The organism is Saccharothrix obliqua (genome assembly GCF_019375475.1).
Taxonomy (GTDB): Bacteria; Actinomycetota; Actinomycetes; order Mycobacteriales; family Pseudonocardiaceae; genus Actinosynnema; species Actinosynnema obliqua.
In genome coordinates this window covers 56,682-167,271 of the sequence record NZ_JAHXGQ010000001.1, presented here as the reverse complement: position 1 = coordinate 167,271, position 110,590 = coordinate 56,682, and the positions used below count along the sequence as shown (strand labels likewise).

120 protein-coding genes, 1 tRNA gene and 1 pseudogene (2 of these 122 only partly in view) are annotated in these 110,590 nt (G+C 71.9%); 48 read left to right on the top strand and 74 right to left on the bottom strand.

Annotation, left to right across the window (positions count from 1 at the left end; translation table 11 throughout):
- Both KZQ38_RS00875 and KZQ38_RS36850 read left to right on the top strand, forming a co-directional pair.
- On the top strand, nt 1-1,839 hold the 3' portion of the coding sequence (locus tag KZQ38_RS00875; RefSeq protein WP_219437396.1) for a glycosyl hydrolase 2 galactose-binding domain-containing protein. It extends 762 nt beyond the left edge of the window; the window shows 1,839 of its 2,601 coding nt (coding positions 763-2,601); its start codon lies off the left edge, out of view; the stop codon is at nt 1,837-1,839.
- A gap of 24 nt (nt 1,840-1,863) precedes the next feature.
- On the top strand, nt 1,864-2,901 hold the full coding sequence (locus KZQ38_RS36850; protein WP_219437394.1) for an alcohol dehydrogenase catalytic domain-containing protein: 1,038 nt from the start codon (nt 1,864-1,866) through the stop codon (nt 2,899-2,901).
- A gap of 35 nt (nt 2,902-2,936) precedes the next feature.
- On the opposite strand, the gene KZQ38_RS00865 is transcribed toward KZQ38_RS36850, so the two are convergent.
- Together KZQ38_RS00865 and KZQ38_RS00860 are read right to left on the bottom strand one after the other, a co-directional pair.
- Nucleotides 2,937-5,075 (bottom strand): putative bifunctional diguanylate cyclase/phosphodiesterase, encoded by a 2,139-nt coding sequence (locus KZQ38_RS00865; RefSeq protein WP_219437392.1) that lies wholly within the window; start codon nt 5,073-5,075, stop codon nt 2,937-2,939.
- Nucleotides 5,076-5,195: 120 nt separating this feature from the next.
- Nucleotides 5,196-6,008: an SAM-dependent methyltransferase gene (locus tag KZQ38_RS00860; protein ID WP_308258184.1), complete on the bottom strand. Its 813-nt coding sequence runs from the start codon at nt 6,006-6,008 to the stop codon at nt 5,196-5,198.
- 137 nt (nt 6,009-6,145) lie between these two features.
- Here KZQ38_RS00860 and KZQ38_RS00855 point away from each other — a divergent pair, with 137 nt between their 5' ends.
- From KZQ38_RS00855 to KZQ38_RS00835, 5 genes are all read left to right on the top strand, one after another.
- Nucleotides 6,146-7,240 carry a pentapeptide repeat-containing protein gene (locus tag KZQ38_RS00855; RefSeq protein WP_219437390.1) on the top strand — a complete coding sequence of 365 codons (1,095 nt, stop codon included), beginning with the start codon at nt 6,146-6,148 and terminating at the stop codon, nt 7,238-7,240.
- 3 nt (nt 7,241-7,243) lie between these two features.
- Complete coding sequence (locus KZQ38_RS00850; RefSeq protein WP_219437388.1) at nt 7,244-8,215, top strand: pentapeptide repeat-containing protein; 972 nt, start codon at nt 7,244-7,246, stop codon at nt 8,213-8,215.
- A gap of 69 nt (nt 8,216-8,284) precedes the next feature.
- The gene (locus KZQ38_RS00845) at nt 8,285-9,130 is read left to right on the top strand and encodes an aldo/keto reductase (protein ID WP_219437386.1); all 846 of its coding nucleotides are present in this window, start codon (nt 8,285-8,287) and stop codon (nt 9,128-9,130) included.
- Nucleotides 9,131-9,209: 79 nt separating this feature from the next.
- The gene (locus tag KZQ38_RS00840) at nt 9,210-10,007 is read left to right on the top strand and encodes a lysozyme (RefSeq protein WP_219437384.1); all 798 of its coding nucleotides are present in this window, start codon (nt 9,210-9,212) and stop codon (nt 10,005-10,007) included.
- A 116-nt stretch (nt 10,008-10,123) separates the two neighbouring features.
- Nucleotides 10,124-10,906: a lysozyme gene (locus KZQ38_RS00835; RefSeq protein WP_219437382.1), complete on the top strand. Its 783-nt coding sequence runs from the start codon at nt 10,124-10,126 to the stop codon at nt 10,904-10,906.
- A 46-nt stretch (nt 10,907-10,952) separates the two neighbouring features.
- Here KZQ38_RS00835 and purL read toward each other — a convergent pair whose 3' ends face one another.
- Genes purL through purS form a run of 3 tightly spaced genes read right to left on the bottom strand, consistent with a single transcriptional unit; the run spans nt 10,953 to nt 14,118 of the window.
- On the bottom strand, nt 10,953-13,214 hold the full coding sequence (gene purL, locus KZQ38_RS00830) for a phosphoribosylformylglycinamidine synthase subunit PurL (RefSeq protein ID WP_219437380.1): 2,262 nt from the start codon (nt 13,212-13,214) through the stop codon (nt 10,953-10,955).
- A complete protein-coding gene (gene purQ, locus KZQ38_RS00825; RefSeq protein WP_219437378.1) occupies nt 13,211-13,882 on the bottom strand; it encodes a phosphoribosylformylglycinamidine synthase subunit PurQ in 672 nt (223 codons plus the stop codon). The genes purL and purQ overlap by 4 nt, the downstream gene beginning before the upstream one ends.
- Nucleotides 13,879-14,118, bottom strand: coding sequence for a phosphoribosylformylglycinamidine synthase subunit PurS (gene purS / locus KZQ38_RS00820; RefSeq protein WP_219437376.1), 240 nt, complete (start codon nt 14,116-14,118; stop codon nt 13,879-13,881). The genes purQ and purS overlap by 4 nt, the downstream gene beginning before the upstream one ends.
- Nucleotides 14,119-14,309: 191 nt before the next feature.
- Between purS and KZQ38_RS00815 the strand changes: the two genes are divergently transcribed.
- Together KZQ38_RS00815 and KZQ38_RS00810 are read left to right on the top strand one after the other, a co-directional pair.
- Nucleotides 14,310-15,281 carry an NAD-dependent epimerase/dehydratase family protein gene (locus tag KZQ38_RS00815; RefSeq protein WP_219437373.1) on the top strand — a complete coding sequence of 324 codons (972 nt, stop codon included), beginning with the start codon at nt 14,310-14,312 and terminating at the stop codon, nt 15,279-15,281.
- Nucleotides 15,282-15,611: 330 nt separating this feature from the next.
- Nucleotides 15,612-16,223, top strand: coding sequence for an MBL fold metallo-hydrolase (locus tag KZQ38_RS00810; RefSeq protein ID WP_219437371.1), 612 nt, complete (start codon nt 15,612-15,614; stop codon nt 16,221-16,223).
- Here the strand turns inward: KZQ38_RS00810 and KZQ38_RS00805 are convergent.
- Nucleotides 16,145-16,861, bottom strand: coding sequence for a DUF2334 domain-containing protein (locus tag KZQ38_RS00805; protein ID WP_219437369.1), 717 nt, complete (start codon nt 16,859-16,861; stop codon nt 16,145-16,147). The genes KZQ38_RS00810 and KZQ38_RS00805 overlap by 79 nt on opposite strands.
- 51 nt (nt 16,862-16,912) lie before the next feature.
- Nucleotides 16,913-17,797, bottom strand: a complete 885-nt coding sequence (locus KZQ38_RS00800) for a phosphoribosylaminoimidazolesuccinocarboxamide synthase (RefSeq protein WP_219437367.1) — start codon at nt 17,795-17,797, stop codon at nt 16,913-16,915.
- 62 nt (nt 17,798-17,859) lie between these two features.
- Between KZQ38_RS00800 and KZQ38_RS00795 the strand changes: the two genes are divergently transcribed.
- Genes KZQ38_RS00795 through KZQ38_RS00780 form a run of 4 tightly spaced genes read left to right on the top strand, consistent with a single transcriptional unit; the run spans nt 17,860 to nt 20,782 of the window.
- Complete coding sequence (locus KZQ38_RS00795; protein WP_219437365.1) at nt 17,860-18,714, top strand: ABC transporter substrate-binding protein; 855 nt, start codon at nt 17,860-17,862, stop codon at nt 18,712-18,714.
- Nucleotides 18,711-19,544 (top strand): amino acid ABC transporter permease, encoded by an 834-nt coding sequence (locus tag KZQ38_RS00790; RefSeq protein WP_219437363.1) that lies wholly within the window; start codon nt 18,711-18,713, stop codon nt 19,542-19,544. Before KZQ38_RS00795 ends, KZQ38_RS00790 begins: the two co-directional genes overlap by 4 nt.
- Nucleotides 19,541-20,290 (top strand): amino acid ABC transporter ATP-binding protein, encoded by a 750-nt coding sequence (locus tag KZQ38_RS00785; RefSeq protein ID WP_219437361.1) that lies wholly within the window; start codon nt 19,541-19,543, stop codon nt 20,288-20,290. The genes KZQ38_RS00790 and KZQ38_RS00785 overlap by 4 nt, the downstream gene beginning before the upstream one ends.
- Nucleotides 20,291-20,338: 48 nt before the next feature.
- Nucleotides 20,339-20,782 (top strand): hypothetical protein, encoded by a 444-nt coding sequence (locus KZQ38_RS00780; RefSeq protein WP_219437359.1) that lies wholly within the window; start codon nt 20,339-20,341, stop codon nt 20,780-20,782.
- A 262-nt stretch (nt 20,783-21,044) separates the two neighbouring features.
- Here KZQ38_RS00780 and KZQ38_RS00775 read toward each other — a convergent pair whose 3' ends face one another.
- Nucleotides 21,045-22,130, bottom strand: coding sequence for an erythromycin esterase family protein (locus KZQ38_RS00775; RefSeq protein ID WP_219437357.1), 1,086 nt, complete (start codon nt 22,128-22,130; stop codon nt 21,045-21,047).
- A gap of 107 nt (nt 22,131-22,237) precedes the next feature.
- Between KZQ38_RS00775 and KZQ38_RS00770 the strand changes: the two genes are divergently transcribed.
- Nucleotides 22,238-22,936 (top strand): MerR family transcriptional regulator, encoded by a 699-nt coding sequence (locus tag KZQ38_RS00770; RefSeq protein ID WP_219437355.1) that lies wholly within the window; start codon nt 22,238-22,240, stop codon nt 22,934-22,936.
- On the opposite strand, the gene purB is transcribed toward KZQ38_RS00770, so the two are convergent.
- The gene (gene purB, locus KZQ38_RS00765) at nt 22,912-24,339 is read right to left on the bottom strand and encodes an adenylosuccinate lyase (RefSeq protein WP_219437353.1); all 1,428 of its coding nucleotides are present in this window, start codon (nt 24,337-24,339) and stop codon (nt 22,912-22,914) included. The genes KZQ38_RS00770 and purB overlap by 25 nt on opposite strands.
- A gap of 192 nt (nt 24,340-24,531) precedes the next feature.
- Here purB and KZQ38_RS37580 point away from each other — a divergent pair.
- Nucleotides 24,532-25,193: pseudogene (locus tag KZQ38_RS37580) on the top strand (NucA/NucB deoxyribonuclease domain-containing protein).
- Entirely contained in the window at nt 25,193-25,714 is a 522-nt protein-coding gene (locus KZQ38_RS00755; RefSeq protein WP_219437349.1) for a hypothetical protein, read from the top strand. Before KZQ38_RS37580 ends, KZQ38_RS00755 begins: the two are co-directional and overlap by 1 nt.
- 306 nt (nt 25,715-26,020) lie before the next feature.
- On the opposite strand, the gene KZQ38_RS00750 is transcribed toward KZQ38_RS00755, so the two are convergent.
- From KZQ38_RS00750 to KZQ38_RS00725, 6 genes are all read right to left on the bottom strand, one after another.
- Nucleotides 26,021-26,800 carry a hypothetical protein gene (locus KZQ38_RS00750; RefSeq protein WP_219437347.1) on the bottom strand — a complete coding sequence of 260 codons (780 nt, stop codon included), beginning with the start codon at nt 26,798-26,800 and terminating at the stop codon, nt 26,021-26,023.
- Nucleotides 26,797-27,327: an RNA polymerase sigma factor gene (locus KZQ38_RS00745; RefSeq protein ID WP_219437346.1), complete on the bottom strand. Its 531-nt coding sequence runs from the start codon at nt 27,325-27,327 to the stop codon at nt 26,797-26,799. Before KZQ38_RS00745 ends, KZQ38_RS00750 begins: the two co-directional genes overlap by 4 nt.
- A 64-nt stretch (nt 27,328-27,391) precedes the next feature.
- On the bottom strand, nt 27,392-27,973 hold the full coding sequence (locus KZQ38_RS00740; protein WP_219437344.1) for a TetR/AcrR family transcriptional regulator: 582 nt from the start codon (nt 27,971-27,973) through the stop codon (nt 27,392-27,394).
- Nucleotides 27,974-27,986: 13 nt separating this feature from the next.
- Nucleotides 27,987-28,310 (bottom strand): DMT family transporter, encoded by a 324-nt coding sequence (locus tag KZQ38_RS00735; RefSeq protein ID WP_219437342.1) that lies wholly within the window; start codon nt 28,308-28,310, stop codon nt 27,987-27,989.
- Between the two features lie 526 nt (nt 28,311-28,836).
- On the bottom strand, nt 28,837-29,592 hold the full coding sequence (locus tag KZQ38_RS00730) for a hypothetical protein (RefSeq protein ID WP_219437340.1): 756 nt from the start codon (nt 29,590-29,592) through the stop codon (nt 28,837-28,839).
- Nucleotides 29,593-29,609: 17 nt separating this feature from the next.
- Nucleotides 29,610-30,128: a SigE family RNA polymerase sigma factor gene (locus KZQ38_RS00725; protein ID WP_219437338.1), complete on the bottom strand. Its 519-nt coding sequence runs from the start codon at nt 30,126-30,128 to the stop codon at nt 29,610-29,612.
- 152 nt (nt 30,129-30,280) lie between these two features.
- On the opposite strand from KZQ38_RS00725, the gene KZQ38_RS00720 reads away from it, so the two are divergent.
- Together KZQ38_RS00720 and KZQ38_RS00715 are read left to right on the top strand one after the other, a co-directional pair.
- Complete coding sequence (locus KZQ38_RS00720; RefSeq protein WP_219437335.1) at nt 30,281-31,300, top strand: threonine aldolase family protein; 1,020 nt, start codon at nt 30,281-30,283, stop codon at nt 31,298-31,300.
- Complete coding sequence (locus KZQ38_RS00715; RefSeq protein ID WP_219437333.1) at nt 31,297-31,890, top strand: HAD-IA family hydrolase; 594 nt, start codon at nt 31,297-31,299, stop codon at nt 31,888-31,890. Before KZQ38_RS00720 ends, KZQ38_RS00715 begins: the two co-directional genes overlap by 4 nt.
- Before the next feature lie 4 nt (nt 31,891-31,894).
- Here KZQ38_RS00715 and KZQ38_RS00710 read toward each other — a convergent pair whose 3' ends face one another.
- The 13 genes from KZQ38_RS00710 to KZQ38_RS00650 all read right to left on the bottom strand — a co-directional run bounded on the left by KZQ38_RS00710 (nt 31,895) and on the right by KZQ38_RS00650 (nt 44,159).
- Nucleotides 31,895-32,059, bottom strand: coding sequence for a hypothetical protein (locus tag KZQ38_RS00710; RefSeq protein ID WP_219437331.1), 165 nt, complete (start codon nt 32,057-32,059; stop codon nt 31,895-31,897).
- Between the two features lie 17 nt (nt 32,060-32,076).
- Nucleotides 32,077-33,252: an aminotransferase class I/II-fold pyridoxal phosphate-dependent enzyme gene (locus KZQ38_RS00705; protein ID WP_219437329.1), complete on the bottom strand. Its 1,176-nt coding sequence runs from the start codon at nt 33,250-33,252 to the stop codon at nt 32,077-32,079.
- Between the two features lie 178 nt (nt 33,253-33,430).
- Nucleotides 33,431-34,582 carry a transglycosylase SLT domain-containing protein gene (locus KZQ38_RS00700; protein ID WP_219437327.1) on the bottom strand — a complete coding sequence of 384 codons (1,152 nt, stop codon included), beginning with the start codon at nt 34,580-34,582 and terminating at the stop codon, nt 33,431-33,433.
- A 3-nt stretch (nt 34,583-34,585) separates the two neighbouring features.
- Entirely contained in the window at nt 34,586-34,891 is a 306-nt protein-coding gene (locus tag KZQ38_RS00695; RefSeq protein WP_219437326.1) for a hypothetical protein, read from the bottom strand.
- A gap of 137 nt (nt 34,892-35,028) precedes the next feature.
- Nucleotides 35,029-35,802: an ESX secretion-associated protein EspG gene (locus KZQ38_RS00690; RefSeq protein ID WP_219437324.1), complete on the bottom strand. Its 774-nt coding sequence runs from the start codon at nt 35,800-35,802 to the stop codon at nt 35,029-35,031.
- A complete protein-coding gene (locus KZQ38_RS00685; RefSeq protein WP_219437322.1) occupies nt 35,799-37,064 on the bottom strand; it encodes a hypothetical protein in 1,266 nt (421 codons plus the stop codon). The genes KZQ38_RS00690 and KZQ38_RS00685 overlap by 4 nt, the downstream gene beginning before the upstream one ends.
- Before the next feature lie 10 nt (nt 37,065-37,074).
- Nucleotides 37,075-37,680: a DUF3558 domain-containing protein gene (locus tag KZQ38_RS00680; protein WP_219437320.1), complete on the bottom strand. Its 606-nt coding sequence runs from the start codon at nt 37,678-37,680 to the stop codon at nt 37,075-37,077.
- On the bottom strand, nt 37,667-38,128 hold the full coding sequence (locus KZQ38_RS00675; RefSeq protein WP_219437318.1) for a hypothetical protein: 462 nt from the start codon (nt 38,126-38,128) through the stop codon (nt 37,667-37,669). Before KZQ38_RS00675 ends, KZQ38_RS00680 begins: the two co-directional genes overlap by 14 nt.
- Nucleotides 38,129-38,261: 133 nt before the next feature.
- Entirely contained in the window at nt 38,262-38,786 is a 525-nt protein-coding gene (locus KZQ38_RS00670; RefSeq protein WP_308258259.1) for a DUF3558 domain-containing protein, read from the bottom strand.
- 98 nt (nt 38,787-38,884) lie between these two features.
- Entirely contained in the window at nt 38,885-40,150 is a 1,266-nt protein-coding gene (gene purD / locus KZQ38_RS00665; protein WP_219437314.1) for a phosphoribosylamine--glycine ligase, read from the bottom strand.
- A gap of 28 nt (nt 40,151-40,178) precedes the next feature.
- Nucleotides 40,179-41,159: a TAXI family TRAP transporter solute-binding subunit gene (locus KZQ38_RS00660; RefSeq protein WP_219437312.1), complete on the bottom strand. Its 981-nt coding sequence runs from the start codon at nt 41,157-41,159 to the stop codon at nt 40,179-40,181.
- On the bottom strand, nt 41,152-43,128 hold the full coding sequence (locus KZQ38_RS00655; protein ID WP_219437310.1) for a TRAP transporter permease: 1,977 nt from the start codon (nt 43,126-43,128) through the stop codon (nt 41,152-41,154). Before KZQ38_RS00655 ends, KZQ38_RS00660 begins: the two co-directional genes overlap by 8 nt.
- A gap of 770 nt (nt 43,129-43,898) precedes the next feature.
- Entirely contained in the window at nt 43,899-44,159 is a 261-nt protein-coding gene (locus KZQ38_RS00650) for a UBP-type zinc finger domain-containing protein (protein ID WP_219437308.1), read from the bottom strand.
- 28 nt (nt 44,160-44,187) lie between these two features.
- On the opposite strand from KZQ38_RS00650, the gene KZQ38_RS00645 reads away from it, so the two are divergent.
- A complete protein-coding gene (locus KZQ38_RS00645) occupies nt 44,188-45,741 on the top strand; it encodes a Na+/H+ antiporter (RefSeq protein ID WP_219437306.1) in 1,554 nt (517 codons plus the stop codon).
- A 112-nt stretch (nt 45,742-45,853) separates the two neighbouring features.
- Nucleotides 45,854-46,957, top strand: coding sequence for a glycerophosphodiester phosphodiesterase (locus KZQ38_RS00640; RefSeq protein ID WP_219437304.1), 1,104 nt, complete (start codon nt 45,854-45,856; stop codon nt 46,955-46,957).
- Between the two features lie 7 nt (nt 46,958-46,964).
- Here KZQ38_RS00640 and KZQ38_RS00635 read toward each other — a convergent pair whose 3' ends face one another.
- The 6 genes from KZQ38_RS00635 to KZQ38_RS00615 form a co-directional block, all read right to left on the bottom strand.
- Nucleotides 46,965-48,104, bottom strand: coding sequence for an LLM class flavin-dependent oxidoreductase (locus KZQ38_RS00635; RefSeq protein WP_219437302.1), 1,140 nt, complete (start codon nt 48,102-48,104; stop codon nt 46,965-46,967).
- Nucleotides 48,104-49,078 carry an aliphatic sulfonate ABC transporter substrate-binding protein gene (locus KZQ38_RS00630; protein WP_219437300.1) on the bottom strand — a complete coding sequence of 325 codons (975 nt, stop codon included), beginning with the start codon at nt 49,076-49,078 and terminating at the stop codon, nt 48,104-48,106. The genes KZQ38_RS00635 and KZQ38_RS00630 overlap by 1 nt, the downstream gene beginning before the upstream one ends.
- Nucleotides 49,062-49,796 carry an ABC transporter ATP-binding protein gene (locus tag KZQ38_RS00625; protein ID WP_219437298.1) on the bottom strand — a complete coding sequence of 245 codons (735 nt, stop codon included), beginning with the start codon at nt 49,794-49,796 and terminating at the stop codon, nt 49,062-49,064. The genes KZQ38_RS00630 and KZQ38_RS00625 overlap by 17 nt, the downstream gene beginning before the upstream one ends.
- Nucleotides 49,781-50,605 carry an ABC transporter permease gene (locus KZQ38_RS00620; protein WP_219437296.1) on the bottom strand — a complete coding sequence of 275 codons (825 nt, stop codon included), beginning with the start codon at nt 50,603-50,605 and terminating at the stop codon, nt 49,781-49,783. Before KZQ38_RS00620 ends, KZQ38_RS00625 begins: the two co-directional genes overlap by 16 nt.
- A 46-nt stretch (nt 50,606-50,651) precedes the next feature.
- Nucleotides 50,652-50,768: a putative leader peptide gene (locus tag KZQ38_RS37425; protein WP_372452194.1), complete on the bottom strand. Its 117-nt coding sequence runs from the start codon at nt 50,766-50,768 to the stop codon at nt 50,652-50,654.
- Nucleotides 50,769-50,850: 82 nt separating this feature from the next.
- Nucleotides 50,851-52,140, bottom strand: coding sequence for an adenylosuccinate synthase (locus tag KZQ38_RS00615; RefSeq protein ID WP_219437294.1), 1,290 nt, complete (start codon nt 52,138-52,140; stop codon nt 50,851-50,853).
- A gap of 85 nt (nt 52,141-52,225) precedes the next feature.
- Here KZQ38_RS00615 and KZQ38_RS00610 point away from each other — a divergent pair, with 85 nt between their 5' ends.
- The 3 genes from KZQ38_RS00610 (at nt 52,226) to KZQ38_RS00600 (ending at nt 53,888) form a co-directional block, all read left to right on the top strand.
- Nucleotides 52,226-52,903: a hypothetical protein gene (locus KZQ38_RS00610; RefSeq protein ID WP_219437292.1), complete on the top strand. Its 678-nt coding sequence runs from the start codon at nt 52,226-52,228 to the stop codon at nt 52,901-52,903.
- A gap of 107 nt (nt 52,904-53,010) precedes the next feature.
- A complete protein-coding gene (locus KZQ38_RS00605) occupies nt 53,011-53,640 on the top strand; it encodes an HNH endonuclease family protein (protein WP_219437290.1) in 630 nt (209 codons plus the stop codon).
- A complete protein-coding gene (locus tag KZQ38_RS00600; RefSeq protein WP_219437287.1) occupies nt 53,640-53,888 on the top strand; it encodes a hypothetical protein in 249 nt (82 codons plus the stop codon). Before KZQ38_RS00605 ends, KZQ38_RS00600 begins: the two co-directional genes overlap by 1 nt.
- Nucleotides 53,889-53,895: 7 nt before the next feature.
- Here the strand turns inward: KZQ38_RS00600 and KZQ38_RS00595 are convergent, their stop codons facing one another.
- The 3 genes from KZQ38_RS00595 to fbaA form a co-directional block, all read right to left on the bottom strand.
- Complete coding sequence (locus tag KZQ38_RS00595) at nt 53,896-55,107, bottom strand: FUSC family protein (protein ID WP_308258182.1); 1,212 nt, start codon at nt 55,105-55,107, stop codon at nt 53,896-53,898.
- A gap of 12 nt (nt 55,108-55,119) precedes the next feature.
- Nucleotides 55,120-55,527, bottom strand: coding sequence for a DUF3151 domain-containing protein (locus tag KZQ38_RS00590; RefSeq protein ID WP_219437283.1), 408 nt, complete (start codon nt 55,525-55,527; stop codon nt 55,120-55,122).
- Between the two features lie 428 nt (nt 55,528-55,955).
- A complete protein-coding gene (gene fbaA / locus KZQ38_RS00585; protein ID WP_219437281.1) occupies nt 55,956-56,990 on the bottom strand; it encodes a class II fructose-bisphosphate aldolase in 1,035 nt (344 codons plus the stop codon).
- A gap of 94 nt (nt 56,991-57,084) precedes the next feature.
- Between fbaA and KZQ38_RS00580 the strand changes: the two genes are divergently transcribed.
- Nucleotides 57,085-57,369 carry a DUF427 domain-containing protein gene (locus tag KZQ38_RS00580; protein WP_219437279.1) on the top strand — a complete coding sequence of 95 codons (285 nt, stop codon included), beginning with the start codon at nt 57,085-57,087 and terminating at the stop codon, nt 57,367-57,369.
- Nucleotides 57,370-57,468: 99 nt separating this feature from the next.
- Here the strand turns inward: KZQ38_RS00580 and KZQ38_RS00575 are convergent, their stop codons facing one another.
- Nucleotides 57,469-58,296: an LLM class F420-dependent oxidoreductase gene (locus tag KZQ38_RS00575; protein WP_219437277.1), complete on the bottom strand. Its 828-nt coding sequence runs from the start codon at nt 58,294-58,296 to the stop codon at nt 57,469-57,471.
- Between the two features lie 111 nt (nt 58,297-58,407).
- Between KZQ38_RS00575 and KZQ38_RS00570 the strand changes: the two genes are divergently transcribed.
- Nucleotides 58,408-59,352 (top strand): aldo/keto reductase, encoded by a 945-nt coding sequence (locus KZQ38_RS00570; protein WP_219437275.1) that lies wholly within the window; start codon nt 58,408-58,410, stop codon nt 59,350-59,352.
- Between the two features lie 68 nt (nt 59,353-59,420).
- The gene (locus KZQ38_RS00565; protein ID WP_308258181.1) at nt 59,421-60,275 is read left to right on the top strand and encodes a short-chain dehydrogenase/reductase; all 855 of its coding nucleotides are present in this window, start codon (nt 59,421-59,423) and stop codon (nt 60,273-60,275) included.
- Here KZQ38_RS00565 and KZQ38_RS00560 read toward each other — a convergent pair.
- Nucleotides 60,262-60,549, bottom strand: coding sequence for a YciI family protein (locus KZQ38_RS00560; protein ID WP_219437273.1), 288 nt, complete (start codon nt 60,547-60,549; stop codon nt 60,262-60,264). The two genes, KZQ38_RS00565 and KZQ38_RS00560, sit on opposite strands and share 14 nt — an antisense overlap.
- A 66-nt stretch (nt 60,550-60,615) precedes the next feature.
- Between KZQ38_RS00560 and KZQ38_RS00555 the strand changes: the two genes are divergently transcribed.
- The 6 genes from KZQ38_RS00555 (at nt 60,616) to KZQ38_RS00530 (ending at nt 65,980) form a co-directional block, all read left to right on the top strand.
- The gene (locus KZQ38_RS00555) at nt 60,616-61,194 is read left to right on the top strand and encodes a SigE family RNA polymerase sigma factor (protein ID WP_219437271.1); all 579 of its coding nucleotides are present in this window, start codon (nt 60,616-60,618) and stop codon (nt 61,192-61,194) included.
- A gap of 611 nt (nt 61,195-61,805) precedes the next feature.
- Complete coding sequence (locus KZQ38_RS00550) at nt 61,806-62,702, top strand: ROK family protein (RefSeq protein ID WP_219437269.1); 897 nt, start codon at nt 61,806-61,808, stop codon at nt 62,700-62,702.
- Complete coding sequence (gene nagA / locus KZQ38_RS00545; RefSeq protein WP_219437267.1) at nt 62,699-63,856, top strand: N-acetylglucosamine-6-phosphate deacetylase; 1,158 nt, start codon at nt 62,699-62,701, stop codon at nt 63,854-63,856. The genes KZQ38_RS00550 and nagA overlap by 4 nt, the downstream gene beginning before the upstream one ends.
- Nucleotides 63,857-63,860: 4 nt before the next feature.
- On the top strand, nt 63,861-64,046 hold the full coding sequence (locus KZQ38_RS00540) for a hypothetical protein (RefSeq protein ID WP_219437265.1): 186 nt from the start codon (nt 63,861-63,863) through the stop codon (nt 64,044-64,046).
- Between the two features lie 9 nt (nt 64,047-64,055).
- Complete coding sequence (locus tag KZQ38_RS00535; protein ID WP_219437263.1) at nt 64,056-64,769, top strand: DedA family protein; 714 nt, start codon at nt 64,056-64,058, stop codon at nt 64,767-64,769.
- Nucleotides 64,770-64,822: 53 nt separating this feature from the next.
- Nucleotides 64,823-65,980 (top strand): glycoside hydrolase family 18 protein, encoded by a 1,158-nt coding sequence (locus KZQ38_RS00530; RefSeq protein WP_308258180.1) that lies wholly within the window; start codon nt 64,823-64,825, stop codon nt 65,978-65,980.
- Nucleotides 65,981-66,302: 322 nt separating this feature from the next.
- Here KZQ38_RS00530 and KZQ38_RS00525 read toward each other — a convergent pair whose 3' ends face one another.
- Nucleotides 66,303-67,670 (bottom strand): FAD-binding oxidoreductase, encoded by a 1,368-nt coding sequence (locus tag KZQ38_RS00525; protein WP_219437261.1) that lies wholly within the window; start codon nt 67,668-67,670, stop codon nt 66,303-66,305.
- Between the two features lie 128 nt (nt 67,671-67,798).
- On the opposite strand from KZQ38_RS00525, the gene KZQ38_RS00520 reads away from it, so the two are divergent.
- On the top strand, nt 67,799-68,467 hold the full coding sequence (locus KZQ38_RS00520) for a DedA family protein (protein ID WP_219437259.1): 669 nt from the start codon (nt 67,799-67,801) through the stop codon (nt 68,465-68,467).
- Here the strand turns inward: KZQ38_RS00520 and KZQ38_RS00515 are convergent.
- Both KZQ38_RS00515 and KZQ38_RS00510 read right to left on the bottom strand, forming a co-directional pair.
- On the bottom strand, nt 68,464-69,084 hold the full coding sequence (locus tag KZQ38_RS00515) for a nucleoside/nucleotide kinase family protein (RefSeq protein ID WP_219437257.1): 621 nt from the start codon (nt 69,082-69,084) through the stop codon (nt 68,464-68,466). The genes KZQ38_RS00520 and KZQ38_RS00515 overlap by 4 nt on opposite strands.
- Nucleotides 69,081-69,905, bottom strand: a complete 825-nt coding sequence (locus tag KZQ38_RS00510; protein WP_219439218.1) for a PfkB family carbohydrate kinase — start codon at nt 69,903-69,905, stop codon at nt 69,081-69,083. The genes KZQ38_RS00515 and KZQ38_RS00510 overlap by 4 nt, the downstream gene beginning before the upstream one ends.
- Nucleotides 69,906-69,983: 78 nt before the next feature.
- On the opposite strand from KZQ38_RS00510, the gene KZQ38_RS00505 reads away from it, so the two are divergent.
- On the top strand, nt 69,984-70,940 hold the full coding sequence (locus KZQ38_RS00505) for a LacI family DNA-binding transcriptional regulator (RefSeq protein ID WP_219437255.1): 957 nt from the start codon (nt 69,984-69,986) through the stop codon (nt 70,938-70,940).
- A 4-nt stretch (nt 70,941-70,944) separates the two neighbouring features.
- Here KZQ38_RS00505 and KZQ38_RS00500 read toward each other — a convergent pair whose 3' ends face one another.
- The 5 genes from KZQ38_RS00500 to pyrE form a co-directional block, all read right to left on the bottom strand.
- Nucleotides 70,945-72,009, bottom strand: a complete 1,065-nt coding sequence (locus tag KZQ38_RS00500) for a glycoside hydrolase family 76 protein (protein WP_219437253.1) — start codon at nt 72,007-72,009, stop codon at nt 70,945-70,947.
- Nucleotides 72,010-72,034: 25 nt separating this feature from the next.
- Nucleotides 72,035-72,730, bottom strand: a complete 696-nt coding sequence (locus tag KZQ38_RS00495) for a TrmH family RNA methyltransferase (protein WP_308258179.1) — start codon at nt 72,728-72,730, stop codon at nt 72,035-72,037.
- A 14-nt stretch (nt 72,731-72,744) separates the two neighbouring features.
- Nucleotides 72,745-73,122: a DUF2784 domain-containing protein gene (locus KZQ38_RS00490; protein WP_219437251.1), complete on the bottom strand. Its 378-nt coding sequence runs from the start codon at nt 73,120-73,122 to the stop codon at nt 72,745-72,747.
- A 76-nt stretch (nt 73,123-73,198) separates the two neighbouring features.
- Nucleotides 73,199-73,885 (bottom strand): hypothetical protein, encoded by a 687-nt coding sequence (locus KZQ38_RS00485; RefSeq protein WP_219437249.1) that lies wholly within the window; start codon nt 73,883-73,885, stop codon nt 73,199-73,201.
- Nucleotides 73,886-73,888: 3 nt separating this feature from the next.
- Entirely contained in the window at nt 73,889-74,443 is a 555-nt protein-coding gene (gene pyrE, locus KZQ38_RS00480) for an orotate phosphoribosyltransferase (protein ID WP_308258258.1), read from the bottom strand.
- A gap of 53 nt (nt 74,444-74,496) precedes the next feature.
- Here pyrE and KZQ38_RS00475 point away from each other — a divergent pair, with 53 nt between their 5' ends.
- Complete coding sequence (locus KZQ38_RS00475) at nt 74,497-75,063, top strand: hypothetical protein (protein WP_219437245.1); 567 nt, start codon at nt 74,497-74,499, stop codon at nt 75,061-75,063.
- A gap of 1 nt (nt 75,064) precedes the next feature.
- Here the strand turns inward: KZQ38_RS00475 and KZQ38_RS00470 are convergent, their stop codons facing one another.
- From KZQ38_RS00470 to clpB, 6 genes are all read right to left on the bottom strand, one after another.
- A complete protein-coding gene (locus KZQ38_RS00470) occupies nt 75,065-75,496 on the bottom strand; it encodes a hypothetical protein (RefSeq protein WP_219437243.1) in 432 nt (143 codons plus the stop codon).
- Nucleotides 75,493-76,425: a WXG100 family type VII secretion target gene (locus KZQ38_RS00465; RefSeq protein WP_219437241.1), complete on the bottom strand. Its 933-nt coding sequence runs from the start codon at nt 76,423-76,425 to the stop codon at nt 75,493-75,495. Before KZQ38_RS00465 ends, KZQ38_RS00470 begins: the two co-directional genes overlap by 4 nt.
- Complete coding sequence (locus KZQ38_RS00460) at nt 76,422-76,775, bottom strand: hypothetical protein (protein WP_219437239.1); 354 nt, start codon at nt 76,773-76,775, stop codon at nt 76,422-76,424. Before KZQ38_RS00460 ends, KZQ38_RS00465 begins: the two co-directional genes overlap by 4 nt.
- A gap of 87 nt (nt 76,776-76,862) precedes the next feature.
- On the bottom strand, nt 76,863-77,642 hold the full coding sequence (locus KZQ38_RS00455; RefSeq protein ID WP_219437237.1) for an SDR family NAD(P)-dependent oxidoreductase: 780 nt from the start codon (nt 77,640-77,642) through the stop codon (nt 76,863-76,865).
- Entirely contained in the window at nt 77,639-78,334 is a 696-nt protein-coding gene (locus KZQ38_RS00450; RefSeq protein WP_308258178.1) for a TtfA family protein, read from the bottom strand. The genes KZQ38_RS00455 and KZQ38_RS00450 overlap by 4 nt, the downstream gene beginning before the upstream one ends.
- A gap of 118 nt (nt 78,335-78,452) precedes the next feature.
- Nucleotides 78,453-81,035, bottom strand: a complete 2,583-nt coding sequence (gene clpB / locus KZQ38_RS00445) for an ATP-dependent chaperone ClpB (RefSeq protein ID WP_219437235.1) — start codon at nt 81,033-81,035, stop codon at nt 78,453-78,455.
- 168 nt (nt 81,036-81,203) lie between these two features.
- On the opposite strand from clpB, the gene KZQ38_RS00440 reads away from it, so the two are divergent.
- The 3 genes from KZQ38_RS00440 to KZQ38_RS00430 all read left to right on the top strand — a co-directional run bounded on the left by KZQ38_RS00440 (nt 81,204) and on the right by KZQ38_RS00430 (nt 83,579).
- Complete coding sequence (locus KZQ38_RS00440) at nt 81,204-81,581, top strand: VOC family protein (protein WP_219437233.1); 378 nt, start codon at nt 81,204-81,206, stop codon at nt 81,579-81,581.
- Between the two features lie 53 nt (nt 81,582-81,634).
- A complete protein-coding gene (locus tag KZQ38_RS00435; protein WP_219437231.1) occupies nt 81,635-82,015 on the top strand; it encodes a VOC family protein in 381 nt (126 codons plus the stop codon).
- Nucleotides 82,016-82,475: 460 nt separating this feature from the next.
- Nucleotides 82,476-83,579 carry an FAD-binding oxidoreductase gene (locus KZQ38_RS00430; protein WP_257900632.1) on the top strand — a complete coding sequence of 368 codons (1,104 nt, stop codon included), beginning with the start codon at nt 82,476-82,478 and terminating at the stop codon, nt 83,577-83,579.
- A 115-nt stretch (nt 83,580-83,694) separates the two neighbouring features.
- On the opposite strand, the gene KZQ38_RS00425 is transcribed toward KZQ38_RS00430, so the two are convergent.
- The 8 genes from KZQ38_RS00425 to KZQ38_RS00390 all read right to left on the bottom strand — a co-directional run bounded on the left by KZQ38_RS00425 (nt 83,695) and on the right by KZQ38_RS00390 (nt 90,424).
- Complete coding sequence (locus KZQ38_RS00425; protein ID WP_219437227.1) at nt 83,695-84,123, bottom strand: heat shock protein transcriptional repressor HspR; 429 nt, start codon at nt 84,121-84,123, stop codon at nt 83,695-83,697.
- The gene (gene dnaJ, locus KZQ38_RS00420) at nt 84,120-85,292 is read right to left on the bottom strand and encodes a molecular chaperone DnaJ (protein ID WP_219437225.1); all 1,173 of its coding nucleotides are present in this window, start codon (nt 85,290-85,292) and stop codon (nt 84,120-84,122) included. Before dnaJ ends, KZQ38_RS00425 begins: the two co-directional genes overlap by 4 nt.
- Nucleotides 85,293-85,311: 19 nt before the next feature.
- Nucleotides 85,312-85,959 carry a nucleotide exchange factor GrpE gene (gene grpE, locus KZQ38_RS00415; protein WP_219437223.1) on the bottom strand — a complete coding sequence of 216 codons (648 nt, stop codon included), beginning with the start codon at nt 85,957-85,959 and terminating at the stop codon, nt 85,312-85,314.
- A complete protein-coding gene (gene dnaK, locus KZQ38_RS00410; RefSeq protein WP_219437221.1) occupies nt 85,956-87,812 on the bottom strand; it encodes a molecular chaperone DnaK in 1,857 nt (618 codons plus the stop codon). Before dnaK ends, grpE begins: the two co-directional genes overlap by 4 nt.
- Nucleotides 87,813-88,075: 263 nt before the next feature.
- Nucleotides 88,076-88,867: a DUF4097 family beta strand repeat-containing protein gene (locus KZQ38_RS00405; RefSeq protein ID WP_219437219.1), complete on the bottom strand. Its 792-nt coding sequence runs from the start codon at nt 88,865-88,867 to the stop codon at nt 88,076-88,078.
- A 111-nt stretch (nt 88,868-88,978) separates the two neighbouring features.
- Nucleotides 88,979-89,551, bottom strand: a complete 573-nt coding sequence (locus tag KZQ38_RS00400) for a hypothetical protein (protein WP_219437217.1) — start codon at nt 89,549-89,551, stop codon at nt 88,979-88,981.
- A gap of 23 nt (nt 89,552-89,574) precedes the next feature.
- Nucleotides 89,575-90,111, bottom strand: a complete 537-nt coding sequence (locus tag KZQ38_RS00395; RefSeq protein ID WP_219437215.1) for a TetR/AcrR family transcriptional regulator — start codon at nt 90,109-90,111, stop codon at nt 89,575-89,577.
- The gene (locus KZQ38_RS00390) at nt 90,095-90,424 is read right to left on the bottom strand and encodes a DMT family transporter (protein ID WP_219437213.1); all 330 of its coding nucleotides are present in this window, start codon (nt 90,422-90,424) and stop codon (nt 90,095-90,097) included. Before KZQ38_RS00390 ends, KZQ38_RS00395 begins: the two co-directional genes overlap by 17 nt.
- Nucleotides 90,425-90,553: 129 nt before the next feature.
- Here KZQ38_RS00390 and KZQ38_RS00385 point away from each other — a divergent pair, with 129 nt between their 5' ends.
- Nucleotides 90,554-92,752: a (Fe-S)-binding protein gene (locus KZQ38_RS00385; protein ID WP_257900547.1), complete on the top strand. Its 2,199-nt coding sequence runs from the start codon at nt 90,554-90,556 to the stop codon at nt 92,750-92,752.
- Between the two features lie 54 nt (nt 92,753-92,806).
- On the opposite strand, the gene KZQ38_RS00380 is transcribed toward KZQ38_RS00385, so the two are convergent.
- Nucleotides 92,807-93,187, bottom strand: a complete 381-nt coding sequence (locus KZQ38_RS00380; RefSeq protein ID WP_219437211.1) for a phage holin family protein — start codon at nt 93,185-93,187, stop codon at nt 92,807-92,809.
- Nucleotides 93,188-93,223: 36 nt separating this feature from the next.
- On the bottom strand, nt 93,224-94,507 hold the full coding sequence (locus KZQ38_RS00375) for a hypothetical protein (RefSeq protein ID WP_219437209.1): 1,284 nt from the start codon (nt 94,505-94,507) through the stop codon (nt 93,224-93,226).
- A 117-nt stretch (nt 94,508-94,624) separates the two neighbouring features.
- Between KZQ38_RS00375 and KZQ38_RS00370 the strand changes: the two genes are divergently transcribed.
- The gene (locus tag KZQ38_RS00370; RefSeq protein ID WP_219437207.1) at nt 94,625-95,599 is read left to right on the top strand and encodes a cation diffusion facilitator family transporter; all 975 of its coding nucleotides are present in this window, start codon (nt 94,625-94,627) and stop codon (nt 95,597-95,599) included.
- Here KZQ38_RS00370 and dcd read toward each other — a convergent pair.
- Entirely contained in the window at nt 95,596-96,177 is a 582-nt protein-coding gene (gene dcd / locus KZQ38_RS00365) for a dCTP deaminase (RefSeq protein WP_219437205.1), read from the bottom strand. The two genes, KZQ38_RS00370 and dcd, sit on opposite strands and share 4 nt — an antisense overlap.
- Nucleotides 96,178-96,213: 36 nt before the next feature.
- On the opposite strand from dcd, the gene KZQ38_RS00360 reads away from it, so the two are divergent.
- The 3 genes from KZQ38_RS00360 (at nt 96,214) to KZQ38_RS00350 (ending at nt 97,578) form a co-directional block, all read left to right on the top strand.
- Nucleotides 96,214-96,284, top strand: a tRNA-Gly gene (locus tag KZQ38_RS00360).
- Between the two features lie 260 nt (nt 96,285-96,544).
- A complete protein-coding gene (locus KZQ38_RS00355; protein WP_219437203.1) occupies nt 96,545-97,003 on the top strand; it encodes a helix-turn-helix domain-containing protein in 459 nt (152 codons plus the stop codon).
- Nucleotides 97,003-97,578 (top strand): VapC50 family PIN domain-containing toxin, encoded by a 576-nt coding sequence (locus KZQ38_RS00350; protein WP_308258177.1) that lies wholly within the window; start codon nt 97,003-97,005, stop codon nt 97,576-97,578. Before KZQ38_RS00355 ends, KZQ38_RS00350 begins: the two co-directional genes overlap by 1 nt.
- 15 nt (nt 97,579-97,593) lie before the next feature.
- On the opposite strand, the gene KZQ38_RS00345 is transcribed toward KZQ38_RS00350, so the two are convergent.
- Complete coding sequence (locus KZQ38_RS00345; protein WP_257900546.1) at nt 97,594-98,445, bottom strand: NAD(P)-dependent oxidoreductase; 852 nt, start codon at nt 98,443-98,445, stop codon at nt 97,594-97,596.
- A gap of 127 nt (nt 98,446-98,572) precedes the next feature.
- Here KZQ38_RS00345 and KZQ38_RS00340 point away from each other — a divergent pair, with 127 nt between their 5' ends.
- The gene (locus KZQ38_RS00340) at nt 98,573-98,884 is read left to right on the top strand and encodes a winged helix-turn-helix transcriptional regulator (protein ID WP_257900627.1); all 312 of its coding nucleotides are present in this window, start codon (nt 98,573-98,575) and stop codon (nt 98,882-98,884) included.
- Nucleotides 98,884-99,564 carry a DUF6218 family protein gene (locus KZQ38_RS00335; protein WP_219437198.1) on the top strand — a complete coding sequence of 227 codons (681 nt, stop codon included), beginning with the start codon at nt 98,884-98,886 and terminating at the stop codon, nt 99,562-99,564. The genes KZQ38_RS00340 and KZQ38_RS00335 overlap by 1 nt, the downstream gene beginning before the upstream one ends.
- Here the strand turns inward: KZQ38_RS00335 and KZQ38_RS00330 are convergent.
- Genes KZQ38_RS00330 through KZQ38_RS00320 form a run of 3 tightly spaced genes read right to left on the bottom strand, consistent with a single transcriptional unit; the run spans nt 99,540 to nt 100,776 of the window.
- On the bottom strand, nt 99,540-99,932 hold the full coding sequence (locus KZQ38_RS00330) for a DUF5313 family protein (RefSeq protein WP_219437196.1): 393 nt from the start codon (nt 99,930-99,932) through the stop codon (nt 99,540-99,542). The genes KZQ38_RS00335 and KZQ38_RS00330 overlap by 25 nt on opposite strands.
- A complete protein-coding gene (locus KZQ38_RS00325; protein ID WP_219437194.1) occupies nt 99,929-100,381 on the bottom strand; it encodes a MarR family winged helix-turn-helix transcriptional regulator in 453 nt (150 codons plus the stop codon). Before KZQ38_RS00325 ends, KZQ38_RS00330 begins: the two co-directional genes overlap by 4 nt.
- A 14-nt stretch (nt 100,382-100,395) precedes the next feature.
- A complete protein-coding gene (locus KZQ38_RS00320; protein ID WP_219437192.1) occupies nt 100,396-100,776 on the bottom strand; it encodes a hypothetical protein in 381 nt (126 codons plus the stop codon).
- 193 nt (nt 100,777-100,969) lie between these two features.
- On the opposite strand from KZQ38_RS00320, the gene KZQ38_RS00315 reads away from it, so the two are divergent.
- Nucleotides 100,970-101,596: a LuxR C-terminal-related transcriptional regulator gene (locus KZQ38_RS00315; RefSeq protein WP_308258176.1), complete on the top strand. Its 627-nt coding sequence runs from the start codon at nt 100,970-100,972 to the stop codon at nt 101,594-101,596.
- A gap of 102 nt (nt 101,597-101,698) precedes the next feature.
- A complete protein-coding gene (locus tag KZQ38_RS00310; protein ID WP_219437188.1) occupies nt 101,699-103,537 on the top strand; it encodes an acyl-CoA dehydrogenase in 1,839 nt (612 codons plus the stop codon).
- Between the two features lie 49 nt (nt 103,538-103,586).
- Here the strand turns inward: KZQ38_RS00310 and KZQ38_RS00305 are convergent, their stop codons facing one another.
- The 6 genes from KZQ38_RS00305 to KZQ38_RS00280 all read right to left on the bottom strand — a co-directional run bounded on the left by KZQ38_RS00305 (nt 103,587) and on the right by KZQ38_RS00280 (nt 110,151).
- The gene (locus KZQ38_RS00305) at nt 103,587-104,393 is read right to left on the bottom strand and encodes a DUF1206 domain-containing protein (RefSeq protein WP_308258175.1); all 807 of its coding nucleotides are present in this window, start codon (nt 104,391-104,393) and stop codon (nt 103,587-103,589) included.
- A gap of 70 nt (nt 104,394-104,463) precedes the next feature.
- The gene (locus KZQ38_RS00300) at nt 104,464-106,731 is read right to left on the bottom strand and encodes a VanW family protein (RefSeq protein WP_372452193.1); all 2,268 of its coding nucleotides are present in this window, start codon (nt 106,729-106,731) and stop codon (nt 104,464-104,466) included.
- A 78-nt stretch (nt 106,732-106,809) separates the two neighbouring features.
- A complete protein-coding gene (locus KZQ38_RS00295) occupies nt 106,810-107,103 on the bottom strand; it encodes a GroES family chaperonin (protein WP_219439203.1) in 294 nt (97 codons plus the stop codon).
- Nucleotides 107,104-107,139: 36 nt separating this feature from the next.
- Nucleotides 107,140-108,981, bottom strand: coding sequence for an NHL domain-containing thioredoxin family protein (locus KZQ38_RS00290; RefSeq protein WP_308258174.1), 1,842 nt, complete (start codon nt 108,979-108,981; stop codon nt 107,140-107,142).
- A 189-nt stretch (nt 108,982-109,170) separates the two neighbouring features.
- Nucleotides 109,171-109,545, bottom strand: a complete 375-nt coding sequence (locus KZQ38_RS00285; protein ID WP_219437186.1) for an NYN domain-containing protein — start codon at nt 109,543-109,545, stop codon at nt 109,171-109,173.
- A 459-nt stretch (nt 109,546-110,004) separates the two neighbouring features.
- Nucleotides 110,005-110,151 (bottom strand): hypothetical protein, encoded by a 147-nt coding sequence (locus tag KZQ38_RS00280; protein WP_219437184.1) that lies wholly within the window; start codon nt 110,149-110,151, stop codon nt 110,005-110,007.
- 219 nt (nt 110,152-110,370) lie between these two features.
- On the opposite strand from KZQ38_RS00280, the gene KZQ38_RS00275 reads away from it, so the two are divergent.
- Nucleotides 110,371-110,590: the start of an SIMPL domain-containing protein gene (locus KZQ38_RS00275; protein WP_219437182.1), read on the top strand. Its footprint extends 401 nt past the window's final position; only the first 220 of its 621 coding nucleotides appear in the window; the start codon lies at nt 110,371-110,373; the stop codon falls past the right edge of the window.

Genomic DNA, 110,590 nt, shown 5'->3' with positions numbered 1-110,590 from the left:
GAGGCCGACGTGTCCGGCACGATCGGGCAGGCCCCGTTCAGCCGGCGCGTGCCGCTGGGCGCGCGGGAGACGCGCACCGTGACCTTCGAGCAGGTCATCGAGCGACCGCGGGTGTGGTGGCCGTTCCAGATGGGCGGGCAGCCGCTGTACCGGGCGTCGCTGGAGGCACGTGTCGACGGCTCGCGGTCGGATCTGGCCGCCACCACCTTCGGCGTGCGCGAGGTGACGTCCGGCCTGGTGGACGGCGGGCGGCAGTTCTCCGTCAACGGCAAGCCGTTCCTGGTGCGTGGCGGCGGGTGGGCGTCGGACCTGTTCCTGCGCACCGACGTCCGGCGCATCGAGGACCAGCTCGAGCTGGTGCGGAGCATGGGGCTCAACACCATCCGGCTGGAGGGCAAACCGGAGAACGACGAGTTCTACGACCTGGCCGACCGGTACGGGATCATGGTGCTCACCGGCTGGGAGTGCTGCTCCAAGTGGGAGGACTACGACTCGTTCGACGCCGAGGACACGCGGGTCGCGGGCGAGTCGGCGGAGAGCGAGGCGCGCCGCGTCCGCAACCACCCGTCGTTGCTCGGTTTCCTGATCGGCAGCGACAAAGCGCCGCCCGCCGAGCTGGAGCGGGTGTACCTGGACGCGCTCGGCCGGGCCGGGTGGGACCTGCCGGTGATCTCGTCGGCGAAGGCGCTGGCCTCGCCGCGGCTCGGCCCGCCCGGCATGAAGATGGAGGGCCCGTACTGGTGGGTCCCGCCGAACTACTGGTACGACAAGCGGCTCGGTGGCGCGTCCGGTTTCGCGTCCGAGATCGGTCCGGGGCCGGCGGTGCCGGAGCTGGACGAGCTGCGCAAGTTCCTCACGCCGCAGGACATCGCGAAGCTGACCGACTACAACGCCACCCAGTACCACCTGTCGCGGTCGGCCACGTTCAACAAGTTCTCCTTCTGGGGCACCGCCCTGGACGCCCGGTACGGCCGGCCGTCGACACCGGAGGAGTTCGTGCGCCGGGCGCAGCTCGCGAACTACGAGACCAACCGCGCGCAGTTCGAGGCGTTCGGGCGCAACGCGTCCGACCCGACCAGGCCCGCCACGGGCGTCATCCACTGGATGCTGAACAGCGCCTGGCCGACCATGTTCTGGCACCTGTACGACTACTACCTGGCCACCGCGGGCTCCTACTTCGGCGCGAAGGCGGCGTTGCGCCCGTTGCACGTCCAGTTCTCCTACGACGACCGGTCGCTGGCGGTGGTGAACACCGGGCTCGCCGACGTGCCCGGGTTGCGCGTGCGGGTGACGTTGTTCAACGCGGACGGCACCGTGCGGGCGGACGAGACGCGGCCGGTCACGGCGCGTGCCAACGGCGCCGTGCGGGTCGGCGAGCTGCCGCGGCCGGACGGGCTGTCCGAGGTGCACTTCGCGCGGCTGCTGCTGACCGACGCCCGCGGGGACGTGGTCGACCGGAACGTGTACTGGTTGTCCACCAAGGCGGACCAGCTCGACTACGCCGCGTCCACCTGGTACCACACGCCGCAGACCGCGTACGCCGACTACACGGCGTTGAACCGGCTGCCGGCGGGGAAGCTGTCGGTCCGCACGTCGTCGTCCGCCGGGTCGACCGACGTGACGCTGCGCAACACCGGCCGGACGGTGGCGTTCTTCGTGCGGGCCACCGTGCGCCAGGGCGCGGGTGGGCCGGAGGTGTTGCCGGTGGACTGGAGCGACAACTACGTGACGTTGTGGCCGGGTGAGTCCGTGACGTTGCACGCGACCTATCGGCCTCTGGGCGACACGCGGCCGTCCGTGGAGGTGTTCGGGCACAACGTCTCACGAATCGTGCGCTGACGGCCCGGAACGTAGCCTCGCCACGTGGACGGCACGCGACGGGTGAGAGCGGCGCAGGTGGTTCCGGGCTGCCCGGAACGGGCCCGCGTGGTCGACGTGGAGTTCGTCGGGCGCGCGGACGAGGTGGTCGTGGACGGGCTGCTGGTCGGCGTGTGCGGCACCGACACCGAGATCGTGCGTGACGGCTTCGGCGAGCCGCCGCCCGGCCGGGAGGAGCTGGTGCTGTTCCACGAATCCCTCGGCCGGGTGGTCTCCGCGCCGGCCGACGCGGACGTCCGGGCCGGTGACCTGGTGGTGGGCGTCGTGCGGCGGCCGGACCCGGCGCCGTGCCCGGCGTGCGCGGCGGGCGCGTGGGACTACTGCCGCAACGGCCGGTACCTGGAGCGCGGCATCAAGGGCCTGGACGGGTACGGGGCGCGGCGGTGGTCCGTGCCGCCGGGGTTCGCGGTGCGGCTGGACCCGGCGCTGGGTGACGCGGGCGTGCTCGCCGAGCCGGCGTCCGTGGTGGCGAAGGCGTGGGCGCGGGGGCGGCGGGCGTGGGAGGAGGCGCACGTCGCGCCCCGGACGGCGCTGGTCACCGGTGCGGGGCCGATCGGGTTGCTCGCGGCGTTGCTCGGCGTGCGGCTGGGTTTGGAGGTGCACGTGGTGGACCGCGTGGCGGACGGGCCCAAGCCGGACCTGGTGCGTGCGCTCGGCGCGCACTACCACCGGGAGGTGCCGGACGTGGCGGTGGACGTGGCCGTCGAGTGCACGGGCGCGCCGTCGGTGATCTGGTCGGTGGTGCGCCGGTCGTCCGTGCTGGTCCTGGCGGGCCTGACAGGCACCCACGACCCCCTGCCGCTCGATCCGGCCGTGTTCGACGGTGTCGTGCTGGGGAACAAGGCCGTGCTGGGCACGGTCAACGCGGGTCTGGCCGACTACCGGGCGGGTGCCGCGGCACTCGCCGAAGCGGACCGGTCGTGGCTGGCCGGTTTGATCACCCGTCGCGTGCCGTTGGAGCGGTTCACCGACGCGTTCGAGAGGAGAGATGACGACGTGAAGGTGGTAGTGGACCTGGCCTAGGGCTCCTCGACACCAGCCCCGCCTGGAGCCGAGCCCTAACGGCGGCGGAGGAGTTCGTCTATGTCGGCGGGCTTCATGGGTTTCGCGAAGAACCAGCCCTGGCCGGTGTCGCAGCCGATGCGGTGCAGGCGCTTGGCCTGCGCGGGCGTTTCCACGCCCTCCGCGGTGACGCCGAGTTGGAGCGCGTGCGCGAGCTGGACCAGCGTCGACACGATCTGCACGTCGACCGCGTCCTCCTCGTCGGCCGCGCGCAGGCCCTCCATGAACGACCCGGCGATCTTCAGCTCGTGCACCGGCAGGTGCTTGAGGTAGGCGAGGTTCGAGTAGCCGGTGCCGAAATCGTCGATGGCGATCCGCACGCCCATGTCGGACAACGCGCGCAACGCCTCCAACGGCTCGTCCGCGGTGCCCATGACGGCGCTCTCGGTCAGCTCCAGCTGGAGGTGGTGCGGCGGCAGGGCGCACTCGTCCAGGATGCGCTTCACGTCCCGCACCAGCTCCGGGTCCCGGGACTGGCGCACCGCCAGGTTCACCGACACGAACGGCGCGGCCTCGCCGAACTCCTCCAGCCACCGCCTCGCCTGCCGGCACGCCCGGCGCAGCACCCACCGACCGAGGGGCACGATGAGGCCCGTCTCCTCGGCCAGCTCGATGAACCGGTCCGGCGCGAGCCGCCCGAACTCCGGGTGCTGCCAGCGCACCAGGGCCTCGACCCCGACGACCGTGCTGTCCTCCAGCCGCACCAACGGCTGGTAGTCCACGTAGAACTCGTCGCGCTCCAACGCGGCGGGCATGGTCGCGGACAGCGTGAACCGGGCGACCTCCTTCGCGTTGCGGTCCGGGTCGTACAGCGCCCACCGCGACTTGCCGTCGGCCTTGGCCCAGTAGAGCGTGATGTCGGCGTCGCGCATCAGGTCCGCCGCCGTCGTGCCGGACAGCTCCCGCTCCACGATGCCGATCGAGGCCGACACGGTCAGCTCGTGGCCACCGATCCGGATCGGCGACTCCAGTTCTCGTAACACGCGGTCCGCCACGTCCACGATGTCCTGCGTGTCGCGCGAGCCCTCCACGAGGATGACGAACTCGTCGCCACCCATCCGCGCCACCAGCTTGCCGTCACCGGACACCGAGTGGTCCAGTCGCCGGCCCACCTCCACCAGCAACTGGTCGCCGATGTCGTGGCCGAGGCTGTCGTTGATCACCTTGAACCCGTCCAGGTCCAGGTAGCACAGCCCGGCCCGCCGCCGCGCCCGGTTGTTGAACACGCGACCCAGCCGCTCCAGGAACAACGCCCGGTTCGGCAGGCCGGTCAACGGGTCGTGCAGCGCCTGGTAACGCAGCCGGTTCTGGAGCAGGTGCCGGTCGGTGACGTCCTCGATCATCGCGACCTGGTACTGCGGCTCGCCGTGGTCGTCGCGGACCAGGGACAGCGTCAGGTGCGTCCACACCTGCTCGCCGTCCGCGCGGCGGAACCGCTTCTCCGCCCGGTAGTGGTCGCACTCGCCCGCGGTGAGCTGGTCGTACAGCCGCCAGACGGTCGAGCCGTCCTCGGGGTGCATCAGGTCCCGGATGTTGTACTGCCGCATCTCCTCGACGCTGAACCCGAGCATCTCCTGGAGCGCCTGGTTCACGTCCAGGATGCGGCCCTCGATGTCGGCGATGCCGATGCCGATCGCCGCCTCGGTGAACATCGCCCGGAACCGCGCCTCGGACGCCCGCAGCGCCGCCTCGGCCTGGTCGCGCGCGTCCAGCACGGCCGCCCGGATCGCCTCCTGCTCGGCCAGCGTCCGCTCGCGCAGCGCACGCGCGTACCCGGCGGACAACGCGCCCTGGAGCGCGGCCAGCCGCGAGCGCATCAGCTCGTCGGGCGCGATGCCCAGTTCGCCCAGCAGGTCGTCGCCGAGGAGCTGGATCGTGCGGCCCAGCGTGTCGGTGCCGGTGAAGTGCGCCTCCACCAGGCGCGCGCCGATCTCGTAGCCCGGCGCGGTGCGGAACGGGGTCGCGTGCAGGGCGTGCACCAGGACCTCGGTGAGCGCGCGGAGGTGCTCCGCCACCTCGGCCCGCGTCATCGGGACGTAGCTGCTGCCGATCACCGCGGTCGCCCAGGTGCGGGCGAACGCCTCCGCCCCGGCCAGTACGGCGGGGTCGAGGTTCGATCGGCCCGGTGCTGCCACCCGATGGTCAACCTGTTCCGTCGTCATGTCCGCCGGCCTACCGCCACAACCGAGAGGATACGACCGGTCGCACGACGCGGTCGACCGCCAGGGTCCGGACGGTTTCGCACGACACCACCATCAGGGCTTCCGACCCACCGCGGCGTACCCGATGAAGTGCGTCGCGTCGTCGCCCAGGTCGTCCGGCGACTCGGGGTGCCACAGCGGCAGCCGCGCGACCCCGGGCGCCACCAGGTCGAAGCCCTTGAACAGGCTTTCCACGGAACTGCGGTCGCGGTAGGTGATCGGGCTGACGCCCCGGTTGTAGAGGCCCTTCGCGTCGTCCCAGGCCGGGTCCCACTCGCCGTCCTCGTGGCCGGCGTGCGACACCGCGAGGAAGCTGCCCGCCGGGATGACGTCCCGGTAGGCGGCGACCACGCCCGCCGGGTCCTCCGCGTCGGGCACGAAGTGCAGCAGCGCGACCATCAGCACGGCGATCGGCTGGTCGAAGTCCAGCATGTCGCGCACCTCGGGCGAGTCGAGCACGGCACGCGCGTCCCGCACGTCGGTCTGGAGCACGCCGACGAGTTCGTTGCCGGTCAGGATGGCGCGGCTGTGCGCCACGGCCACCGGGTCGATGTCCACGTAGACGACCCGCGCGGTGGGGTCCACCGACTGCGCGATCTCGTGCACGTTGCCGACGGTGGGTATGCCGGAGCCGAGGTCGAGGAACTGCCGGATGCCGTGCGCCAGCAGGTACCGCACGGCACGCCGGAGGAACGCCCGGTGGTTCAGGATGACGCTCCGCAGCACGGGCACGTCCGCGATGACCTTGTCGCCCACGGCGCGGTCGACGGCGAAGTTGTGCGCGCCGCCCAGCCAGTAGTCGTACACCCGCGCGATGCTGGGGCGGCTGAGGTCGATGTCCCCCGGCGCCCAGACGGGCCGCTCCACGCCGTCCAAGTGTTCCCCCTCGGCTCGCGGTGACCCCCACATCATGGGCCAATCCGGTGAGCCGGGACACCGCCCCTTCGGCCCTGATCGCGAAATCGCTCCGACACCCGCTGATCACCGGGGAGAATCCTGCCCTTGTGACTTACCTGTGGATCGCGGGCGCGGTGGGCGTCGCCGTCGCCGCGGTGCTCGCGCTGCTGCGGCAGCGGGCCCGCAAGAGCCTCCTGGCACCGACCCTGGTGGGCTCGGTCGGCGCGTTCCTGCTGGTCGGCGGGTGGTTGTTCGTGGCGGACCCGAACGCGCCGAAGAACGAGGCGGTGAAGACCGGCGGGCTGGCGGCCGGCGCGATCGTGGCCCTGTACGCGCTCTGGCTCAACGACCGGCGGCGGCACACCGACGAGGAGCGGCAACGCGTCGAGCAGGCCCGGCACGAGCTGGAGAGCGCCCGCGCCGAGCACGACCGGTCACGGGTGGCGGATGAGCGGTTCGCCCGTTCGGTCGAACTCCTGGGTCATGAGGCGGAACAGGTGCGGGTGGGCGCCATGCACGCGCTCGCCGGCCTGGCGCGGTCGCGGCCCGAGTACGCGCAGACCGCGCTGGACCTCCTGTGCGCCTACCTGCGGCGACCGTTCAACCCCGCGGCCGACCCGCGCGAGCGCACCCCCGAGGAGGAGCGGGAGCTGGAGGTGCGGCTGACCGCGCAACGCCTCATCGCGGACCTGCTGCCCCGCGCCGACGCCGAGGGCGCGCCGCGTTACGACCTCAACCTGACCCGCGCGCACCTCGAATACTTCGACATCTCGCACCGGCAGGTCGGCGAGCTGATGATCCGCGCGGCACGCATGGTCGAGTCCAACTCGTTCCACCACGCGGTGGTGCACGGCGACGCGTGGTTCACCGACTCGGAGAGCCCCGGCCGCCTCCACCTGCACGACGTGGTGTTCCACCGCAAGGGCTGGTTCAGCCGGTTCCGGTGCGGCGGCCGGGCCGATTTCGCCCGCACCCGGTTCCGCGGCCCGGACAAGTTCGCCGACGCCGAGTTCACCGGTCCCGTCTCGTTCCACGAGGCGGAGTTCGCCGAGCCGGCCGACTTCACCGGCACGCGCTTCGCGGGTGACGCGGACCTGCGGCTGCGTGCGCCGGCCGGCTTCCGCGCGCACGGCGCGCGGGTGTCGCCGGAGCGGGAGAACCGGCTGCCCGACGGGTGGCCCGGCGTGGAGGAGGTGGCCTGAGCCGTGCGCGGACGACTGCTGCTGGTGCTGAGCCTCGTGGCGGCGGTGCTGGTGACCACCGGCACCACGGCCGTGCTGCTGTGGGTGGAACCAGCCACCGCCAAGTCGGAGGCGATCAAGACCGGCGGGCTGGCGGGCGGCGCGATCGTCGCGCTGTACGCGTTGTGGCTCAACGACCGCCGGCGGCGCACCGAGGAGGCGCGGCACGAGCTGGAGAGCGACAAGGTCGCCGACGAGCGGTTCGCGCGGGCCGTGGAGATGCTGGGCAACGAGGCCGACCAGGTGCGGGTGGGCGCGCTGCACGCGCTGGCCGGCCTGGCCCGCGCCACGCCCCGCTACAAGCAGACCGTGCTCGACGTGCTGTGCGCGTACCTGCGCCGCCCGTTCAAGCACCCGGCCTACGACCTGAAACCCGAGGACCCCGACCAGGCGTACCACGGCATCGCACCGGACGACGACGTCGCGCGCCCGACGCCCGAGGAGGACCGGGAGCGCACCGTCCGGCTCACCGCGCAGCGGTTGATCACCGACCTGCTGCCCTGGGGCATGGACACCGACCCGACGCTCTACCACCTGGACCTCACCGGCGCGAGCGTCGAGTACCTGCGCTTGGAGGGCCGCCGCGTGGGCAGGCTGTCGGCGCGGCGCACCCGGTTCCACGGCATCACCGCGTTCCGGGAGGTGCGCTTCGGCAAGCCCGCGTTGTTCTCCGGCGGCGCGTTCCTCGGCCGGGTCGACTTCCGGGCCGCCCTGTTCCACGGCGGGCTGTCGTTGCAGGACGTGCCGTTCCACCGCCCGCTGGACGCGCGTGGCGCGGAGGTCGGCGAGTTCCTGCACCTGCCGCCGGAACCGCCGGAGCTGCTGGGCCCGGTGGTGCTGCTGCCCGGCACCAGGGTCAAGGAGGACCCGGCGGGGTGGGCGTTCACCGGCGCCGACGACGCGCGGTTCGTGGGTCGCACCGAGGAGCACCGCTGAGCACCCCTTCGGTGGACAGCGCGTTGCTCCGGGCGCAGGCTGGTGGCAGCCGACTGATGAGGAGACGACATGCGCCAACGCCGGATCGGGGACGTCGAGGTCAGCGCCATCGGGTTGGGCGCGATGCCGATGTCCGTGGCGGGCGGGCCGCCCCGGGAACGCGCGCTCGCCACCATCCGGGCCGCCGTCGAGGCGGGTGTGACGCTGATCGACACCGCGGACGCCTACTCGGCGACCGAAACGGACTTCGGGCACAACGAGGAGCTGGTGGCCGAGGCGTTGCGGGGCGTGGCCGGGGTGTTCGTGGCGACCAAGGGCGGCCACACGCGGACGCCCGGCGGCGGCTGGGCTTTGGACGGGCGGCCCGAGCACCTGAAAGCGGCGTGCGAGGAGTCCCTGCGGCGGCTCGGCGTCGACGTGATCGACCTGTACCAGTTCCACCGGCCGGACCCCGCGGTGCCGACCGCCGAGTCGGTCGGCGCGCTGGCCGAGCTGCTGGACGCGGGCAAGATCCGGTACGCGGGGGTGTCCAACTTCGACGCCGCCCAGATCCGGGAGGCGAACGAGGTGCTGGGCGGGCGGCTCGCCGCCGTGCAGAACCAGTTCTCGCCCGCGTACCGGTCGTCCGAACCCGAGCTGGAGCTGTGCGAGCGGCTGGGCGTCGCGTTCCTGCCGTGGAGCCCGCTGGGCGGGATGAGCGCGGCGGGCGAACTCGGCGACCGGTTCGCGGCCTTCGCGGAGGTCGGCCGCGCGCGCGGGGCGAGCCCGCAGCAGGTGTGCCTCGCGTGGCTGCTCGCCAAGGGGCGTCACGTGATCCCGATCCCCGGCGCGTCGCGGCCGGAGAGCATCCGCGACTCGGCCGCCGCCGTGCACCTGGAACTCACCCCGGAGGAGCTGACCCGGCTGAACGGGTGACACCCGGCTGGCGAGCCGGCGGCACAAGGTCGACCATCCATCCGGATGCACCAACCGCCTAGGCTCATCGGGGGCGTCGATGACGAACCGTCTCCGGACCTGGACCGCGTGGCTGGGCGCGGTGGCGATCACGCTGGTGGTCGCCCCGGTCGCCCACGCGCTGCCCGAGGGGTCCTCCGACCACTACGCAGGCTCGCAGATCGCGAAGCACGAGGGTTGGTCGCGCACCACCGCCGCACCACGCACGGGCGCGTCCGTGCCGGGCATGGACGTGAGCAGCCACCAGGGCGACGTCGACTGGGGCAGGTCGTGGCACGACGGCGCGCGGTTCGCCTACGTGAAGGCCACCGAGGGGACGGGGTACCGCAACCCGTACTTCGCCCAGCAGTACAACGGTTCCTACCAGGTCGGCATGATCCGGGGCGCGTACCACTTCGCGTTGCCGGACCGGTCGGACGGCCGGGCCCAGGCGGACTTCTTCGTGGACAACGGCGGCGGCTGGTCACGCGACGGCAGGACGCTGCCCGGCGCGGTCGACATGGAGTACAACCCCTACGGCGACACGTGTTACGGGCTCGACCAGGCCGCGATGGGTGGCTGGGTGCGGGCGTTCAGCGACCGCGTGCTGGAGCGCACCGGGCGGTACCCGACCATCTACACGTCCACGAGCTGGTGGAACCGGTGCGTGGGCGGCGCGGCGGAGTTCGGCCGCACGAACCCGCTGTGGGTGGCGCACTACGCCGAACAACTCGGGCCGCTGCCCCACGGCTGGGGCCACCAGACGATCTGGCAGTGGCAGGCGGCCGGCTTGTTCCCCGGCGACCAGAACCTGTTCAACGGCGACCCGGAGCAGTTGCGGCAGGTTGCCCTGGGGTAGTCCGGCACACCCCGTTTCTGTGAACAACCAACAAAGAGCCTGGCAAAGTCGTTAACCCGTCGGCAGACTGCCGATCGAGTCACCAACCCTGCACTGGCTCGAAAGGCAGCGTCCACATGAGACCACTCGCCATCGGCGCGGCGCTGGCCGCCTGCGCCGCACTCGTCCTGACCACACCCGCCACCGCCGCACCGGTCGACGACCACGCCATGGGTTCGCAGATCGCCAAGCACGAGGGGCGTGGCGACCAGCGGGTCGTGCTCGACACCGACCCGTCCACCCGGGCGGCCACCGTGCCCGGCATCGACGTCAGCAGCCACCAGGGCAACGTCGACTGGGGCCACTGGTGGGGCCAGGGCAAGCGCTTCGCGTACGTCAAGGCCACCGAGGGGACGGGGTACCGCAACCCGTACTTCGCCCAGCAGTACAACGGTTCGTACCAGGTCGGCATGATCCGCGGCGCGTACCACTTCGCGTTGCCCGACAAGTCGTCCGGCGCGGCCCAGGCGGACTTCTTCGTGGACAACGGCGGCGGCTGGTCACGGGACGGCAGGACGCTGCCCGGCGCGCTCGACATGGAGTACAACCCCTACGGCAACACCTGCTACGGCCTGTCGAAGGCCGGCATGGTGGGTTGGGTGAGGTCGTTCAGCGACCGCTACCACGCCCGGACCGGGCGGTGGCCGGTCATCTACACGTCCACGAGCTGGTGGGACCAGTGCGCGGCGGGCGACTTCAGCTCCACCAACCCGCTGTGGGTGGCGCGTTACGCGTCGAGCGTCGGGACCCTGCCCCACAACTGGGGCTACCACACCTTCTGGCAGTATTCGTCGTCGCCGATCGACCAGAACTCGTTCAACGGGGCGTACGACCGGCTCCAGGCACTGGCGAACGGCTGAGGAAGGCGGTCGGGGAGCGGAACTCCGCCCGCTCCCCGACCTCCGCTCAGTCGAACAGCGCCGGGAGGGTGCCCTCCCACGCGGCACGCAGCTCCGCGAGGTCGAGCTGCCCGAGGTCCTGGACCTCCAGCGACGTCGACTCCGGGTCCACCACGCCGACCTTGCGCCACGGCAGGCCGCGCGCGGTGCACATGTCGGTGAACCGCAGCTCCTCCGTGCGCGGCACGGCCACCAGCACGCGACCGGCGGACTCGCTGAACAGCTCGGTGAACAGGTCGCCCTCCAGGAACACCCGCGCACCGGTCTCGCCGATCAGGCAGGTCTCCACCAGCGCCTGCGCGAGACCGCCCTCGGCCAGGTCGTGCGCGGCGGACAGCATCCCGTCCCGCGAACCGGCCACCAGCACCTCGGCCAGCAGCTTCTCCCGCGCCAGGTCCACCTTCGGCGGCAGGCCGCCCAGGTGGCCGTGCACCACGTGCGCCCACTCCGAGCCGCCGAACTCCGCACGCGTCTCGCCGAGCAGCAGCAGCGTCTCGCCCGCCTCCGCGCCGATGCCGGTCGGGATGCGGCGGCGCACGTCGTCGATCACGCCCAGCACGCCCACCACCGGCGTCGGCAGGATCGCCGTCGCGCCGGTCTGGTTGTAGAAGCTGACGTTGCCGCCGGTCACCGGGATGCCCAGCTCGGCGCAGCCGTCCGCCAGACCGCGCACGGCCTGCTCGAACTGCCACATCACGGCCGGGTCCTCGGGCGAGCCGAAGTTCAGGCAGTTGGTGACCGCGACCGGCGTCGCGCCCGTGGTGGCCACGTTGCGGTACGCCTCGGCCAGCGCGAGCTGCGCGCCCGCGTACGGGTCGAGCCGGGTGTAGCGGCCGTTGCAGTCGGTGGACAACGCCACGCCGCGGTCGGTGTCCTCGTCGATCCGGATCATGCCGGAGTCGGCGGGCTGCGCGAGGACCGTGCCACCACGCACGTACCGGTCGTACTGCTGGGTGACCCACTTCTTCGACGCCAGGTTCGGCGACGCGGCCATGGTCTTCACCAGGTCCAGCAGCTCCTCGCGCGCGGGCTGCGGCAACGCGTCCGGCGTGTCGGCCTGGAGCCGGTCCTGGTCGTCGGGTCGGCGCACCGGGCGCTCGTACACCGGGCCCTCGTGGGCGACGGTGCGCGGCGGCACGTCCACCACGACCTCGTCGTGCCACGTGATCACCAGCCGGTCGCCCTCGGTGACCTCGCCGATCTCGGTGGCGATCACGTCCCACTTGGCACACACCGCCATGAACGCGTCCACGTCCTCCGGCCGCACGACCGCGCACATGCGCTCCTGCGACTCGCTGGACAGCACCTCGGCCGGGGTCATGCCGGTGGCGCGCAGCGGGACGCGGTCGAGCCGCACGCGCATACCGCCGTCACCGGCGCTGGCCAGCTCGCTGGTCGCGCAGGACAGCCCCGCGCCGCCGAGGTCCTGGATACCCACCACGAGCTTCTCGCGGAACAGCTCCAGCGAGCACTCGATCAGCACCTTCTCCGTGAACGGGTCGCCGACCTGCACGCTGGGCAGCTTCTTGCGCTTGCCCGCCGTGTCGTCGAACGTCTCCGACGCCAGCACGCTCACGCCGCCGATGCCGTCGAGCCCGGTCCGCGCGCCGTACAGGATGACCTTGTTGCCGGTGCCGGACGCGTGCGCCAGGTGCAGGTCCTCGACCCGCATCGCGCCCACGCACAGGGCGTTCACCAACGGGTTGCCCGCGTAGCTGGCGTCGAACACCACCTCGCCGCCGATGTTCGGCAGGCCCAGGCAGTTGCCGTAGCCGCCGACGCCGGCCACGATCCCCGGCAGCACGCGGCGGGTGTCCGGCGCGTCGGCCGGGCCGAACCGCAGCGGGTCCATCACCGCGAGCGGGCGCGCGCCCATCGCCAGGATGTCGCGCACGATGCCGCCCACGCCCGTCGCCGCGCCCTGGTAGGGCTCGACGTAGGACGGGTGGTTGTGGCTCTCCACCTTGAACGTGATCGCCCAGCCGTCGCCGATGTCCACGACGCCGGCGTTCTCGCCGATGCCCGCGAGCATCTTGGCGCGCATGGCCTCGGTGGTCGTCTCACCGAAATACTTCAGGTGCACCTTGGACGACTTGTACGAGCAGTGCTCGCTCCACATCACCGAGTACATGGCCAGCTCGGCGTCGGTGGGGCGGCGGCCGAGGATGTCCCGGATGCGGGCGTACTCGTCGTCCTTCAGGCCCAGCTCCCGGTAGGGCTGCTCCTGCTCGGGCGTCGCCTCGGCGTTCTTGACGGTGTCCAGGGTCATGCGCTTACCACCGCGTCGAGCAGGGACAGGAACACGCCCAGACCGTCGTCGGTCGGGCCGGTGAGGGCGTCGATCGCGTGCTCCGGGTGCGGCATGAGGCCGACCACCCGGCCGTTCGCGCTGGAGATGCCCGCGATCTCGTTGCGCGAGCCGTTGGGGTTCTCGCCGACGTAGCGGAACACCACGCGGCCCTCGCCCTCCAGCTCGTCCAACGTCCGCTGGTCGGCCTGGTAACCGCCCTCGCCGGACTTCAGCGGCACCAGGATCTCCGCGCCCCGGTCGTAGCGGGACGTCCAGGCGGTCTCGTTGTTCTCCACGCGCAGCCACTGGTCGCGGCACACGAAGTGCAGCTTGTGGTTGCGGGTGAGCGCGCCCGGCAGCAGGTGCGCCTCGCACAGGATCTGGAAGCCGTTGCAGATGCCGAGCACCGGCATACCGCCGCGGGCCGCCTCGACGACCTCCTGCATCACCGGCGCGAACCGGGCGATGGCGCCGCAGCGCAGGTAGTCGCCGTAGGAGAAGCCACCCGGCACGACCACCGCGTCCACGCCCCTGAGGTCGTGGTCGCCGTGCCACAGGGGCACGGCCTCGCCGCCCGCGTGCTTCACCGCGCGTGCGGCGTCCACGTCGTCCAGCGTGCCGGGGAAGGTGATGACGCCGACCCTCATGCGTCCAGCCGCCTGACGACGAAGTCCTCGATCACCGGGTTGGCGAGGAACGTCTCGGCGATCTGGGCGAGCGCGGCGTCGTCGACGTCGTCGGCGACCTCCAGCTCGAAGTGCTTGCCCTGGCGGACGGCGGCGATCCCGGCAAAGCCGAGGCGGGGCAGCGCGTTGGCCACCGCCTGTCCTTGCGGGTCGAGGATTTCGGGCTTTGGCATGACGTCGACAACGACACGGGCCACGACAGGCTGCTCCCTGTTAGGAGGGCTGGCGGTACTGGCAGAGCCTACCTGACCTGGGTGTTCATCAACTTCACACGTGGCAGGGGGCACAAGTTCACCCGGCTCGGCACCGCTATCCGCCGGTCAGGGGCCGCGTTCGCCGTGGGCGGACGGGCTGGCGGGACGGGGCGGGCCGGACGGAGGGTGGGCACATGCGGATGTTGGTGCTCGGCGGGACGGTGTTCCTCGGCAAGGCGGTCGCCGCGGAGGGCGTGCGGCGCGGTCACGAGGTGGTCTGCGCGGCGCGTGGCGAGTCCGGCCGGGTGCCCGGGGGCGCGACGCACGTGCCGGTGGACCGCTCGCACGGCCTGGGCCCGTTGACGGGCGCGTCGTTCGACGCCGTGGTGGACGTCGCCACGATGTCCACGACCTGGGTGCGGGACGCGGTGCGGGCGATCGGCGCGGGCCACTGGACGTTCGTGTCCAGTTGTTCCGTCTACGCCGACCACGCCACACCCGGCCGCACCGAAACCCTCCCGCCGCTGGAGGACGACCCGGACGCGCCGATGTCACCCGAGCGCTACGGCTCGGTGAAGGTGGCGAGCGAGCTGGCCGTGCGCGAGGCACGGGACGACGACGCGTTCATCGTCCGCGCCGGGTTGATCACCGGGCCGGGCGACAAGAGCGACCGGTTCGGGTACTGGCCGAACCGGCTGGCGCGAGGCGGTCGGGTAGTCGTGCCGGACGTGCCGGACCAGCCCGCGCAGCACGTCGACGTGCGCGACCTGGCCGCCTGGGTGGTGGACGCGGCCGAGCGGCGGACCACCGGCACGTTCGACGCGGTCGGCCCGGCCAACCCGCTGGGCCTGGTGCTGGGCGAGGTCGCGGGCGCCACCGCGCCGCCCGGCACGGAGCTGGTGCGCGTGCCCGAGGCCGTGCTCCAGGAGCACGGGATCACGCCGTGGTCGGGTCCGCGCAGCCTGCCGCTGTGGTTGCCGGGCACGCACCGGGCGTTGATGCTCCGCGACGCCGGCCCGGCGCTGGCGGCGGGGTTGCGGCCCCGGCCGACGGCGGCGACGGCGGTCGACTCGCTGGCGCACGAGCAGGCGCTCGGCCCGGACCGGCCACGCCGGGCCGGCCTGCCCGCGGACGTCGAGCAGGCCCTGCTGGACGCGGTGGGCTGACCGGCACACCCCGCGCCGCCACGCCGGCCTGCCCGCGCACACCGAGCCCCACCGCACGCGGAGGGGCCGACCCGCACGCCCAGCACCGCCGACGCGCCGCCCGCACCGACCTGCCCGCGCACACCGCGCCCACCGCACGCGGTGGGCCGACCCGCACGCCCCGCACCCGCCTCCCCGCGCACCGAGCCCACCGCACTCGGTGGGCCGCCCCGCACCCGCCTCCCCGCGGACACCGAGTCCTGCCGCACGCGGTGGGGCTGACCGGCGTACCCCGCGCCCACGAGGCAGGATGGGTGCGCACCGAACCCGCACCCAAGGGGGCAGCGACAGATGCGAATCGTCCACTTCGGACACTCGTGCGTGCTCGTGGACACCGGCACCGCCCGGCTGCTGTTCGACCCGGGCACGTGGTCGACCGGCTTCGAGGAGGTCACCGGGCTGGACGCGGTGCTGATCACGCACCACCACCAGGACCACCTGGACGTCGCCCGGCTGCCCGACCTGATGGCCAACAACCCCGGCGCGCGGCTCTACGCGGCCGAGGAGCTGGACGGCGCCACGCCCGCCCGGCCCGGCGACGTGCTGACCGTCGCGGGCGCGTCGGTGCACGTCCTGGACGCGCCGCACCAGCCCATCCACCCGTCGGTCGAGCTGCCGGTGAACGTCGGCTACCTCGTGGACCACGGCGCGTTCTACCACCCGGGCGACTCGCTGGCCGTGCCCGAGCAGCAGGTCGACGTGCTGGCCGCGCCCGCCGCCGGGCCGTGGATGAAGCTGTCCGAGGGCGCCGACTTCATCAACGCGGTGCGCCCCCGGATCGCGGTGCCGATCCACGAGGCGATCCTCGCCCGCACCGAGCTGTTCTACCGCGTCCTCTCCACGACCGCGCCGGAGGGCACGGAGTTCGTGGTGCTGCCGCGCGGCGAGTCGGCCGAGCTGTAGGTGGCCGGTTCCGCGCCGTGCCACAGGGCCAGGTCGACGGCCTCCAGCACCGCGGCGCGGACACCACCGCGGTCCAGGTCGGCGGCGTCGACGCCGAGCCGCACCAGGGCGCCGCGCCGGGCGGTGCGGCCGACGCCGAGCAGGAAACCCCGCTCGCCGACCACCCGCACCCGGCCGGCGACCACGTGCCCGGTGACCAGGTCGCGCACGCCCGCCTGGTCGGCGCACACCGCGAACCGGTGGCGGCGCAGCGCGATCACCGTGCCCGGCGAGGCGAGCCAGCTCGGCGGCGCGAACACGTCCGTCGCGAGGCCCAGCCGGTGCAGCGCGGCCCGCGCCGCGACCAGCCGCAACCCGGCCTCGTGCGCGGGCAGGGCGGAGAACTCGGCACGCCTGCGCAACGACACCGGCCGGTGGCACGGGTCGGCGCTGTGGTCGAAACCGTGCAGCACCAACGCGTCCCGCCCGCGCACGCGGTCGCGCACCCAGTCCAGCGCCGCGCCCGGCACCGCCTTGCGCGGTGCCAGCAGCAACGACAGCGGCACCCGCCGCCGGTCCAGCTCAGCGGCCAGGTCGGCGCACCGGGCGAGCGTGCTCGGCCCGATGCCGGACAGCGAAACCACGAGGGGCGCGACCATGCCACCCAGTGCGCACCACCGGTGTGTCGGTGGCCTGGCCGGCAGGTGACGTCACGCGATCCAGTCGGCGAACGACAACCCGGTGATCCGCTCGTACGCCTCGACGTACCGGTCGCGGGTCGCGGCGACCACGTCGGCGGGCAGCGCCGGCGGCGGCGCGTCGGACGCCCGGTCCCAGCCGGACGCGTCGGAGGTGAGCCAGTCCCGCACGTACTGCTTGTCGAACGACGGCTGCACGTTGCCCGGCGCGTACCCGTCGGCGGGCCAGTACCGCGACGAGTCGGGGGTCAGCACCTCGTCGCCCAGCACCAGCGCGCCGGACCGGTCGAGGCCGAATTCGAACTTGGTGTCGGCCAGCAGGACACCCCGGCCACGCGCGAAGTCGCGGGCCGCCGCGTACACGGCGAGCGTCGCGTCCCGCAGCCGCCCGGCCAGGTCCTCGCCCACCTCCGCCACCACGTGCTCGAAGGTGACGTTCTCGTCGTGCTCGCCGAGCGCGGCCTTCGTCGCGGGCGTGAAGATCGGTTCCGCCAGCTCGGACGCCTCCACCAGGCCGGCGGGCAGCTCCACCCCGCACACCGCGCCGGACGCCCGGTACTCGGCCATGCCGGAGCCGGTGAGGTAGCCGCGCGCCACGCACTCCACCTGCACCATGTCGAGCCGGCGCACCAGCAGCGCCCGGCCACGCACCTCGGCCGGGATGCGCGGGTCGTCCCAGGCCACCAGGTGGTTGGGCACCAGGTCCGCGAACTTCTCGAACCAGAACACGCTCATCGCCGTCAGCACCCGGCCCTTGTCCGGGATGCCGGGCGCGAGCACGTGGTCGAACGCGGAGATGCGGTCCGACGCGACCAGCAGCAGCAGGTCGGCGTCCACCTCGTACAGGTGGCGGACCTTGCCGGCGGCGACCGGGCGGTAGTCAGCGAGCTTGGGCACGGCCGAAGCCTACTTGTCCCAGCTCGTGGGCCGCCCTTCCCACCTGGGGCAAGATTTCCCCCATGCGCGCACCCGCTCTGGTACTCACCGCGACCGCCGCCCTGCTCGCGGTCGCCTGCGCCCCCGCCGAACCGGTGTCCCCGACGCCCACGGCCGTCAACGGGGTGGCCTGCAAGAAGGAGAACCTGGCGACCCTGACGCCGGGCAAGATCACCTTCGGCACCGACCAGCCCGCCTACGCGCCGTGGTTCGTGGACGACGACCCGACCAACGGCAAGGGTTTCGAGTCCGCCGTGGCCTACGCGGTGGCCGAGGAACTCGGCTACACCAAGGCCGACGTGGTGTGGACGCGGGTGCCGTTCAACGCCGCCGTCCAGCCGGGCAAGAAGACCTACGACGCCGACATCAACGAGTTCTCCATCACCGAGGAGCGCAGGCAGGCGGTCGACTTCTCCGCGCCGTACTACGACGTGGACCAGGTGGCGATCACGCTGAAGTCGTCCAAGGCGGCGGGCGTGAAGACGTTGGCCGAGCTGAAGAAGACGAAGATCGGCGCGCAGGTCGGCACCACGTCGTACGAGTCGGCGAAGCGCCTGTCCGCCGAGCAGGACGTGGCGGTCTACAACACGAACGACGACGCCAAGGCCGCCCTGCGGGCCGGGCAGATCGACGTGCTCGTGGTGGACCTGCCGACCGCGTTCCAGATCACCTCGGCGGAGCTGGAGGACGGCGTCATCATCGGCGAGATCCCCGGCGGTGACGGCAGGCCGGAGCAGTTCGGCATCGTGCTGGACAAGGGCAGCCCGCTGACCGGCTGCGTGTCCAACGCGGTCGAGGGGCTGCGGTCCAAGGGCCGGCTGGCGCAGCTGGAGCAGGAGTGGTTGAAGGCGGCGGGCAGCGCACCCGAGCTGAAGTGAGCGTCAGCGAACTCCAGCGGGAGCGCGCGGCCTACCGGCGCTCCCGCGCCCGCCGGTCCACCGCGGTCGCCCTGGTGTCGACCCTGGTGTTCGCGGTCGCCGCTTACCTGGCGGTGACCCGCGCACCGGGCTGGCCGCGCGTGCGCGACTCGTTCTTCGACCCGGCGACGGCGTGGCGCGCGCTGCCCGCCGTGCTGGACGGCCTGTGGCTCAACCTGCGGGTGCTCTTCGTGTGCGGCACGGTGATCCTGGTGCTCGCGCTCGGCGTGGCGGCCCTGCGCACCCTGCGCGGCGCGGTCTGGTTCCCGCTGCGACTGCTGGCCACGGCCTACGTGGACCTGTTCCGCGGCGTGCCGCTGATCATCACGCTGTACCTGGTCGGTTTCGGCCTGCCCGCGCTGCGGTTGACCGGCGTGCCCAACGACTACGTGGTGCTCGGCGGCGTGGCGCTGGTCCTGACCTACACGGCGTACGTGGCCGAGGTGTTCCGCGCGGGCATCGAGTCGGTCCACCCGTCGCAGGTGGCGGCGGCCAGGTCGCTCGGCCTCGGGCACCGGAAGACGATGCGCCTGGTCGTGCTGCCGCAGGCGGTGCGCCGGGTGACCCCGGCCCTGCTCAACGACTTCGTGGCGCTCCAGAAGGACTGCGGCCTGATCTCCGTGCTGGGCGCGGTGGACGCGGTGCGCGCGGCGCAGATCGAGCAGGCCGCGTCGTACAACTTCACCCCGTACGTGGTGGCGGGCCTGCTGTTCGTGCTGCTGGCCGTGCCGTCCGCCCGGCTCGCCGACGCCGCCGCCCGGCGCGCGGCCCACCGCCAGGGAGCCCGATGACAACGCCCGTGCTCAGCGTCCGCGGCCTGGTCAAGCGCTACCAGCAGCGCACCGTGCTGGACGGCGTCGACCTCGACGTGCGGGAGCACGAGGTGGTCGTGCTGATCGGCTCGTCCGGCTCGGGCAAGTCGACGCTCCTGCGGTGCGTGAACCTGTTGGAGGAGCTGGACGACGGTCAGGTCGTGCTGGACGGGACCGACGTCTCCGACCCCCGTGCCGACCCGGACGCGGCGCGGCGGCGGATGGGCATCGTGTTCCAGGCGTTCAACCTGTTCCCGCACATGACCGTGCTGGACAACATCACCCTGGCGCCGCGCGAGGTGCACGGGACGCCACGTGCGGCGGCGGAGCGGACCGCACGCGAGCTGCTGTCCCGCATGGGTCTCGCCGCCCACGCCGCCGACTACCCCGACCGGTTGTCCGGTGGTCAGCAGCAACGCGTCGCCATCGCCCGCGCCCTCGCGTACTCGCCGCGGCTGCTGCTGCTGGACGAGGTGACCAGCGCCCTGGACCCGGAGCTGGTGGGCGAGGTGCTGGCGCTGGTGCGCGAGCTGGCGGCGCAGGGGATGACCATCCTGATGGCCACGCACGAGATGGGCTTCGCCCGCCAGGTCGCGGACCGGGTGTGCTTCCTGGACGGCGGGCGACTGATCGAGGAGGGACCGCCCGATCAGGTCTTCGGCACGCCGAGGCACGAGCGGACCAGGCAGTTCCTGAGGCGGATCACCGAGGCCGGCCGCCTCTGAGCGGCGCACGGCGGGCCGATCACGGCGATCGGCCCTACCCTGTGCGCCGTGACGGCGCGAACAGCGCTCGCCGCGGGCCTGGCCACCGGCCTGCTGCTGAGCGGATGCGGCAAACCGGACGCGGCCCCGGTGCCCCTGCCGAGCATCACGACGTCGAACGTCCCGACGTCGGTGCCGACCGTGGCCTCCATCTCGGTGCGCACCACCACGACCACCCCGACACCCACGGCGCGGGCGGCGGTGACAACGGTGGTGGAGGAGGAACCCCCACCCCCGCCGCCGCCGACCCCCACCCCGACACCGCCCCCGGAACCCACAGCGCAGCCGACCACCCCGAGCCCGGAACCGACCACCGGTGCCGCGGAACCACCACCCGTGGCCGTGCCGGGCTTCCCGTGCGAGGAGGAGGGCGCGACGGCGGTAGACCCCGCCGGCCGCCCCCTGCGCTGCGCCGAAAACCGCTGGGGCCGCCTGCTCTGGGACCGCGCCTAGGGCCTCGCCCTCAAGCCGAAGCGCACCCCGGACCGCCTCCGCCGACGCGCGGGAGACGGTGGTCGGTCAGGGCCGTAATTTTCAGGCAGGCTCCCTGAAAGTTTCGCGAGGCGACACCCCCGCGACCACCCCAGCCAGCGCGGGGGAGGCCAGCGGTCCGGCGGGGCCTTAACTATCAGGCAGGCTTCCTGAAAGTTTCGCCGGGCAGCAGCCTCCAGAACCACCCCCGCCGGCGCGGGAAGACGTCCGCTGAAGACGCGGCCTAACCCTCGACGTGGAGGAACGCGTCGGCGGCGGCGACGGTCGGCGGGTCGAGCGGCACGTAGCCCGGCCGCACCCCGGTGTCCGTGCGCGGGCGACCGCCGACCCCGACAGCCGTGGCCAACCCCCAGCCGCCGACGGTCCCCGCGAGGGGCGGAGCACCGGACGCACCCTCACCGGGGACCGCGAGCGGGCAGGCAGTTGCCCGCCAGCCGATCACACCCTCGTAGGTGTCCGCGGCGGGTTCGGCCAGCCCGAACGCCGCACTGCGCCCCAGGCTCCCGGCGATGAACACGTGCGCCCGGAGCTGCGGCGCGTGGCCGTTGTGCGTGAAGGCGAGCGTCGGCCCGCGCCCCGCCTCGACGTCCCGGACGTCCGCCAGGTTCAACGCCATGAGCGCGGTCCGGGTGGCGGCCAGCCGGGCGTACCGGACCGCCGGGTCGAGCGCCGTCGCGGCCTGCCGGTGGTAACGCAGCAGCCCCAACCCGGCGGCCAGGTGCGCCCGCGCCCCGTTCCACGCGGCCCGCGACGTCGCCGCGATCAGCTCCGACGCCCGCGCGTGCAGGCCGATCAGCAGTTCGTCCGCGACCACCCGCAACCCGTCCACCGCGGCAACACCCACCGGGCCGCGCCAGTCGTCGTCACCCGCCAGGTCGGCGATGCGGTGATCCGGCCGGTCGGGTTCCAGGTAGGCGTGGACGTGCTCCAGGTAGCGACGCGGACCAGGCGCACCGCTCATCTCCACGGGCGCGTCGAAACCGTGGAACGCCAGCCGCCGCCCCGCCGGCAGGTCCGCGTTGCGGTCCCGCATCCAGGTGATCAGCTCGCGGTTGGCGGGCAGCGCGCCGAACCCGTGGGAGAACCCCGTCGCCAGCACGTCGTCCAGCACGCCGTCGCCGCCCCGCACGTAGTCGTCCACGGCGAGCGCGGCGACCTGATCGGTTTCCAGGGCGATCGACCGGAAGCCGAGGTCGACCAGCCGCGCGAACAGTTCGTTTCGCGCGTGCCCGAAGGCCGGTTCCCAGTGCGTCGGCTCGCCGAGCGCCAGCAACCCGCACATCGGGGTCACCACATCGCGGATGTCCATGGGCTTCAACCGTATCTTTGGCAGAACGGTTGGCACTTGCCCCGCTCCGACCACGCACCAGACCCGCTAAAGTCTCAAACCGATGAGAACCCCGACCGGCGGTGGCCGTGCGTCCTTCCGACCTGGCGCGTGAGCACGGCATCTCGACGCAGGCCGTCCGCAACTACGAGCGGAGCGGTTTCCTGCCGCCCGCCGAACGCACCCGCAGCGGCTACCGGGTCTACACCGAGACCCACGCGGCGGCGCTGCGCGCGTACCTGGCATTGATCCCGGCGCACGGCCACGCGACCGCCGGTCGGATCATGAACGCGTTGCACGACGGCGACGTGGACGAGGCCCTGGTGCTCATCGACCACAGCCACGAACAACTGCTCCGCGACCGCGCCACCCTGGCCGCCGTGCGCGAGGCGGTACCGCACCTGGTCCCGCCGACGACCACGCCCACCGAGGCCCGGACCGTGGGCGAACTCGCGCACCGGCTCCGGGTCACCCCGGCCACCCTGCGCAACTGGGAGGACGCGGGCGTCCTCGCCCCGGCACGCGACCCGCGCACCGGGTACCGCCGCTACGACCGGGACGACGTCCGCGACGCCGAACTGGCCCACCTGCTCCGCCGGGGCGGCTACCCGCTGGCGCGCATCGCGACCGTCGTCGGCCAGGTCCGCGCGGCGGGCGGCGCGGAATCCCTGGCCAACGCCCTGGACGAGTGGCAGCGCAAGCTGACCGCCCGAGCCCTGGCCATGCTCACCGCGGCCGCCCACCTGAGCCGCTACCCACCCGCCTACAGGATCGGCTCGGGCACGTAACCGGCGGCGGCGGGGAAGCGCTCCACCACGGTCGCCACCTCGGCGGCCACCGCGGCCACCTGCTGCTCGGCCACGCCGGTGAAGGACAGCCGGTCGTCCAGCAGGGCCTGCAACTCGGTCCGGTCCAGCGGCAGTCGCGGGTCGGCGGCGAGCCGGTCCACCAGGTCGTTCCCGGCGCCCTGCTCACGCATGGCGAGGGCGACCGCGACCGCGTTCTCCTTGATGGCCTCGTGCGCGGTCTCCCGCCCGACGCCCCGCCGCACGGCCGCGATCAACACCTTGGTGGTGGCCAGGAACGGCAGGTACCGGTCCAGCTCGTTGGCGATGACCGCCGGGTACGCGCCGAACTCGTCCAGCACCGTCAGGAAGGTCTCCAGCAGCCCGTCCAGCGCGAAGAACGCGTCGGGCAACGCCACCCGCCGCACGACGGAGCAGGAGACGTCGCCCTCGTTCCACTGGTCGCCGGCCAGTTCCCCCACCATGGACAGGTAGCCGCGCAGCACGACCGCGAACCCGTTGACCCGCTCGCACGAGCGCGTGTTCATCTTGTGCGGCATGGCGCTGGACCCGACCTGACCGGGCTTGAAGCCCTCGGTCACCAGCTCGTGGCCGGCCATCAACCGGATGGTCTTGGCCAGCGACGACGGCCCCGCCGCGAGCTGGACGAGGCACGACAGCACGTCGAAGTCCAGGGACCGCGGGTAGACCTGGCCCACGCTGGTCAGGACGCGCTCGAACCCGAGGTGCCGGGCCACGGCCCGCTCCAGCTCGGCCAGCCGCTCGGCGTCGCCGACGAGGTCGAGCATGTCCTGCGCCGTCCCGACCGGTCCCTTGATGCCGCGCAGCGGGTAGCGGGCGATCAGCTCGTCCAGGCGCCGGAACGCCTCCAGCACCTCGTCCGCCACCGTGGCGAACCTCTTGCCCAGGGTGGTGGCCTGGGCCGCCACGTTGTGCGACCGCCCGGCCATCACGAGGTCGGCGTGCTCGACCGCGAGGCGCGCCAGCCGTGCCAGCACGGCCGCCACCTTGCCCCGCAACAACTCCAGCGACCGCAGGACCTGCAACTGCTCGACGTTCTCGGTGAGGTCCCGCGAAGTCATGCCCTTGTGCACGTGCTCGTGCCCGGCAAGCGCGTTGAACTCCTCGATCCGAGCCTTCACGTCGTGCCGCGAAACCCGCTCCCGTTCCGCGATGGAAGCCAGGTCGACGGACTCCACGACACGCGCGTAGTCGTCCACGACCCCGTCCGGGACAGCGACCCCCAACTCCGCCTGGGCCCGCAACACAGCCAACCACAACTGCCGCTCAAGGACGATCTTGTGCTCGGCGGACCACAGCGTGGCCAACTCCGCGGAGGCGTAGCGACCTGCGAGGACGTTGGCGATACGAGGCTTGCTAGTCACCGCCCAAGCCTACCCACCCCACACCCGCACACTTCCCCCTCGGCCCCGACAACGACCCGGACGCGACCAAGCCCAATCCAAGCCGCCCCTCCAGCGACACCAAAGCAATGGCCCGCAATTATGCGGTGAAAAACCGACCAGTTGCGCCATCGAGTGACGGTGGACCGAACTTGCGATTTCCCTCATTGCGACATGTCACACTTGCCTCAGGCGAGTAAGCGCGAGGGAGACATGGCAACCAAATCGGGGACCGGACTGCTGCTGCCGCTGGTGCTCGTCGCGGCAGGTGTCGTGTTCTGGCCCAGGATCCAGGCGGGCATCGGGAACTCACTCGACGGCGCGACCGGCGGTGTGGAACTCGTAGGAGAAGGGGAAACGCGGTTCATGGTGGCCGCGAGCGCAGCCGGGCAGGTGAAGAAGTGCACACCGCGGCAGAGCCTGGCCGAGCAGGCTTGCGACGACCTCAAGTTCATCACCTTCGACGCCGCTCGAATGCCTTTCATCACGCAGAACATCTCCCGGGCATGGCGGGAGGGCAGACCGGGAGTCCTGACGAAGGACTCCGCTGCCGAACCCGAGAACCGCAAGCAGGTCTGCCTCGCCGCCTTTCCCCGTACCTACGGCGGCCAGTGCGATGAATACCCCTTCGCGAGCACCCCGAAGGGGGGAAAGGGGCTCGCGAGATGGAGGTTCCACCTCGCGAGAACGCCTGCCAAGGCGGTACGCTGCGCGCGCAGTACGGTACGCGCGGTATCAGTGACGGCGACAGCTACTTGGTGGTGATCGTCCACCCCGACCACATCGCTCAAGGTTCGTACCAGGGAACGGACACAGCAAAGGACCCGGCCTGCTGATGAGTCAACCCACGACGTCAACGGACCTGGAGATCGAGGTCGGCTACAACCAGTTCTACATCTACGCGGTCGCCCCTTGGGACGAAAGCCCTGACGGGCACAACGCGGTCATGGATGCCTTGAACGACGCATACGCGTCGGAGAGGTACGTGGGCCTGTCCGCCGGACTGATAGATGTGCTCACGCCGGCGGAATGGAACTTCCACACTCCCATGCGGGTCGAGACGTGGAGCACGGAACCACCGGCGGATACCGAGGATTGGGACCACGTCGTCGACGCGGACCTCGACATCCCCCACGGCACATTGATGTTCGAAGGCTCGGGCGGTCGCCCGCCGATACCGTGTGAAGTGCCGCCTGGCCGGTACCGCGCCCGCATCGCAGGACGCGGTTACGACCTCGCGAAAGCACGAACGGAAGGCATGGACGCGTACCGACTCCAACTGTGGCCGCGCAATTCAGCGCACCCCCCAACACTGAAAAAACGCTGGACAGGCTGGCAACCCACAAGCAAGAGATAAAGCGCCAGCCACACACCTCACCTCCCGTCGTGTTCTCCCCGTATGGCCTGCGCGCCAGCGAACCGCGCTCGTTCCCTGGGCGCAAACACGCTTTTCGTTTGCGCCCAGGGAACGAGTGTGGTTGTCTCTGACCAGGCCATACGGGGAGAACACGACGGCGCTCTTCCAGTTCTCCTTGGCGGTCTGCCAGTCCGGCGAGGACGCTTTTAAACCCCTCGAAATAAGCGGACGACGGACGTCGCAACCCGCAACGCCCGCCGCCCAGGGACCGGGGACCCTCCCCCGACGCCTACTCACCCACCCGAGTCACTCCCCCAACGAGAGATTCGGATCGGTGGCCAGACTCACCAGCTGATCAGCCGTGACGGGCACCGCGTCACGGATCTTGCCGCCCTGCATGGGGTCGTAGTTGTAGCCGTTGACCTGCACCACGGTCCCGTCCGTGCGGAAGTGCGCGGCCGACCGCGTGATCATGTTGCTCCGACCGCCGGCCGTGGCGAACTCCAGGTGGCTGCCGTCGGGCTGCTGCCGCGAGGGCTCGCACTTCGCGCTGTCGCAGAACTGGTCACGCGTCACCGCCAACGGCGGACCGCTGAGCACCACCGTGACACCGCTACTGCCTTCCCGGTCCACGAAGTACACGACCCCCGTCACGTACCCCTCGACGTCCTTCGCCTTGTTCACGGAGAACTCCGCACGCACGTCGCTCACCTGGGGCACCAACTGCCGGAACCGCTTCACGGCGTACTCGGCCAGGTGGTCGGTGCCCGCCAGCACCGCGCTGGGCGCACCGGCGGTCACCGAGGGCGTCACCGCCGACCCGGTCGTCGCCGACGACGGCCCCGCCGCCTCGGTCGTCAGGACACCGGCCGTCAACGCGTCGACCTGCCCGGCGTCCCGCGACAGCAGCGGCAGCGACACCACCGACCCGGTGAGCACCGCGGTCGCCACCCCGACGGCCACCAGCGCACGCCGCCGCTTCCGGGCGACCTGGCCGCGCTGGATCAACGCGTCGGCGTCGAAGTCCAGGGGCGGTTCGTCGCGGACCGCCGCGCGCAACCCGTCCCGCAGCTCGGCTTCACTCATGACGCGACCACCACCCCGGCCTCCAACCGCTCCACCGCCGCCCGCAACGCGCCGAGCCCACGCGCCGTCTGGCTCTTGACCGTCCCCTCCGTGCACCCCATCGCCACGGCGACGTCGGCGACCGACAGGTCCTCGAAGTACCGCAGCACCAGCACCGCCCGCTGCCGGGGCGGCACGTGCAGCAACGCCGCGTGCACCAGGTCCCGCGCCCAGAGCCGTTCGCTGGTCGTCTCCGGGTCCACCGACGAATCGGCCCGCTCCGGCAGCTCCCCGTCCCGCTGCTCGACCCTCCGCCACGGTCTGCGCTTCTCGTCCAGCCACGTCCGCAGCAACACCTTCCGGGCGTACGCCGAGGGGTTGTCGCGCCACTCGACCCGGTGCCACGCCTGGTAGAGCTTGAGCAGGCTGGCCTGCATCAGGTCTTCGGCGGTGTGCCAGTCGCCGCAGAACAGGAACGCCGTCCGGCGCAGCGAGGCCGCGTGCCCCACCGCGAAATCCCGAAACGCCCGCTCGTCGGCCTTGCGCATGCGTACCCCTCTTCCGCCCCCTCCGCCTTCTGGTACGCCGCAGCGCGGCAAAAGGTTGCACGGGTCAGGACAGGGCCTTCGCGAGCATCCGCCGGGCCGACGCCCGCGGGTCGGGACTGACCTCGATCAGGGCGTTCACCACCGCGCCGTCCACCAGCGCGATCAGCTCCTCGACCCGCTCGCGCCCGACCGACCGGCCCGACCGCGCGAAGATGTCGATCAGCAACCCGTGCAGCTCGCCGCTGAGCTTGCGCATCAACGGCCGCAGGTACGGGCGACGGCCCGTCGCCACCAACCGCTCGTACCGCAACAGCACGGCCTCCGCGTCGCGTTCGCCGGCGGGTGGTCCGAGCAGCAGGGCCAGCACCAGGTCGATGAACGCCTCGCTGCCGCACTCGCAGGAGTCCAGTTCGGCGAGCCGGGCCTTGCCGTACGCCAGCTCGACCCCGGCGTGGAACTCCAGCGCGGCGGTGATGAGGTCGTCCAGCGAGTCGAAGTAGTACGTGGTGGAGGCGAGCGGCAGGCCCGCGCGCTCAGCCACCGCGCGGTGCCGGACCGCGTCGAACCCGCCGTCGACCAGGAGGTCGGCGGCGGCTTCGACCAGCGCCTGTCGGCGGCGCTCGCCCTTGGGCGTTGCGGCTGTCATCCGGAGAAAGGTACTAGTGCCCGCCACCGGCCAGGTTCAAGCCGATGACACCGCTGACGATAAGCCCGATGGACACCAGTTTGAGCGTGGAGACGCCGTCGCCGAGCCAGATCATGCCGATGACCGCCGTGAGCGCCGCGCCGATACCGGTCCACACGGCGTACGCGGGACCGGCGGGGAGCTGCTTCATCGACCACGCCAGACCGGCGAAGCTGATCAACGCGAAGACCGCGAACGCGACGGTCCACCACAGCTTGCTGAACCCGTCCGACATCTTGAGCGCAACCGCCCAACCGGCTTCGAACAGCCCGGACACGATGAGCACCGCCCACGCCATGATCGACCTCCTCAGTCTGGCACGAACGTACCAAATTAGTGGCACGCTGGTACCACACCGGGGGGTGGGGCCAGCCGATCGTGTACATGGCCGACCAAAGGACCGCTCGGCCAAAGATCGCCCGACCTGACACACCAAACAGCACCCGGCCGGAACCCGCCAGCCAGGCTCTAACTTTCAGGCAGGCTCCCTGAAAGTTTCGCGGGACGGCCCCAGACCCCCGCCACCACGCGGCCCGGCAGGCCGCTAACTATCAGGCAGGCTTCCTGAAAGTTTCGCGGGGCAGCGGCTCCCAGGACCGCCCCAGCCGACCGGCAGCCAGGCAGGGCGTTATCTATCAGGCAGGCTCCCTGAAAGTTTCCCGAGCCGCGGCTCCCGGGACCACCCCAACCGGCACACGGAAGACGACAGCCCGGCGGGGCGTTAATTATCAGGCAGGCTTCCTGAAAGTTTCGCGGGTGACGACAGCCTCCAGGACCAGGCCGAGAACACAGCAGATCAACCGCACCGCCGTTGAGGACAGGCCCTAGAACCTGGCCGCGATCTTCCCCGCCAACTCGGGCAACCGCGCCTCGAACGGCCCCACCGCCGCCCCTTGTGCGGGCTCACTCAGCACGAACACCGTCCCACGCGAGGCCACGGCATGCGCTTCCGCACTGGCCGTCGACGCCAACGCGCTCACACCGGGCGGCACCAGGACCACCGACAGGACGCCGTGGACGTCACCGTCCCGCACCAGGTACCCGGCACCACGCGCGCCGGGCGGGCAGTTCGCCGCGGCGGAGGAGGGTTGCAGACCTTCGGCGGCCGGGAGCTCGTCGGCGAGGGCGACGGCGAGCTCCCGGTCCACCTCCTGGCACCCGGAGGCGCCACCGGCCGTCGGAGGACGACCGGTCGTCCCCGAAGTGCCGTCCCCCTGCGTAGACGGGTCCTCGGGGATGCTCTTGGGCGGAAGCCCGCCGGATACGTCGGGTTCGACCGGTTCCCCGTCCCGCGGTTCGGGAACCGCGTACGGGGTCGGGGTGAGGTTAGGGGAAGGGAAACCCTCAGCGGAACCCGCAGAGGTCGCGACTCCGCCGTTTTGGCGCGTCCCCACGTTGGCGTACGCGAAGAACCCGCCGAACACCAGCACCGCCGCGAGCGCGGACCCGAGGGCCGCCCGCGTCCGCCGCCGCGCCGCCGCGCGGCCGGACTCCGCGACCACGTCGCCCACGTCGAAGGACGCGGGCGGCACGTCGTCCGCCGCGGTGCGGAACAACTCCGCGAGCTTGCGCTCGTCCACCTACCCCCACCTCCCGGTCACGACGCGGGCCTCAGGTCGTCGATCGCGTCGCCCAGCGCTTCCCGCAGGGCGTCCAGGCCCCGCGAGGTCTGGCTCTTCACGGTCCCCTCGGAGCACCTGAGCACCTCGGCCGCCGCCGCGACGTCCAGCCCCTCCAGGAACCGCAGCACGAGCACCGCGCGCTGCCGCGGCGGCACCCGCTTCAAGCCCGCGACCAGAGCTTCGCGCGTCGCCACCGAGTCGGCGACCTCCCCGTCCGGCGCGGGCGTCTCCGGGACCTCGTCCACGAAGCGCTCCCGCCGCCAGGGCCGGCGCGACTCGTCGATCACCGCGCGCACCAGCGTGCGGCGGACGTACGCGTCCAGGGCGCCTTTGTCCCGCACCTTCCGCCACCTCCGGTGCAGCGCGACGAACGCGGTCTGCGCGAGGTCGTCCGCCCGGTGCCAGTCACCACAGAGCAGGAACGCCGTTCGGCGCACGGCCTCCCGGCGAGCTGCGAAGTATTCCGCGAACTCCTGCTCGTCGCGCTGATCCACGCGGACTCTCTCCGCTCGTCGTGCTTGCACCTACCGGACGGAACCGGACCGTTCCACGGTTGCACGCCGGTTCACCGAGACTTGCGTCACCCCCATCGTGGTACGGAGGGCACGACCCGGTAAGGGCTTGCCGGGTGTGATGTGATCCATTCGTGACCCAGCACGCGCCCCTGGACTTCCGCTCCGACACCGTCACCCGACCGGACCAGGACATGCGCCTGGCCATGTCGGCCGCCGAGGTGGCCGATGACGTGCTCGAACACGACCCGACCATGAAAGCCCTGGAGGAGCGGGTCGCCGACCTGCTCGGCGTGGCGGCGGCCCTCTGGGTGCCCACCGGCTCCATGGGCAACCTGATCGCGCTCATCGCCCACCTGCGCCCCGGCGACCGCTTCCTGGCCACGCGTGGCGCCCACGTGCTGGACAACGAACTCGGCTCCGCCGCGTGGCTGGCGGGCGGTATGCCGCACCCGCTCGACACCGCCACCCCCGGCCGGCCCACCGCGGACGACGTCCGCGCGGCGACCACCGGCGACGGCCCGTACTACTCGCTGCGCACCACGTTGCTGTGCCTGGAGAACACCCACAACTCCGCGGGCGGGGCCGTGACGCCGCCCGACCAGCACGCGCTGCTGGTGTCCGCCGCCCGGGAGACCGGGCTCAAGGTCCACTTGGACGGCGCACGGCTGTGGAACGCGGCCGTGGCGCTGGGCGTGCCGCCGGCCGCGCTCACCGTCGGCGTGGACACCGTGCAGGTGTGCTTGTCGAAGGGGCTCGGCGCGCCGGTCGGTTCCGTCGTGGCGGGCACGACCGAGTTCGTCCGCGAGGCGCGGCGCATCCGGAAGATGCTCGGCGGCGGGGTGCGGCAGGGCGGTGTGCTCGCCGCGGCCGGGCTGGTCGGCCTCTCCCGCATCGACGACCTGGCCGTCGACCACGCCAACGCGAAGGCGCTGGCCAAGGGGCTCGCCGACCTGGGCTGGCAGGTGGCCGAACCGGAGACGAACATCGTGCTGGCGGGCGTGCCCGATCTGGACGTGACGCTCACCGGGCTCCGGCACCTCGGCGTCTACGCGGGTCCCATGGCGGGCAAGGTCCGGTTCGTGACGCACCGGGACGTGACCGCCGCGGACGTGACCGAAGCCCTTCGCCGCATCCAGTCGGTCAGCTCATGAGCCGCTGGGTGGTCTTCGACTACGGCATGGTGATCAGCGAGCCGTCCACCGCGCACGGCGACCTCGCCCGCGTGCTCGGCGTGCCGGAGCCGGCGTTCCTGCCCGCCTACTGGGCGCACCGGCACGACTACGACGCGGGCTTACCCGCCGTCGACTACTGGCGCGCGGTCGGCCGGGACGTGGGCGTCGAGGTCGACGCCGAGCGGGCGGCCCGCCTCACCGACCTGGACACCGCGGGGTGGCTGAACGCCGCGCCGGACGCGGTCGCGCTGGTGGCGGACCTGGCCGACGCCGGCGTGCCGCTGGCGCTGCTGTCCAACGCGCCCGCCGAGTTCGGGCGGCGCGTGGCGGCCCAGCCGTGGACCGGGCACTTCCGGCACCTCATGTTCTCCGGCGAGCTGGGCGTGGCGAAGCCCGCGCCGGAGGTCTGGTCGGTGCTCACCGCCCGGCTCGGCAGCACCGACTGCGTGTTCTTCGACGACAACGAGGCCAACATCGCCGGGGCGCGTGCCGCCGGCCTCACCGCCGTGCACTGGCGGCACGCGACGCACGCGCGCGCCGAACTCCGTGACCTGGGGGTCCTGCCGTGACGCCTCAGTTGACGCCCTTGCGCCCCCCGCTCTTGATCGCGCCGTACGCGGCGGTCGCGAGGAACAGCACCCCGCCGATCACCGCGAGCCACACCAGCCCCTTGACGACGGCACCGATCAGCGTCAGCACCAACCACGCCGCCAGCAGCCACAAAATGATCTTGACCATGATCCCTCCCTCTCCGCTCAACGCCCCGACCGGCGCGGGGGTTCCCCGCCGAACCAGCCGCCCAACCTCCGCAACGCCTCCGCGATGTCGCCCGCCGCGCCGGCGAACGACATCCGGACGAACTCGTGGCCGCGCACCGGGTCGAAGTCGACGCCCGGCACGATCGCCACACCCGTGTCGTCCAGCAGCCGGCGGCAGAACGCCATCGAGTCGTCGGTGAGGTGGGAGACGTCCGCGTACGCGTAGAACGCGCCGTCCGCGGGCGCGACCCGGTCCACGCCCAGCGCCGCGAGCCCCGTCAGCAGCGCGTCGCGGTTGGCGCGGTAGCCGTCGACCAGCCGCGCGGCCCAGGCGTACGACTCGGGTTCGAACGCGGCGACCGCCGCGTGCTGGGCCAGGGCGGGCGGGCACAGGGTGAAGTTGCCGGTGAGCCGGTCCACGGCGCGGCGCAGGTCGGCGGGCAGCAGCATCCAGCCCAGCCGCCAGCCGGTCATCGCGAACGCCTTGGAGAACGAGTTCACCACCACCGCGTCGCGGGAGGTCTCCCAGGCGCAGGCCAGCGGGGCGCCGTAGCTGATGCCGTGGTAGATCTCGTCGCTGATCAGCCGCGTGCCGCGCTCGGCGCACCACCCGGCGAGCGCGGCCAGTTCCGCCGGGCTCAACGCGGAGCCGGTCGGGTTGGCGGGTGAGGCCACGACCAGCCCGGCGAGCGGGCCGGCCGCGTCCAGCATCGCGGTGGTCGGCTGGAACCGGGTGTCCGGTCCACAGGGCAGTTCTACGACCTCGCAGCCGAGGGCACGCAGGATGTTCCGGTAGGCCGGGTAGCCGGGCCGGGCCAGTGCGACCCGGTCGCCCGCCTCGAACGCGGCCAGGAACGCCAGCAGGAACGCGCCGGACGACCCCGTGGTGACGACGACGTCGTCCGGGGTGATCGCGAGCCCGTACCGGTGCTCGTAGTGGCCGGCCAGGGCGGTGCGAAGCTCGATGGTGCCGAGCTGCTCGGTGTAGCCGAGGGTCTGTTCGCGCAACGCGCGCTCCGCGGCGCGCAGCACGGGTTCCGGCGCGGGACTCGACGGCTGGCCCGCCGCGAGCGACACGACGTCACCCACGGCCCGCTGCCGCGCCGCGGCGGCGGACACGATCTCCATCACGTGGAACGGCGGCACGTCGGCACGTGCGGCGACACCCGGCATACCGCCAGGCTAATCGAGGGGGCTGCCCCTGGGACCAGTCCGCAGCCGAAGGGCTACACGGGTGGTCGGGCAGCACACAAACTTTCAGGCAGGCTCCCTGAAAGTTACGCGGGGCGGCACCTCCCAGGACCACCCCGGCCGGCGCGGCGAAGACGTCCGCCACCGGTTCACCTGCTTCCTAGTAGCCCTGGTAGCCGCCCCCGGACGCCATCGACTTCAGGCCCGGGTGGCCCTCGAAGCCGCCGTACCGCGAGAACGTGTACCGGACACCGGCGATGATGTTGTCCACCGGGTTCCAGATGTCGTCGTGACCGGGCAGCTTGTACGCCTGGAACGTCGGGTCGATGCACTGCATGAGCCCCTTGGACGGGGTGCCCTTGGCGGCGTTCGAGTCCCAGTCGTTGATGGCGTGCGGGTTGCCCCCGGACTCCTTCTCGATGATGGTCCAGATCTCGCGGATGTTCGCCTCGGTGACCGGGATGCCGTTGGCCTGGAGGATCTTGATGGCCTCCCGGATCCACTGCTCGACGTTGCCGGGCGGCGGACCGCTGCTCGGCGGGCCACCGCTGGGCCCGAGCCCACCCATACCGCCGCCGCCACCGGAACCACCGCCCGAACCGCCGCCACCGGAACCACCACCGGACCCGGAACCGGAACCACTCGAGGGGGACGGCTGCGCCGGCGCGTCGACCGAGGACGGCTTCGTCTCCGCCTCCGGCGTCGGGTCCCACTGGATCGGCCGACCGGGCGCGGGCACGAACGGCTGGGTACCGGGGTCGGGCAGCCCGGAGAACGCGGGGTTCACCGACCCCGCCCGGCCCTTCAACGCGCTCAACGCGCCGCTCAACGCCTGGTCGGCCTGCTCGATCACCGGACCCGCGTCACCGGCCGCTTCCGCGCACAGGCCGCGGATCGCGGCGTCCACCTCCGCCTGCGGCGTGCCGTGCGCCTGCGCGCGCAACCGCCGCACCCGGCCGAGCAACGTCTCGCAGATCCGCTCGACCGACGTCTTCGCCGATTCCAGGGCCGCCGCCGCGCTTTCCAGATCACCGGCCGCCGCGTCCAACGCGTCGTGCAGCGAATTGCCCGCTTTGCCGAAATCACCCATGTACGCGACGAACCCGTCCGCGGACCCGCCTTCCCAAGCGCTGTCCAGCGAACCGACCGAACGCGCCACCTGGTTACCCGAATCCGCGCCCTTGCCGGCGGCCTGCCGCCACCGGTTCGCGATCTCCCGGACCGCTTCCGGGCGGGCCCGGTCGACCTTGCGCGCGAGTTCCGCCACCGCCTGCCCGCCGGGCAGTCCCGCGACCTCGTCCACCGCCGACATCGCTCACACCGCCCGGAACGACGCCGCGTTGGCGTCCTCGACGTCGACCACGGCACCCTGGATCGCGTCCAACGCGCGTTCCACCTCCCCGAGCAGCTTTTCGGCCGCCGCGAACTCGGCGCCCGCCTTGGCGTCCAGTTCCGCGGCGGCGGCGGAAAGGCCGCCCGAATTCGCCAGCTCGCCGAAGATGTCCGGTTCCGGGTAGTGCCCCGAGAACCCGTCACCCACCGCGCCGAATTGCCCCGCCTGCGCGCTCACCGTGCTCCGGCACTGCTCCAAAGCCTCGGCGTTGAACTTCGCGACCGCCATTCTCCACACCTTAGGGTTCTCACCGCGCGGCCACCCGCGCTATGCCTGAAGTCGGCCCGCGATTCCACACCACGACTCCGGCTTCCCAGTACCCGCAAGGGAGTTGACGTCGTGCCCGGCACCCCGGTTCCGCCGGGCTACACCTCTTGGATGAGTTCCCACACGCACGACGCGAGGCGCGCATTGTCGATGGGCGTGATGGTGCTCCAGTGCCGGCCGTCCGAGCTGGGGCGCACCTGGTGCAGGTAACGGCCGGACGGCGTGTCGTGCCACGCCACCACGCGGGACGCCCGCACCGGCGGCGAGCCGGGCCGGGCGCGTTCCGCGCCGAACTGCCCGCGGGTGCTCATGCCGTCGCACATGCCCGCCAGCTCCTGCGCCTCGTGCAACGGCACGCCGTGCCGCTCCAGGGCGGTCACCAGCTTCTCCGCGCTGCGGCCCGCTTCGGCGGCGGCGGCGCGCAGCACGTCGTTCGGCAGGCTGGTGGACCGGCCGCGGCCCGCGGGCGCGTCGCCGGTCACCGACACCGCCGCCTCGGCCAGCGCGCTCGCCCGCGACTCGATCAACCACACCTCGTCGCCGTCGACGACGGCGAGCACCGCCTCGTCACCGGCCGACGCCGCGAGACCGCTGATCTTGCGGCCGTCGACCCAGACCCAGATGTCGACGGAGAGCCGCGGGTTGGCCAGCAACGCGAACGCGTCGGCCAGCTCCGGGGTGAGCCGCCCGGAACCGGCCAACCCGCGTCGCTCCAACGATTCCCACGCGTCCGCCACGTACCGGGCGCGCTCGGTGTGCGTGACGCCGGGGCTGGGCACGTCGAGCGCGACGTTGCGCCGGGTCGACCGCTGGGCCTCCCAGGCGACGTCGAACTCCAGCGTCGACAGGACGACGGTGCCCGCGGCGGTCACTTGGTCTCGGGCTCGTCGCCGATGACGGACTGCACGACCATCCGGTCGTCGCCGAAGACGTCGGTGGAGTCCACCCCGTACTTGCGGATGTGCTCGCCGTCCTCCTCGCCCTCGCCGGACCTGGCGGCGGGCTGCATCATCGGCGCGGCGGCCCCGCCGGCCCGACCACCCGCGACGACGGCCGCGCCCTTGCCCGCGTTGCCGCGCACCGGGCCGCGCTCGTCGGGCTCGATCGCGCCGATGGTCGCGGAGATGCCGGCCTTGCCGACCACCGGCGCCGACTTCGGCACGCCCGCCGCGCTCCGACCGCCGGCGTGCGGACCCTCGCCCGCCTTGCCGCCGCCGGACGACGTCGACGGGTTGCGCACCACCTGGCCCGGTCGGGCGGTGGCGGCGATCGCACCGAGCGTCGCACCGCCGGCGAGCCCGAGGCCCAGGCCGAGACCCAGGTTGGAGCCGGGCATCTTCGCGGGCAGCACCGGCCCGATGCCGGGCGTGCCCGCCGCACCGGGCAGGCCCGGGACGACGCCGGTCGAGCCGCCGTGGGGCAACTGGGGCGGCAGCACCCCGGGACCGACACCGGGCGACGGCACGCCGCCGCCACCGGTGTACGCACCGAAGACGCCGCCCGTCGCGCCCGAGATCCCGCCGCTGAACGGCGTCACGTGGGCGACCGGCGTGCTGACCGCCGCGGACGCCGTGGTGACCTCGAAGCTCGGCGGGCGGGACATGCCCTGGTACTGGTTGAGCGAGTCGCGGCTGGCCCCGACGTACTGGTCGAGCCCCCGGATGACCTGCTCCCGCGCCGCCTGGGTCTGCTTGACCTCCTTGGCGTGGTCGGTCTCGTACCCGAAGAAGCCGCCCGCGTCGTCCCAGAAGTTCGTCTCGGTCGCGCCGCGCAGCGCGCCGGGGTCGGGCATCCCGTTGCGGGAAGCGCTGTAGCTCGCGCCCTGCTCGGCCGTGGCCTGCGAGTTGTGCCGGCCGGCCTCGTCGCCCTCCGCCGCCACGTCGGCCGACACGGTCACCGCCTGGCCCGCGTTCTCACCGGCCGCGCCCTGCCACTCGATGCCGAGCTTGCGCAGCTCGCCGCGCAGGGTCTCGTCCACCTCGGCCAGGCTGCCCGCCAACCGGCGCAACGCGTGCGACGCGTTGCTGAACCGGTCGGCCGCGTCGCTGCCGGTGAACTTGGTGACCAGGTCGGCCAGCGCGTGGTTGTCGTAGCCTTCGAAGCGGTGATCCTGGATCTGCCTGAAGCCGGTCACAGCCTCCCCCTCACTTCAAGGTCTGCAACGTCGCGAGCGCTGCTTCGGCGCCCTTGGTCGCGTTCCGGCACATCTCGTCCTGCGAGTACGCGCCCTTGCCACCGTAGGGCAGGAACTGGACGAACATCTGCTGCCCGTCCGCCACGTCCACCGCGACCGAGCACTCCGTCCGCGACGTGCCCGCCAGCACCAACTGCACGGCGGGGAACCCGGAGACCTGCTTGGGCGTGACATCCGAGTTGCCGGGCCCGTCCCAGAACTCGATCCCCTTGTCCGCGACCAGGGTCACCCGGTAGGCGGCGGACTTCTCGCTGTTCACGTTGTACGCGCAGGAAGGCGACTCCGTACCCGTGCCGGGGTTGGACTTCTCACCCTCCCACTCGTCGATCTTGAGGTCGGCCTGCTGGGCGTCGGTCAGCAGCTTGCACGGGTCGACACCGTCGAGCTTGATCGCCTTGGGCCGGGTCGAGGGCGCCTTGGAGGCCGACGTCGGCTCCACGGACCCACCACCCGTCGTGGCACCCGGCGTGGCCGTACCCGTGGTCGGCTGGGGCGTGCACGCGGCGAGCGCCGCGGCCGTCAACAGGACCGCGCAGATTCCCTTAACCAGCCGCACGTCCCGACCCCATCGCCGCCTTGACTTCCTCTTCGGTGTGGCCGTACTGGATCGCGGCCGCCCGCAGCTGGTCGACCAGCCCCTCCAAGCTCTTCAGGTATCCCGCCACGCGAGCCCCGTACGAGTTGTCGCTGTCCACCAAGCGGTCATTCCAAGCCGCCGCGATGTCCTGGTTGACGTCATCCGCGCCGCCCAACTGGACCCGGAGGTCGTCAATGGAGTCGCGGTAGGCCCTCCGCAACACGTCGAGCTGCGTGTCGATGATCTTGCCCGCCTGGAGCACGGTCTCCTTGGTGACGGTGAACTTCTGTCCCGCGCCGGGTCCGCCGGCCATGCTCTCGGTCAGGCGCTTCTCCGCCGCGAACATCTCGCCGACCGCGCGCCCGATGGCCCCGCCCACGCCGGCGACGGCTCCGAGCAGGCCGTTCTCCTCTGCCACGACGTCCATCCCCCGTACGGTCGGTAACGGATCGGTCCCGGTTCGCAGGCTACCAACGACCACGTGTGCCGGGTCCGAGGTTGGACGAACCGGAGCACCACGTGGTTCCGCACTCGCCCGGATGCAGCAGCCGACGCCCCGCCTACTTCAAGGTCTGCAACGTGGCGAGCGCCGCCTCCGCGCCTTTGGTCGCGTTCCGGCACATCTCGTCCTGAACGAAACCCTCTGGCGCGTAAGGCAGGAACTGGACGAACATCTGCTGCCCGTCCGCCACGTCCACCGTCACCGAACACTCCAACGTGGACGTACCCTTGAACGTCACCTGCACAGCGGGAAACCCGGACACGGTCCTCGGCACGACGTCCAGGTTCCCCGACCCGTTCCAGAACTCGATTCCCTTGTCCGCCACCAGGGTCACCCGGTAAGCGGCGGATTTCGGCCCGTTCAGGTTGTACGCGCAAGAAGGCGACTTCGTCCCGGTTCCGGGGTTCGACTGCTCGGCCTCCCACTCGTCGATCTTGAAGTCCGCTTGCTGAGGCTCGGTCAACAACCTGCACGGGTCGACCCCGTCGACCTTCACAGCACGGGGCCGCGCCACCGCACTGCTCGACGGAACAGCACCCGGCGCGGCCGTTCCCGCAGTGGTCGACGTGCACCCCGCCAGCACCCCGACGGCCAACAACCACACAGCCACCCGCACGTCTGATCCCCCACGGTCGGTAACGGACCGCAGGCTATCAACGACGGCGCGTAAGGATCTCGCGTTTAGCCGACGACCGGCACGCGGATGTCGCCGTTGGCCGCGCGGAGGGCGATGTCGGAACGGTGGTGGGAGCCGGTGAGGTGCACGTTCCCCACCCGGCGGTACGCGTCGGCGCGAGCGTCGGCGAGGGTGTCGCCGGTGCCGACGACGGACAGCACGCGCCCACCGGTCGACACGACGGCACCGTCCTCACGGCGGCGGGTGCCGGCGTGGAGGACGCCCTCCCCGTCGCCACCCGTGACGACGTCACCGGTGCGCGGCCGGCCGGGGTAGCCCTCCGCCGCGACGACCACGGTCACCGCGTAGCCCTCGGCCCACTCCAGTTCGCCGACCGACGACAGGTTCCCCTGCGCGGCGGCCAGGAACAGGGTTGCCAGGGGGGTGCGCAGGAGCGCCACCACGGCCTGGGTCTCGGGGTCGCCGAACCGGCAGTTGAACTCGATGACCTGGGGCCCGGTGGAGGTCAGCGCCAGACCCGCGTACAGCAGGCCGCTGAACGGCGTGCCGCGCCGCGCCAGCTCGTCCACCACGGGCTGCACGCAGGTCGACACGATGGTCGGCACGAGGTCGGCGGGCGCCCAGGGGAGCGGGGCGTAGGCGCCCATGCCGCCGGTGTTGGGGCCGGAGTCGTCGTCGCCGACGCGCTTGAAGTCCTGCGCGGGCAGCAGCGGCACCACGGTGGAGCCGTCGACCAGGCAGAACAGGGACACCTCGGGACCGTCGAGGAACGATTCCAGCAGCACGGGGTGGCCGTTGTCGAGCAACGTCATGGCGTGGGCGCGGGCGACGGCGCGGTCGGCCGTGACGACCACGCCCTTGCCCGCGGCGAGCCCGTCGTCCTTCACCACCCAGCGCGGCCCGAAGTGGGTGAGGGCGGCGTCCAGGCGGGCCGGGTTGTCGACCACCTCGGACGTCGCGGTGGGCACGCCGGCGGCGTTCATGACGTCCTTGGCGAACGCCTTGGAGCCCTCGATCCGGGCGGCGGCGGCGGAGGGGCCGAAGCAGGGGATGCCGGCGGCGCGGACGGCGTCCGCCGCGCCCGCCACCAGCGGCTGCTCCGGCCCGACCACGACCAGGTCGGCGTCCCACTCCTTGGCCAGCGCGGCGACCGCGTCGGGGTCGCCCGCGTCGACACCGCGGATCTCGGCGAGGCCCGCGATACCGGCGTTGCCGGGCGCGCAGGCCAGCGCGACGACCGAGGGGTCCCGCGACAACGCGAGGACAAGGGCATGTTCACGGGCGCCAGACCCGATGACCAGGACACGCACGGTGTGGCAGCCTAGATGACGTGCCCGGTCAACCGCCGAACGCGTCCAGCGAACCGGCGTGCAGCGGCACCGGGTCGGTGAGCGCGGCCTTCTCCTTCACGATGTCCCGCGTCGCCGGGTGGATCTGCTCCAGGTCGTCCTTCTTGTCGAAGATGAGCTTGGTGACGGCGCACGCGTCGGCGTCCGGGAAGTCGGCCCGCACCAGCAGCAGGTTGGGCACGACCACGGTGGGCACGTCGGCCGCGAGCCCGTAGGCGGCCTTCGGGATGGTGCCCTTGTCGTAGACCGAGTTGACCTCCTTGAGCTTGGGCAGCAGCGGCGTGATGTCGATGAACTTCACCTGGTCCTTGAGCGACGTGGTGATGTCGGTGATCTGCGCCGTGGGCAGGCCGCCGGACCACACCAGCGCGTCGAGGGTGCCGTCCTTCATGCCGTCGGCGGTCTTGGCGAGGTCGAGCCGCTGGGCCGCGACGTCCTTCTCCGGGTCCAGCCCGGCGGCGGTGAGCAGCCGGTTCGCGATCACCTCGGTACCCGACTTGGGCGACCCGGTGGAGACCCGCTTGCCCTTCAGGTCGGCCACCGACTCGATGCCGCTGGAGGTGCGCACGATCACCTGCGTGTAGTTGGGGTAGAGCCGGGTCAGCGCCTGCACCTGCTGCGGCTTGCCGTCGAACGCGCCCTTGCCGTTGACGGCGTCGGCCGCGGTGTCGGCCAGCGAGAACGCCATGTCGTAGTCGCGGGCGACGAGCTGCTGGATGTTCTGCACCGACGCGCCGGTCTCCGCGGCCGTGGCTTTCAGCTTGCTGTTGTCGCTGATCAGCTTCGCCAGGCCGCCACCGACCACGTAGTACACGCCGCCGGAGTTGCCGGTGGCGATGGTGATCCGGCCGTCGGCGGCCTCGCACGACCCCGCCCCGCCGGTGCGGCTCGCGGTCTCCCGCTTGCCACCACAGCCGGCCGCGACCAGCACGACCGCCAGCACCGCGGCGGCGATCTTGGAGCTACGCATCTGCTTCCTTTCCGCGCATGAGGAGCTTCGGCACGACGTGCACCGCGACCGCCAGCACCAGCAACCCGGAGCCGATCAGCACGGTGACCGGTCCCAGGTGGAGGAGCGTGATCGCGGCGAGCAGGAGGAGCACCCGCTCCGGCCACCGGGCGGGTCCGAACAGCCATCCCCCGGTGCAGGCGGCCAGCGCCGCCACGCCCACCGCGGACACGGCGAAAACCCAGAGCACGTCCAGGAAGGACGCGCGCAGGAGCAGGCCGGCCCCGTGGTCGGTGAGCACGAAGGCCAGCGGCACCAGGAAGGCGGGCAACGTGTACTTCCACGTCCGCCACATGGTTTTCACGACTTCACCGCCGGTGATGGCCGCGGCGGCGACGGCGGCCAGCGCGGTCGGCGGTGTCACCTCGGAGAGGACGGCGTAGTAGAAGATGAACATCGCGGTCTCTTCACGCGCCACGCCCAGTTCGACCAGCGCCGGCCCGATGACGACCCAGGAGATGATGAACGACGCGGTGACCGGGACCGCCAACCCGAGCACGCTCACCGCGACCGCCGCCAGCACCACCGTCACGAACAACACCACGGCCGGGTCGCTGGAGACGAACCCCGCCAGCCGCACCAGGGCGGACGCCAACTCCTGGCCGAGGCCGGTCTTGGTGATCGTGGAAGTGATCACCCCCGCCGCCGCGCACACCGCCACCACGGGCAACGCGCTGCGAACACCCAGCGCGAGCGAGTCGGCCACGTCCCGCAGCCACCCACGCACATCACCACGTCGAGCGACGAGCGCGAACAACGCCGCGACCCCGGAGGCGTAGACCACGGCCGAGTACACCGGCACATCCATGGCCAGGAACACCACGATGACGCCCAACGACAGGAAGTGGTACCCGCCCCGCTTCATCAACACCCACGGCCGCGGCGCGTCCACCTCGACGGCCCGAGCCCCGAACCGCCGCGCGTCCACCTCGACCGCCAGCACGATGCCCAGGTAGTAGAGCAGCGTCGGCAGCAGCGCCCAGATCAACACCTGGAGGTACGAGGTCTCCAGGTACTCGGCGATGATGAACGCCGCCGCGCCCAGGGTCGGCGGTGACAGGATCGCGCCGATCCCCGACGCCGCGAGCAACCCGCCCGCGCTTTCCCTGGGGTACCCGGCCTTGCGCAGCATCGGCCAAGCCACCGCCCCGAGCGACACGGTCGTGGCCGTGCCGGACCCGGAGACCGTGCCCAGCAGGAACCCGGCCGCCGCCGCCGTGCGCCCCGGCGCGGTGCGCGACCTGCGGAAGAACGAGAAGCTGATGTCGACGAAGAAGGACCCGGCCCCCGAGGCGTTGAGGATCGCGCCGTAGATCGTGAACAGGACGATGTACGTGGCCGCCACGTCCAACGGCGTGCCGTAGAAGCCGGACGCGTCGTTGTAGAAACCGTTGATGATCTGCGCGAAATCCACCCCGGCATGGGCAATCGCCCACGAAGGTGGCAAATATCCACCGTAATAGGCGAACGCGACGAACGCCCCGCACACCACCGGCAACACCCACCCGGTAGTACGCCGACAAGCCTCCAACACCAACACCAACAGGATGGACCCGGCCACCACGTCAAGCCCGGTCAACTGCCCTTGCCGATCGAGAAAGGCGTTGAAACCGCCAAACAGCGGATAGGCCCCTACAACAAACGCCGCCGCCGCCAACACCCAATCGAGGGGCCCCGGGTCACCCCCCACCCCCCGCCGCCCCCGATAGCAGAGGAACACCAACGGCAGCGTCAACGCCAAGAAGATGACCAGGTAGAACTGCCCCCCGGAGGCGAAGGGCCAGAACACCTGCTTGAGCACCAGCAACGCCACCCCGAGCGCCGCCACCCAAACCCCGACGTCCCAGCGCCGGGACAGCACCCGAGAGGGACGTTCCTCGTCGTACGAGGCCAACAACTCGGCAGCATCAGCCTGCGTCTTGATCGACACGCGCACCCCTTAGTGCCGCGTATGCACGGAAAACCCAAGACCAGAAACTACTGTGCCACCCATCACACTGAAAAGCGGGACAACCTAAAGAGACTGTTAAGAATCACCACCCACACACACCCCGCCCTCGTCGTGTTCTCCCCGTATGGCCTGCGCGCCAGCGAACCGCGCTCGTTCCCCGGGCGCAAACACGCTTTTCGTTTGCGCCCGGGGAACGAGGGTGGTTGTCTTGACCAGGTCATACGGGGAGAACACGACGCGCTTTTCGAGTTCTCCTTGGCGGTCTGCCCGTCCGGCGAGGACGCTTTTAATCCAATGCGCTCTCACCCGGCAACAACCCCAGCAGGAGCCGCGGCCCGCCCCGCCGGCACAGGACCGGGGTGTCCTCACTCCTCCGGGCCCCTCCGGCGCGGGAACGGCGGTCGGCGGTCGGCCAGGACCCTGACTATCAGGCAGGCTCCCTGAAAGTTTCGCGGGGCGACGACAGCCCCCAGGACCGCTCCCACCAGCGCAGAGGGGCAGTGGCGAGGGCGGGACCTTAACTATCAGGCAGGCTCCCTGAAAGTTTCGCCGGGCGGCGGCAGCCTCCGGGGCGCCCCCCGGCCAGCACGGGAAGACGGTGGCGGGCAGGCGCCCTATCTTTCAGGGAGCCTCCCTGAAAATTATCTTTCAGGCAGGCTCCCTGAAAGTTTCGTGGGGCGGCAGCCCCCAGGACCACCCGGCCGACGCGCCCGACACCTCACAGCGCCCAGGCCGGCGCGTCCGACACCTCACACCACCCGGACGTCCACGTAACACCACCGCCACTCCTCTCCCGGCTCGAACGAGCGCATCACCGGGTGCCCCTCCGCGTGGTAGTGGGCGGTGGCGTGCCGACGCGGGCTGGAGTCGCAGCACGCGACGTGGCCGCAGGTGAGGCACATCCGCAGGTGGGCCCAGTTGTGCTCCCCGACGGCGAGGCAGTCCGCGCATCCCTCGACGGTGTCGGGTGACACCGAGTCGGGCAACGCGTCGACGTGACGACAGGTCATGCGGGCCATCATCACGCAAGATTGCGACATGCACGGTCCGGAACTGATCCTGCTCCTGCTGGGCGCCCTGCTGGTCACCGCGGCGGCCAGGCGGGTGGCCGCACCCGCGCCCCTGGTGCTGGTCGCGGTGGGCCTCGTGGTGTCCTTCATCCCCGGCCTGCCCGAGTTCGAGCTGGAACCCGAGCTGGTCCTCGTGCTGGTCATCCCCCCGCTCCTCTACTCGGCGGCCCTGGACAGCAGTTACCACAACATCCGGGCGAACATGCGCCCGATCGGGCTACTCGCGGTGGGGCTGGTGCTGGCCACGACGGCCGTCGTCGGCTGGATCGCGCACGTCTTCCTCCCCGACCTCCCGCTGACCGCCGCCCTCGTCCTGGGCGCGGTCGTGGCGCCGCCGGACGCGGTGGCCGCCGTGGCGATCGGCCGCCGCCTCAACCTCCCCAGGCGCACGATGACGTTGCTCACCGGCGAGAGCCTGATCAACGACGCGACCGCGCTCACCGCGTACAAGGTCGCCATCGCCGCCGCCCTCGGCGCCACGGCCACGTGGCTGGACAGCACGCGCACGTTCGCCATCGCGGCCGGCGGCGGTGTGGTGATCGGGCTGCTCATCGGCGTCGGCGTGTGCAAGATCCGGGCGGTCATGCACGACGGCGTCATGGAGAGCGCCCTGGGGATGCTGGTCCCGTTCGGGGCGTACCTGTTCGCCGAGGAACTCCAGTCGTCCGGCGTCCTGGCGGTGGTGGTCGCCGGCCTCTACATCGGCCACCAGGCCCCGAAAAGCTCCTACTACACCCGCCTCCAGGACACCGCGGTCTGGCGCTCGGTGGACGTCCTCCTGGAGTCCTTCGTCTTCGCGCTGATCGGCCTCCAGCTCAAGACCATCGTCGCGGACGTGGAGATCACCCCGGCCCTGGCCGCCGGCGCGGCCGTCGTCCTGGTCGCCACCATCCTCGTCCGCTTCGCCTGGATGTACCCCGCCGCCTACCTGCCGCGCTTCTTCTCCAGACGCGTCCGGGAGCGCGAGAGAGCGCCCGGTTGGCGCGGGGTCACCGTGCTCTCGTGGGCCGGGATGCGCGGCGTGGTGTCGCTCGCCGCCGCCAGCGCGCTGCCGCTGGAGCTGCCCGGTCGGGACGTCATCGTCTTCTGCGCGTTCGTGGTCACCGTCGGCACGCTGCTGATCCAAGGTCTCACGCTCCCGTTCGTGATCCGCAAGCTCGGGTTCCACGGCGACGAGGAGCAGGCCGACGCGTTGGCCGAGGCGCAGGTGCAGCACGCCGCCGCGCAGGCGGCCGTGGACCGCTTGAACGAGGTGATCGAGGAGGGCGACCAGACCCCCGACCACGTCGTGGAGCGGCTCCGGATGCTCGCGCAGCACCGGGGCAACGCGGCGTGGGAACGCCTCGGCAGGCAGGACGACGAGAGCCCCGCCGCCTCGTACCGCCGCCTGCGGCGCACCATGCTCGACGCCGAGCGGCAGGTGTTCGTGGAGGCCCGGGACAGCGGGCGGATCGACGACGAGGTGTTGTTCCGCGTGCTCCGCGAACTCGACCTGGAGGAGGCGGCCATCAGTCGCGAGTAGGGAGCAGTTCACCTGCCCATGCGACGTCGTTCACCCCGCCGTGACGCCGATTTCGCGACGCACCACCAGGCTGCCGCGCGTCCGTTCCGCAGATCAGCAGGGAGGTCGGCCGATGGCCCGCACGAGGATCGCCTGGGCGGCGCTGGCAGCGCTGGCGGTGGCCGGGGCGGTGACCCTGCCCCCGACGTCCGCGCTCGGCGACCGCGACACCACCGCGGCGCACCGGCCCGACGGCCCGATCGTCATCGGTCACCGCGGGGCGTCCGGTTACCGGCCGGAGCACACGCTCGCCGCGTACGAACTGGCCGCGCGCATGGGCGCGGATTACATCGAGCCGGACCTGGTGTCCACAAAGGACGGCCAACTGGTCGCGCGGCACGAGAACGAGATCGGTGGCACGACGGACGTCGCCGCGAAGCCGGAGTTCGCGTCCCGCAAGGCCACCAAGACGATCGACGGGGTCGCCGTCACCGGCTGGTTCACCGAGGACTTCACGCTCGCCGAGCTGAAGACGTTGCGCGCCACCGAGCGCATCCCCGACACCCGCCCGCGCAACACGCTCTACAACGGCCGCTACGAGATCCCCACGCTCCAGGAGGTCATCGACCTCTCCCGCCGCCTGTCCCGCGAGCTGCGCCGCGACATCGGCATCTACCCGGAGACCAAGCACCCCACGTACTTCCAGGACGCCGGGCTCGCGCTGGAGCCGAAGCTGGTCGACGTGCTCAACCGCAACGGCCTCAACCACCGGGGCGCCCGCGTGTACGTGCAGTCGTTCGAGGTCGCGAACCTCAAGGCGCTCAAGAGGCACCTGCGCGTGCCGCTGGTGCAGCTCGTCAACTCGTCCGGCGCGCCCTACGACTTCGTGAAGGCGGGCGACAAGCGCACCTACCGCGATCTGGTCACGCCCGACGGCCTCCGCGAGATCCGCACCTACGCCGCCGGTGTCGGCGCGGCCAAGGACCTCGTGATCCCGCGTGACGCCAAGGGTTTCCTCCAGGCACCCACCTCCCTCGTCCGGGACGCGCACCTGCGCGGGCTGGTCGTGCACGCGTGGACGTTCCGCAACGAGAACGCGTTCCTCCCGGCGGACTTCCGGACGTCCTCCGACTCGTCCGCCTACGGCCGGGCGTTCGACGAGTACGCGCGGTTCTTCGCCGCCGGGTTGGACGGCGTGTTCGCGGACAACCCGGACACGGCGGTGGAGAGCCGGTAGCAAGCGCTCAGCCCGACGACACCAACTCCTGCCGCGACGACGCGGCCTCCCCACCCAGGAGGCCGCGTCGCGCCAACTCCGGCCGCACCCCTTCCCCGAACCAGTACGCCTCCTCCAGATGCGGGTACCCGGACAACACGAACTCCGTGATGCCCACCGAGTGGTACTCCGCCACGAGATCCGCCACCTCGGCGTGGCTGCCGACCATCGCCGTCCCCGCGCCACCGCGCACGAGACCGACACCGGCCCACAACCCCGGGTGCACCTCCAACCCGCGCACCCCTCGCGACAGGTCACCGCCGTGCAGCGCGAGCATCCGCTGCTGCCCGACGGACTGGCTGGCGCGCAACTGCTCCTGCGCGCGCCGCACCTGCGCCGGGTCGAGCGCCGCGAGCATCTTCTCCGCCTCCCGCCACGCCTCGGCGGAGGTGTCCCGCGAGATGGTGTGCAGCCGGATGCCGAACCGCACGACGCGGTCACCGGCCAGCGCCCGCACGCGGGCGATCTTCTCGGCGACCAGCGCCGGCGGCTCGCCCCACGTCAGGTACACGTCGGCGTGCCGGGCGGCCACCGGGAGCGCTGCTTCGGACGACCCGCCGAAGTACACGTCGGGCACGGGGTCCGGCGGCGCGGAGAGCGTCGCGCCGGCGACCCGGTAGTGCGTTCCGGTGAAGTCGACCGGCCGCCCTCCCCACACCGACCGCACCACGTGCAGGAACTCGTCGGTGCGCGCGTACCGCTGGTCGTGGTCGAGCCAGTCGCCGAACCGCCGCTGCTCGACGGCGTCGCCGCCGGTGACGACGTTGAGCAGCAGCCGGCCGCGGGAGATCCGCTGGTAGGTGGCCGCCATCTGGGCGGCGAGCGTGGGCGAGATGGCGCCGGGCCGGAACGCCACCAGGAACTTGAGCCGGTCGGTGCGCGCGATCAACGCCGCGGTGGTGAGCCACGCGTCCTCGCACCACGTCCCGGTGGGGGTGAGCACGCCGGCGAACCCGTTGCGCTCGGCGGCGACCGCGACCTGCGCCAGGTAGTCGATGTCGGGGTCGCGTGGCGCGGGTCCGCCCAGGGTGCGGTTGGCGTGGAACCGCTCGACCACCGTCCGCCCGTCGCCGGAGGTCGGCAGGAACCAGTGCAGCACAACGCTCATCACTGCTCTCCTTCGAAGCGCGCGTCTTGGAAGCGCGTGTCCACGAACTTCGCGAAGTCGACCCGACCGGGCAACGTCCCGTCGGCGGTGAACGCGTCGGCCAGCCGCTGCTCGGCGTCGACGACCTCGGCGTCCAGGGGCACCGGGAGGTCCGGGCCGCGCGCCGTGGCGGCCCGCGCCACGTCCACCTTCAGCCCGGTCTCCGCGGCCCACGCCTTCGCCCACTCCTCGCGGTGCGTGTCGGCCCACCGCTGCGCTTTGGCCACGCGACTCAGGAATTCCCGCATCGCGGGTGTTTTCCCGTTGTCGCCCAAGGCGGATCTCCCCGCCACGTAGAACGTGTACCCGCTGGCGCTCCCACCGCTTCCCCGCCCGTCGGCGAGGACGCGCGCACCCGTTTCCAACAACGCCTGCGACGTGTACGGGTCCCACACCGCCCACGCGTCGACGCGCTTCTGCTGGAACGCCGCGTAGGCGTCGGACGGCTGGAGGAAGTTCAGCTCCACGTCCCTGGTGGTGAGCCCGGCACCGGTGAGGGTGGTCAGCAGTTGGCCGTGCGCCGAACTCCCCTTGGCCACGGCGATGCCGCGACCCGCCAGGTCCTCGACGCGCCGCAGCGGCGAATCGCCGGGCACCAGGACGGCGTCGCCCTCGACGCTGCCCTTGGCGGCCTGGACGACGGCGATCTTCGCATCGGCCGCCGCCGCGAAGATCGGTGGCGTGTTCCCGACAGCACCCACGTCGATCGCGCCGGCGGACGCGGCTTCCAGCAGCGGTGGTCCGGAGGTGAACGTCGACCACTCGACCCGGTGGGGGAAATCGGCGAGCAGGCCGGCCGCCGCGAGCAGGGTCCGCGAATTCCCCTTCTGGTCCCCGATCCGCAACGCGCCGCTCTCCGCCCCGTCCGCACCGCAACCCGCGACGAACCCCAGCACCAACCCCAGCACCAGACCGGCTTCACGCAGCTTCGGCATCGTCCACCCCCAGGTCCGCCAGCACCGCGACACGCAGATCCGCGAAGGACGACCGCCGACGCGGCCGGTCGAGGTCGACCACGTGCGAGGCCGTGATCCGACCCGCGTCCAACACCACCACGCGATCCGCGAGCAGCAACGCCTCGTCCACGTCGTGCGTCACGAGCAACACCGTCGGCCGGTGCTCCCGCCACAACTGCTCGACCAGCCGGTGCATCGCGAGCCGCGTCAACGCGTCCAGCGCGCCGAACGGCTCGTCCAGCAGCAGGAGATCGGGTCGGCGCACCAACGCCCGCGCCAGCGAAACCCGTTGCGCCTCACCGCCGGACAACGTCAGCGGCCAGGCGTCGGCCCGTTCCGCCAACCGCACCTCGGCCAACGCGCGCTCCGCGACCACGCGCCCGTCGACTTCCCGCAGCCCCAGCACCACGTTGCGCCACACCCGCCGCCACGGCAGCAACCGCGGCTGCTGGAACGCCACGGACACCCGCCGCGGCACGGAGAACCCACCCGCCACGTCGGCGTCCAACCCGGCGAGGACGCGCAGCAGCGTGGACTTCCCGCTCCCGGACCGCCCGAGCAACGCGACGAACTCGCCGGGCGCGATCTCCAGGTCGACCCCGTCCAGCACCCGCCGCCACTCCCCGGGCCGGATCCTCCTGCCCACCGCGACCGGGAACTCCTTGACCAGACCCCGCACGCTCACCGCGCCTGCCACCGCAGCACCCTCCGCTCCACCGCCCGCACCAGCGCGTCCGTGGTCAACCCCAGCAACGCGTAGACCAGCAGCCCCACCACGACGACGTCCGTGCGCAGGAACTCGCGGGCGTTGTTGATCAGGAACCCGATCCCGGCGTCGGCGTTGACCTGCTCGCCGACGATCAGCGACAGCCACGCCGCGCCGAGCGCGATCCGCAGCCCCACCAACGCCTGCGGCACCGCCGCCGGCAGCACCACGTGCGCGATCCGCTCGTACCGCGTGCACCCCAGCACCCGCGCGGCCTCCAGCAGCGCCGGGTCGGTCTGCCGGATGCCCGCGTGCAGGTTCAGGTAGAGCGGGAACGCCGCGCCGGCCGCGACCAGCGCGAGCTTCGGCTCCTCGCCGATGCCGAACCACAGGATGAACAACGGGATCAACCCGAGGTGCGGCAGCGTGCGCAGCATCTGCACGGGCGGGTCGACCAGCCGCTCACCCCAGCGCGACAGACCGGACACCAACCCGAGCACGCCGCCCATCGCGGCCCCGGCGAGGAATCCGGCGGCGACCCGACCCGACGACACCAGCAACGCGTCGCCGAGTTGGCCGTCCAACGCCAGCGACCAGCCCGTGACAAGCACGGTCGCCGGTGACGCGAGCTTGTCCTCCGGCAGCACGCCGGTGGCGCTCGCCGCCTGCCACAGCAGGACCAGGGCGAGCGGGCTCAGCCACCGCGCGAGGTCGGGCAGTCGCCTGCCGGGTGGTGCGCCGCCACGCGGCGCCGCGGCGGTTTCCGGGCGCGCGACGGCGCCCGTGGTGGAAATCGACACGATTTCTCCCGGGGACACCGGTTCTCGGACGGGGGACGAGGGTCCGTCAGCGGGTGCGACAGATGGCGCTCGCCTGCCGCCCGAGGTCGACGTGCAGGCGGGCCACCAGGATCTCGCAGCCGCTCATGCAGCCGAGTTTTCGGCGCGGTGCGGGAGAAGTCAACGACGGGCGGTAACCGTCCCGGATGCTGAAAGTGCCTCCCCTCCCGAGCTGGTCGGGCGGGGAGGCACTTGTCGAAGGGGGATCAGGCCAGCACGTCGTGGCGCACGATCGTCTCGTCGCGGCCCGGGCCGACGCCGATCGCCGAGATGCGCGCACCGGAGATCGACTCCAGGTGCTCCACGTACGACCGCGCGTTGGCGGGCAGCTCCTCGAACGTCCGGCAGTGGCTGATGTCCTCGAACCAGCCGGGCAGCTCCTCGTACACCGGCACGGCGTGGTGCACGTCGGTCTGCGTCATCGGCATCTCGTCGACGCGCTCGCCGTCGATCGTGTAGCCGACGCACACCGGCACCTTCTCCAGGCCGGACAACACGTCCAGCTTGGTGAGGAAGAAGTCGGTGATGCCGTTGACCCGCGCCGCGTACCGGGCGATGACCGCGTCGAACCAGCCGGTGCGGCGGGACCGCCCGGTGGTGACGCCGAACTCGCCGCCGGTCTTGCGCAGGTGCTCGCCCATGTCGTCGTTCAGCTCGGTCGGGAACGGGCCGGAGCCGACGCGCGTGGTGTACGCCTTGAGGATGCCGATGACGGTGGTGATGCGGGTCGGCCCGATGCCGGAACCCGCGCTCGCGCCGCCCGAGGTGGGGTTGGACGACGTGACGAACGGGTAGGTGCCGTGGTCGACGTCGAGCAGGGTGCCCTGCGAGCCCTCCAGCAGGACCGTCTCGCCGCGCTCCAGCGCCTGGTTGAGCAGCAGGCGGGTGTCGGCGATGCGGGACGCGAACCGCGCGCCGTGCTCCAGCACGCTGTCCACGACCTGCTCGGGGTCGAGCGCCTTGCGGTTGTAGACCTTGACCAGCACCTGGTTCTTGAAGTCCAGGGCGGCCTCGACCTTCTGCCGCAGGATCTTCTCGTCCAGCACGTCCTGGGCGCGCACGCCGACGCGGGCGATCTTGTCCTGGTAGCAGGGCCCGATGCCGCGGCCCGTGGTGCCGATCTTGGCCTTGCCCAGGTAGCGCTCGGTGACCTTATCGATGGCCACGTGGTAGGGCATGATCAGGTGCGCGTCGGCGGAGATCAGCAGGCGGGACGTGTCGACGCCCTGCTGCTCCAGGCCGGACAGCTCGTCGAGCAGCACGCCGGGGTCGACCACGACGCCGTTGCCGATCACGCTGGTGACCTCGGGCGTGAGGATGCCGGAGGGGATGAGGTGCAGGGCGAACTTCTTGCCGTCGGGCAGCACGACGGTGTGCCCGGCGTTGTTGCCACCCTGGTAGCGGACGACCCACTGGACGCGCTCACCGAGCAGGTCGGTGGCCTTGCCCTTGCCCTCGTCGCCCCACTGGGCGCCGATCAGCACTACGGCCGGCATGTGAAACTCCAACGGTTCGACGGGTAAGAGCGGAGCTTACGACGGCTGGGCCGTCACTTGCCGGTGGTTGAGGGTAGACCAGGAGATGAACGTGCGCGGAATCGTGTTGGCCTGCGGAAACTCGCAGTCGCCGTTGATCACGGACGGTGACCGGATTGAGGTGCGGGAGGTGCCCTCCCGACCCGGAAAAGCCGAGGTGGACCCGGTTTTCGCGGATCTTGGTGACGGACGTCTCATCGTGCACGGCACGGACGCGGACCTCAACGCCGTGGTGCTGCGGCTGCTGCGCACCGAGCGGCTGGCCGACGTCGCCGTGGGGTACGTGCCGGTGGACCCCGACTCCGCCGCCGCGGCCCTGTGGGGCATCCCGACCGACGCCGGTCGGGCGGTGGACCTCGCCCTGTCGGGCGACCCCGACCGGGTTTCACTGGTGCGGGACGACGTGGGTGGCGTGCTGCTCGGCCGGGGTTCCCTCGGGCCGGTGCGCGGGGTCGGGTACGCGGACGACACGGTGGTGCTGCGGGGTCAGGCGAGCCGGATCGACGTGACGCCCGATCCGGACAACGGGCTCGGCCTGCTGGTGAGCGTGGTCCACAAGAGGCTGTTCATGACGAAGTCGCGCACCACGGAGGGCCGCGCGTTCCAGCTCGGCTGCCTGCCCGTGGAGGTGCGCATCGATGGTTTCGCGCACCCGCGCCCGATGAACAAATGGACCTGGTACCGCCACACGGAGGATCTTCGCCTGGTTCGTGGATTGCAGTGACAAAGGGTTCGCGCAATCGCCACGGAGGTGACACCCGGCGGCATTGTCATGGCCGGAAAATTGACCCAAGGTGAATCCGACAGCTTCCCACCAGGAAGGTCGGAATCATGTTATCGGTCGTCAAAGCCGCGTCGTCCTCCCTCCTCGCCGGTGCGCTCGTCCTCGGCCTCGCCACGTCCGCCGCGGCCACCCCGCCCGGCATCCCCGGCACCGCCACCGCGCAGGCCGAACTCGCGGCGCTGGCGGTCGCCGGCGAGGGCTCGATGACCGGTTACTCGCGGGACAAGTTCCCGCACTGGTCCACCGTGTCGGGCGCCTGCAACACGCGGGAGACGGTGCTCAAGCGGGACGGGACGAACGTCGTGACCGATTCGAGCTGCGCCGCCACGTCCGGTAGCTGGTACAGCCCGTACGACGGCGCCACCTGGCGCGCCGCGTCCGACGTGGACATCGACCACGTCGTGCCGCTGGCCGAGGCGTGGCGTTCCGGGGCGGCGGCCTGGGGCACGGCGCGGCGGGAGTCGTTCGCCAACGACCTGGGCGGGCCGCAGCTCATCGCCGTGACGGACAACGTCAACCAGGCGAAGGGCGACCAGGACCCGGCCTCCTGGAAGCCGCCGCTGACCTCGTACTGGTGCACTTACGCCAAGATGTGGGTGCGGACGAAGTACCGGTGGGGTTTGACCGCGGACGCCGCGGAGAAGTCCGCGTTGCAGTCGATGCTCGGGAGGTGCTGATGGCCGACTACTCGTCACCGCTGGTCGCCGGACCCGGGGGCGTGATGACCGACGAGGTCGGCGTCGTCACGGGTGACCTGGAGCTGCGCACGTCGCTGGTCGGCGGGGTGCTGCGGGCGAAGGTGCGTTACGAGGGGGCGGAGGAGTGGTACGCCGTCACGGGCGCCGCGTGCCGGGTCGCCGATCCCCGCGACCACGCCGCCGTGCACCAGGTGCTGCACGGCGTGCTCCACCGCCCTCTCGGCTAGTCGCGCGTCACTGGGCGGCCCCGCCTTCACCGGGTTCGGGGCCCGCCTCGCTCGGGCCTGCGTCGTCGGGTCTCCCCGCGCCCGGTCCCGCCGCGTCGCCGACCGCTGCCGCGCCGGCCTTCGCGCCCCCTCCGGTGCCGTTGCCGTCCTTGCGCGTCAGCGGCGGCAGCGACTCGGCTGCTTCGGCGCGGTTCAGGCCGGTGGCCTGCAACAGGTCGACGGCCACCGAGCGGACCTGCGCGAGCACCACCCGCGTGGAGAAGCCCTCCCCGCCGAGCTGGTGCGTCGTGGCCACCGCCGACGCGTCCCGCACCGCGGCACGTGCTCCGATCGGCTCGTCGCCACGTGCCAGTTCGGCGCGCAACAGGTCCACCGCGCCCGCGTACTGCCGCAGCACCTCGGGCAGGTTGTCGGGCATCCGCTCGCCGTCCCGCAGCCCGGCCAGCGCCCGGCGGGCCAGCACGCGGGTGTTGCGCAGGGCGTAGTCGATGGGTGCGGCGGTCGCCTGGTAGCGCCCCAGCTCATCGCGCCGCCGCCACCGGATGGGCGCGATGGCGGCGATCTCGCCGCCGGTGCGCAGCGCGGTGGTGTACTCGTCCAACGCCGCCTGGCTGCCGCGCAACCGGGCCAACACACCCGCCGCCGCGACGGTGTCCCGCTCGGCGACCGCGGTGGCCATCCCGCGCAACGCGGCGGTCAGCTCGCCGAACACCACCTTGCCCTGGCGGTGCGCGACGGTCAGCGGGTTCGCCGGCAACAACGCCGCCACCGCCAGCCCCACCAGGCCGCCGACCAGGGCGTCCACCATGCGGTCCAGCCCGCCGCCCGCGCTCGGCGGCAGCAACGTCGCCACCAGCACCGCCGACGAACCGGACTGGAGCGCGATCACCGCGCCACCGTCCAGCAGCACCGCCGCGGACATGGCCAGCGCGACCACCAGCGCGATCTGCCACGGGCCGGAGCCGATGAGCGCGATGAGGACGTCGCCCACACCCACCCCGACGGCCACCCCGACCACCAGCTCCACCACCCGCCGCAGCCGCTGCCCGAGCGAGACCCCCAGGCAGACGACGGCGGCGATGGGCGCGAAGAACGGGCGCGCGTGGCCGACGACGGACGTCGCCACCAGCCACGACAGCCCGGCGGCGAGCCCGGCCTGCACGATCGGCAGGGCCGTGGCGCGCCACCGGTGCAGCCGGCGCGTCAGCTCATCGCGCACGGCGCCCACGGGTCAGCCCAGGCCGAGCGCGGCGGGTGCGGCGGGGTCGCTGTCGGCGAGGAACTTGGTGCAGCGCTCGTGCTCCTCGGTCTCGCCGATCTCGTCGGCGGCCCGCGCCAGGGCGGCCAGCGCGCGCAGGAAGCCCTGGTTGGGCCGGTGCGACCACGGGATGGGCCCGTGCCCCTTCCAGCCGCTGCGGCGCAGCTGGTCGAGGCCGCGGTGGTAGCCGGTGCGGGCGTAGGCGTAGGCGGCGATGGGGTCGCCCGTTTGGAGGGCGCGTTCGGCGAGCAGCGCCCACGCCTCGCTGAAGTCCGGGTGGGCGCGGACGATCTTCGCCGGGTCGGTGCCCGCCTCGGCGGCGGCCTGCGCCTCCGGCCGGTCGGGCAGCAACGTCGGGTCGGGACCGAGCAGGTTGGTCATGACCTCAGGATAGGAATACCCAGCCCTCCGCAGCGACCAGCACACCCCTCCCCGCCGCCGGCAGCCCCCGGCCGGCAGCCCCGCCAGCAGCCCGCCGGCAGCCACCCCCGCTCCCCGCCCTCGCCTCCGGCAGCCGCCCCCGCCTCCGGCAGCCGCGCCGGTCCCGGCCTCCGGCAGCCACGCCGGTCCGCGCCTGCTCGCCCGCTCCACGCTTGCGGACATGCCTCGCCGAATCTTTCAGGCAGGCTTCCTGAAAGTTCCGCGTGGCTATCTATCAGGCAGGCTCCCTGAAAGTTTCGGTGCGCGGCGTTCTCGGCGCGCTCCGGCGCGCTCCGGGTATGCGAAAGGGGCGGGGTCCGTCGGACCCCGCCCCTCGCGACCTCGGCTCAGCGACCTTGGCCCAGCGACCTCGGCTCGGTGACCTCGGCTCAGCCCGCGATCATGCGGCCCGAGGACTTCAGGTGCTCGCACGCCTGGGCGATGCGCGCCGCCATCCCCTGCTCCGCCGCCTTGAGGTAGCTGCGCGGGTCGTACGCCTTCTTGTTGCCGACCTCGCCGTCCACCTTCAGCACGCCGTCGTAGTTGGTGAAAAAATGACCCGCGATCGGCCGGGTGAACGCGTACTGCGTGTCGGTGTCGATGTTCATCTTGATCACGCCGTACGAGACCGCCTCGTGGATCTCCTCCAGCAGCGAGCCCGAACCACCGTGGAAGACCAGGTCGAACGGCTTCGAGCCGGGCGCGAGGCCGAGCTTCTCGGCGACCACGTCCTGACCCTGCTTGAGGATCTCGGGCCGCAGCTTCACGTTGCCCGGCTTGTACACGCCGTGCACGTTGCCGAACGTCGCGGCCACCAGGTAGCGGCCCTTGTCGCCGGTGCCCAGCGCCTCCACCGTCTTCAGGTAGTCCTCGGGGGAGGTGTAGAGCTTGTCGTTGATCTCGTTAGCGACGCCGTCCTCCTCGCCGCCGACGACACCGACCTCGATCTCCAGGATGATCCGCGCCTTGGCGGCGGCGGCCAGGAGGTCGGCGGCGATCTTCAGGTTCTCGTCCAGCGGCACGGCGGAGCCGTCCCACATGTGGGACTGGAACAGCGGGTTCTCGCCCCGGTCGACGCGCTCCTGGCTGATCGCGATCAGCGGCCGGACGTAGCCGTCCAGCTTGTCCTTGGGGCAGTGGTCCGTGTGCAGCGCGATGTTCACCGGGTACTTGGCGGCGACCACGTGCGCGAACTCGGCCAGCGCAACCGCGCCGGTGACCATGTCCTTGACCTTGGTGCCGGACGCGAACTCGGCACCACCGGTCGAGATCTGGATGATGCCGTCGCTCTCGGCCTCCGCGAAGCCGCGCAGCGCCGCGTTGAGCGTCTCGGACGAGGTGACGTTGATCGCGGGGTAGGCGAACTCGTTCGCCTTGGCCCGGTCAAGCATCTCGGCGTAGACCTCGGGGGTTGCGATGGGCATCGGTGGTCCTCCTCGGGTGCCCGGAACGCGGTAACGCGCAGCATCCTACGGGCACCACCCGGCAGCGGAAGTTGATCACCGGCATAGTGGTCTCATGGCGATCGCACGGTGGAACGGCGAGATCATCGCCGAGAGCGACAAGACCGAGATGGTGGAGGGGAACCACTACTTCCCCCCGGAGTCGGTGCACACCCAGTTCCTCAGGCCGTCGGACACCACGTCCACCTGCCCGTGGAAGGGCTCCGCGAACTACTACACGCTGCACGTCAACGGCCAGGACAACCCGGACGCCGCCTGGTACTACGCGGAACCCAAGGAGGCCGCGGCCAACATCAAGGGCCACGTCGCCTTCTGGCGGGGCGTCGAGATCTCCGACTAGCCGGACGCGGGCGGTGCGGCGGGCTTCCGCGCCGCCGCACCGCCACTCCACGGTCCACCAGCGCACCGCGGGCGGGGCCGGTACCGAGGTGCCGGACGCTCAACCCACCAGGGCGGCGGCCAGCTCGCGGAACTCGGGGGACGACTCCCGGCGGGTGCCCAGGAGCTGCACGGACACGTGGTCCGCGCCCGCCTCGTGGTGCTCGCGCACGCGACGGGCGACGCGCTCCGCGTCGCCCCACGCCACCAGGGCGTCCACCAGCCGGTCGCTACCCCCGTCCAGCAGGTCCTCCTCGGTGAACCCGCCACGCAGCCAGTTGCGGGTGTAGTTCTCCAGGGTCAGGTAGAAGCTCAGACCTTCGCGGGCCGCGGCTCGGGCCACCGCCGGGTCCTCCTCCAGCACCACGTGCTGCTCGGGCGCCAGTACGGTGCCCGCGCCGATGGTCTCCCGCGCCTGCGCCGTCTGCTCGGGGGTCACCAGGTACGGGTGCGCGACGCTGGTCCGCGCCGCCGCCAGGCGCAGCACGCGCGGGCCCAGGGCGGCCAGGGCGAGGCGGTCCCGGGGGACGTCCAGCTCGTCCAGGTAGTGCACCAGCTTCTGGTACGGGCTGTGATAACGATCACCGACCTTCTCCCGGTGCCCCGCGCCGACGCCGACCAGGAACCGGTCGGTCCACGCCAGCTCGCGGTACCCCGCGTTGACCTCCGCCGCGGGCGTGGTCCACACGTTCAGGATGCCGGTGGCGATCACCAGTTCCTCGGTGGCGTCGAGCAGTTCGCGGACCAGGTGCAACACGCTCGCGTCGGGCGCACCGCCCAGCCACAGCGCGCGGAACCCGAGCCGTTCCAGCTCGGCCGCCTCCGCGGCGCGGCCCTCCCACTCCGACGCGATCGCCCACACGCCGACCCTGCCCAGCTCAACGGTCATTTCGACCCCTCTCGAAATCTCCGGTCGACCACTGGCAACCGGCGCGTCCCACCATTTAGTCCTGGCTTCGGGGTTCGGCGCGACCCCACTCCGTGAGGTTACGTTCGCGGCATGACGAAACTGGGAACCAGTGACCTGGACGTGTCCCGCCTCAGCCTCGGCGGCAACGTGTTCGGGTGGACGGCCGACGAGGAGGCGTCGTTCGCCGTGCTCGACGCCTACACCGAGGCGGGCGGCAACTTCGTGGACACCGCCGACGTCTACTCGGCCTGGGGTGACGGCCACGTCGGCGGCGAGTCCGAGACGATCATCGGCAAGTGGCTGCGGTCCCGCGGCAACCGGGACCGGGTCGTGGTGGCCACGAAGGTCGGGATGCTCAACGTGGGCGGCCTGGACAACCTCAAGGCGGAGACCATCGCCACGGCGGCGGAGAACTCGCTGCGCCGCCTCGGCGTCGACCACATCGACCTGTACTACGCGCACCAGGACGACGCCGACACGCCGCAGGAGGAAACCCTCGCGGCGTTCGACGCGCTGGTCCGGGCGGGCAAGGTGCGGCACGTCGCGGCGTCCAACTTCACCGCCGACCGGCTGACCTCGGCGCTGGCCGTGTCCGAGCGCGAGGGTTTCGCCAAGTACGTCGCGTTGCAGCAGCACTACAACCTGGTGGAACGCGGTTACGAGGGCGAACTCGCCGAGGCCGTGGCGAAGGCCGGGCTGTCGTCCGCGCCGTACTTCTCGCTCGCCAAGGGCTTCCTGACCGGCAAGTACCGGCCGGGCGTCGAGGTGGAGAGCGTGCGCGCGGGCGGTGCGTCGGCGTACCTGGACGAGCGCGGCCTGCGGGTGCTGGCCGTGCTGGACGAGGTGGCCGAGGCCCGCGGGACGACGGTGGCCGCGGTGGCGTTGGCGTGGCTCGCGGCGCAGCCGACGGTGGCCGCGCCGATCGCCAGCGCGCGCACCGTGGAACAGCTCGCCGACCTGCTGCCGGTGCTGGAGCTGGAGCTGACCGCGGACGAGGTGGCCCGGCTGTCGGCGGCGAGCGAGCCCGTTGCTTAACTTGCCAGTAGCTTACTGACGGTAAGGCGCGTTACGGTGACCTCCTGGACCCGTTCGAGGAGGTCACCGTGGACGTTTCGGGCAAGGTCGTCCTGATCACCGGCGCGGCGAGGGGCATCGGGGCGGAGGTCGCCGGACGGCTCGCCGCCGGTGGCGCGCGGGTGGCCCTGGTCGGGTTGGAGGGCGACCTGCTCCGCCAGGTCGCCGAGCGGTGCGGTGGCCGGGCGTGGGAGGCCGACGTCACGGACTGGAAGGCCCTGGAGACCGCCGTGGCGGGCGTGGTCGACCACTTCGGCGGTATCGACGTGGTGGTGGCCAACGCGGGTGTCGCGGCCACGGGCTTCGTGCGTTCCATGGACCCCGTCGCGTTCGAACGGGTCATCGAGGTCAACCTGCTGGGCGTGTGGCGCACGGTGCGCACGTGCCTGCCGCACCTGATCACGAGTCGCGGCTACTGCCTCGTGGTGTCGTCGCTCGCGGCCATCGCGCACATCCCCGGCAACGCGGCCTACTCGGCGGCCAAGGCGGGTTGCGAGGCGTTCGCGGACAGCCTGCGTGCCGAGGTGCGGCACCTGGGGGTGGACGTGGGCGTCGCCTACTTCTCGTGGATCGCCACGGACATGGTCGACAGCGCCGACGAGCACCCCGTGTTCGGGCCGATGCGCCGGGGGATGCCCGGGTTGGCGGGCCGGAAGTACCCGGTGTCCGCCGTCGGCAGGGCCGTGGTGCGCGGCATCGGGCGACGGGCCCGTGCCGTGCACGTGCCGGGTTGGGTCGGTGCTTTGCGGTTGGTCCGGGCCTTCACGCCACGCGTGGTCGACCGGCAGGCGGCGGGCCTCGTGCCCGCCGCGGACCGGGTGATGGCCGAGCGCGACCTGTCCGGGCTGGTCGGTCCGGGCGGCCGGGCGGTCAGGCGTCCTTGAGCCAGACGCCCATGACGGCCTGCCACTCGTGCACGCGCGTCTCGGCGACCACGCCGGCGGGCGTGTACGGGTCGGCGGCCAACAGGCCGGCCAGCTCGTCGGCGTCGGCCGCCTCGTACACCAGCACCGCGCCCGACTGGTCGGTGTACGGGCCGGACACCAGCAGCTTGCCGCGCTCCACCAGCGACGCCAGGTACTCCCGGTGCGCGGGTCGGACGGCGAGCCGCGCGTCCTCGTCGTCACCGAACACCAACTCGACCAAGAACCGGGCCACGTGCCACCTCCGCGAGACGCCAACGCCGCACCCGACGCTACCGGCCGACCAGGTACCGTCATTCGCGTGGTCGGTTCGGGACAGAACAGCGGCGGCATCGCGCGTGTGCAGGACACGCTGACGAACTTGCGCATCCAGGACGGTGTGGCCCCGGCCCCGTCCGGTCCGCTCACCCTGGAGGACCTGTACCGGCAGCACCGGATGCGGTTGGTGCGGTTGGCGCTGCTGCTGGTCGACGAGCCCGCCACGGCGGAGGACGTCGTGCAGGAGGCGTTCACCGGGCTGCACCGGAACTGGTCCAACCTGCGTGACGCGCAGGCGGCCGTGGGTTACCTCCGGACGGCTGTGGTGAACGGCTCGCGGAGCGTGCTGCGGCGGCGCAAGACGGCCCGCGACTACACGCCGCCGCACGTGGCGAACGCCCGTTCCGCGGAGAGCCTCGCGATGCTGACCGCCGAGCACCAGGCGGTCGTGGCAGCGCTCTCCCAGTTGCCGCCGCGACAGCGGGAAGTGCTGGTGCTGCGGTACTACGGGGATTTGTCGGAGGCGGAGATCGCCGAGGCCACGGGCATCTCGAAGGGCACCGTGAAGAGCACGGCGAGTCGGGCGCTGGACGCGTTGCAGAGGATCATGGCGGCTCGTTAGCGGGCTGCGGAAAGCGCTTTCCGGGAGAGGCGCGCGACCTGGTCGGGTCGCGCGCCTCTTTCGCGTGCGTGGGGGACGGACGGGGGCAGGGGACGGCGGCGCACGGGGCGGCGGGTTGAGGTCTGCGGGCGAGCCGGGGCAGGGGCGGACGGGGCGGCAGCGGACGGGGTCCGCGGGCGAGGCGGGGCAGGGGCGGCGGACGGCCGGGTCGAGGTCTGCGGGCGGGCGGGGGCGCAGGGGGCGGCGGCGAGCGGTGGTTGGGGCAGCGGCGGTTGGGGGGCGGCGGTTGGGGGGCGGCGGTTGGGGGGCGGCGGTTGGGGGGCGGCGGTTGGGGGGCGGCGGTTGGGGGGCGGCGGTTGGGGGGCGGCGGTTGGGGGGCGGCGGTTGGGCAGCGGGTTGAGGTCCGGGGACGAGCGGCGGGTGGGGCGGGGGCGGGGCCGGCGAGTGGGTGGCGAGTGGTCCCGAGGGGCGTCGGAGGGGCGTGTCGCGGCCTCGCGAACGTGGGCGCGGAGGGTGCGCGGACGTGTACCGGGTGGGGGAATCGGGCACTTGGTATAGACCAATGGTGGTTGGATGCCGCACTATCGGACCTCGTGGCGCGCACTAGACACGTGATAGCCGTCGATGTCGGCGGAACCGAGACCAAAGCTGCCCTGGTGGCCGGGACATCCCTCGACGTCCGGGCGCTGCGCCAACGGCGGCGGGCGACGACGCGGGACGCCGATGCCGTGGTCGAGGACGTGGCCCAGCTGGTCGACGAGCTGCGCGCCGGGCACGACACCGACGTCGAGGCCGTCGGCCTCGTGGTGCCGGGCGTCGTGGACGAGGACTGCGGCATCGGGGTCTACTCGGCCAACCTCGGCTGGCAGGACTACCCGTTCCTCAAGGAGGTCGAGGCCCGGACCGGGCTGCGGACCGCCTTCGGGCACGACGTGCGCGCGGGCGGGCTCGCCGAGCTGCGCATCGGCAACGCGCGGGGCCTCCAGAACGCGGTGATCATGCCGATCGGCACCGGCATCGCGGCGGCCCTCGTGCTGGACGGGCGGATCTACCGCGGTGACGGCAGCGTCGGCGAGGTCGGGCACGTGGACGTCGGCCACGGGGACCCGTGCGGCTGCGGCCAAACGGGTTGTGTCGAGGCCAGGGCCTCGTCCGCGGCCATCGCCCGCCGGTACGCCGAGCGGACGGGTCGTCCGGTGCGCGGTGCGGCGGACGTGGCGAAGCAGGTCCGGGCGGGCGACCCGGACGCGGTGGTGGTGTGGCAGGAGGCGGTGGACGCCCTCGCCCGGGGCATCTTGCTGGTAGCGGCTCTACTGGGCCCCGAGGCGGTGGTGCTGGGTGGCGGTCTCGCGCTGGCCGGACCGCTGCTCACGGACCCCTTGCGGGACCGGCTGGACGGGTTGATCACCTTCCAGCGGCGTCCGGAACTGCGGCTCGCGGCGCTGGGCGACGAGGCCGGATGCCTCGGCGCGGCGCTGCTGGCCATCGACATGCTGGAGGAGAGATGAGCACGTGGGGTGGACCGGTGGACGTGACCCTGACCGGTGGTCGGGTCGTCACGCCCGACGGGGTGCTCGACCGCGGTTGGGTCGTGGTGCGCGACGGTCTGATCGCCGCGGTGGGCGATGGAGCGCCGCCGGACGGTCCGACCACCGAGATCGGTGACGGCTGGCTGGTGCCGGGCTTCGTGGACATCCACTGCCACGGCGGTGGCGGTGAGGCGTTCACCAGCGCCGACCCGGAACGGGTGCGCCGGGCCGCCGCCGCGCACCGCAGGCACGGCACGACCACGATGCTCGCGAGCCTCGTGTCCCGCCCGATCCCCGAACTCGCCGACCAGGTCAAGGCGCTCGCCGAACTGGTGCAGGACGGCGTGGTGGAGGGCATCCACCTGGAGGGGCCGTTCCTGTCCGCGGCCCGCTGCGGCGCGCACGACCCCGCCATCCTGTGCCCGCCGGACCCGGCGTCGATCGACCAGCTCCTCAAGGCCGGTCGCGGCGCGGTCCGCATGGTGACCATCGCACCCGAGCTGGAGCACGCGGTCGACGCGGTCCGCCGACTGGTCGACAACGATGTCCTGGCCGCGATCGGCCACACGGACGCCACCGAAGCCCAGATCCGGCCCGCCGTGGAGGCCGGAGCGACGGTGGCGACGCACCTGTTCAACGGGATGCGCCCGCTGCACCACCGGGAACCGGGCCCGATCGGCGCGCTGCTGGACGACGAGCGGGTCACCGTGGAGCTGATCTGCGACCTGGTGCACCTGCACCCGACCGCCGTGCGGCTGGCCGCGCGGCACGCGGGCGTCGGCCGGACCGTGCTGGTCACCGACGCCATCGCGGCGGCGGGCGTGGGCGACGGCGTGTACGACGTGGGCGGGCTGGAGGTGCGCGTCGTGGACGGCGTGCCGACCCTCGCGGGCGGCGCGTCGCTGGCGGGCAGCACGCTCACCATGGACGCCGCCTTCCGCAACGCCGTGCAGTCGTGCGGCCTGTCCGTGCCGGAGGCGGTGCACGCGACCGCGACGCGGCCGGCGCAGCTCCTCGGCCTCGCGGGCAAGACGGGCGAGATCAGGTCGGGCACGTACGCCGACCTCGTGGTGCTGGACGCCGACCTCAAGCCGCTGGAAGTGATGAGCCGCGGCGCGTGGGTGAAAGACTGAGTTCGTGCCAGACGAGCAGGAACGGCTGGTGGCCGACGCGCTGCGCGCGCAGGCCACCAGCAGCGGCGGCCTCCCCGTGCCGGCGGTCCGCCCGCCGGGTCGCGTGCTCGGCGCGGGGTGGGTGCTGGTGCTCGCGGTGCTGCTGGGGCTGGCCGCGGGCACGGTCGTGGCCGTGGTCACCCTCCGTTAAGGCTGTACCGTGGGCCGCGTGACGGTCTCGCTCGCCTCCGCTTCGCTCGCCATCGGCCCGGAGTGGCTCAAACCGCAGCAGCTGCTCGAAGGTCTCGGGCCGTACATGCTCGTCGGCCTGTGCTTCATCATCTTCGCCGAGTGCGGGCTGCTGGTCGGGTTCTTCCTGCCCGGCGACTCGCTGCTGTTCACGGCGGGCCTGTTCGTCGCCAACGGTCTGCTGGACTACCCGCTGTGGCTGGTGTGCCTGCTGCTGACGGTGTGCGCCCTGGTCGGCAACATCGTGGGTTACTGGATCGGCTACCGCGCCGGGCCCGCGTTGTTCAACAAGCCGGACTCGAAGATCTTCAAGAAGGAACACGTCGACAAGACGCACGAGTTCTTCGAGAAGTACGGCGCGCGGGCGATCGTGATGGCGCGGTTCGTGCCGATCGTGCGGACGTTCATCACCGCGATGGCGGGCGTGGGCCGGATGGACGCCAAGAAATACTTCACGTACTCGCTCGCGGGCGGTATCGGCTGGGCGGCCGGGTTGACCGTGCTCGGCTACTTCCTCGGCCAGTTCTCGTTCGTGCGCGACAACATCGAGATGATGTTGATCCTGATCGTGCTGATCTCGGTCATCCCGATCATCATCGAGGTCGTCAAGGCCCGGCGGGAGAAGAAGTCCCTGCCGCGGCAGGAGGCCGACGACATCACGCAGCAGATCCGCCGCATCGACTGATTCGACCGGGCGGCGGTTGTCCCCGCCCGGCAGTGGTCTGTACCAGTTGAGGGGTGCTGCGCAACGCGTTGGCCGCCTGCGCGGCCCTCCTCCTGGTGATGACGGGCACGGCCGCGCCCGCGACGGCCGGTCCGCGGCCCGTGGTCGGCGCCTACTACGGCAACTGGTACAGCGGGTCCAAGCCCATCTCGGCGATACCGTCGGACACGCCGATCACGCACCTGTTCTACGCGTTCGCGACCATCGAGAACGGCAAGTGCGTCGTCAACGCGCCCACGGCGGCCAAGGACTTCGCCGACATCCTGGACCTCAAGCGCCGCAAGCCCTCGCTCAAGGCGTTGATCTCCATCGGTGGCTGGGGCGCGGGTGGTTTCTCCGACGCGGCCCTGACGCGCGAGTCGCGGCAGGCGTTCGTCGCGTCCTGCGTGGACCTGTTCTTCACCCGCCACGCGGGTGTCTTCGACGGTGTGGACGTCGACTGGGAGTTCCCCGTCTACGGCGGTCCGACCGAGATCACCGACCGGCCGCAGGACCGGCACAACATGACGTTGCTGGTGCGTGAGTTCCGCCGGCAGCTCGCACGCGGCACGCTGGTCACCGCGGCGCTGCCCACCGGTCGCCTCCAGACCGACGGCCCGTACGACCCGGCCCGGAGCTTCGACCTGGGCGCGCTCGGCCGGGACCTCGACCTCGTCATGCTGATGACCTACGACATGGGCACCGGGTTCTCGCCCGTGGCGACGTTCAACGCGCCGCTGCGCGAGGTGCCGGAGGACCCGCTGCCCGCCGCTGACCGCCGGTGGAACAACGTGGCCGGCGCGGTCGACTACTACCTGCGCCACGGCGTGCCCGCGCACAAGCTGGTGCTCGGCACGCCGTTCTACGGCCGCGGCTTCCAGGTCCGCGCCGAGGGGCCGGACCACGGGTTGTACCAGCCGTACGACAGCACGTTCTGGGTCAACGGTTACGACGACGTGCAACGCCTGCGGGCCACGCCCGGGTGGAGCGAGCACTGGCACCCCGTCGCGCGGACGCCGTGGCTCTACAACGCGGCCGAGCGGAAGTTCGTCAGCTTCGAGAACCCACGGTCCATCGGCATCCGCGCCGAGTACGCCGAGCGGCGTGGGTTGCGTGGTGCGTTCATGTGGGAGCTGGGCAACGACGACGCCCGGCACAGCCTGCTGAACGCGTTGAGCCGACCGTTCCGCTAGGGCCTGCGAAACTTTCAGGGAGCCTGATAGTTACCGCCCCACCCGACCGCCGCCTTCGCCGCGCCAGGCGGGGCGATCCCGGGAGCCGCCGCCGCACCAGCCGGGGCGGCCCCGGAAGCCGCGGCCCTACGAAACTTTCAGGAAGCCTGCCTGATAATTAGCACCCCGGACCGCCGCCCTCCCCGCACCAGCCGGGGCGATCCCGGAAGCCGCCGCCGCGAAACTTTCAGGAAGCCTGCCTGATAGTTACCGCCCAACCCGACCGCCGCCTTCGCCGCGCCGGCGGGGCGGTCCGGGTCGCGGTTCGGCTTGAGGACAACGCCTAGGCGAACATCGAGCCGGGGTTGAACAGGCCGGTCGGGTCCAGGGCGTGCTTGATCTCGCGGTGGACCCGGAGGCCGACCGGCCCGATCTCCTTCGCCAGCCACTCGCGCTTGATCTTCCCGACGCCGTGCTCACCCGTGATCGTCCCGCCCAGGGCCAACCCGAGCGCCAGGATCTCGTCGAACGCACGCCGGGCGCGGTCGAACTCGGCGGCCGACGACGGGTCGTACACGATCGTCGGGTGCATGTTGCCGTCACCCGCGTGGCCGACGACGGCGATCCGCAACCCCACGTCCGCGCTGATCCGCTCGCACCCGGTGATCAGCTCGGCGATCCGCGTCCGGGGCACGCACACGTCGTCGGTGAGCCACGCGCCGTAGACCTCCAACGCGGTCAGCACGGAGCGACGCGCGGTGAGCAGGTCACGGCCCTCGGCCAGGTCTTCGGTGACGTAGGTGAGGGACGCGCCCGCGTCCACGCACACCTGCTCCACCACGGCCAACTCACGCCGCGCCACCTCGCCACCCGCGTCGGACTGGCACACCAGCAACGCCTCGTCGGCGTTCAAATCCGTCTTCAGGTACCGCTCGACGGCCTCGATGGAAGCGCGGTCCATGATCTCCATCAGGGACGGCACCACGCCCTCGCGCACGACCCGCGCCACGGCCGCGCCCGCGTCGGCGGTCCGGTCGAACGACGCGACCAGGGTGGCCGGCGCCTGCGGCAGCGGGCGGAGCGCCAGGGTCGCCCGGGTGATCACGCCCAGCGTGCCCTCGCTGCCGACGAACAGCTTGGTCAGGTCGTACCCCGCGACGCCCTTGACGGTCCGCCGCCCGGTGCGGAGCAGTTCGCCGGACGCCAGCACGACTTCCAGGCCGAGCACCGAGTCCGTGGTGACGCCGTACTTGACGCAGCACAGCCCGCCCGCGTTGGTGGCCAGGTTGCCGCCGATCGTGCACCAGTCGTAGCTGGACGGGTCGGGCGGGTAGAACAGCCCGTGCTTCTCCACCGCGTCCCGCAGGTCGAGGTTCACCACGCCCGGCTCGACCACGGCCAGGCGGTTGTCCGGGTCGACCTCCAGGACGTGGTTCATCTTCGTGGTGACCAGCACCACGCAGCCCGCCACGGCGTTGGCCGCGCCGGACAGGCCGCTGCCCGCGCCGCGCGGCACGATGGGCACGCCGTGCGCGCCGCACGCCCGCACCACCGCCTGCACCTGCTCGGTGGACGTGGGCAGCACCACCGCCAGCGGCTGGTCGTGCGGTGCGAGCGGCATCATGTCGTGCCGGTAGGGGTACGTCACGTCGGGATCGGTGAGCACTGCCCCGTCGAGGGCCGCGCGCAATTCGGTGAGCAGGGCCTCCATGAACCCACGCTAGCGCTTCCAGACTCACCGTGACCGGGTGTTCACGGAGCGCACGGGCGACGAACGTTTCGGCAAGCGTTAGCCGGGAGTAGCCCTGTCCGCGGCACCCGCCCACGTAGGGTGGCACCGTGGTGTTGTCCGCATCGTCCGACGCTGTCGCGTTCGCCCCGCTGGAAACCGCCGGTCCGCTGGCCGTGTGGGTGATCACGCTGAGCTTCGTCTTCTTCGAGTGCGCGTTCATCTTCGGGTTGTTCCTGCCCGGCGACTCGCTGCTGTTCGCGGCCGGTGTGGTGCTCGCGCAGCACGACGGCGAGCTGAGCGCGTGGCTGCTGTCCGCGGCGGCGATGGTGGTGGCGGTGGTCGGCAACCAGATCGGCTACTACATCGGCCGGTACTCGGGCACCAAGCTGCTCGCGCGGCGTGGCGGCCGGGTGCTGAGCAAGGAGAACCTGGCGAAGGCACGCGACTTCCTCGACCGGCGTGGTTTCTGGGCGATCGTGCTGGCCCGCTGGATCCCGTGGGTGCGGACGCTGGCCCCGATGGTCGCGGGCGCGGCCCGGATGGACCCGCGCCGGTTCATGCTGGCCACCACCATCGGCGCGTTGGCCTGGGTGCCCACGCTGGTGCTGGCCGGCTACTACGGCGCGGGCCTGCTGAACTCCGTGCCGTGGCTCCAGACGGTGGCCGTGTGGGCGAGCGTGGCGTTCTTCGTGGTCGGCACCGCCTACGGCCTGTTCCGCTACCGGCAGGAGATGCGCAAGCCGGTCGAGGAGGAAGTGCCCACCGCAACCAACTAGTCGACCTCGGTGATCACCAGGTCGGCACCCGCGTGCGTGGCGTTCACCAGCCGGGCGTTGTGGTGGTCGGTCCCGTTGAGCACGCGTTCCCGCGCCTCCGCCGGTGAGCGCCCGAAGCGGACGTGGCGGTCGACCAGCCGGCGCACCCGCAGCTCCTCGTCCACGAGCAGGAACCACGCCTCGTCCAGCATCGGCCGCACCCGCCGCCACGAGCCGTGCGGCAGCAGCAGGTAGTTGCCCTCGGTGACGACCAGCGGCACGTCGGGCGGCACCGGCACGGCGCACGCCACCGGTTCCTCGATCTCCCGCCGGAACTCCGGCGCGTACACCACGTCCGGGCCACGTGCCCTGAGCCGGACCAGCAGGTCCGCGTAACCGGGGCCGTCGAACGTGTCCGGCGCGCCCTTGCGGTCGGCGATGCCCAGCCGCGCCAGCTCGCGCTGCGCGAGGTGGAACCCGTCCATCCCGACCAGTGCCGCGTCACCACCCAGCACGTCCACCAGCCGCCGCGCCAGGGTCGACTTGCCCGAGCCCGGCGCGCCGGCGATGCCGAGCAACCGCCGCTCGCCCGAGCCCGCCAGCACCCGCGCCCGCTCGACCAGGTCCGCGAACCTCATCCGCCCTCCCGCCACCGCGCCAGCTCCGCCACCCAGTCCCGGGCCGTGTTGCGCACCCGCACGCCGGCCGCGGCGTTCGCCCACCGGATCGCCGCCGCCACGCGCAGGCCGCGGGCCACCGCGACGGCCAGCGCGCCGTGCCACACGTCGCCCGCGCCGTTGGTGTCCCGCGCCGCCACCGCGGGCACCGGCACCCGCCCGGTCACCCCGCGCCGCGACCAGGTGACGGGCGCGGGACCGGCGGTGCGGACCACCAGCGGCACGCCGCGGGCGTGCAGCTCGGGTGCGGACAGCGGGAAGCCGGCCGCGCACGCGGCGACGTCCACCAGGGGCAGCAGGTCGTCCAGCACGGGCTTCCAGCTACCCGCGTCCAGCACCACGGGCACGCCCGCGGCACGCGCGAGCCGGGCGGCGGCCAACGCGAGCGGTCCGAGGTGGCCGTCCAGCAGCAGCACGTCGGCCGCGCGCACGTGACGGGCGTCCACCTCGCCGGTGGGCGTGAAGTCGGCCGCGTCACGGGACACGACGGTCCGCTCCCCGTCCCGCTCCCGCACCACGACCGCGCTCACCGGCGGGCCGCCGACGCCCAGGTCGTGCGCCTCGACACCGGCCAGCAGCTCCCGGGCCACCGGGCCGAACCGGTCGCCGAGCGCGGTGAGCAGCACCGCCCGGTGCCCGAGCGCGACGACGGCGCGGGCCGCGTTCGCCGCCGGGCCGCCCGGCGCGAGGTCCACGGCCAGCGACCGCACCTTCGCGCCGGGCGCGGGGAACTCGGCGACGACCTGGCTGACGTCCACCGTCGTCAGCCCGACGCACAGCACCGTCACCACGCCCGCGCACCTCCTAGCCGGTATCGTCGCCCGCAATCGCTTGCGCAAGGCGGAACGGGGACGGGTTCCATGGTCACCATGAAGGAGGTCGCCGCGCTGGCCGGCGTCTCCACCACCACGGTCTCACACGTGATCAACGAGACCAGGGCGGTCGCGGCGAGCACCCGCGAACGGGTGCTGAAGGCGATCGAGGAGACCGGCTACACGGGTGACGCGATCGCCCGTTCGCTGGTCACCGGTGGCACGAGGTCGCTCGGCCTGGCCGTGTCCCTGGTGTCGCACCCGTACTTCGCGGAGCTGATCGCGGCCATCGAGGGCGAGGCGACGCGGGCCGGGTACTCGCTGGTGCTGATCGACACCCGCGGCGAGGTGGAGTCGGAGCAGGCGGCGGTGCGGATGCTGCGGTCCCGGCGCGTGGACGGCGTGCTGCTCACGCCCACGTCGTCGTCGGCCGCGCTGCCCGAGCTGCGCCGGCTGGGCGTGCCGACGGTGCTGGTGGACCGGCTGACCGTGGCGCGGGACGTGGACCAGGTGGGGCCGGAGAACGTGCAGGCCACGTCGGCACTGGTGCGGCACCTCGCGGATCTCGGGCACCGGCGGATCGGGATGGTCACCGGCACGCCCGGCCTGGCCACCACCGACGAGCGCGTGCTCGGCTACCGCCTCGGCCTCGGTCGGGCGGGCATCGCGTGGGACGAGGAGCTGGTGGCCGACGCCCTGGACCCGCTGCTGGGCCGGGTGACCGGCGTCGTGGTGGGCGGCCACCAGCCGCTGGTGGACGTGCTGCGGACGGCTCGCGCGCGTGGCGTGCGGATCGGCGCGGACCTCGCGCTGGTGACCTACGACGAGGTGGAGTGGGCCGAGCTGGTCGACCCGCCGCTGACCACCGCGGCGCAGCCGGTGGAGGAGATCGGCCGCACGGCCGTGCGGCTGCTGCTGGCGCGGATCACCGACCCGGACCGCCCGCCGGAGACGCGTCGGCTCGCGCCCGCCCTGGTGCACCGCCGGTCCTGCGGTTGCGCGTGAGCGGTCACCCGCGTTCCAGCAGGGCGGCGGCTTCGAGCGCCATCCACCCGCCGAGCTGCACGGAGAGGTCCCGCTCGGGTCGGCGGCCGGTCGCGGCACGCGCGGGCTCCGCCCACTCGTGGCCGAACAGCGGCCCGCTGACCACCACGGCGCGGCCCGCCCACACCGCTTCCGCCGAGCGCAGGACGAGGTCCGCCGCCTTCGCGGCCTCCGGCCGGTCCAGCCGCAGGGCGGCCTGCGCCAGGTAGCGGGTGAGGATGCCGCTGAACAACCCGCCGTCGCCGCCGCCGTGCCCGCGCAGCACGCCGTCCACCGCGAGGTGCTTGTCCACCGCGGTGACGATCTCGGCCGCGAGGTCCGCGTACGGCGGGCCGAGTTCGACGCACGCGCCGAGCACGACGCCCTGGCAGTAGGTGTAGAAGTTCCGCTCGACCTCGCGGACCGAGCCGTCCGGGTGGACGTGCAGGCCGTCCCAGAACAGCCCGGTCTCCGGGTCGCGCAGGCAGTCCACCAGCCAGTCCACCCCCGCACGCGCCCGGTCGAGGTCGTCCGCGCCGCCCCCGGTCGCGGCGAGGCGGGCGAAGAAGATCGCCGCCGGACCGTTGGCGGGCACGTTCTTGAAGTCCTCGCCACGCCGCCACCAGATCCCGCCGCCGCCGTGGTCGGTCCACCCGGAGCGCAGGCGACGCGCGATGACGTCGACGGCACGTGGTTTCGCCACCCCCGCTCGCTCGGCGCGTTGCAGCGCGAGACCGAGCCACGCCACGTCGTCGTAGAAGTCGTTGGTCCAGCCGGTGAGGTTGCGCAGCCGGATGCCGCGCACCAGCCGCCGGACCCGGCCCAGCCGCGCGGCGGACGGCGCGCGGAGCTGGGCGTCCAGGAAGCAGTCCAGCAGGTGCGCCTGCCACCAGTAGTTGAACCGGACGTGCGCGCGACCGGGCCAGTCCACCGGCCAGCCCGCCGACCCGAGGACCGTGCCCGGCAGGCCCCACACCCGGCGCAGGTGGCGCGACTCGACCGCGCGCTCGGCCACACCCGCGCGCGCGGCGAGGAGCTTGGGGGTCGTCACGGGGCCAGCTTGCCCGCTTGACCGGTCAAGAAGCTCGGCGGAACAGCTCCCAGTGGTACAACGCCATCGCCACGCTGGTGGTCAGGTTGTAGCTGGACACCCCCGGTCGCATGGGCAGCGAGACGACCCGGTCGGCGGACGCGCGCACGGCGGCGGACAGGCCGTGGCGCTCGGAGCCGAACGCCAGCACCGCGTCGTCCGGGACGCGCGCGTGCCGCAGGTCCTCGCCGTCCGCGTCGAACGCGATCAGCTCGCCGGTCAGCTCCGCCGGGCCGGCCACCCGGCCGACGGGCACCGCGAAGTGCAGCCCGGCGCTCCCGCGCAGCACGGTGGGGTGCCACGGGTCCACGTCGCCGGTCGACACGACGCCGCGTGCGCCGAGCCCGGCCGCCACGCGCACCACCGCGCCGAAGTTGCCCAGGTTGCGCGGGTTGTCCAGCAGCACCAGGGGAGCGGTGCGCGGTGCGGCGGACCAGTGGGCGGCGGGCCGCTCGGCGAGCCCGCCGACGCCGGTCGGGTGGGCGCGGCCGACCACCGACGTGAACCCCGCCGCGTCCACCTCGCGTGCCCGGTCGGCGAAGAAGCCCACCAGGTCCGGCGCGTGGGACCGCGCGAGCGCGACCGCCGCGGCCCGGTCCAGCACGACCACCGGGTCCACCCGGCCGCCGAACCGCAACGCGTGCTTGACGGCGTGAAAGCCTTCCAGGACGACCCGTTCCACCACGTGGAGCGTAGTCACCGGTGCAGCGCGCGCGTGGCGGGCCCGGACCGGCGCCGCAGGTGGAGGCCGAGCCACGAGACGCCGACGGCGAGCGCCACCAGCAGTTGCACCAGCCCGGCAACCGACTCCGGGTACAGGACGCCGTCGACGTAGGTGTCGATGAACCCGTCGGTCAGCTCCGGTCGACCGGCGGCGGACCGCAGGGCGTTCTCCAGCCAGGTCAACGGGCAGGCCAGCGGGAACGTGATGACGAGCAGGCCCCACGCCGCCATGGCCAGGTGCGGGTAGAGCAGGCGGGGCCAGCGCCAGGCGAGGAAACCGCCGACCACGAGGAAGACCAGGACCCCGAAGTGGACCACCATGACCAGGTTGGCCAGCGCCGAGGCGACCATGAGGACCTCCCCTCCCCACCCCAGGGTAGGCGGGGTGGGGCGGGGGCGCGCGCGATATAACCCGCGATCCGGCCGGTCAGCCGCGGGGCAGCGCCTGCCACGGCACGCGGGCCGCGATGTCCGCCAGCAGGTCGGCCGCGGTGGTGAGCGGCGCCTGGAGGACCGAACCCGGCACGACCACCGCCAGGTTCTCCTCGTCGAACACGAGGGCCACGCCCACCGCGCGCGGGTCGTGCAGCAACGCCGCCGGCAGGCCCGAGCCGAGCAGGGCGGTCGCGAACGCCGGGTTCCGGCGCCGCACCTCGTACCGCGCGTCGAACGCCGGGTCGCCGGTGGCCGTGCTCTGCTCGAACAACCCCCACGCGTGGTCGTCGCGGGGGCTGATCAGCAACCACGGCCCCGGCACCGGCCGCGGCAGGACGACGACCGCGTACTCCGCGTACTCGCCCGTCGCCGGGTTGCGCAACAACACCTCGACGGCCAGCACGGGCACCCCGCGCCAGTGGCCGACGAGCTGGCAGCGCACCCGGTCGCGGTCGCCCTCCAGCATTCGGCCGAGCCGGGGCACGCGTTCCCCCAGACCCGGGTCACCGGCGACGAACCGCCAGCCGAGAGCCGTCTCCAGGGCACGCATCCGGTGCTCCCACTCGGTCGTGGGAGCCCGGTCGACGCCCGTGGCGTCCCTGCGCCGCCGCACCAGCCACACGGCGGCACCGACACCGCTGACCGCCACGAACACCAGCAACGGGACGAGGACGCCCATGGGTCAGGCCAGGCCGAGGTCGGCCAGGTCGAGCAGGTGGCGGTAGGGCAGGCCGGCCGCCTCGATCGCCTCGCGCGCACCGGTGTCGCGGTCGACGACGGTCGCGACGCCGACCACCGTCGCACCGGCCTCGCGCAACGCCGCCACGGCGGTCAGCACGCTGCCGCCGGTGGTGGAGGTGTCCTCCACGGCGAGCACGCGCTGGCCGGCCACCTCGATGCCCTCGATCCGCCGCTGCATCCCGTGCTCCTTGGCGGACTTGCGCACCACGAACGCGTCCAGCACGTCGCCCGCGCCCGCCGCGGCGTGCATCATCGCGCACGCCACCGGGTCCGCGCCGAGGGTCAGGCCGCCCGCCGCCACGTAGTCCCAGTCGGCGGTGAGCTGCCGCAGGAGCTTGCCGATCAGGGGGGCGGCGGCGTGGTGCAGCGTCGCCCGGCGCAGGTCGATGTAGTAGTCGGCCTCCGCGCCGGAGGACAACGTCACCTTGCCGTGCACCACGGCCAACTCGCTCACCAACCGGGCCAGTTCCGCCTTGGCTCCGGAGTCGAGAACCACTTCTGTTCGCACGGGTCCCAAGACTGTCATACGCGCCCGTACGCTGGCACACCGTGAACCTGTTCGGCACCGACACGCTGATCATCGAGCAGCCCTGGGGCACCGGCCGGCACCTCCTCGGCACCCGGTACCGGGTGGACGTCCACTCCGAGCACGACGTGCCGCTCGCGTCCGTCCGGGACCGGCGCGGCCTCGGTCCGCTGCGCGCGTTGTTGCGCACCACGGGTTTCTCCGGCCGGACGGCGTTCGACCTGGAGGTGGCGCACCTGGGTCAGCCGCTGCTGCTGGTGCGCAAGGGCGCGGGCAAGCCGCCGACGCGGGTGTCCCGCCCGGACGGCACGCCGCTCGGCGCGTTGCACAAGGAGAGCCGCACCCACTACGCGCTGCTGGACCCGACCGGGCAGCGGCTGTGCTACTTCGGCGACGTGGCCGCGTTCACGCAGGGCGCGATCGCCCGGCGCGACGGCGGGCGGGTGCGCCGGGACGTGCTGCGGCTGCGTCCCGGCGCGCCGGAGCCCGCGCGTGCGCTGGCGGTGGCGCTCGGCCTGGTGTTCGACGTGGTCCGGGGTGTCGGCACCAACCACACGGGTGGCGGCGGGTTCGACTTCTCGGTGGGGTGAGCTACCAGGCGTCCTCGGTGAACCCGCTGGGTTCGTCGTCGTCGCCGGCGCGACCCGCGCGCCGCGGGTTGCCCGCCGCGATGACGTCGTCCGGCTCGTTGCCCTCCTGGAGGGCGTTGTAGGCGCGCTTCAGCTCCGGCACGCCCGCCTGGAGCGCGCGCTGCACGCTCTCGTCGCCCGCGCGCTCACCGGACGCGATGTCCTGCCAGGACATCTCGCCCGCCTCGACGCGCCGGGCCAGGTCGCGCAGCTCGCGGGGCGCGGCGGAGCTGTTGGCGTAGCGGGAGATCTCGGCGAAGTCCGCTTCGGAGAGACCCTTGGCGCGCAACTGCACCTGCGCCGCCGCGCGGGAGGCCCGCTCCGCGTCGGCCATCCGCGCGTCGACGTCGGCGACCAGCGCCTCCAACCGCGCCCGGTCGTAGGGGAACGTCACTGCCCACCGCCCGTGCCGCTCGGGGCCGGCGCGGGTGCGCCCGTGCCACCGCCCGTGCCACCGCCGCCACCGCCCGTGCCACCGCCACCGGCACCACCCGCGCTGTACCGGCCGGTGCCGCCGATCGCGCCCTTCAGGCTCCAGCCGCCCATGGCGAGGCCGAACCCGCCGGACTTCACGGCGGACATGCCGTTGTCGTACTTCTGCTGACCGTCCTGCACGCCGTCCACGACGTCGAGCAGGTCGTTCACGTCCCGCACGTCCTTGAGCTTCGACAGCGCCGTGCCCATGGCGACGATGCCGTCGATCATGCCCTGGACGCCCTCGATGATCGTCTGGATGGAAATGATGATCTTGCGGATCGCGTCCACGATCTGGATGGCGTCGTACACCATCCACACCGCGCGGCCCCAGCCGACGACCGGGATCGGGGCCATCAGCACGGCTTCCATCAGCTTGGTGACCAGCTTGTCCAGCAGGGTCAGCGCGATCGAGGTCGCCGTGCGGCAGGTCGACGCCATCGACTGGAACTTGTTGCCGATGATCCGCGCCACCTGCGAGTCCGCCTCGATGGCGAGCACCCACATGGTGTTCATGCGCAGCTCGAACGCCTGCGCCGCGTCGCCCTCCCAGTGCGGCGCGAGTTGCTCGACGCCCTTGCCCACGTTGTGCCGCACCGAGTCCAGGGCCTTGGCCACCTGGTCCCACGCGTTGGCGTTGGCGTCGATCTTCTCGAAGTCGCCGAGCAGCGGGCTGATCAGCGACTCGATCAGGTTCTCGCCGGTGACCTTCTCGTAGATCCAGTTCACGCCCTGGATCTTCCAGCCGGCCTTCTCGATCAGCTCCTTGGTCGTCTGGCGACCGGGGCGGTCCTCGGCGGCGGCGCGCAACGCGACCGCGGGGTCCTCGACGTCGGCGTACGCGGTCACCGGCCACCACCGAGGGTGGGCACCTGCGCGGCGTCGGCGAGCTTCGCGAGCACCTGGTCCAGCACGCTCAACGCCGCCTCCTCGCCCTTGGCGTACAGGTCGGCGGCCTTGGCCAGGCCCTCGGCCTCCTTGGTCATCATCTGGTTGGCGAAGTCCAGCGTCTCGCCGTACAGGTTCGCGACCCCGGTGACGATCGGCTGGAGCAGCGACAGGATGCCGGTGAAGCCGGAGGTGTCACCGCCCTTGCTGACCGCGTGGTCCTTGATGGTCAGGAAGTGCTGCGCGTTGCGGGTCAGCAGTTCGCCGTACCCGTGCAACTCGGCAGGCTCGACCTTGAAGCCGTCACCCATGGGCGGTCCCCTCCTCCTCCGGTTCGGGGAGTGGGACGGACCCGGCGTCGGCGGGGTTCCCTCCCGGGGGTGAAATTTCCCGGTGCCTCAGGTACGGCCGCGCGCGCCCGCCGCGCGGGACGCGACCCGCCGCAGCAGCGACCTCGGCAGCAGTCGCGCGACCGCGGTGATCGCCTTGTACTGCCCGCCGGGGATGGACAGCAACCGGCCCGCGCGCAGGTCGGCGAGGCAGGTGTGCACCACCTGGTCGGCGTCCAGCCACAGGAAGCCCGGCGTCCCCGACATGTCGATCTTCGCGCGGGCGTGGAACTCGGTGCGCACGAAACCGGGGCACAGCGCCAGGACCCGCACGCCGGAACCCGCCGTCGCCTGCGCCATGCCCTCGGAGAACGCCGTCACCCACGCCTTGTCCGCGCTGTAGGTGGAACCGCGGCCGGGCAGGAAGCCCGCGACGCTGGACACGTTCACCACGTCGCCCTTGCCCCGCGCCACCATGCCGGGCAGCACGGCCCTGGTCAGCCGCAGCACGCTGGTCACGTTCACGTCGAGCTGGCCCTGGAGGTCCGCCGCGTCGGCGGTGAAGAACTCGCCGGAGATCGCGAAGCCCGCGTTGTTCACCAGCACGTCGAACGGGCGGCTCGCGAGCACGTCCGCCACCAGCTCCCGACCCGCCTCGGTGGACAGGTCGGCGGGCAGCGCCTCGACGGCCACGCCGTGCCGGTCGCGCAACGCCGCCGCGACGGACTCCAGCGCCTCCGCCGTGCGGGCGACCAGCACCAGGTCGTGCCCCTCGGCGGCCAGGCGGCGGGCGAACGCCGCGCCGAGACCGACCGTCGCGCCCGTGACCAGGGCCAGCGGCGGCGTCACGGCTTGCGCCCGAACTGCGGGCGGTGGACCTCGGCGCCGGCCTCGGCCTCCGGGTCGGCGTCGAACGGGTCGACCACGTCAGCCAGCTCCCCCAGGTCGCGCAGCAGTCGTTCCAAGCGGGCGGGTGTCGAGTTCGGCGGCGCCGCCGCGAGCACCCAGTCCTCCTCCAGCCAGACCACGGTGACGTCCGCGCCGATCTCCTCGGCGGCGTCCACCAGGTCGGGCGTGATCAGCTTGCGGGCGGCGGCCAGCTCGCCGACGAACGCGTACCGCGAGCCGACCGGTCCCAGCAGGTCGGGCATCTGGTCGCGCTGGAACGGCACGCTCGGCAGCCACAGCTCGACCACCACGCCGAGGGCGCGCCGGCACCGCACGCCGACCAGCACCGAGTTGACCTTGCCGCCGGTCTCGTGGTCCAGCACGTACACCTGGCGGCGGCCGTCCGCGGTGAACGTCGAGCCCGCCACCACGTCCTTCGCCACGCCCGTGCCGTAGTACGCGATCGCGCCGCTCTCCCAGCGGGTCGGCAGCACGTGGTCGGTCTCCTCGAACTGCCAGCCGCGCAACGCCGCCCACCGGCGCCGCTCGCGGTTACGCGCGGTTCGCTGCGCCCGGTCGGTGGCGAGCAGGGCGAACCCCGCGACGCCCGCGACGGCGGCGACGGTGAACCAGACCCACGCCGGTATGCCCACGGTCCCGAGGGTAGCGGTCCCCGGCCGACAAACGAAGATCACCAGCGGTGTGGCTCACGTGATCGGACCAACCCGTTACCGACCCGGCGGGGCGCGCCGGCCCCGCCGGGTCGGTCGGTCAGGCGCGGCCGACGATGAGGCCGGACTGGTCGTCCAGCACGTCCACCTTCACCACGTCGCCGTCACGCACCTCGCCGGCCAGCAGCTCCTTGGCGAGCTGGTCCCCGATGGACGACTGCACGAGCCGGCGCAGCGGGCGCGCGCCGTACACCGGGTCGAAACCGTTGAGGGCGAGCCAGTCCCGGGCGGCGGCGGTGACCTCCAGGGACAGCCGGCGCTGCGCGAGGCGTCGCGCCAACCGTCCGACCTGGATGTCCACGATGGACGTCAGCTCCTCGGTGGCCAGCGAGTGGAACACCACCACGTCGTCCAGCCGGTTCAGGAACTCCGGCTTGAAGTGCGCGCGCACCACGGCCATGACGGCGTCCGAGCGCTGCCGCTCGTCCAGGTTGACGTCCGCGATGGCCTGCGAGCCGAGGTTCGACGTCAGCACCAGGATGGTGTTGCGGAAGTCGACCGTGCGGCCCTGGCCGTCGGTGAGCCTGCCGTCGTCGAGCACCTGGAGCAGCACGTCGAACACGTCCGGGTGGGCCTTCTCCACCTCGTCCAGCAGCACGACGCTGTACGGCCGCCGGCGGACGCTCTCCGTGAGCTGGCCGCCCTGGTCGTAGCCGACGTAGCCGGGAGGCGCGCCGACCAGGCGGGCCACCGAGTGCTTCTCGGAGTATTCGCTCATGTCGATGCGGATCATCGCCCGCTCGTCGTCGAACAGGAACTCCGCCAGCGCCTTCGCCAGCTCCGTCTTGCCGACGCCGGTCGGGCCGAGGAACAGGAAGCTGCCGGTGGGCCGGTCCGGGTCCGCGACACCCGCGCGGGTGCGGCGGACGGCGTCGGACACCACGCGCACGGCCTCGGCCTGGCCCACGACGCGGCGGCCCAGCTCGTCCTCCATGCGCAGCAGCTTGGCGGTCTCGCCCTCCAGCAGGCGGCCGGCGGGGATGCCGGTCCACGCGGCGACCACGTCGGCCACGTCGTCCGGGCCGACCTCCTCCTTCAGCATCACGGCCGCGTCCTGGGTGCTCCGGGTCGCCTCCGCCAGGTCCTTCTCCAACGCCGGGATGCGGCCGTAACGCAGCTCGGCGGCGCGGCCGAGGTCGCCGTCCCGCTCGGCCCGCTCCGACTCGCCGCGCAGCTGCTCCAGCCGCTCCTTGAGGTCGCGGACCTTCTCGATGGAGCCCTTCTCGTTCTGCCAGCGCGCGGTCAGCGCGGCCAGCGCCTCCCGCTTCTCGGCGAGTTCGGCGCGCAACGCGGCCAGGCGCTCGCGGGACGCCTCGTCGGACTCCTTGGCCAGCGCCATCTCCTCGATCTCCAGGCGGCGCACGGCGCGTTCCACCTCGTCGATCTCCACCGGGCGCGAGTCGATCTCCATGCGCAGCCGGGACGCCGCCTCGTCCACCAGGTCGATGGCCTTGTCCGGCAGGAACCGGGCGGTGATGTAGCGGTCGGACAGCGTGGCCGCCGAGACCAGCGCCGCGTCGGTGATGCGCACGCCGTGGTGCACCTCGTAGCGGTCCTTGAGGCCGCGCAGGATGCCGATCGTGTCCTCCACGGACGGCTCGCCGACCAGGACCTGCTGGAAGCGGCGCTCCAGGGCCGGGTCCTTCTCCACGTGCTCGCGGTACTCGTCCAGGGTCGTCGCGCCGACCATGCGCAGCTCGCCGCGGGCGAGCATGGGCTTGATCATGTTGCCCGCGTCCATGGCGGAGTCGCCGGTCGCGCCCGCGCCGACGATGGTGTGCAGCTCGTCGATGAACGTGATCACCTGGCCCGCCGAGTCGGTGATCTCCTTGAGCACGGCCTTCAGCCGCTCCTCGAACTCGCCGCGGTACTTCGCGCCGGCCACCATCGCGCCCAGGTCGAGCGCCACCACCCGCTTGCCGCGCAGCGACTCGGGCACGTCGCCCGCCACGACCCGCTGGGCCAGGCCCTCCACGATCGCGGTCTTGCCGACACCGGGTTCGCCGATCAGCACCGGGTTGTTCTTGGTGCGGCGGGACAGCACCTGCACGACGCGGCGGATCTCGGCGTCGCGGCCGATCACCGGGTCCAGCTCGCCCTTGCGCGCCCGCTCGGTGAGGTCGACGCCGTACTTCTCCAGCGCCTGGTAGGTGCCCTCCGGGTCGGGGCTGGTGACGCGGGCCGAGCCGCGGACCTTCCCGAACGCCTCGCGCAACGCGTCGGGCGTCGCGCCGTGCCGCTTGAGCAGGTCGGCGACCTGGCCGCCGTGCTCGGCGAGCCCCACCAGCAGGTGCTCGGTGGACACGTACTCGTCGCCCATCTCGGTGGCCAGCTCCTGGGCGCGGCCCAGCACGCGGACGGCGTCGCGGGACAGCTGCGGCGCGGACACCGAGGACCCGCTCGCCGCCGGCAGGGCGCGGGCCAGCTGCTCCAGCTCCTTGTGCACCTGCTTGGGGTCGGCGCCCACGGCGGACAGCAGCGGCGCGGTCAGCCCGTCACCCTGGGCCAGGAGCGCGCCGAGGAGGTGGACCGAGCCCACGTCGGGGTTGCCCGCGATGGTCGCCGCCTGCACGGCGGCGGACACCGCCTGCTGGGTCTTCGTGGTCGGGTTGAAAGCGTCCATTCCTCACCTCGGTCGGTGGTTTGCGTGCGCTGCGTCCAGCGTGGCTCAGCAGCCGTCACCCCGCTCAACGTCAGAAAAGTTGAGCCTGTTCCGCTCAACTCCGCAACTCCGGTGTGTCGTGGCCCACTCCTTGACCTCGACCATCATGGAGGTTTTACCGTCGGTGACATGACCGTGAAGCTGAACCACACCATCGTCGCCGCCCGGGACGCGCGTGCCACGGCGGACTTCCTGGTCGACGTCTTCGGGTTCCGGCCCGCCGTCCGGGCGGACCCGTTCCTGTGCGTGGAGACCGACAACGAGGTCACGCTGGACGTGCTGGCGACGGCCGAGGAGATCGCGCCGCAGCACTACGCCTTCCTGGTGTCGGAGGAGGACTTCGACCGGATCTTCGGCCGCGTGCGGGACCGCGGCCTGACCTACTGGGCCGACCCGTTCCGCCACCGGGCCGGGGAGATCAACACCAACGACGGCGGCCGGGGCGTGTACTTCGACGACCCCAACGGGCACCGGCTGGAGATCATCACGGTCCCCTACGGCGGCTGAGCACGCGGTCAAATGAGGTGCGGAGGACGGGTGCGACCCGTGAACATCCGCGCATGACTTCTCTGGTGCACAACATCACCTTCGACTGCCGCGACCCGTACGCCCTGGCCGGGTTCTGGAGCCGGGTCACCGGGCAGCCGCTGTCCGCCGACGACCAGCCGGGCGACCCCGAGGCGGTGGTGGCCCTGCCGGGCGGACCCAACCTCCTGTTCATCCGCGTCCCGGAGTCGAAGTCGGTCAAGAACCGGCTGCACCTCGACCTCCAGCCCGACGTCACGCGGGACGAGGAGGTGCGGCGGTTGCTCGACCTCGGGGCGACCCAGGTGGACGACCAGCGGCGGCCGGACGGTACCGGCTGGGTCGTGCTCGCCGACCCGGAGGGCAACGAGTTCTGCGTGGAACGCAGCGCAGCGGAGCGGGCGGCGACCTCCTGACCGGGTCACCCACACGTCGCAGTCGGTTGTCCACACGGTGACGGCAGTTATCCACAATCCCCAGGTGTGAATCCACAGGCCGGGGGCGGTTGCCGCACCAGTGCGGACGCCCTCGGCCACTCGGGTGAGGCGCGGACATCACCGCAGGGCACGGCCTTGATCACCGATAAGTGGAGACCTGCTCAATGTCGTGGTACTGGTCGTGGGGAAAGTTCCACCGAAGGTGGGGCTAACCGTGACCAACCGTGAGCGCACTGCACTCAAAGGTGGCATCAAGGAGCCGGTGGGCCGGTCTACGGGTTAGCCTCCCTTCGTCGGGGATGGAAGCTTGACGAAGGACGCGGCAACTTCGCTGCGCCGCCAGACACGTGGAGACTGCGCCCGGACCATGACTGCCAACGCCGTGTTGAGCCCCATCCCCAGCCGTTCACACCGCGAGCCCCCGCCCGGCGTCACCGCGATGGTGCGCTCGATCCGGGAGAGCTGGGCGGTGGTGGAGCCGCGCTCCGACGAGGTCGCGAAGTTCTTCTACGGGATGCTCTTCAGCCTCGCGCCGTCCACCCGCGAGATGTTCCCCGCGAACATGGAGGTCCAGCGCAGCAGGCTGCTGCGCGCCCTGGTCCACTTCGTGCAGATGGTGGACCGGCCGGACGACCTCATCCCGTTCCTGCGCCAGCTCGGGCGCGACCACCGCAAGTTCGGCGTGGTCAACGCGAACTACGAGTCGGTCGGCACCGCCCTGCTGGCGGCCGTGAAGAAGTACGCGGGCCCGGTGTGGACGCCGCAGGTCGAGCTGGCCTGGGCCGAGGCGTACACCATCATGGCCCGCGCCATGCAGGAGGCGGCGGCGGCCGACGACGGTCCCGCGTACTGGCACGCGACCGTGCTGGACCACCAGCGGGTGGGCTGGGACCTGGCCGTCGTGCGGCTCCAGCCCGACCACCCCATCGGGTACCGGGCCGGGCAGTACGTGAGCGTGGAGACGCCCCAACGCGCGCGGCTGTGGCGGTACTACTCGCCCGCCAACGCGCCCCGCGAGGACGGCGTGATCGAGTTCCACGTCCGGTCCGTGGAGGGCGGGTGGGTGAGCCGGTCCGTGGTCGGGCACACGCAGCCCGGCGACGTGTGGCGCATCGGGCCGCCGATGGGCCGACTGCACGTCGACCGCGAGTCCGGCAGCGACGTGCTGATGATCGCGGGTGGCACGGGCGTGGCCCCGATGCACGCGATGATCGACGAACTGGCGCGGTGGGGCGAGAACCCGCGCGTGCACCTGTTCGTCGGCGGGCGCACCCGCGAAGACCTCTACGACCTGGACAACCTGCGCCGCGTCTCGGCGACGAACCCGTGGCTGACCGTCGTGCCGGTGCTGGACTCGGACCCCGGCGCGCGGGGCGTCGAGCACGGCACCCTCGCCGACGTGGTCACCCGCTACGGGGCGTGGGAGGGGCGGGACGTGCTGGTGTGCGGCTCACCGTCGATGATCCGCTCCACGGTGTCCCGGATGCTGGTCGCGGGCACGCCGCTGGACCGGATCAAGTACGACCCGTTCACGCTGGACTGACCGGCGCACCGCGGCCCGGCGTGCGGGCCGGGCGCGGAGCGCCGACCCGCGGCAACCCAACCAACCGGCCCGCGGCGCACCGCCGAGCCGGACCAACCCGGCCGGCGCGGCCAGGTCAGCGCTTGCGGTTGGGCTTCCAGACCACCAGGGACGTCTCGTGCCGGATCGGCACCAGGTCGCGGCGCAGCGACTTGTGCACCGACGCCGCCGCGTGCTCCGCCGCCGCGAGCGCGGAGGCGAGTTGTTCGGTCAGCTCCGCGACCCGGGCGCGCAGCGCGCCGACCTCGTTCTCCAGCTCGATGATCCGCTTGATGCCCGCCAGGTTCACGCCCTCCTCCTGGGAGAGCCGCTGCACCTCGCGCAGCACGACGATGTCGCGCATCGAGTACCTGCGCCCGCCACCCGACGTGCGACCCGGTGACACCAGGCCCATCCGGTCGTAGGAGCGCAGCGTCTGGGCGTGCAGGCCGGACAGCTGCGCCGCCACCGAGATGACGAAGAACGGGGTGTCCTCGTCCGTCCCGGGCGGGAACGGGAACGTCATGTCGACCTCTTCTCCACCAAGGCGTTGAGGTCCGCCCGCGGGTCGTGCCGGGCGGTCGCGGACGCGTACGCCTCCAGCGCCTCGCGCGCGTCGGCGTCCATGTTGTTCGGCACGGCCACCTGGAGCGTGATCAGCAGGTCGCCGACCTTGCCGTCGCGCTTCGCGATGCCCTTGCCCCTGGCCCGCAGCACCCGGCCGGACGCCGTGCCCGCGGGCACCTTCAAGGTCACCTTGCCGTCCAGCGTGGGCACGGTCAACGTGGTGCCCAGCGCCAGTTCGGGGAACGTCACCGGAACGGTGAGCGTCAGGTCGTCGCCCGACCGCCCGAACACCGGGTCCGGGTTGACGTGCACCCGCACGTACAGGTCGCCGTTGGGCCCGTTGTTGCGCCCCGGCTCGCCCTGCCCGGCCAGCCGGATGCGCTGGCCGTCGTCCACGCCCGCCGGGATGCGGATGGTCAGCGTCCGGGTCCTGGTGCTCACCCCGTCGCCACCGCACTCCGGGCACGGGTCGTCGATGATCCGGCCGGTGCCCCGGCAGTCCGCGCACGGCTCGGAGAACGCGAACGCGCCCTGGTTGCGGGTCACCAGGCCCGCGCCACCGCAGTTCGCGCAGGTGCGCGGCGAGGTGCCCGGCCGCGCGCCGCTGCCCGAGCACGTCGAGCAGGTGGCGGGGCTGGACAACCGCATCGGCACGGTCGCGCCGCGCACGGCCTCGGTGAAGTCGATGCGGACGTCGGTCTCGACGTCCTCACCACGCCGGGGCCGGGTCGCCGACGCCGCGCCCGCGCCACCGGCCCGGCGGTTGAACAACCCGCCGAGCAGGTCGCCGAGCCCACCGCCGACACCGCCGCCCGCCTGGCGGTTGAACAGGTCGCCGACGTCGAAACCGCCACCGCCCTGCCCGAACCCGCCGGGGAAGCCGCCGCCGCCCGCGAACAGGCGGCGGGCCTCGTCGTACTGCTTGCGCTTCGTGGCGTCCGACAGCACGCCGTACGCCTCGGAGACCGCCTTGAACCGCGCCTCGGCCTTGGCGTCACCGGGGTTGGCGTCGGGGTGCAGCTCCCGCGCCAACTTCCGGTACGCCTTCTTGACCTCGTCGGCCGAGGCGTCGGACGAGACGCCCAGCTCGCGGTAGAAGTCCTTGTCGATCCAGTCCCTCGCACTCACCGGACGTCCCCCCTTCCGCTCAGTCCTGCTGCTGCTCGGCGGCCGGCTCTTCCGCCGCCGGCTCGTGGTCGGTCACCGCCACCATCGCGGGCCGCAGCACGCGCTCGCCGAACCGGTAGCCGCGCCGCAGCACGGCCGTCACGGTCGGGCCGGACACGTCGGGCGACGTGTTGTGCTGCACGGCCTCGTGCACGGAGGGGTCGAACTCCTCGCCCTCGTGCCCGAACGGCTCCAGGCCGGTGCCGCGCAACGCGTTGACCAACTTGTCCGACACGGCCTTGAACGCACCCGTCAGGTCACCGTGGGCGGCGGCGCGCTCGATGTCGTCCAGCACGCCCAGCAGCTCGCCCGCGACCTGCGACTTGGCCGTCGCGACGACCAGCTCCCGGTCGCGCTCGACGCGCTTGCGGTAGTTGGCGTACTCGGCGGTGAGCCGCTGGAGGTCGGCCGTCCGCTCGTCGAGCTGGGCCTTCAGCTCGGCGGCCGGGTCGGGCTCGGGCGCGGCGTGCCGGCCGCCCTCCTCGGCCACCGGGGCGACGTCCTCGGCGGCCGGGGCCTCCGGCGCGTCGCCCGCCGCGGCGGGCGAACGCACCTCGCCCGTCTCCGGGTCGATGCGACGGCGGTCGTTGACCACCAGGTGCGGCTGCTCTTCGGGGGGTTGGGTCACTTCTTCTCGTCCTCGTCCACGATCTCGGCGTCCACCACGTCGTCGGCCTTCGCACCGCCGGCCGCACCGGGCTTGTCACCCGCGGGCGCGTCGCCGGCCGGCGCGGAGCCCGTGTTGGCGTACAGGGACTGACCGATCGCCTGCGACTCGGTGGCCAGCTTCTCCACCGCGGTGCGGACCTTGGCGATGTCGGTGCCCTTGAGCGCCTCGTTGGTCTCCTCCAGGGCGGCCTTGACCTTGTCCTTCACGTCGGCCGGGATCTTGTCGTCGTTCTCCTTGACGACCTTCTCCGTCTGGTAGACCAGCGTCTCGGCCTGGTTGCGGACCTCGGCCTCCTCGCGGCGGCGCTTGTCCTCCTCGGCGTGCGCCTCGGCGTCCTTGATCATCCGGTCGATGTCGTCCTTCGGCAGCGCCGAGCCGCCGGTGATCGTCATCCGCTGTTCCTTGCCGGTGCCCATGTCCTTCGCGGACACGTGCACGATGCCGTTCGCGTCGATGTCGAAGGTGACCTCGATCTGCGGGACACCGCGCGGCGCGGGCGGCAGGCCGGTCAGCTCGAACATGCCGAGCTTCTTGTTGTCCGCGGCGAAGTCGCGCTCGCCCTGGAACACCTGGATCTGCACGGACGGCTGGTTGTCGTCGGCCGTCGTGAAGATCTCGGACCGCTTGGTCGGAATGGTCGTGTTGCGCTCGATCAGCTTGGTCATCACGCCGCCCTTGGTCTCGATGCCCAGGGACAGCGGGGTGACGTCGAGCAGCAGGACGTCCTTGACCTCGCCCTTCAGCACACCGGCCTGGAGCGCCGCGCCGACCGCGACGACCTCGTCCGGGTTCACGCCCTTGTTCGGCTCGCGACCGCCGGTCAGCTCCTTGACCAGCTCGGCCACGGCGGGCATCCGGGTGGAGCCGCCGACCAGCACCACGTGGTCGATGTCGCCGACCGAGATGCCGGCGTCCTTGATCACGTTGTTGAACGGCGCGCGGGTGCGCTCCAGCAGGTCGTTGGTGATGCGCTGGAACTCGGCGCGGGACAGCGTCTCGTCCAGGAACAGCGGGTTCTTGTCCGCGTCGACCGTGATGTAGGGCAGGTTGATGGTGGCCTGCGACGAGCTGGACAGCTCGATCTTGGCCTTCTCGGCGGCCTCGCGGATCCGCTGGAGGGCCATCTTGTCCTTGGTCAGGTCGATGCCGTTGGACTGCTTGAAGCGCTCGACCAGCCAGTCGACGATGCGCTGGTCCCAGTCGTCGCCGCCCAGGTGGTTGTCACCCGAGGTGGCGCGCACCTCGACCACGCCGTCGCCCAGCTCCAGCAGCGAGACGTCGAACGTGCCGCCACCGAGGTCGAAGACCAGGATGGTCTGCTCCTTCTCGCCCTTGTCCAGGCCGTAGGCCAGGGCGGCGGAGGTGGGCTCGTTGACGATGCGGAGCACGTTCAGGCCCGCGATCTGGCCGGCCTCCTTGGTGGCCTGGCGCTGCGCGTCCTCGAAGTAGGCGGGCACGGTGATCACCGCGTCGGTGATCTCCTCGCCCAGGTACGCCTCGGCGTCGCGCTTGAGCTTCATCAGCACGCGCGCGGAGATCTCCTGCGGCGTGTACTTCTTGCCGTCGATCTCGTCGGTGGTCCAGGTCGTGCCGATGTGCCGCTTCACCGACCGGATGGTCCGGTCGACGTTGGTCACCGCCTGGTTCTTGGCGGGCTGACCGACGAGCACCTCGCCGTTCTTGGCGAAGGCCACGATGGACGGGGTCGTCCGCGAACCCTCGGAGTTGGCGATGACCGTCGGCTCGCCACCTTCGAGAACCGCGACGACGGAGTTGGTCGTCCCCAGGTCGATGCCGACCGCTCGCGCCATTGGGATTCCTCCTGGTAGTGCGTTCGTTGGACCCCGCGTTGAGCGGCGTCCGCTCAAGTTTGCCAGGGTTTGCGGACTTGAGTCCACTCGGCTCAAGCTTCCTGCCAGTCCAACGAACGGCCGGTGCACCGTGTTCCCGGCAGGGCGTGATCCGCGCCACCTCCAGTACACCGACCGCGGCGCGGGACTGCGACCCGTGCACGACCAGGCCCCGACCGGCCACCCGTTGAGGTGGCGGTCGGGGCCGGTGGTTCCGGGCCGCGTCAGGCGGCGGAACTCAACGCCACGTCGCCGCTGCCGGACCGGAGGACCAGCTCCGCGCTCGCGCCCGGGTCGCTGACCAGGTCGCTCTTCCGGACGTCGCCGCTGCCCGAGGACACCTCGACGCGGTAGCCGCCGCGCGGCACCCGCACGGTGAGGTTGCCGGAACCGGTCTCGGCGCGGACCGACTGCACGGCGGCCAGCTCGACGTCGACGTCGCCGGAGCTGTTGTCGACGCGCACCGGACCACGCACCTTCGCCAGGCGGGCACCGCCGGAACCCAGCCGGGCGGTGACGCCCTCGCCGACATCGGTCACGGTGACGTCGCCGGAGCCGCTGTCCAGGCTGACCGGGCCGGACACGTTGCGCACGACCAGGTCACCCGAGCCCACCTCGACCTCGACGCTCGCCACGCCCTCCAGGGTGACGTCGCCGGAGCCGTTGTCGCCCACCACCTTCACGCCCAGGGTCGGCACGGTGACCTCGTAGTTCACCGAGCACCGCCGCCCGCAGCCGTCGAGCACGAGGGTGTCGCCCTCCACCCGGTGCGTCACGCCCCTCGGCTCGTCGGTCCCCTTGGGGTACTCGACCACGCGCTTGACCTCCGTGGTGGTCACACCCTCCGAACCACGCAGACGGACGTCACCCGCGCCGTTGTGGATGCGCACGGTGGACACCTTCTCCGTCACCTCGTGCCGGTCGTTGAAGGTGTTCTCCACAAAACTCACGCACGACGAGAGCGAGCCCGTCGCGAGCACCGCCGCGACGGCCGCCAACGCGATCCGCTTCCCCACCGCTGCCCCCTCAGGCATCAAGGTCATTGCCACCAAACTAGGTGGCGCGACCCGACCGGCCCACCGGGGAGGCCCCCGAGCGGATGCGGGGGCTGGCCCTACCCCGGGCGGTCAGGCCAGCGACTCGACGACCGCGCGCAGGGCGGGCGCGCTGCGCGCGGGGTCGCCGAGGAAGCGCTCGGACGCGATCACGTGCGACGCGGTCATCCGCTCCCACACCAGGCCCTGCACCGGGACGACGGTGATCACCAGCCGGAACGGCTTCACGTACCGGCCGAGGTGGTTCTCCACGCCGCGCACCACCTCGCCGATCGGCAGCGCGCCCGGCGAGCGGGCCGCGTGCGCCCGGTCGTACTCGGCCGCCGCCGGCCGCAACGCGATCACCGCCGCGCGCAGCGACGGCCGGATCGCGAGCGACGGCCCGGACGGGTCGATCGGCGAGCCCGCGGGCAGCTCGGTCCGGGCGTGGTCCAGGACGTCGGCCCACCAGCCCAGCCACTCCTCGGCCGCGCCGGACCGGTCGACGCCGGTCGGCACCCGCACCGGCACCGAGGGGTCCAGGCCCGGCAGCTCCGGCACGGTGTCGACCGACAGCGCCAGCGTGTCCCGCAGGAACAGGGCGGTGTTGACCGTCTGATTCGTCCCGTGCGACACCTGCCACGACTCACGTCCGGCGAACCTCATGCGACCAGTGTCCCGCGTGAAGGTCATCGTGACGGCATCAGAAGGGACACGACCGGTTCCAGTTGTTCGGCGGTCGGCGGGTGCTCGGCGATCAGGCCCTGGACGAGCAGCCCGTCGAGCGCGGCGACGAAGCCGAGGAACGCGGCGGGCTGCATGGTCCCGAACACCGACGACAGCAGCGTGATCCACCGCCGCGCCGCCGGCCGCAGCTCGGGCCGCCGCGCGGCCAGCAGGTACAGCTCGTACTCGGCGAGCGTGCGCCCGCGGTGGGGACCGACGGCCTCGGCGAGGAACCGGGCCACGGAGCCGGGCGTCGGCTTCACCGCGCCGAAGCCGAGGGCCATCTCGCGGGCGGACCAGGTCAGCGTGGCGACCAGCAGGTCGTCCAGCGTGGCGAAGTAGTAGGTGGTCGCGGACACCGGCAGCTCCGCCTCCCGCGCCACGGACCGGTGCGACACGCCCGCCACGCCGTCCCGCTCGATCACCCGGAGGGTGGCCGCGAGCAGGGCGCGCCGGCGGCGCTCGCCGCGGGCGCGCCTGCCGTCAGCCGGCGGACGCACTGCCCAGCTCGATCGCCACGACGCCCAGCACCACGAGCACCAGCCCGCCGATCATCAGCGGGTTGAGCCGTTCGCCGAACAACACCACGCCGGCCGCCGCGACGGCCGCGATGCCGAACGCGCACCAGATCGCGTAGGCCACCCCGATCGGCATACCCAGCTTGAGCACGAAACCGAGGGACGTGAACGCCACGAGGTACCCGACGACGACCACCACGACCGGCCACGGCTTCGTGAACCCGTCGGAGATCTTGAGCGAGAGGGTCGCCGCCACCTCGCCCGCGATCGCCAGCGCGAGCAGCAGGTACACCACCGGAGCGCCTCCAACTCCTAGAACACCCGTCCCACTAGTTTATGTGATCGGCCACGCCCAGGTGGTTACCCATGAGTAATCCGGCGTAGTCTCCCCAGCCAGGAGAACGGACGAGAAAGGCCGCCACCCATGGGAGCCCTCCAGCTCACCCTCGGCGCCGTCGGCGTCGCCGCCAGCGTGTTCGCCTGGGGCCTGTTCGTGGCCGGCGTGGTCCGGATGATCAGGATCATCCGGCTCGGCCAGCCCGACGCCACGCGCAACGGCCCGTTCGTGCCGAGGTTGCGCAACCTGGTCGTGGAGTTCGTCGCGCACACCCGGATGGCCAAGTTCCGCAACGTCGCCCCCTGGCACTGGATGGTGATGTGGGGCTTCCTCATCGGGTCCGCGGTGTTGTTCGAGGCGTACGGCGAGGTGTTCTACCCCGCCTTCCACTGGCCCGTCATCGGCGCGTGGTCCGGCTGGGCGCTGCTGGTCGAGCTGCTCGGCCTCGGCACCGTGGTCGGCGGCGTGGCACTGGCGGTCATCCGCCAGCTCAACCACCCGCGCCGGGCCGACCGCGTGTCCCGGTTCGCCGGCTCGGACTTCAAGGCCGCCTACTTCGTCGAGGCGGTCGTGATCATCGAGGGTCTGGGCATCCTCGGCGTGAAGGCGTTCAAGCTGTCCTCCGGCCTGGAGGACATGCCGCTGTGGTCGTCGTTCGTCACCCTGCCGCTGAGCCACGTCCTCCCGGACAACCCCGACTGGGTGTCCGTCATGGCCGTCATCAAGCTGCTGTCCGGCATGATCTGGCTGACCGTCGTCGGCCGGAACCTCACCATGGGCGTCGCGTGGCACCGGTTCAGCGCGTTCTTCAACATCTACTTCAAGCGCGAGGACGATGGCGGCGTCGCGCTTGGCGCGCTCAAGCCGATGATGAGCGGCGGCAAGGTCCTCGACCTGGAGGAGGCCGACCCCGACAAGGACGTGTTCGGCGTCGGCAAGGTGGAAGACTTCTCCTGGAAGGGTTGGCTGGACTTCAGCACGTGCACCGAGTGCGGGCGCTGCCAGTCGCAGTGCCCCGCGTGGAACACCGGCAAGCCGCTGTCCCCGAAGCTGCTCATCACGCAGTTGCGCGACCACGCGTTCGCGAAGGCCCCGTACCTGCTCGCGGGCGGCAGCAAGGACATGGCGGGCGACGAGGTCGGCCTGACCGAGGACAAGTACGAGGACTACAAGAAGCGCCTGGAGTCCATCGACGTGCTGGCGATGGCGGAGTCCGAGCGCCCGCTGGTCGGCGGCGCCGGGGAGATGGGCGTCATCGACCCCGACGTGCTGTGGTCGTGCACCACGTGCGGCGCGTGCGTCGAGCAGTGCCCGGTGGACATCGAGCACGTGGACCACATCGTCGACATGCGCCGCTACCAGGTGCTGATCGAGTCGAACTTCCCGTCCGAGCTGGGCGGCATGTTCAAGAACCTGGAGAACAAGGGCAACCCGTGGGGCCAGAACGCCAAGGACCGCCTCGCGTGGACCGAGGGCCTGGAGTTCGACGTGCCGGTGTTCGACGGCGAGCTGGGCGACGCGGAGTACCTGTTCTGGGTCGGCTGCGCGGGCGCGTTCGAGGACCGCGCGAAGAAGACCACGCGGGCCGTGGCCGAGCTGCTGCACACGGCGGGCGTCTCGTACACCGTGCTCGGCCCGGAGGAGACCTGCACCGGCGACCCGGCGCGGCGCGCGGGCAACGAGTTCCTGTTCCAGATGCTCGCGCAGCAGAACGTCGAGGTGCTGAACTCGGTGTTCGAGGGCCGCGAGCCCGGCCGCCGCAAGATCGTCGTCACCTGCGCGCACTGCTTCAACACGCTGGCCAAGGAGTACCCGCAGGTCGGCGGCCAGTACGAGGTCGTGCACCACACGCAGCTGCTGAACCGCCTGGTGCGTGAGCGCCGCCTGGTGCCGGTCGCCGAGGTCACCGAGGACGTCACCTACCACGACCCGTGCTACCTGGGCCGCCACAACAAGGTCTACGAGGCGCCGCGCGAGCTGGTCGGCGCGTCCGGCGCGACGCTGCGCGAGATGCCCCGCCACGGCGACCGCTCCATGTGCTGCGGCGCGGGCGGCGCGCGGATGTGGATGGAGGAGCGGATCGGCAAGCGCATCAACGTCGACCGCGTGGACGAGGCGCTGGGCACCGCGCCGTCGAAGATCGCGACCGGCTGCCCGTTCTGCCGCGTGATGCTCACCGACGGCGTGACCGCCCGGCAGAACGAGGGCCGGGCCGCGTCGCACGTCGAGGTCGTGGACGTCGCGCAGCTCCTGCTCGCCGCGGTGAAGCGAGGTCAGGCCGGCTGAGCCCGGTCGTGCGTGAAGGCCCCCTCGCGGCGCTCGCGAGGGGGCCTTCACGCGTCAGTCCCGGTCCGCCACCCGGTCGTAGACCAGGTTCAGCACCCAGCTGGTGAAGGCCACGATGATCGCGCCGAAGAACGCGGGCCAGAAGCCCGTCACCCGGAACGGCAGGCCCAGCTCGGCCGCGAGCCACCCGGTGAGCCAGAACAGCAGGCCGTTCACGACCAGGCCGATCAGGCCCAGGGTCACCAGGTAGAACACGCAGCCGAAGAACTTGACCACCGGTTTGACGACCGTGTTGACCAGGCCGAACAGCAGCGCGACACCGATCAGCGTGCCGATCTTGGCCGGGGTCGAGCCGTCACCCAGGTCGATGCCCGGGATGACCGTGGAAACCCAGACCGCCACCGCGGTCAGCAGCACCTGCACCAGGAAGCCCATGTCGCGAGGCTAGCCGGTGGTGATCGGCCGAACGGGTCAGGCGCGTCGTCCGCGTGCCGCCCACCACGCCAGCGCACCGCCACCGACCAGCAGCCCGCCGACGAGCAGCAGCAGGCCCGGCGACGCGCCGGTGTCCGCCAGACCGCTCCCGCCGGACGTCACGACGGCGGCCGGCGCGGACGTGGTCGTGGTCGGCTCCAACGGCGTGGTCGGCTCCAACGGCGTGGTGGGCGGTGCGGTCGTGGGCGTGGGCGTGATCGTGGTGCCGCCGATCGACCGCTTGAACTCCACGATCGCGTGGTTGTTGGTCGTGTCGAAGTCGCGAAAGCGCTGCTCGGACACCGGACGCGCGAACAGGTGCAGCCGCGTGGTTTCCGGATCGTCCAGCACGTACCGGACGGCGATGTCGACCGACTCGCCCGGCTGGAGCGGGTCGCGCAGCGTGAACTCCTGGCCGCTCTGCCCCATCACCAGGGTGTCGCTCGCCCACCGGGCCGGGCCCATCTGGAACATCACGAACGTCGCCCGGTCCGTCACCGGGCCGAGGTTCTTCACCGACACGGACAGCTCGACCTCGTCATTGAGGCCGTAGGCGTCCTTGGCGGGCGTGAGCACCGGTGTGCCCATCGCGAAGTCGATGGTCTGCCGGACGTATCGCACGTCCACGCGCCCGTTGTCGCCCGGTGCGACCGTCACTGTCTTCCGGCGCGTCACGGGGTCCACGTCGTGCTCGGTCCGCGGCGCGGCGATCCACGCGACAGGCGTGAGATCGGTCGCCTCCAGCACGTACTCGCCCGCCGGCAGGTCCCGGAACGCGTACCCGACGTCCCCGACCGCCGCCGCATCCGGCAGCTCCACGTCGCCGCGGGTCAGGCGCAGCGCTGGGTGCACGGCCAGGCCCTGCTCGTCGGGCTGGCGCACGCCGTCCTCGTTCTGGTCGACGAACAGGTCGCCCGTGATGGTCGCGCCGAGCAGTCCGAAGTCGACGGTGCCGTTGCCCTTCCGCGGCGGTCCGACGCGGAACAGGTCGGCGTCCACCACCCGCACGTCCAGCTCGCCAGCGGGCAGCCCGGTCGCGCGGTACCGGCCGAACCCGTCGGTCGGGTACTCACCGAGCACCGCGCCGGTCGCGTCCACGACCTGGACGCCCCGACTGTTGGCGTAGGACGGTTCGCCGCTGTCCCGCACGTTGTTCTCGTTGCGGTCGAACCACAACACGCCTTCGAGCGTGCCGGTGTCCTCCTGTGCCACCGCGGTGCCCGACGTCAACGCCATGATCGCGGCAGCCGTCACCACGGCCGCCGCACGCAGATTTGCCACGTGTATTACCCCCCAATGCATCCCACGGTCTATCGGTGACCGCACGCCGGCCGTTGCGCGTTGTTGATCACGATCGCGTGACGCGCGCTCGGCGGCCGGCGGTCCTACGGTCGGGACATGACGCAGCCCAAGAGCGGCGAGAGCACCGTGACGGTGTTGCTGGCGCTGGCGGTCAACCTGGCCATCGCGGTGATGAAGGCGATCGCGGGCGCGATCACCGGTTCGGCGGCGATGCTGGCGGAAGCCGCCCACTCCGTCGCGGACACGTTCACCGAGGGCCTGCTGCTCACCGCGCTGCGGCGCTCGGAGCGGCCCGCGGACCGCCGCCACCCGTTCGGCTACGGCAAGGACCGGTACTTCTGGTCGCTGCTCGCCGCCGTGTCGATCTTCGTGTCCGGTGCGGTGTTCGCGTTCTACGAGGGCGTGCACACGGTGTTCGGCGAACCGACCGAGCAGACCAGCCCCGGGGTCGGCTACCTGGTGCTGGCGATCGCGTTCGCGCTGGAGTCGGTGTCGTGGACGCAGGCCGTGCGGCAGGTGCGGCGCGAGTCGCGGGCCGAGGGGCGGTCCGTGCTCGCGTACCTGCGGGTGTCCGACGACCCGACGGTGAAGACGGTGTTCTTCGAGGACTCGGCGGCGTTGGTCGGCCTGCTGCTGGCGTTCGGCGGGCTCGGGCTGCACCACCTGACCGGGCGGTCGGTGTGGGACGGGGTGGCGTCGTTGCTGATCGGCGTGCTGCTGGCGGTGGCCGCGTTCGTGCTGGCGGGCACCAACCGGGGACTGCTGATCGGCAGGCAGGCGGACCCCAAGCTGGTGCACGCGGTGTGGGAGCACCTGCGTGCCGAGCCCGAGGTGGAGCAGGTCGTCGACCTGCTGACCATGGCCGTCGGCACCGACCGCGTGCTGTTGTGCGTGCGGCTGGACTTCGACGACTCGTTGCACGCCGCGGAGCTGGAGCGGGCGTGCGTGCGGATCGACGCCGAGCTGCGGGAGCGCTGGCCCGACCTGGACGAGGTGTTCCTGGAGCCCGTGCCGCGGACCGACCCCGAGCTGCGGTCGAGGGTGCTGGCGAGGTACGGGAAGCTGTTCTAGCGGCGGGTGTCCGTGCGGTGGAAGTTGAGGTGCGCGCGGGACGGCGTGGGGCCGCGCTGGCCCTGGTAGCGGGAACCCGCCTGCTGCGACCCGTACGGGAACTCGGCCGCCGAGCTGAGCCGGAAGAGGCAGAGCTGGCCGATCTTCATGCCCGGCCAGAGGGTGATCGGCAGGTTGGCGACGTTCGACAGCTCCAGCGTGATGTGACCGGAGAAGCCGGGGTCGATGAACCCGGCGGTCGAGTGCGTGAGCAGACCCAGGCGACCCAGGGAGGACTTGCCCTCCAGCCGGCCGGCCAGGTCGTCGGGCAGTGCCACCTGCTCGAAGGTGGAGCCGAGGACGAACTCGCCGGGGTGCAGCACGAACGGGTCGTCCCCGTCCGCCTCGACCACCGACGTGAGGTCGTCCTGCTGCACCGAGGGGTCGATGTGCGTGTACCGGGTGTTGTTGAACACCCGGAAGAAGCGGTCCAACCGCACATCAATACTGGACGGCTGCACCATCACGTCCTCGAACGGCTCCAGCACGAGACGTCCGGACGCGACTTCGCTCCGCAGATCGCGGTCACTCAACAACACGGTCCCAGCCTATGTGTATGATCGGACGCGCAGCACGCGGGTGTAGTTCATTGGTAGAACGACAGCTTCCCAAGCTGTAGAGGCGGGTTCGATTCCCGTCACCCGCTCGGAACGACGAAGGCCCAGGTCAGCCCCGGTTCGCTGGAGCGCCTGGGCCTTCGTCGTGCTCGGGCCTCGACGTGCGTGCGTCGTCTTCGTCACCCCGGTCCGGCCTGCCGTGTTCCCGTTCGCCCAGCCCACGTCCCGCCTCGGTGATCGGATGTCGGAGGGACTGCGTACACCGACTCCTGCGCCGGGCCGGCCTGGCACGACAACCCCTTTCGTTTTTTTCGGATAGACTAGGCCGCAGAAGCGGAAGGGGTTGAAGATGGCGACGGCGCTCCGGCAGCACACCGTGTTCCCCCCTGGCGACAGCCAGGACGACTTGGCGCACGCGGCCGAGGCTCTGCACGGCCACACCAGGCTCGTCGGGCCGGACGGCACGGAGATCAAGTTGCCCGGTGAGGTGTTCGCCGCGCTGCGCGAGGTGGTCGAAGCCCTGTCGAACGGGCTCGCGATCACCATCGCGCCGCACACCACCCAGCTGACCACGCAGCAGGCCGCGGACATGCTCAACATCTCTCGCCCGACCCTGGTGCGCCTCTTGGAGGAGGGCGAGATCCCGTTCGAGATGCGCGGGCGGCACCGGCGGGTCCGGTTGACCGACCTGCTGGGCTACCAGGAACGCGCCCGCGTCCGCCGCCGCACCGCGTTGGACGAGCTGACGCGTGAAGCCGTCGAGGACGGTTCCTACGACGCCGTGGACCAGTTCCCCCGGACCCGCTAGTGCCCTTCCCCGCCTACCTCGACGCCTGCGTGCTCATCCCGTACCGCCTGGCGGACTTGTTGCTGCGATTGGCGGAGGCGAACACCTACCGCCCGCTCTGGTCCGACGAGGTGCTCGGCGAAGTCGAACGCAACCTTCCCCGCGTAGGGCACCGCACGCCGGAGAGCGCCCGGAAGTTCGTCGACACGATTCGCCGGGTGTTCCCCGACGCGCTGGTGACCGGCTACGAATCGCTGACCCCGATGATGACCAACGACCCCAAGGACCGGCACGTGCTCGCCGCCGCGGCGTACGGCGGTGCCGCGGTGATCGTGACCGCCAACATCGACGACTTCCCCACCGCGGCGTTGTCACCGTACGACCTGGACGCCGTGCACCCAGACGACTTCCTGCTCGATCAGTTCGACCTGTACCCCGATCGCACGGTCGAGTGCATCAACGACCAGATCAGCGCGTACAACAAGCCCGAGGTCACACCCGAGGAATTCCTGGACCGCTTGGCCAAGGTCGTCCCCGACTTCGCGGCCGAAGTACGCACTCCCGTACTGCAAGTCCGGTGGCGACAACGCCTTTGAGCCGTGTGGCCGGGGTCAGCGCAGGAGGAGGTCGATCACCCCCGTGGTGCCCTCGGTGCCGTGGCCGTCGGCCAAGCGTTGTGCCATCAGGTTCATGTACGGGGTCAGGAGTTCCGGGCTGACGCCCTGCTCCTCCGCCGTCCGCAGCAGGGTCGCGTTGCCCGCCACCTGCATCGCCAGGTTGGACACGACGCCCTTCGTGTAGTCGCCGCTTTCCAGGTGCTCGGCGACCCCGTGGACGTACGGCATCATCGCCGTCAGCCAGCCGACCAGGAGTTCGGCGAAGTCGGACGGCCGGACGTCCTCCCGGCGCACCAGCGCGAAAGCGTGCGAGATACCCGCGAAAGCGCCGCTCATGGCACTCAACAACGCCACGTCGTGCAACGCCGCGAACCCGGCGTCCGCACCCACGTACTTCGTGCCGACGGGCACGGCGAGGGTCGCCTCGTGCTCCGCGAACAACGCCTCCGACCCGCTGTAGAACACGTACCCCGAATTACCGATCATCGGCGGCACGGCCATGATCCCGCCGGCCAGGAAGCGGGCGCCTCGATCTTCCACCCACTTCGCCAGCTCACGGGCCTGGTCGGGGGTGCTGGTGGTCAGGTTGACCACGTCCTTGCCGTCCAGATCAGCATCCCGCAGGGTCTCGCGCACGGAGGCGTCGTCCAGCAGGCACGCCACGACCAAGCGGTTCGCGGCAACGGCTTCGGCCGCGGTGGGGAACGTCGTGGCGCCGGTCAACCGGGCGGCACGGGCGGGGGTGCGGTTCCACGCGGTCACGGGGTGGCCGGCGGCCAGCCAGGTGCGGGCCAGGGCGGTGCCCATGTCGCCGAGGCCGAGGAGGGTCAGTGCTTCTTGAGCCATGCCGACCATGCTCGTCAGCACCGCTCCAGTTGATCAAGTACGCACTTTGCCGTGGGTGATTACCTTGAAGTGCGTGCACAAAACCACAAACAGGCCCGGAGCCCACCACTGCGGCGTCGACGCGGCCATGGACGTGATCGGCGGCAAGTGGAAGGTGCTGGTGCTGTGGGCGCTCGGCGAGGGGCCGCGGCGGTTCGGGCAGCTCCGGCGCGAACTGCCCGGCGTCACGGAGAAGGTGCTCACCGCGCACCTGCGTGAACTGGAAGCCGCGGGCGTGGTGCGGCGGCGGGTGTACGACGAGGTGCCGCCCCGCGTCGAATACTCGTTGACCGACTCGGGGATCTCGCTCAACGAGGCGTTGCTGCCCCTCGGCGCGTGGGGACGCGACCACGCCATGCGCACGTCCGTAGGATCGGGTGATCACCTACGGGAGGCGTGATGGCGGTTGATGGACCTCAGCACAGTCCGTTAGGTCTGCTGCCCACACGGGCCGGTGACGGGCGGACGATGATCGGGCACGTCGTGGTCGTCCGCCGGGAGTCGACGCTGGCCGTGTGGCACGTCGACACCGAAGGACTCCGCACGGGCGCGTGGGACGAACCCGTGACCGACGCCCGCCGTGTCCTCGACCGCTGCCGCAAGCGGGCGGTGTTGACGTGGGACGGGGACACCACCGCCCTCGAAGAACTCGAAGCCGCGGCGGGTGTCGGGCCGACGGACTGGGCGGCCCGCACGTGCGCGCTGCCCGACCTGCTCGCCGAGATCGGGCGCATCCGCGCCGCCTACCAGGAGCGGATCGTCGCCGAGCAGGCCGTGAAGAAGAACGTCGCACCGCTGGAGTGGCAGCTCGGCCTGCCCGACCCGGTGCCCGCCACCGCCGCCGAACTCCAGGAGTTGGCCCGCCTCGACCCGCTGCCCGCACCGACGCCCGCCGCCACCGAGGCGTTGTTGATCAGCCGGCTGTGCGCCTGGGTGGTGCAGCGGTGGCGGGAGACGGCGGTCGTGCTCGGTCGCCGCGACTACCTGCGAGCCGCGTTCGGCCAGCCGACCGTCCTGCCACCGGGGTGGGAGGCGAAGCTGGCCGACGCGTTCGCTCAAGAGCGCCAAGCCTCGTTGTAACGGCGCTCCCGCTCGCGGTCGGTCTCCAACGCCTGCGCACGCCGGTACGTGCTGGCCGACGCACGCGGGTAGCCGTACTTCGTCATCCGGTGGTCGGTGCTCTCGATCGCGTACGACACCGCGAAGTACACGCCCACGACCAACCCCAACGAACCGCACGCCAACGCCAACGGCAACGGCGAGTCAAGACCGAACACCAGAGCCACGGCGATCACGATCGTCAACGGCAACACCTGGAGGAACGCCCGCACGACGAACCACGCCAGCCACGACGGCTTCGTGGCCTGCTCGAACACCCACTCGCGGTACTTCATGGGCAGCCGACCGCCGACCAGGTACCAGGCGCGCAACACCAGCGGCGGGGTCATGTGCGCTCCGTCGCGGCGATGACGCGCGTCAGCACGGCGTGCAGGTCCTGCAACTCGGTCAACGACATGCCAAGCCTCTCGACCACGGCGGGTGGGATGGCGAGGGCCTGCTCGCGCAGCGCCACGCCCTTCTCGGTGAGCGCCACGGCGAGCTGCCGCTCGTCGGTCGACGCACGCCCGCGCGTGATGTACCCGATCGCCTCCAGCCGCTTGAGCAGCGGCGACAGGGTGGCGGGCTCCAGCGCCAGCAGGCGGCCGAGTTCCTTGACCGACAGCGGCGTCCGGCCCCACAGCGCGAGCATCACCAGGTACTGCGGGTGGGTGAGCCCCATGGGTTCGAGCAGCGGCCGGTAGAGGGCCACCACGTTCCGGGAAGCGATCGCCAGGGCGAAGCAGACCTGCCGGTCCAGGGCCAGCGGGTCGCCCTCGATAGTTTGTGCACTAATCATTAGGGCACACACTACTACCGCGACTCCAGCTCCGCCCACCCGCCACCGGCCGCCAGCACGGCACGCACGCCGGCCGCGTGCTCCACGACACCCGCCAGGTCGCCGTGCAGCAACGCCGCGCGGTCCGCGTCCACCGGCACGTGGTCGTCACGCCACAGCTCCAGCGGCAGGCTGACCACGAACGCCACCGAGTCCACGAGCCGCTGCACGGGCGCGTCCACCGGGCACGTGGACCGGATGTCCGCGCAGGTCACCGCGATGTCCCGCAGCACGCGCACGGCGGACGCGGGCGTGGCGTCCCAGTCGTCACCCGGCCACAGCCGCCCGCTCAACGCGAGCCACAGCCGCCACCCGGCGGCCGATTCGGTCCCGTCCCGCGGCTGCCACGTCGTCATGCACCCACTGTGCGGCGGGCGGACCCGGGCGACCGCATGAGCCTGCCCACAGCCGCCGGGTGAACTTTTTCTCCGAACCACCGTCATGTTCCGCCGGCTGCCGACTCCAATCGGTATGCGAACCGGTGTCAACGCGCGCCCGCACTCCGCGACGGGCGCAGGTCGGCATGTCACGGGACCGGGAATCGCGCTGGTGGACCCCATACCGCTGTTCCGCGAGGGCCTTTCGGCCGTCGTCCGCCGGACACCGGGGCTGCACTGGCTCGGCTCCACGGGCCACCTCCAGACGGCCGTCCGCCTGCACGAGCGCCTGCGGCCGGACGTGCTGCTGATCGACTCCGTGCTGGACCCCCAGGGCCACCTCGCGAGCCTGCTCACCGGCAACGACCCGCGGCTGCTGGTGGTGTCCCTGGTCCGCGACCCGCACCGGACCGCGAAGTACGTGCGCGCGGCGCTGGGCGCGGGCGTGCGCGGGATGGTGCCGCGCGGCGGGGAGATCGGCGAGGTGCTCCAGGCCATCGTGCGCGGCCACCAGGAGCGGATGTACCTGGACCCGACGCTGGCGCCGCTGGCGGCGGGTTTCACGCCGACCGCGGAGGCCGGTTCGCGGCGCTCGCTGTCCAGGCGCGAGTACGAGGTCCTCCAGCTGATCGCCGACGGCCTGGAGAACCAGGCCGTCGCGAACGAGCTGTACGTGTCGGTGGAGACGGTCCGCACGCACGTGAAGAACATCCTGCGCAAGCTCCGCGCACGGGACCGGACGCACGCCGTGTCGCTCGCCTACCAGGCGGGGTTGCTCAGCTCGCCCGACATGAGGTGACGGCCAACCCGCAGGGCGGCCTTGCCGTGGTTACTGACAGGTAATACCCTGGTTGTTACCGGTCAGTAGGGGACAGCCCCGACCTTGATGGAGTGAGACGAGATGGGTCACTACAAGAGCAACGTCCGGGACCTCGAGTTCAACCTGTTCGAGGTCTTCAACGTGCAGGACCACCTCGGCAAGGGGCCGTTCGAGCAGTCCGACGAGGACACCGCGCGCGGCGTGCTGGCCGAGCTGGACAACCTCGCGGTCGGCCCGCTGGCCGAGTCCTTCGCCGACGCCGACCGCAACCCGCCGGTGTTCGACCCCGCCACGCACTCGGCGACGCTGCCCGAGTCGTTCAAGAAGTCCTACCGCGCCCTCTGGGACGGCGAGTGGTACCGCCTGTCGCTGCCCAACGAGCTGGGTGGTTTCGGCATCCCGCCGTCGGTGCAGTGGGCCGCCTCCGAGCTGATCCTCGGCGCGAACCCGGCCGTCTACATGTACCTGGCGGGCCCGAACTTCGCCTCCGTGGTCTACCGCAACGGCACCGAGCAGCAGAAGCGCTGGGCCGAGATCATGATCGAGCGCGGCTGGGGCGCGACGATGGTGCTCACCGAGCCCGACGCGGGTTCCGACGTGGGCGCGGGCCGCACGAAGGCCGTGCTCCAGGAGGACGGCAGCTGGCACCTGGACGGCGTGAAGCGGTTCATCACCTCCGCGGACCAGGACCTGACCGAGAACATCATGCACCTGGTGCTGGCCCGCCCCGAGGGCCCCGGCATCGAGGCGAAGCCCGGCACCAAGGGCCTGTCGCTGTTCCTCGTGCCGAAGTGGCACTTCGACCCGCAGACGGGCGAGTCGACCGGTGAGCGCAACGGCGCGTTCGTGACCAACGTCGAGCACAAGATGGGCCTGAAGGTCTCCACCACGTGCGAGCTGACGTTCGGCCAGCACGGCGTGCCCGCGCGGGGTTGGCTGCTGGGCGAGGTGCACGACGGCATCGCGCAGATGTTCCAGGTCATCGAGTACGCGCGGATGATGGTCGGCACCAAGGCCATCGGCACCCTGTCCACCGGCTACCTCAACGCCCTGGCCTACGCCAAGGAGCGCGTGCAGAGCGCCGACCTGACCCGGATGACCGACAAGACCGCGCCCCGCGTGACCATCACGCACCACCCGGACGTGCGGCGCTCGCTGATGCTCCAGAAGGCGTACGCCGAGGGCCTGCGCGCGGTGTACCTGTACACGGCGACCGTCCAGGACCGGATCGCGCTGGGCGGCGAGGGCAAGGAGCTGGCGGAGAAGGTCAACGACCTGCTGCTGCCGATCGTGAAGGGCGTTGGCTCGGAGCGCGCCTACGAGCAGCTCGCACAGTCGCTCCAGACGCTCGGCGGCTCCGGCTTCCTCCAGGAGTACCCGATCGAGCAGTACATCCGGGACTCCAAGATCGACTCGCTGTACGAGGGCACGACCGCCATCCAGTCCCTGGACTTCTTCTTCCGCAAGATCATCCGGGACAAGGGCCAGGCGCTCGGCTACCTCAACGGCGAGATCCAGCGGTTCCTGGACGACGAGAGCGGCAACGGCCGGCTCAAGGAGGAGCGCGCGCTGCTCAAGCAGGGCCTGGAGGACCTCCAGGGGATGCTGGGCGCGCTGGTCGGCTACCTGACCGGCGCGCAGGAGGACGTGCGCAACCTGTACAAGGTCGGCCAGAACTCCGTGCGCCTGCTGATGACCGCGGGCGACGTGCTGGTCGGGTGGCTGCTGCTGCGCCAGGCCGAGGTCGCGCTGACCAAGCTCGACGGCGGGGTGTCCGCGCGGGACAAGGCGTTCTACGAGGGCAAGGTCGCCGTGGCGTCGTTCTTCGCGAAGAACGTGCTGCCGGAGCTGTCGGCCCGCCGCAAGATCGCCGAGAACACCGACAACTCGCTGATGGACGTGGACGAAGCCGCGTTCTGACCCGACGCGGAGGGGGCGGCGCCGCTGCGGTGCCGCCCCCTCCGCGCGTTCAGCTCTTGTGCGCCCGCGCGGCGGCGAAGCAGTACGCGCCGAAACCCAGGAACCCCAGGGCGATCACGGCCAGCAGGAAGATCCCGTACGGCTGCGCGGCGAGCGCGTGCAACGCCTTGTCCAGCCCACCCGCCTGCGACGGGTCGGCGCTGATCGCCGCGAAACCGACCAGCACGCCGATCAACGCGTACGACACGCCCTTGCCGATCCACCCGATCCGACCGAGGCGTTCCACCCACACCCGCGTGGCGGACGGCAGGTCGGTCATGTCGAGGTCGTCCTCGAACGCCTTGGTCACGCCCTTGCGCGCCACCGCGACACCCAGCCCGACCACGAACAACGCGACCGCGCCGACCAGGACCCGACCCAGCGGCAGGGCGAGCAGCTTCGCCGTCCACGTCTGGGACTGCTGGTCGGACGACTGCGACTGGCCCGAGCCGACCGCGTAGCCGATCGCCGCGACGCCGATCGCGACACCCGTCACGGCCCGCGCCGCCGACCCGACGCGGCGGAACACCCGCTTGCGCCCCGGCGGTACCCAGTCGTAGCCGGACACCGCCAACGCCACCTGCCACCCGGCGAACGCGAACAGCCCGAGGCCCAGCACCCACAGCAGGACCGGGCCCAGCGAGGTCTCCGCGAGCGCCGCCACGGCGCCCTTCTGGTCGGTGCGCTCACCGCGGTCGCCGGGCACCACCTGAGCGGTGAGCACGGCGAGCAGCACGTGCACCACCCCGTAACACACCATGCCCGCCCGACCGAGAACTTGCACGGCCGGGTGACGTCTCACCGCGTCTGTCTTCACGAACGGGTGATACCCGGGGCGGGGTCACGCCGAACCCCGAGTCGTTGCGCCAACCGGGCGGAGTGCGGTGTCAGCCCGCGGGCGGCGCCTCGCAGACGATCTTCGGCGACGGGTCGTAGCGGACCGTGCGGGACTCCGACCGGGTCTGGCCGGTGCGGCGGTCGCGGATGGTCCGGGTGTCGGTGACCGTGAAGCCGCGCGCGCCCGCGCTCGCCACGCACGGCTGCGTGGTCTTGGTGATCTCCTTCGGGTCGGTGAAGTTCGACTGCTCGCTGGTGGAGCCGCTGACGTCGTAGTTCTTCGTGCCCCACAGGACGATCTTGATGGACGACGGGGTCCAGATGGTCTGGATCGCCACGCCGGTGTCGTCCGGGTTGGTGAACTTGATGTCGATCAGGCTGTTGCCCGCGGGGTCCATGAACACGGTCGCCTCGCGGCCCGCCGGGTAGCGGGAGATCCAGTAGCTGTGCTCCTTGTGCCCGGCGTCCTTCATGCCCGCGTGGTACGCCGCGTTGTACAGCGTGGTCGCGAACTGCGAGATGCCGCCGCCGACCGCGCGGCCCGGCGCGCCGTTCTCGATGATGCCCGCGTCGACGTAGCCCTGCGCGGTGCCGCGCGGACCGGTGTACTCGTTGAGCGAGAACGTCTCGCCGGGCTTCACGATCGCGCCGTTCACCTTCTCCGCGACGACCCGGATGTTGGTGCCCGAGTCGGCGGCGAAGCCACCGGTGGAGAACTCGCCGATGACCTCCTTGATGCCCATCTTGTTCGCCTGCTCCGTGGTGACCTTGGCGGGCGTGTGCTTGTACTCCGCCTTGATCTCCCGCTTGTCGGCGCTCTTGAGCACGTCCATGAACGGGGTGAGCGACTTCTCCCAGTCGATGCCGATGCCGTCCACGGACTCCTTGACGGTGGGCCGGCCGCCCTCGAAGAGGATCTCGGCGTCCTTGCCCTCCTTCTCCGTCTCCTTGAGCTGCGGACCCGCGGCCTCGATCACCTTGTTGTTGTCGACCTTCGCGGTGAGGCCGCCGTCCTCGGCGGGCTCGAACACCAGCGTCGCGCCGAGCTGCTCCGGCGTGAGGGTCGCGTCCCGGCCCTCGCCCTTGATCACGACGGGCGCGGCGACGGCGGGCTTGGCGACCTCTTCGAGCGCCTTGTGCACGCCCTCCTTGGTCGTCTTCACGGGCGTGGTGGCGACCGGCAGGTCGACCGTGCCGCCGTCGGCCCAGGAGGCGAGGATCTTCTCCGACGCGGCGGGCACGTCCAGCTTCTGGCCCTGCTTCGGGTCGACGGCGACGGCGTTCGCGCCCTCGAACCGGATGGTGCCCTCGGCCGGGTCGTGGTCGGTCTGGGCGCGCAGGCCCTCCAGCGCGGCGGTCAGCTTGGCACCGTCGCTGCGGGTGGCGATGCCGACCTCGCGGGACGTGAAGAACGACGTGATCCGCGTGATCGGGGACAGCGGCTGGTCACCCGCGCGGTCCAGGGTGGCGGCCCAGTCGAGTTCCAGGCCGGCGGTCTTCGGGTCGACCTCGGTCGCCACGTCGCCCGCCTGCGCGCGCACCGGCTGGGCGAGGCGCGGGCCGATCTGGTCGCGCAGCTTCTGCTCGGCGGCGGGGTGGTCCAGGCCGCCGACGTCGACGCCCGCCACGGTCACCCCGCGCGGCACGTTGCCGCTGGAGAACGCGATGTCCAGCCCGTAGAGCAGGACCAGCAGGCCGAACACGCCCGCCGCGACCATGACCAGCTTCCGCCTGCTCCGGCGGCGGTCCTCGGTCTCGGCGGTCTCGGTCGCCTCGTCCACCAGCACCGGGCCGTGGACGGTCGCCTCGGTCACCGGGGTGGCGAAGACCGTGGTCTCCTCGGCCGGCGACGGCCGGCGGGAGCCGTTCGCGACCGGCATCGCCTGCGTGCGCTCGGCGGGCGGGACGACCTCGGTCCGCTCGGCGGGCGGCGTGACCCGCGTCGTCTGCTCCGGCTGGAGCTGCCCGGAGTGGGCGCGGTCCGGCTGGGACGGTCCCGCCGGGGACTGTCCCAACTGCCCCGACTGCGACTGCTCAGCGGGCGGCGTGAGCTTGTGCGTGATGGCGTCCCGGGCGGGCTCGTCCGCGGGCAGGGCTCGGGTCACGTCGGCCGGCTGCACGTTGCGCACCGTCGGCGCGGCGGCGGGCTCGTCCGGTTCCTCCTGCGGCCACGCCGCCTCGTCGGTCGGCCACGCGGCCTCCTGCACGGAGGAGGCCGGGAGCTGCGTCGTGCGCTCCGACGCGGTGCCCGACGGGCGGACCGGCTCGAAGGCCCTGGTCCGCTCAGCGTCGTACTCCGGTCTCTGGTTTTCCGGCACCGCTCCCCCTCTTGCCTCTCGCAAGTTCCTGGGACTGCTTACCCGACCGCCGTCACACGCCGATCACTTATCGGTGGTTCACAGGTAAAGGCCGGTTCCGTGGTCCGACCGCTCGCTGGCCGTGGCGTGCACGTCGCGTTCCCGCATGACCAGGTAGGTCGCACCCTGCACCTCGACCTCGTACTGGTCCTCCGGGTTGAACAGCACGCGGTCCCCCACCTTCACGTGCCGCACGCTCGTGCCGACACCGAGGACGTCACCCCAGGCCAGACGCTTCGCCATCTGCGCGGTCGCCGGGATCACGATCCCACCGCTGCTGCGGCGCTCACCGTCCTCCGGGGAGATCCGCACCATGACGCGGTCGTGCAGCATCTGGATCTCAAGCTTGACATCGGGCACCGGCAGAGTCTACGTGGCGTTGTGCACGTCCTCGTCCAGCCCGCCCATCAGCAGCGGGAGGCGGTGCGGACCGGCCGCGTCGACGCGGATCGGCACGCCCCAGTCCTGCCGGGTCAGCTTGCACACCGGGTGCTCGACGGACGGGTCGTCGGTGCAGCTCGCGGCCTGCGCGACGACGTGCAGCACGCCCTCCGCGAAGCCCTCGGCGATGCGCAGCGAGCGGGTGAGGTCGGTGCCGACGCCCGCGCCGGACACCAGCAGCTCCGGCGGCGAGCTGGTGATCTCCAGGCGGGTGGACGGGCCGTAGCGGTCGTCGAGCTTGCTGCCGGCCGGCGGCGTGAACACGACGGTCAGCTCCAGGTCGCCGGGCGCGAGGACGGTCGGCGGGCGGCGCACCCGGTGCGCCTCGCCGAGCACCTTCGTGCCGGGTGCGACGGGTCGTTCCAGGCGGTGCGCGGCGGACGCGACGACCACCAGCTCACCGTCCACGTAGAGCGCGTCGGACGGTTCCGCGATGTCCGTCGCCAATGTGGACACCTCGTCGGTCACGGGGTCGTAGCGGCGGATCGCGCCGTTGTAGGTGTCGGACACCGCGATGCCGCCGTCCGGCAGGACCGTCACGCCGAGCGGGTGTTGCAGCAGGGCCTGGTCGGCCGGGCCGTCGCGGTGGCCGAAGTCGAACAGGCCCCTGCCGACGACCGTGCGCACCTCGCCGTCCTCCAGGTAACGCAGCGCGGACGTCTCGGAGTCGACCAGCCACAGCCGCTCGCCGTCCGCCGCGAGCCCGGAGGTCTGGGCGAAGAACGCCTCCGCGTACGGGCCGTCGCCCAGGCCCTCGACCGTGGTGCCGGCGAACCGCTCGAACCGCTGCTCCAGCGGGCGGAACAGGCCCAGCGTGTGGTTGCCCGCGAGCGCGACCACCACCCCACCCGCCGGTTCCCACCAGGCCACGTCCCACGGGCTGGTCAGCGGCACGCCGGTCGCCGCGCCGCCGGTGACGCCGGCACGCCACTGCTCGCCGGTGCCGGCGACGGTCGTGACGCGGCCGGTGTCCAGGTCCAGGCCGCGGAGCAGGTGGTTGACGGTGTCGGCGACCACGACGTGGTAGCCGACCCGGCCGGCCACGTCCGGCGGGAGGAGTGCCAGCCCGGCGGGTTCGGAGAAGGTCGGCTCGGCGCCGTCGCGACGACCGCGCTCGCCCGTGCCGATGCGCCGGAGGACCGTCTCCCCGTCGGCGGCCAACTCGACCAGGGAGTGGTGTGCGGAGTCGGCGACCAGCAGCGTGCCGTTCGGCGTGACCAGGGCCTTGGCCGGGAAGCGCAGCTCGGTGCCGGTGGGCGCGGGCGGGACGTACGGGCCGTCGCCGCGGTGCAGCGTGCCCTTGGCGTCGTGCTCCTCGACCAGCTCGGTGATGACCTGCCGGAGGGCGTCGAGGTGGCCCTCGCCGGCGGCGACGTGCACCACGTAGCCCTCGGGGTCGACCACGGCCAGCGTCGGCCAGGCTTTGACGGCGTAGTTCTGCCACGTCGTGAGTTCCGGGTCGTCCAGCACGGGGTGGTGCACCGCGTACCGCTCGACGGCCGCCTTGAGCGCGTCGGCGTCGGCTTCGTGGACGAACTTCGGGGAGTGCACGCCGATCGTGACGAGGACGTCGGCGAACTCGGCTTCGAGGGGGCGCAGCTCGTCCAGCACGTGCAGGCAGTTGATGCAGCAGAACGTCCAGAAGTCCAGCAGCACGACCTTGCCGCGCAGGTCTTTGAGGGCGAGGTCGCGGTCACCGGTGTTGAGCCAGCCGCGGCCCACCAGTTCGGGGGCGCGGACCCGGGCGCGGCGGCGTTGAGCGGTCGTCACGTTCGGAGTCAACACGAGGGCCTGGGCCTGGTATTTCACCGCCCACCATGTGGGCGACCGGGTGGTCGCCGTAGCGGTGAACCACCCCGGGTTCCCTGCCGGTGACTGCGGCTCGATGGCGAATCGTCGCGTGCCGCACCTGAGCGCACCGGCCGTTGCAGGCAGTTGACGCAGCAGAACGCCCAGGAGTCAGCGGACCGCCCGGGGGCCCAGGGTGGTTGCCCCGAGGGCGGTTACGCGGGCTCTCAGGCCGCGGTCGGCGGTGACCACCGCGCATTGCCTCCCGGGCGATTCGGCGCGGACGACTGCGACGATCGCGTCGTCTCCGGAGGCAGTGGCGGAGACCACACGGACGCCTGGTATCGACTGCACGTGGCGGGCCTTGCCCTCGACCACCAGGACGACCTCGACCGGACCCTCGGCGAAGCCCGGCACCCCCCGCTCACCCACTCCCACCAGCGCGTTCCGCAATCTGGTCGCCGCCGCGGCGCGGTCGCGCCACCAGCCGTCGGGCACTGATCCGATGACATTTGCGCCGTCAACCACCAAGAGCGGGCGGGTCATCGGGTCATGCTCTCAGGAAAACCTCAAAAATCTGTCGTACCCCGGTGGCACCATGGGTGGTGTCCATGGGGGACAAGAACACATCAGGGGGATAGTGATGATCAGGCGTGCCCGTAGACAGGATGACGACACCTGGACCGGCTCTGCCACGTCCAAGTAGTCCGGACATGTCCTAAGTACGTCGGGGGATATGGGAAACCCCGCGGTGCTGCCAGGTCGGGGGTCCGACAGCACCGCGGGGTCACCAGGAACATCGAGACACGATCGTGGACTGTTACACCCCCTATCGAGTGTGACACAGATCACTTGACCAAGTCTCGACGCTAATCCAACACAGTCGAAGGCCCCTGTCGCGCGGGAGGTGCGACAGGGGCCTTCGACGTTCCCCCTTCGCCACACGCGCGAGACGACGGGGCGCGTACCCGGTGTCGATCGGGTTGTCGTCTCGGCGCGAGGGTCTCAGCGGAGGGTGGTCACCTGGGCCTGGGCGATCGCCATCAGCTCGTGACGCATCGCCGGGGTCGGCGCGGCCTCGATCGCGCGGGCGACGGCCTTGCGGTTGCGAGCCTCGACACGACGAGCGCGGAGCTTCGCAGTGAAGTTCATCGGGGTTTCATCCCTCTCAAACGGTCTGCCTCGGTGGTGTGCCTCAAGTATGCACCCTGCGCGCGGCAAAATCACCCGATTATCCGGTGAGTTGGGGCACAAACCGACGAATCTACGGCCGTCACCCGGATGGCTCCGGCGATTCGCCTGGCAGACACCTCCTGGACCGAAGGCCGCCAACCGTTGCGGACGGCCCGCTCAAGCGGTTGGCTGGTCGACGTGGCTGAAGTCGTGACCAGGGGCACCGGCCGGGTCGAGCGCACCGCCGACCGCGCCGAGGTGCAGGTGAACTTCGAGACCGTGGGCGCGACCCGCAACGCGGCCGTGGACGAGCTGACCAGGCGGGTGGCGTCGGTCGAGCCGGTACTGGACCGGGCGGGCGTCGAGGTGCGCTCACGCCGGCTCGACGTGCACGACAACTGGGACGGGCAGCGGCGCG

Coding starts and splice junctions, on each gene's coding strand:
- KZQ38_RS00705 (WP_219437329.1), bottom strand. CDS start 33,252: ATGCCGGGTGTCGCCGCACGTGCCGACGTGCCGCCGTTCCACGTGATG.
- KZQ38_RS00650 (WP_219437308.1), bottom strand. CDS start 44,159: ATGACCTGTCGTCACGTCGACGCGTTGCCCGACTCGGTGTCACCCGAC.
- KZQ38_RS00490 (WP_219437251.1), bottom strand. CDS start 73,122: ATGGTCGCCTCGGCGCTGGCCAACCTGGTCATGGTGGTCCACTTCGGG.
- fbaA (WP_219437281.1), bottom strand. CDS start 56,990: ATGCCCATCGCAACCCCCGAGGTCTACGCCGAGATGCTTGACCGGGCC.
- KZQ38_RS00580 (WP_219437279.1), top strand. CDS start 57,085: ATGGCGATCGCACGGTGGAACGGCGAGATCATCGCCGAGAGCGACAAG.
- KZQ38_RS00810 (WP_219437371.1), top strand. CDS start 15,612: ATGCGAATCGTCCACTTCGGACACTCGTGCGTGCTCGTGGACACCGGC.
- KZQ38_RS00435 (WP_219437231.1), top strand. CDS start 81,635: ATGACTTCTCTGGTGCACAACATCACCTTCGACTGCCGCGACCCGTAC.
- KZQ38_RS00740 (WP_219437344.1), bottom strand. CDS start 27,973: ATGACAGCCGCAACGCCCAAGGGCGAGCGCCGCCGACAGGCGCTGGTC.
- purL (WP_219437380.1), bottom strand. CDS start 13,214: ATGACCCTGGACACCGTCAAGAACGCCGAGGCGACGCCCGAGCAGGAG.
- KZQ38_RS00340 (WP_257900627.1), top strand. CDS start 98,573: ATGGACGTGATCGGCGGCAAGTGGAAGGTGCTGGTGCTGTGGGCGCTC.
- KZQ38_RS00425 (WP_219437227.1), bottom strand. CDS start 84,123: ATGACGTTCCCGTTCCCGCCCGGGACGGACGAGGACACCCCGTTCTTC.
- clpB (WP_219437235.1), bottom strand. CDS start 81,035: ATGGACGCTTTCAACCCGACCACGAAGACCCAGCAGGCGGTGTCCGCC.
- KZQ38_RS00325 (WP_219437194.1), bottom strand. CDS start 100,381: ATGATTAGTGCACAAACTATCGAGGGCGACCCGCTGGCCCTGGACCGG.
- dnaK (WP_219437221.1), bottom strand. CDS start 87,812: ATGGCGCGAGCGGTCGGCATCGACCTGGGGACGACCAACTCCGTCGTC.
- KZQ38_RS00805 (WP_219437369.1), bottom strand. CDS start 16,861: ATGGTCGCGCCCCTCGTGGTTTCGCTGTCCGGCATCGGGCCGAGCACG.
- KZQ38_RS00525 (WP_219437261.1), bottom strand. CDS start 67,670: ATGGAGGCCCTGCTCACCGAATTGCGCGCGGCCCTCGACGGGGCAGTG.
- KZQ38_RS00710 (WP_219437331.1), bottom strand. CDS start 32,059: ATGGTCAAGATCATTTTGTGGCTGCTGGCGGCGTGGTTGGTGCTGACG.
- KZQ38_RS00635 (WP_219437302.1), bottom strand. CDS start 48,104: ATGAGCGTTGTGCTGCACTGGTTCCTGCCGACCTCCGGCGACGGGCGG.
- KZQ38_RS00285 (WP_219437186.1), bottom strand. CDS start 109,545: ATGACCCGCCCGCTCTTGGTGGTTGACGGCGCAAATGTCATCGGATCA.
- KZQ38_RS00310 (WP_219437188.1), top strand. CDS start 101,699: ATGGGTCACTACAAGAGCAACGTCCGGGACCTCGAGTTCAACCTGTTC.
- KZQ38_RS00615 (WP_219437294.1), bottom strand. CDS start 52,140: ATGCCGGCCGTAGTGCTGATCGGCGCCCAGTGGGGCGACGAGGGCAAG.
- purQ (WP_219437378.1), bottom strand. CDS start 13,882: ATGAGGGTCGGCGTCATCACCTTCCCCGGCACGCTGGACGACGTGGAC.
- KZQ38_RS00505 (WP_219437255.1), top strand. CDS start 69,984: ATGGTCACCATGAAGGAGGTCGCCGCGCTGGCCGGCGTCTCCACCACC.
- KZQ38_RS00400 (WP_219437217.1), bottom strand. CDS start 89,551: ATGAGGTTCGCCGGACGTGAGTCGTGGCAGGTGTCGCACGGGACGAAT.
- KZQ38_RS00515 (WP_219437257.1), bottom strand. CDS start 69,084: ATGAGGTTCGCGGACCTGGTCGAGCGGGCGCGGGTGCTGGCGGGCTCG.
- KZQ38_RS00785 (WP_219437361.1), top strand. CDS start 19,541: ATGACAACGCCCGTGCTCAGCGTCCGCGGCCTGGTCAAGCGCTACCAG.
- KZQ38_RS00385 (WP_257900547.1), top strand. CDS start 90,554: ATGGGAGCCCTCCAGCTCACCCTCGGCGCCGTCGGCGTCGCCGCCAGC.
- KZQ38_RS00600 (WP_219437287.1), top strand. CDS start 53,640: ATGGCCGACTACTCGTCACCGCTGGTCGCCGGACCCGGGGGCGTGATG.
- KZQ38_RS00570 (WP_219437275.1), top strand. CDS start 58,408: ATGACGAAACTGGGAACCAGTGACCTGGACGTGTCCCGCCTCAGCCTC.
- KZQ38_RS00835 (WP_219437382.1), top strand. CDS start 10,124: ATGAGACCACTCGCCATCGGCGCGGCGCTGGCCGCCTGCGCCGCACTC.
- nagA (WP_219437267.1), top strand. CDS start 62,699: ATGAGCACGTGGGGTGGACCGGTGGACGTGACCCTGACCGGTGGTCGG.
- KZQ38_RS00370 (WP_219437207.1), top strand. CDS start 94,625: ATGACGCAGCCCAAGAGCGGCGAGAGCACCGTGACGGTGTTGCTGGCG.
- KZQ38_RS00440 (WP_219437233.1), top strand. CDS start 81,204: ATGACCGTGAAGCTGAACCACACCATCGTCGCCGCCCGGGACGCGCGT.
- KZQ38_RS00295 (WP_219439203.1), bottom strand. CDS start 107,103: ATGCTGCACGACCGCGTCATGGTGCGGATCTCCCCGGAGGACGGTGAG.
- KZQ38_RS00380 (WP_219437211.1), bottom strand. CDS start 93,187: ATGGGCTTCCTGGTGCAGGTGCTGCTGACCGCGGTGGCGGTCTGGGTT.
- KZQ38_RS00660 (WP_219437312.1), bottom strand. CDS start 41,159: ATGCGTAGCTCCAAGATCGCCGCCGCGGTGCTGGCGGTCGTGCTGGTC.
- KZQ38_RS00590 (WP_219437283.1), bottom strand. CDS start 55,527: ATGACCAACCTGCTCGGTCCCGACCCGACGTTGCTGCCCGACCGGCCG.
- KZQ38_RS00750 (WP_219437347.1), bottom strand. CDS start 26,800: ATGAGTGAAGCCGAGCTGCGGGACGGGTTGCGCGCGGCGGTCCGCGAC.
- KZQ38_RS00460 (WP_219437239.1), bottom strand. CDS start 76,775: ATGGGTGACGGCTTCAAGGTCGAGCCTGCCGAGTTGCACGGGTACGGC.
- KZQ38_RS00345 (WP_257900546.1), bottom strand. CDS start 98,445: ATGGCTCAAGAAGCACTGACCCTCCTCGGCCTCGGCGACATGGGCACC.
- KZQ38_RS00795 (WP_219437365.1), top strand. CDS start 17,860: ATGCGCGCACCCGCTCTGGTACTCACCGCGACCGCCGCCCTGCTCGCG.
- KZQ38_RS00430 (WP_257900632.1), top strand. CDS start 82,476: ATGGTGCGCTCGATCCGGGAGAGCTGGGCGGTGGTGGAGCCGCGCTCC.
- KZQ38_RS00335 (WP_219437198.1), top strand. CDS start 98,884: ATGGCGGTTGATGGACCTCAGCACAGTCCGTTAGGTCTGCTGCCCACA.
- KZQ38_RS00630 (WP_219437300.1), bottom strand. CDS start 49,078: ATGCCGAAGCTGCGTGAAGCCGGTCTGGTGCTGGGGTTGGTGCTGGGG.
- KZQ38_RS00715 (WP_219437333.1), top strand. CDS start 31,297: ATGAGCCGCTGGGTGGTCTTCGACTACGGCATGGTGATCAGCGAGCCG.
- KZQ38_RS00775 (WP_219437357.1), bottom strand. CDS start 22,130: ATGGACATCCGCGATGTGGTGACCCCGATGTGCGGGTTGCTGGCGCTC.
- KZQ38_RS00745 (WP_219437346.1), bottom strand. CDS start 27,327: ATGCGCAAGGCCGACGAGCGGGCGTTTCGGGATTTCGCGGTGGGGCAC.
- KZQ38_RS00605 (WP_219437290.1), top strand. CDS start 53,011: ATGTTATCGGTCGTCAAAGCCGCGTCGTCCTCCCTCCTCGCCGGTGCG.
- KZQ38_RS00355 (WP_219437203.1), top strand. CDS start 96,545: ATGGCGACGGCGCTCCGGCAGCACACCGTGTTCCCCCCTGGCGACAGC.
- KZQ38_RS00815 (WP_219437373.1), top strand. CDS start 14,310: ATGCGGATGTTGGTGCTCGGCGGGACGGTGTTCCTCGGCAAGGCGGTC.
- KZQ38_RS00640 (WP_219437304.1), top strand. CDS start 45,854: ATGGCCCGCACGAGGATCGCCTGGGCGGCGCTGGCAGCGCTGGCGGTG.
- KZQ38_RS00320 (WP_219437192.1), bottom strand. CDS start 100,776: ATGACGACGTGGCAGCCGCGGGACGGGACCGAATCGGCCGCCGGGTGG.
- KZQ38_RS00735 (WP_219437342.1), bottom strand. CDS start 28,310: ATGGCGTGGGCGGTGCTCATCGTGTCCGGGCTGTTCGAAGCCGGTTGG.
- KZQ38_RS00485 (WP_219437249.1), bottom strand. CDS start 73,885: ATGGGCGTCCTCGTCCCGTTGCTGGTGTTCGTGGCGGTCAGCGGTGTC.
- KZQ38_RS00755 (WP_219437349.1), top strand. CDS start 25,193: ATGAGTCAACCCACGACGTCAACGGACCTGGAGATCGAGGTCGGCTAC.
- KZQ38_RS00700 (WP_219437327.1), bottom strand. CDS start 34,582: ATGTCGGCGGTGGACGAGGTCGCGGGACTGCCCGGCGGGCAGGCGGTG.
- KZQ38_RS00840 (WP_219437384.1), top strand. CDS start 9,210: ATGACGAACCGTCTCCGGACCTGGACCGCGTGGCTGGGCGCGGTGGCG.
- KZQ38_RS00695 (WP_219437326.1), bottom strand. CDS start 34,891: ATGGCGGTCGCGAAGTTCAACGCCGAGGCTTTGGAGCAGTGCCGGAGC.
- KZQ38_RS00675 (WP_219437318.1), bottom strand. CDS start 38,128: ATGGACGTCGTGGCAGAGGAGAACGGCCTGCTCGGAGCCGTCGCCGGC.
- KZQ38_RS00575 (WP_219437277.1), bottom strand. CDS start 58,296: ATGACCGTTGAGCTGGGCAGGGTCGGCGTGTGGGCGATCGCGTCGGAG.
- KZQ38_RS00845 (WP_219437386.1), top strand. CDS start 8,285: ATGCGCCAACGCCGGATCGGGGACGTCGAGGTCAGCGCCATCGGGTTG.
- KZQ38_RS00610 (WP_219437292.1), top strand. CDS start 52,226: ATGAACGTGCGCGGAATCGTGTTGGCCTGCGGAAACTCGCAGTCGCCG.
- KZQ38_RS00645 (WP_219437306.1), top strand. CDS start 44,188: ATGCACGGTCCGGAACTGATCCTGCTCCTGCTGGGCGCCCTGCTGGTC.
- KZQ38_RS00330 (WP_219437196.1), bottom strand. CDS start 99,932: ATGACCCCGCCGCTGGTGTTGCGCGCCTGGTACCTGGTCGGCGGTCGG.
- KZQ38_RS00280 (WP_219437184.1), bottom strand. CDS start 110,151: ATGAACTTCACTGCGAAGCTCCGCGCTCGTCGTGTCGAGGCTCGCAAC.